The organism is Flavisolibacter ginsengisoli DSM 18119, assembly GCF_900129295.1.
In the GTDB taxonomy this organism is placed as follows: domain Bacteria; phylum Bacteroidota; class Bacteroidia; order Chitinophagales; family Chitinophagaceae; genus Flavisolibacter; species Flavisolibacter ginsengisoli.
The window spans coordinates 1-98,550 of the sequence record NZ_FQUU01000016.1; the positions used below are offsets into that span (position 1 = coordinate 1).

General features: G+C 38.9%; 85 protein-coding genes and 6 tRNA genes. 63 read left to right on the forward strand and 28 right to left on the reverse strand.

Going from position 1 to position 98,550, the window contains the following annotated elements:
- Positions 1–332: 332 nt before the first annotated feature.
- Positions 333–1,322: an IS110 family RNA-guided transposase gene (locus BUA53_RS16120; protein ID WP_084080180.1), complete on the reverse strand. Its 990-nt coding sequence runs from the start codon at positions 1,320–1,322 to the stop codon at positions 333–335.
- 231 nt (positions 1,323–1,553) lie between these two features.
- Between BUA53_RS16120 and BUA53_RS16125 the strand changes: the two genes are divergently transcribed.
- The 6 genes from BUA53_RS16125 to BUA53_RS16150 all read left to right on the forward strand — a co-directional run bounded on the left by BUA53_RS16125 (position 1,554) and on the right by BUA53_RS16150 (position 10,216).
- Entirely contained in the window at positions 1,554–1,874 is a 321-nt protein-coding gene (locus tag BUA53_RS16125) for a hypothetical protein (protein WP_072836432.1), read from the forward strand.
- Positions 1,875–2,047: 173 nt separating this feature from the next.
- On the forward strand, positions 2,048–2,371 hold the full coding sequence (locus BUA53_RS16130; RefSeq protein ID WP_072836433.1) for a peptidase associated/transthyretin-like domain-containing protein: 324 nt from the start codon (positions 2,048–2,050) through the stop codon (positions 2,369–2,371).
- 201 nt (positions 2,372–2,572) lie between these two features.
- The gene (locus tag BUA53_RS16135; protein ID WP_072836434.1) at positions 2,573–3,247 is read left to right on the forward strand and encodes a leucine-rich repeat domain-containing protein; all 675 of its coding nucleotides are present in this window, start codon (positions 2,573–2,575) and stop codon (positions 3,245–3,247) included.
- 210 nt (positions 3,248–3,457) lie between these two features.
- Positions 3,458–4,000, forward strand: coding sequence for an SRPBCC domain-containing protein (locus BUA53_RS16140; protein WP_072836435.1), 543 nt, complete (start codon positions 3,458–3,460; stop codon positions 3,998–4,000).
- Positions 4,001–5,007: 1,007 nt separating this feature from the next.
- On the forward strand, positions 5,008–6,027 hold the full coding sequence (locus BUA53_RS16145; RefSeq protein WP_084080182.1) for an alpha/beta hydrolase: 1,020 nt from the start codon (positions 5,008–5,010) through the stop codon (positions 6,025–6,027).
- Between the two features lie 922 nt (positions 6,028–6,949).
- Positions 6,950–10,216 (forward strand): metallophosphoesterase, encoded by a 3,267-nt coding sequence (locus BUA53_RS16150; RefSeq protein WP_072836437.1) that lies wholly within the window; start codon positions 6,950–6,952, stop codon positions 10,214–10,216.
- A 464-nt stretch (positions 10,217–10,680) separates the two neighbouring features.
- Here BUA53_RS16150 and BUA53_RS16160 read toward each other — a convergent pair whose 3' ends face one another.
- From BUA53_RS16160 to BUA53_RS16175, 4 genes are all read right to left on the reverse strand, one after another.
- Positions 10,681–12,102 carry a Glu/Leu/Phe/Val family dehydrogenase gene (locus BUA53_RS16160; protein ID WP_072836439.1) on the reverse strand — a complete coding sequence of 474 codons (1,422 nt, stop codon included), beginning with the start codon at positions 12,100–12,102 and terminating at the stop codon, positions 10,681–10,683.
- A 16-nt stretch (positions 12,103–12,118) separates the two neighbouring features.
- Complete coding sequence (locus tag BUA53_RS16165) at positions 12,119–12,334, reverse strand: CcmD family protein (protein ID WP_175546097.1); 216 nt, start codon at positions 12,332–12,334, stop codon at positions 12,119–12,121.
- Complete coding sequence (ccsA, locus tag BUA53_RS16170; protein ID WP_072836440.1) at positions 12,334–13,050, reverse strand: cytochrome c biogenesis protein CcsA; 717 nt, start codon at positions 13,048–13,050, stop codon at positions 12,334–12,336. Before ccsA ends, BUA53_RS16165 begins: the two co-directional genes overlap by 1 nt.
- Before the next feature lie 196 nt (positions 13,051–13,246).
- Positions 13,247–13,903, reverse strand: a complete 657-nt coding sequence (locus tag BUA53_RS16175) for a heme exporter protein CcmB (RefSeq protein ID WP_072836441.1) — start codon at positions 13,901–13,903, stop codon at positions 13,247–13,249.
- A 67-nt stretch (positions 13,904–13,970) separates the two neighbouring features.
- On the opposite strand from BUA53_RS16175, the gene BUA53_RS16180 reads away from it, so the two are divergent.
- Positions 13,971–14,957 carry a DUF6263 family protein gene (locus BUA53_RS16180; RefSeq protein WP_072836442.1) on the forward strand — a complete coding sequence of 329 codons (987 nt, stop codon included), beginning with the start codon at positions 13,971–13,973 and terminating at the stop codon, positions 14,955–14,957.
- Between the two features lie 55 nt (positions 14,958–15,012).
- Here the strand turns inward: BUA53_RS16180 and BUA53_RS16185 are convergent, their stop codons facing one another.
- Positions 15,013–15,591: a thymidine kinase gene (locus BUA53_RS16185; protein WP_072836443.1), complete on the reverse strand. Its 579-nt coding sequence runs from the start codon at positions 15,589–15,591 to the stop codon at positions 15,013–15,015.
- 118 nt (positions 15,592–15,709) lie between these two features.
- On the opposite strand from BUA53_RS16185, the gene BUA53_RS16190 reads away from it, so the two are divergent.
- A complete protein-coding gene (locus BUA53_RS16190; RefSeq protein WP_072836444.1) occupies positions 15,710–16,549 on the forward strand; it encodes a hypothetical protein in 840 nt (279 codons plus the stop codon).
- On the opposite strand, the gene BUA53_RS16195 is transcribed toward BUA53_RS16190, so the two are convergent.
- Positions 16,522–17,730, reverse strand: a complete 1,209-nt coding sequence (locus BUA53_RS16195) for a 3-deoxy-D-manno-octulosonic acid transferase (protein WP_084080184.1) — start codon at positions 17,728–17,730, stop codon at positions 16,522–16,524. The genes BUA53_RS16190 and BUA53_RS16195 overlap by 28 nt on opposite strands.
- A 153-nt stretch (positions 17,731–17,883) precedes the next feature.
- On the opposite strand from BUA53_RS16195, the gene BUA53_RS16200 reads away from it, so the two are divergent.
- The 6 genes from BUA53_RS16200 to rfbD all read left to right on the forward strand — a co-directional run bounded on the left by BUA53_RS16200 (position 17,884) and on the right by rfbD (position 24,193).
- Complete coding sequence (locus tag BUA53_RS16200; RefSeq protein WP_072836446.1) at positions 17,884–19,026, forward strand: DegT/DnrJ/EryC1/StrS family aminotransferase; 1,143 nt, start codon at positions 17,884–17,886, stop codon at positions 19,024–19,026.
- The gene (locus tag BUA53_RS16205) at positions 19,023–20,348 is read left to right on the forward strand and encodes a UDP-glucose dehydrogenase family protein (protein ID WP_072836447.1); all 1,326 of its coding nucleotides are present in this window, start codon (positions 19,023–19,025) and stop codon (positions 20,346–20,348) included. The genes BUA53_RS16200 and BUA53_RS16205 overlap by 4 nt, the downstream gene beginning before the upstream one ends.
- Positions 20,348–21,328, forward strand: a complete 981-nt coding sequence (locus BUA53_RS16210) for a UDP-glucuronic acid decarboxylase family protein (RefSeq protein WP_072836448.1) — start codon at positions 20,348–20,350, stop codon at positions 21,326–21,328. Before BUA53_RS16205 ends, BUA53_RS16210 begins: the two co-directional genes overlap by 1 nt.
- A gap of 155 nt (positions 21,329–21,483) precedes the next feature.
- Positions 21,484–22,773, forward strand: a complete 1,290-nt coding sequence (locus tag BUA53_RS16215) for a nucleotide sugar dehydrogenase (RefSeq protein ID WP_072836449.1) — start codon at positions 21,484–21,486, stop codon at positions 22,771–22,773.
- Between the two features lie 2 nt (positions 22,774–22,775).
- Positions 22,776–23,336, forward strand: coding sequence for a dTDP-4-dehydrorhamnose 3,5-epimerase (rfbC, locus tag BUA53_RS16220; RefSeq protein ID WP_072836450.1), 561 nt, complete (start codon positions 22,776–22,778; stop codon positions 23,334–23,336).
- Complete coding sequence (gene rfbD / locus BUA53_RS16225) at positions 23,333–24,193, forward strand: dTDP-4-dehydrorhamnose reductase (RefSeq protein ID WP_072836451.1); 861 nt, start codon at positions 23,333–23,335, stop codon at positions 24,191–24,193. Before rfbC ends, rfbD begins: the two co-directional genes overlap by 4 nt.
- Here rfbD and argH read toward each other — a convergent pair.
- The gene (argH, locus tag BUA53_RS16230; RefSeq protein WP_072836452.1) at positions 24,190–25,491 is read right to left on the reverse strand and encodes an argininosuccinate lyase; all 1,302 of its coding nucleotides are present in this window, start codon (positions 25,489–25,491) and stop codon (positions 24,190–24,192) included. The two genes, rfbD and argH, sit on opposite strands and share 4 nt — an antisense overlap.
- A 371-nt stretch (positions 25,492–25,862) precedes the next feature.
- Here argH and BUA53_RS16235 point away from each other — a divergent pair, with 371 nt between their 5' ends.
- Positions 25,863–26,594: a class I SAM-dependent methyltransferase gene (locus BUA53_RS16235; RefSeq protein WP_072836453.1), complete on the forward strand. Its 732-nt coding sequence runs from the start codon at positions 25,863–25,865 to the stop codon at positions 26,592–26,594.
- Between the two features lie 14 nt (positions 26,595–26,608).
- Here the strand turns inward: BUA53_RS16235 and BUA53_RS16240 are convergent, their stop codons facing one another.
- The 9 genes from BUA53_RS16240 to BUA53_RS16280 are packed head-to-tail and all read right to left on the reverse strand — an operon-like array spanning position 26,609 to position 34,750.
- Positions 26,609–27,679: a M20 family metallo-hydrolase gene (locus BUA53_RS16240; RefSeq protein WP_072836454.1), complete on the reverse strand. Its 1,071-nt coding sequence runs from the start codon at positions 27,677–27,679 to the stop codon at positions 26,609–26,611.
- Positions 27,672–28,457: an acetylglutamate kinase gene (argB, locus tag BUA53_RS16245; protein ID WP_072836455.1), complete on the reverse strand. Its 786-nt coding sequence runs from the start codon at positions 28,455–28,457 to the stop codon at positions 27,672–27,674. The genes BUA53_RS16240 and argB overlap by 8 nt, the downstream gene beginning before the upstream one ends.
- A gap of 5 nt (positions 28,458–28,462) precedes the next feature.
- Complete coding sequence (locus tag BUA53_RS16250) at positions 28,463–29,416, reverse strand: Rossmann-fold NAD(P)-binding domain-containing protein (RefSeq protein ID WP_072836456.1); 954 nt, start codon at positions 29,414–29,416, stop codon at positions 28,463–28,465.
- Positions 29,417–29,470: 54 nt separating this feature from the next.
- Positions 29,471–30,646 carry an aspartate aminotransferase family protein gene (locus tag BUA53_RS16255; protein ID WP_072836457.1) on the reverse strand — a complete coding sequence of 392 codons (1,176 nt, stop codon included), beginning with the start codon at positions 30,644–30,646 and terminating at the stop codon, positions 29,471–29,473.
- Positions 30,643–31,446, reverse strand: a complete 804-nt coding sequence (proC, locus tag BUA53_RS16260) for a pyrroline-5-carboxylate reductase (RefSeq protein WP_072836458.1) — start codon at positions 31,444–31,446, stop codon at positions 30,643–30,645. The genes BUA53_RS16255 and proC overlap by 4 nt, the downstream gene beginning before the upstream one ends.
- 9 nt (positions 31,447–31,455) lie before the next feature.
- Complete coding sequence (gene argC, locus BUA53_RS16265; protein ID WP_072836459.1) at positions 31,456–32,433, reverse strand: N-acetyl-gamma-glutamyl-phosphate reductase; 978 nt, start codon at positions 32,431–32,433, stop codon at positions 31,456–31,458.
- A gap of 2 nt (positions 32,434–32,435) precedes the next feature.
- Entirely contained in the window at positions 32,436–32,783 is a 348-nt protein-coding gene (locus BUA53_RS16270) for a cupin domain-containing protein (RefSeq protein ID WP_072836460.1), read from the reverse strand.
- Positions 32,783–34,021: an argininosuccinate synthase gene (gene argG, locus BUA53_RS16275; protein ID WP_072836461.1), complete on the reverse strand. Its 1,239-nt coding sequence runs from the start codon at positions 34,019–34,021 to the stop codon at positions 32,783–32,785. The genes BUA53_RS16270 and argG overlap by 1 nt, the downstream gene beginning before the upstream one ends.
- A gap of 15 nt (positions 34,022–34,036) precedes the next feature.
- Positions 34,037–34,750: a GNAT family N-acetyltransferase gene (locus BUA53_RS16280; RefSeq protein ID WP_072836462.1), complete on the reverse strand. Its 714-nt coding sequence runs from the start codon at positions 34,748–34,750 to the stop codon at positions 34,037–34,039.
- A gap of 449 nt (positions 34,751–35,199) precedes the next feature.
- On the opposite strand from BUA53_RS16280, the gene BUA53_RS16285 reads away from it, so the two are divergent.
- Complete coding sequence (locus BUA53_RS16285) at positions 35,200–35,472, forward strand: hypothetical protein (RefSeq protein WP_072836463.1); 273 nt, start codon at positions 35,200–35,202, stop codon at positions 35,470–35,472.
- A gap of 34 nt (positions 35,473–35,506) precedes the next feature.
- Here the strand turns inward: BUA53_RS16285 and BUA53_RS16290 are convergent.
- Positions 35,507–35,577: transfer RNA gene (locus BUA53_RS16290), tRNA-Gln, on the reverse strand.
- 184 nt (positions 35,578–35,761) lie between these two features.
- On the opposite strand from BUA53_RS16290, the gene BUA53_RS16295 reads away from it, so the two are divergent.
- Positions 35,762–37,054 carry an aminotransferase class V-fold PLP-dependent enzyme gene (locus tag BUA53_RS16295; protein ID WP_072836464.1) on the forward strand — a complete coding sequence of 431 codons (1,293 nt, stop codon included), beginning with the start codon at positions 35,762–35,764 and terminating at the stop codon, positions 37,052–37,054.
- A gap of 14 nt (positions 37,055–37,068) precedes the next feature.
- Positions 37,069–38,427, forward strand: a complete 1,359-nt coding sequence (locus BUA53_RS16300; protein ID WP_072836465.1) for an APC family permease — start codon at positions 37,069–37,071, stop codon at positions 38,425–38,427.
- On the opposite strand, the gene tyrS is transcribed toward BUA53_RS16300, so the two are convergent.
- Positions 38,424–39,701 carry a tyrosine--tRNA ligase gene (gene tyrS, locus BUA53_RS16305; protein ID WP_072836466.1) on the reverse strand — a complete coding sequence of 426 codons (1,278 nt, stop codon included), beginning with the start codon at positions 39,699–39,701 and terminating at the stop codon, positions 38,424–38,426. The genes BUA53_RS16300 and tyrS overlap by 4 nt on opposite strands.
- A 182-nt stretch (positions 39,702–39,883) precedes the next feature.
- Between tyrS and BUA53_RS16310 the strand changes: the two genes are divergently transcribed.
- The 3 genes from BUA53_RS16310 (at position 39,884) to BUA53_RS16320 (ending at position 47,716) form a co-directional block, all read left to right on the forward strand.
- On the forward strand, positions 39,884–40,999 hold the full coding sequence (locus BUA53_RS16310; protein WP_175546098.1) for a putative type IX sorting system protein PorV2: 1,116 nt from the start codon (positions 39,884–39,886) through the stop codon (positions 40,997–40,999).
- Positions 41,000–41,025: 26 nt separating this feature from the next.
- On the forward strand, positions 41,026–46,188 hold the full coding sequence (gene porU2, locus BUA53_RS16315; protein ID WP_072836467.1) for a putative type IX secretion system sortase PorU2: 5,163 nt from the start codon (positions 41,026–41,028) through the stop codon (positions 46,186–46,188).
- 289 nt (positions 46,189–46,477) lie between these two features.
- The gene (locus tag BUA53_RS16320) at positions 46,478–47,716 is read left to right on the forward strand and encodes a sulfatase-like hydrolase/transferase (protein ID WP_217653013.1); all 1,239 of its coding nucleotides are present in this window, start codon (positions 46,478–46,480) and stop codon (positions 47,714–47,716) included.
- 16 nt (positions 47,717–47,732) lie between these two features.
- Here the strand turns inward: BUA53_RS16320 and BUA53_RS21065 are convergent, their stop codons facing one another.
- Positions 47,733–48,260, reverse strand: a complete 528-nt coding sequence (locus BUA53_RS21065) for a hypothetical protein (RefSeq protein WP_217653014.1) — start codon at positions 48,258–48,260, stop codon at positions 47,733–47,735.
- Positions 48,261–48,285: 25 nt separating this feature from the next.
- Between BUA53_RS21065 and BUA53_RS21695 the strand changes: the two genes are divergently transcribed.
- Positions 48,286–48,420: a hypothetical protein gene (locus BUA53_RS21695; RefSeq protein ID WP_262494413.1), complete on the forward strand. Its 135-nt coding sequence runs from the start codon at positions 48,286–48,288 to the stop codon at positions 48,418–48,420.
- A gap of 477 nt (positions 48,421–48,897) precedes the next feature.
- Here BUA53_RS21695 and BUA53_RS16330 read toward each other — a convergent pair whose 3' ends face one another.
- Together BUA53_RS16330 and BUA53_RS16335 are read right to left on the reverse strand one after the other, a co-directional pair.
- Complete coding sequence (locus tag BUA53_RS16330; protein ID WP_072836470.1) at positions 48,898–49,998, reverse strand: acyltransferase family protein; 1,101 nt, start codon at positions 49,996–49,998, stop codon at positions 48,898–48,900.
- 54 nt (positions 49,999–50,052) lie between these two features.
- Positions 50,053–50,643, reverse strand: coding sequence for a riboflavin synthase (locus tag BUA53_RS16335; RefSeq protein WP_072836471.1), 591 nt, complete (start codon positions 50,641–50,643; stop codon positions 50,053–50,055).
- Between the two features lie 98 nt (positions 50,644–50,741).
- Here BUA53_RS16335 and rpsU point away from each other — a divergent pair, with 98 nt between their 5' ends.
- From rpsU to asnB, 18 genes are all read left to right on the forward strand, one after another.
- Positions 50,742–50,939, forward strand: a complete 198-nt coding sequence (rpsU, locus tag BUA53_RS16340) for a 30S ribosomal protein S21 (RefSeq protein ID WP_072836472.1) — start codon at positions 50,742–50,744, stop codon at positions 50,937–50,939.
- 66 nt (positions 50,940–51,005) lie between these two features.
- Positions 51,006–51,905 (forward strand): tyrosine-type recombinase/integrase, encoded by a 900-nt coding sequence (locus BUA53_RS16345; protein ID WP_072836473.1) that lies wholly within the window; start codon positions 51,006–51,008, stop codon positions 51,903–51,905.
- A 133-nt stretch (positions 51,906–52,038) separates the two neighbouring features.
- A complete protein-coding gene (locus tag BUA53_RS16350) occupies positions 52,039–52,338 on the forward strand; it encodes an HPF/RaiA family ribosome-associated protein (RefSeq protein WP_072836474.1) in 300 nt (99 codons plus the stop codon).
- A gap of 142 nt (positions 52,339–52,480) precedes the next feature.
- A tRNA-Thr gene (locus BUA53_RS16355) sits at positions 52,481–52,553 on the forward strand.
- A gap of 18 nt (positions 52,554–52,571) precedes the next feature.
- Positions 52,572–52,654: transfer RNA gene (locus BUA53_RS16360), tRNA-Tyr, on the forward strand.
- A gap of 108 nt (positions 52,655–52,762) precedes the next feature.
- A tRNA-Gly gene (locus BUA53_RS16365) sits at positions 52,763–52,838 on the forward strand.
- Positions 52,839–52,935: 97 nt separating this feature from the next.
- Positions 52,936–53,007: transfer RNA gene (locus BUA53_RS16370), tRNA-Thr, on the forward strand.
- Positions 52,983–53,108, forward strand: coding sequence for a hypothetical protein (locus tag BUA53_RS21700; protein ID WP_262494414.1), 126 nt, complete (start codon positions 52,983–52,985; stop codon positions 53,106–53,108). The genes BUA53_RS16370 and BUA53_RS21700 overlap by 25 nt, the downstream gene beginning before the upstream one ends.
- Before the next feature lie 83 nt (positions 53,109–53,191).
- Positions 53,192–54,379 carry an elongation factor Tu gene (tuf, locus tag BUA53_RS16375; RefSeq protein WP_072836475.1) on the forward strand — a complete coding sequence of 396 codons (1,188 nt, stop codon included), beginning with the start codon at positions 53,192–53,194 and terminating at the stop codon, positions 54,377–54,379.
- Between the two features lie 113 nt (positions 54,380–54,492).
- Positions 54,493–54,563, forward strand: a tRNA-Trp gene (locus tag BUA53_RS16380).
- A gap of 73 nt (positions 54,564–54,636) precedes the next feature.
- Complete coding sequence (gene secE, locus BUA53_RS16385; protein ID WP_072836476.1) at positions 54,637–54,831, forward strand: preprotein translocase subunit SecE; 195 nt, start codon at positions 54,637–54,639, stop codon at positions 54,829–54,831.
- On the forward strand, positions 54,832–55,416 hold the full coding sequence (gene nusG / locus BUA53_RS16390) for a transcription termination/antitermination protein NusG (protein WP_072836477.1): 585 nt from the start codon (positions 54,832–54,834) through the stop codon (positions 55,414–55,416).
- A gap of 244 nt (positions 55,417–55,660) precedes the next feature.
- Positions 55,661–56,104 (forward strand): 50S ribosomal protein L11, encoded by a 444-nt coding sequence (rplK, locus tag BUA53_RS16395; protein WP_072836478.1) that lies wholly within the window; start codon positions 55,661–55,663, stop codon positions 56,102–56,104.
- Positions 56,105–56,130: 26 nt separating this feature from the next.
- Positions 56,131–56,826, forward strand: a complete 696-nt coding sequence (gene rplA, locus BUA53_RS16400) for a 50S ribosomal protein L1 (protein WP_072836479.1) — start codon at positions 56,131–56,133, stop codon at positions 56,824–56,826.
- 27 nt (positions 56,827–56,853) lie between these two features.
- Complete coding sequence (gene rplJ, locus BUA53_RS16405) at positions 56,854–57,384, forward strand: 50S ribosomal protein L10 (RefSeq protein WP_072836480.1); 531 nt, start codon at positions 56,854–56,856, stop codon at positions 57,382–57,384.
- 159 nt (positions 57,385–57,543) lie between these two features.
- Positions 57,544–57,918, forward strand: coding sequence for a 50S ribosomal protein L7/L12 (gene rplL / locus BUA53_RS16410; protein WP_072836481.1), 375 nt, complete (start codon positions 57,544–57,546; stop codon positions 57,916–57,918).
- Between the two features lie 205 nt (positions 57,919–58,123).
- Positions 58,124–59,035, forward strand: coding sequence for a glycosyltransferase family 2 protein (locus tag BUA53_RS16415; protein ID WP_072836482.1), 912 nt, complete (start codon positions 58,124–58,126; stop codon positions 59,033–59,035).
- Positions 59,036–59,040: 5 nt separating this feature from the next.
- A complete protein-coding gene (gene asnB, locus BUA53_RS16420) occupies positions 59,041–60,942 on the forward strand; it encodes an asparagine synthase (glutamine-hydrolyzing) (protein WP_072836483.1) in 1,902 nt (633 codons plus the stop codon).
- A 28-nt stretch (positions 60,943–60,970) separates the two neighbouring features.
- Here the strand turns inward: asnB and BUA53_RS16425 are convergent, their stop codons facing one another.
- Positions 60,971–62,179: a glycosyltransferase family 2 protein gene (locus BUA53_RS16425; RefSeq protein WP_072836484.1), complete on the reverse strand. Its 1,209-nt coding sequence runs from the start codon at positions 62,177–62,179 to the stop codon at positions 60,971–60,973.
- Positions 62,180–62,336: 157 nt separating this feature from the next.
- Positions 62,337–63,254 (reverse strand): ComEA family DNA-binding protein, encoded by a 918-nt coding sequence (locus tag BUA53_RS16430; RefSeq protein ID WP_072836485.1) that lies wholly within the window; start codon positions 63,252–63,254, stop codon positions 62,337–62,339.
- A 242-nt stretch (positions 63,255–63,496) separates the two neighbouring features.
- Between BUA53_RS16430 and rpoB the strand changes: the two genes are divergently transcribed.
- The 11 genes from rpoB (at position 63,497) to BUA53_RS16485 (ending at position 81,234) form a co-directional block, all read left to right on the forward strand.
- Positions 63,497–67,300 carry a DNA-directed RNA polymerase subunit beta gene (rpoB, locus tag BUA53_RS16435; RefSeq protein ID WP_072836486.1) on the forward strand — a complete coding sequence of 1,268 codons (3,804 nt, stop codon included), beginning with the start codon at positions 63,497–63,499 and terminating at the stop codon, positions 67,298–67,300.
- Positions 67,301–67,405: 105 nt separating this feature from the next.
- On the forward strand, positions 67,406–71,701 hold the full coding sequence (rpoC, locus tag BUA53_RS16440) for a DNA-directed RNA polymerase subunit beta' (RefSeq protein ID WP_072836487.1): 4,296 nt from the start codon (positions 67,406–67,408) through the stop codon (positions 71,699–71,701).
- A gap of 258 nt (positions 71,702–71,959) precedes the next feature.
- The gene (locus BUA53_RS16445; RefSeq protein WP_072836488.1) at positions 71,960–72,559 is read left to right on the forward strand and encodes an OmpH/Skp family outer membrane protein; all 600 of its coding nucleotides are present in this window, start codon (positions 71,960–71,962) and stop codon (positions 72,557–72,559) included.
- A 153-nt stretch (positions 72,560–72,712) separates the two neighbouring features.
- Positions 72,713–74,155: an APC family permease gene (locus BUA53_RS16450; RefSeq protein WP_072836489.1), complete on the forward strand. Its 1,443-nt coding sequence runs from the start codon at positions 72,713–72,715 to the stop codon at positions 74,153–74,155.
- Positions 74,156–74,162: 7 nt separating this feature from the next.
- Complete coding sequence (locus BUA53_RS16455) at positions 74,163–75,155, forward strand: bifunctional heptose 7-phosphate kinase/heptose 1-phosphate adenyltransferase (RefSeq protein ID WP_072836490.1); 993 nt, start codon at positions 74,163–74,165, stop codon at positions 75,153–75,155.
- Between the two features lie 74 nt (positions 75,156–75,229).
- Positions 75,230–76,177, forward strand: coding sequence for an isoaspartyl peptidase/L-asparaginase family protein (locus BUA53_RS16460; RefSeq protein WP_072836491.1), 948 nt, complete (start codon positions 75,230–75,232; stop codon positions 76,175–76,177).
- 200 nt (positions 76,178–76,377) lie between these two features.
- Positions 76,378–77,064, forward strand: a complete 687-nt coding sequence (locus BUA53_RS16465; RefSeq protein ID WP_072836492.1) for a 2-C-methyl-D-erythritol 4-phosphate cytidylyltransferase — start codon at positions 76,378–76,380, stop codon at positions 77,062–77,064.
- Positions 77,065–77,317: 253 nt separating this feature from the next.
- Positions 77,318–78,139 (forward strand): purine-nucleoside phosphorylase, encoded by an 822-nt coding sequence (locus BUA53_RS16470; protein WP_072836493.1) that lies wholly within the window; start codon positions 77,318–77,320, stop codon positions 78,137–78,139.
- 9 nt (positions 78,140–78,148) lie between these two features.
- On the forward strand, positions 78,149–80,206 hold the full coding sequence (locus BUA53_RS16475; RefSeq protein ID WP_245793187.1) for a putative porin: 2,058 nt from the start codon (positions 78,149–78,151) through the stop codon (positions 80,204–80,206).
- A 103-nt stretch (positions 80,207–80,309) separates the two neighbouring features.
- Complete coding sequence (locus BUA53_RS16480; protein WP_072836494.1) at positions 80,310–80,690, forward strand: HYC_CC_PP family protein; 381 nt, start codon at positions 80,310–80,312, stop codon at positions 80,688–80,690.
- Between the two features lie 73 nt (positions 80,691–80,763).
- Positions 80,764–81,234: a cation transporter gene (locus BUA53_RS16485; protein ID WP_072836495.1), complete on the forward strand. Its 471-nt coding sequence runs from the start codon at positions 80,764–80,766 to the stop codon at positions 81,232–81,234.
- 48 nt (positions 81,235–81,282) lie between these two features.
- On the opposite strand, the gene BUA53_RS16490 is transcribed toward BUA53_RS16485, so the two are convergent.
- Positions 81,283–82,074, reverse strand: coding sequence for a transporter (locus tag BUA53_RS16490; protein WP_072836496.1), 792 nt, complete (start codon positions 82,072–82,074; stop codon positions 81,283–81,285).
- A gap of 58 nt (positions 82,075–82,132) precedes the next feature.
- Positions 82,133–83,329 (reverse strand): hypothetical protein, encoded by a 1,197-nt coding sequence (locus BUA53_RS16495; protein WP_072836497.1) that lies wholly within the window; start codon positions 83,327–83,329, stop codon positions 82,133–82,135.
- Between the two features lie 212 nt (positions 83,330–83,541).
- On the opposite strand from BUA53_RS16495, the gene BUA53_RS16500 reads away from it, so the two are divergent.
- The 11 genes from BUA53_RS16500 (at position 83,542) to BUA53_RS16555 (ending at position 93,656) form a co-directional block, all read left to right on the forward strand.
- On the forward strand, positions 83,542–84,768 hold the full coding sequence (locus BUA53_RS16500) for a TCR/Tet family MFS transporter (protein WP_072836498.1): 1,227 nt from the start codon (positions 83,542–83,544) through the stop codon (positions 84,766–84,768).
- Between the two features lie 26 nt (positions 84,769–84,794).
- Positions 84,795–85,358: a hypothetical protein gene (locus tag BUA53_RS21270; protein WP_175546100.1), complete on the forward strand. Its 564-nt coding sequence runs from the start codon at positions 84,795–84,797 to the stop codon at positions 85,356–85,358.
- 171 nt (positions 85,359–85,529) lie between these two features.
- Entirely contained in the window at positions 85,530–87,104 is a 1,575-nt protein-coding gene (locus BUA53_RS20955; RefSeq protein ID WP_084080197.1) for a hypothetical protein, read from the forward strand.
- A gap of 155 nt (positions 87,105–87,259) precedes the next feature.
- Positions 87,260–87,649 carry a hypothetical protein gene (locus tag BUA53_RS16515; protein ID WP_072836500.1) on the forward strand — a complete coding sequence of 130 codons (390 nt, stop codon included), beginning with the start codon at positions 87,260–87,262 and terminating at the stop codon, positions 87,647–87,649.
- Between the two features lie 170 nt (positions 87,650–87,819).
- Positions 87,820–88,182 (forward strand): hypothetical protein, encoded by a 363-nt coding sequence (locus BUA53_RS16520; RefSeq protein ID WP_072836501.1) that lies wholly within the window; start codon positions 87,820–87,822, stop codon positions 88,180–88,182.
- Positions 88,183–88,869: 687 nt separating this feature from the next.
- Positions 88,870–89,538: a hypothetical protein gene (locus BUA53_RS16530; RefSeq protein ID WP_139256471.1), complete on the forward strand. Its 669-nt coding sequence runs from the start codon at positions 88,870–88,872 to the stop codon at positions 89,536–89,538.
- A 135-nt stretch (positions 89,539–89,673) separates the two neighbouring features.
- Positions 89,674–90,534 carry an Imm26 family immunity protein gene (locus BUA53_RS16535; protein ID WP_072836504.1) on the forward strand — a complete coding sequence of 287 codons (861 nt, stop codon included), beginning with the start codon at positions 89,674–89,676 and terminating at the stop codon, positions 90,532–90,534.
- A 98-nt stretch (positions 90,535–90,632) separates the two neighbouring features.
- Positions 90,633–91,535, forward strand: a complete 903-nt coding sequence (locus tag BUA53_RS16540) for an alpha/beta hydrolase (protein WP_072836505.1) — start codon at positions 90,633–90,635, stop codon at positions 91,533–91,535.
- Positions 91,536–91,592: 57 nt separating this feature from the next.
- On the forward strand, positions 91,593–92,591 hold the full coding sequence (locus BUA53_RS16545) for an AAA family ATPase (RefSeq protein ID WP_072836506.1): 999 nt from the start codon (positions 91,593–91,595) through the stop codon (positions 92,589–92,591).
- Positions 92,592–92,618: 27 nt separating this feature from the next.
- Positions 92,619–93,080 carry a hypothetical protein gene (locus BUA53_RS16550; protein WP_072836507.1) on the forward strand — a complete coding sequence of 154 codons (462 nt, stop codon included), beginning with the start codon at positions 92,619–92,621 and terminating at the stop codon, positions 93,078–93,080.
- Between the two features lie 108 nt (positions 93,081–93,188).
- The gene (locus BUA53_RS16555; RefSeq protein WP_072836508.1) at positions 93,189–93,656 is read left to right on the forward strand and encodes a hypothetical protein; all 468 of its coding nucleotides are present in this window, start codon (positions 93,189–93,191) and stop codon (positions 93,654–93,656) included.
- A 273-nt stretch (positions 93,657–93,929) separates the two neighbouring features.
- Here the strand turns inward: BUA53_RS16555 and ppdK are convergent, their stop codons facing one another.
- Positions 93,930–96,749, reverse strand: coding sequence for a pyruvate, phosphate dikinase (gene ppdK, locus BUA53_RS16560; RefSeq protein ID WP_072836509.1), 2,820 nt, complete (start codon positions 96,747–96,749; stop codon positions 93,930–93,932).
- Positions 96,750–97,391: 642 nt separating this feature from the next.
- Here ppdK and BUA53_RS16565 point away from each other — a divergent pair.
- Positions 97,392–97,994, forward strand: a complete 603-nt coding sequence (locus BUA53_RS16565) for a hypothetical protein (protein WP_072836510.1) — start codon at positions 97,392–97,394, stop codon at positions 97,992–97,994.
- A gap of 126 nt (positions 97,995–98,120) precedes the next feature.
- Here the strand turns inward: BUA53_RS16565 and BUA53_RS16570 are convergent.
- The coding region (locus BUA53_RS16570; protein WP_175546101.1) for a transposase at positions 98,121–98,550 on the reverse strand (430 nt) is incomplete at its 5' end.

The window sequence follows — 98,550 nt, forward strand, 5'->3', positions numbered from 1 at the left end:
TGTTGCTGGCTTTCGTTGCTGCACAGTAGTTTTCCTTGCAGCTGATAATACCTTTAATCCGTTTCCCGTTTGATTACTTTCTCTCTCAGCTGTTACTTAATTTATGATCTTACTACCTTTGTCTCAGCATCCTATAAGCAGTTCCCGCATACTATGGGACTGCAGGTCCCGCACATTGCGGGATAAAAGAAAAGGAAGTGGCGCTGTATGCTTTGCGAAGCAATATACTTTTACGCATCTGCAACCGATGTTTTACAGTCGCCACTTTTGTAAAAACTTTTTCTCTCTGCATAGTATTAAGATCCTCAGGTAAATAAGATTATGTACCAGGTCTACGGCTTCAGTAGCTCATAAGGTTCCCCTGTTTTGATCACATGATAGATCCTGCTTAAAGTCTTTGCAGCCAGCTTTATGATTAATTTTTTGTGATCACATCCTTTTCTCTCTTCGTAATAGACCATCAGGGAAGGATCCTGTTTGGCGGCTACCCAGGCTCCTTCCACAAGGTAGCTTCTAAGGAGGCGCTTGCTTCTGTAGGTAATGCCACGGCTGTAGGTTTTTTCTCCACTGCTATGCAGGGAAGGCACCAGTCCAATATAGCTGCTCAGGTGATCAATATTTCTAAACCTCCTGATGTCACCTACTTCTGCCAGCATTCCAATGGCTGTCAAAGGACCAATGCCTGGAACGCTTCTGAGCAGGTAATAATCTTTTTTAAAGTGCTTGCGTGCATAGCTCCTTAATTCATTTCCTACATGCAGGTACTGTTTGCGAAGGAAAAGGTATTCTTCCAACCTGCTTTTCATGGCTTCGGTGGCCGGAGCATAGGACCATCTTTGTTTGTACACCCACTGGATCATGTCTTTGCTCCAGTTAACATTGTCATAGGTTTCAGGTAGTACAATTCCGTAGTACAAGAGCATGGACTTAATGTGACATTTAATGCGCCTGAGGCTTTTGACCAGGTCATTACGCCTGCGAAAAAGGCTACGGAACTGCTCCTGCTTATGATTGGGGATATAAATACCTTTCAGTCTTCCTGCCTGAAGTTCTCGTGCCAGGTGAGCACTGTCTACCTTATCTGTTTTTGTGGTTACTTGTTTATTACCCCTTGCGATGTCACCTGGATTGACCACCAGCACTTCCCAACCTGCAGCTGTGAGTGAATGATAGATATGATAGCCACAGCAACAGCATTCATAGCAACACTGTACATGGTGATGCGGGAAATGCCTTGCCGTGTAGCCAATCAGAAGATCAGCATTTGCATCAATGGTGAATCGTTTAAGTATGAGATGTTCTTCCTGGAGGTTACTGCCCAAGTTTTTTTATGGACGTCTAAGCCAATAAAGAGTTGTTTCATAACCTACCTCCGAATTTTAGAAGGGTAAGCTACTCTTTTACATGAATGCTTTGCAAAAGCATGGCAGGTGTACTAACTTCAGCTATAAACATTAATCAACTTCAAAGCAAAGGCCGAGCGATAGGAACATTGACGTCCTTGCCTTCTCAATTGCTTTAACGTTAGCCACCATAAGTAGCATCTGTTTTATATGAAACTTTTGATTGGGCAATTAGCTATTATCATACTGGTACTTGGAACAACTGGATTGCTTTATTTGACCTATAGCCAAGCCTCTTTTGAATATACTGTTTTACTTGTGTTATGGATTGTAGTTGTGATAACCTTAGGTATTTGGACGAGAGCAAATCCTAAGAAAGCTTTCCTTTTTATTTTGGTATTTTATACATTGAGTATTGCAATCAAAGATGCATTGTATGGTGGCGAGTACATTTTAACTATTTTGTTCCATTTGTATTTTGTTGCTTCTATGGTTATAGGAATGAGGGGAACAAGGGAAGAGTATAAATAGCTGACGGGCGGCTAACATTGGATTCACAAAAGCGGGCTTTCGAATGATAGAGCAGCACCTTATCTTTATTCACCAGTAGAAGGAAGATTTAGCAGCAAAACTATGAATGCCCTGCCTTCGTAAATCCCTTCTGCGTTGCCTGCAATGCTTTATCTTGTCTGACAAATACAATCATGAAAAATATTACTGCAATATTCCTGTTGATGATTTCGTCCCTGGTTTGTTTTTCGCAAAAGAAGGAAAACATTCACCTTTCGGGAGCCGTTTACTCTGACCTTGGCGAATTACTTAAAAATGGTTTTCTTACCTTCAAAAGAAACCGACATCACGTAAGTACAGTTACCGATAGCCTTGGAAATTTTAAAGTCAGTGGGCTTCAAAAAGGAATGTATAAAGTGCATTTTGAAATAATGAAAGGCTATTACTATGTAGATACCACTGTTAAGGTCTCCAAAAACTCAAATATAGGACGACTAATTTTCAGGGTTGTAAAATAAATCAATGGAATATAAGTACGATATAATGCAGCACAGCAGGCAGCAATATGTTTATAAAATTGTGGCGGAGGTTAAGCATTCAACTATAAATCGCTATTTTGCTTTTGTGGTTAATTGAAACAGACGTTTTTCAAATCCCACAACTTCATAAACACTTAACGTTTGTACGCAATCGGGCGACACTCCAAAACTGACAAGTGAATGTTAGATATTCTTCAGCAAGACGACTATAAAATTATACATCTCACAGACGGTGAACTTTTGAGCGAAGCCGTTAAATTGATTGACAAAGGCAAAGCAGACGGAATTAACCTCAATTATATCCGAAACTGGCGGACGGATTTAGAACCGTTGAGAAATTCAAAGACCATAAAGTGTCTGGCTGTAAATGATTATCCGCCGTCAATGCAATACGATTATTCTGCAGTTCAAACTCTGACGAACTTGCAACATTTATCAATAAACACGACGGACAAAAAGGAAATCGATTTTTCAGCTTTTCCGTTTCTGACAAGTGTTGCACTAACATGGCGACCTAAAGCAAAATCACTTTTTAGTTGTGTGCAACTTCAAAGATTGTTTCTTTATCGTTATACTGGACAAGACTTAACGGAACTTTCCAGTTTAAAGAATTTGAAGTTCTTGCGGGTAAACTTAGGTTTGGTCATTTCATTGCGTGGACTAAAAGAAATTACAACTCTTGAAGAACTGATGTTAATGCAAACGACGAAATTAGAAGACATTGAAGACCTTTTAACATTAAAGCATCTTAAACGTTTACGAATAGACAATTGCAAACGAGTAAGAAACATTAGAGCTGTGAAGAGAATGAATATTCCAAAACTTGAAATTGTAGGTACGACACCGGACGATTGAATGCGTACAACAATCGGTTTGCTGCTATGCTGGCTGACATTGCGCAGCATCAACTTTTGCAAGCTTTCCAGCAGTAGCTCCAGCCGACAATGCGGTATTGGGCAACTCAATATATTTTGTACTTTGGCTATTCAATCGGCTTCAGTTGCCAGGATGACAAATATAAAAATATTGGCAAAGTAGCAAGCCGGAAACCTTATTTAGAAGTCTATGATAAAAATACTTTTAATTATCATTTTAGGACAAGTAGCATTTTGTAACCTTAATGCACAGGTAACTAATAGTTCTTACGTTAATCAATATGGTGAAAAGGTTTTACAGCTTTCAATAGTTGTTCCCACGAACCTGAAAGAAACATGGAAACTTTTTACAACGGACGAAGGCCTAAAAAAATGGATTGCGCCTGTTGCAAAAATTGACATGAAAACTGGTGGCGCAATCAAAACGAATTATAACCGAAGTAAAACTGTTGAGGATTCGACTTCAATAAAACTCGACATAATCAATTACCTGGAAAACGAAATGCTTACACTAAAAGTTAATCTAAATAACAGTTTCCCAGCAGAAGCCAAAAAAGAAGATAAAAACCTGCAGGAAATCCTGCAATTTGTAAAACTCGACGAAAACAATACGAAAATTATTTCTTCAATGGTGGGCTGGGGTCAAGGCATTCATTGGGATAAAGCATATAATTTTTTTGAGAAAGGAAATGACTGGACCTTTAAAGAAGTATTGAAGCTTTTCCAAAAATGAAATGCCTGCAGCCACCAGGGCATTGGCAATAGTGCGGGCGACAAAAAAGATCAATCGGCAGAAAACGTTAATAAGCTTTTGCTCCAAGGCGACGAACAAAGCCAGGCTAATTCTTAACTTAAACTTTTTATAACTTTATTTGGCACAACGCACATCACCCTGGCAACGTATACATATTCCTCTTTGAAGTTTTATCTTCCTGGGGAGCAGTGTTGCCAGGAGGTAACTCACTATAAAACGGTGCTGGATTGGGAGGGTATGAACACTTGAACCACACCGCGAGTCCGTTACATCGTGTGGGAAGAAAGAAGCCCGGTATTGTGAACCGGGCTCTCTGCGTTTTGACCTTACCGAGCTTTTTTCTTTGGATCCGCTTTCTTTTGTGCTGAGCTTTTCTTTTTAACAGGCTTATTCTTCTTAGGTTCAGTTGTCTTTTTCGGCATACAATTAAATTTAAGGTTAGTGAATTATTTACTCATAGCTGAAGAGTATTTCTCCCGTTCTTTCATGATGTCCTTTCAGAAGTGGCAACTTTACAGCCTGAATAAGTAAATAAAGATATGCCTATAAGGGTAAATTTAATATTTGATTAAGGTCAGCCGCCCGGGCATATTGTAAACCTATTTACCCCTTGTTGCTGTTCTAAATAAAAAATAGCTATGAGCTGAGCTCATTCTAGCAACAGCATGCTAACGACAGGACCGGTTATTGGTAAGTAAATACCGGTGTTAGAGATTTAAACAAACAACCACAACGGCGATAAATGCCGCTAAAATCAGCTTTGCAAATGCAGGACTAAAGAATTGTGCAACTGTGCAACATAAGATGACCCATCAGTACATATGCACGTAGAGGTGATATAATATGCAAACCTGTTTATGAGCCCCGCTATTCCTTAATAGATTTCGTTGCTACAAATAAGTAACCCTTAGGTTGTTTTGATCGTTTTAGTTATGATCCCCATCAATGAGATCAACTATCAATTATTAATAATATAAGCAGGCGTTATGAAACAAGGTCAAACATCAAAGCTGTTCTTATTGACCGCTTTTTGTTATTGCGTTCATGTTGGTTTTACGCAATCGAAAGATAGTTGCATTACTAAGTATTCGGAAGTCTTAGTAGAGGCAGGCGGGCATAAACTTCATATGGATATCCAGGGTGAAGGTTCACCTACGGTCATCTTTGAAAATGGCAGCGGTGATTTTTCATTTATCTGGAGCCAGGTGCAACCTGAAATTGCAAAACTTACAAAAACCGTATCCTACGACAGAGCAGGATACGGATGCAGCGAACAAGGTCCTTTGCCAAGAACAAGCAGGCAAATTTGCTGGGAATTGCACACAGCATTAAAGAATGCGGGAGTACAACCTCCCTATATTTTAGTAGGTCAGTCCTTTGGAGGTTTTATTGCTCGTGCTTTTGCAAGATATTATTCAGGCGAAGTGGCAGGAATGATATTGGTAGAAGCCGTACAGGAAGACCAAAAAATTTTTATGGGAAGCGATACGCCTATGCGAATTCGCCAATTTGCAAAAGGCAGAATAGCTCCTGAAATACAAACTTCTTTTATACCATTGCCTGATACAGTAACAAGATCTTCAACAGTGCGAGGTGAAATAGACCCGTTGTTTAAAAGGTTTCCTGAGAATATTCAAAGAAGGCAGATGTGGGCACAATCACAACCACATTATATACCTGCGGTACAGGCAGAGATGGAATGGTCACCTGAAGATGTTTCAAATTTATATCAGCACCGAAATGAGAAAGAATATCTACTCGGTAATATGCCTTTAATAGTTATGACAAGAGGCAAAGGTGGATTTGAAGGAATGAAAGATTCGTTACAATTAGAAAAAGACAGGCTTGCGTCACAGGAGCAGTTAGTGCATCTTTCTTCCAACAGTAAACAAATCATTGATATGCATAGTGGCCATAATATTCATGTAGAAGACCCCGGCGCGGTGATTGAAGCAATTGAAGAAGTATTGATTGCAGTAAAAAGTGGAACTCCATTAAAACAGTAATTCTTCCCGTTTACCTGGTGAACATAGCCAAGACGTATAAGCTGACATTTTAAAAGAATGCGCCTTTACTTGCGATCACAATCAGTACTAAGGGTTGACTACAACGCTTTTGGTGACACACACGATGGAAAGGTATGCACATACAAACTGTTTGTTGCTAAGCTGGCTGACATTACGCAGCATCAACTTTTGTTTATTTATCATTAGTAGCTTCGGCAGACATTACGCAATTGATCAGTAGAATATATTTTGTACTTAGGTTTTCTATTCGGCTTCAGTTGCAGGGCTAAATATTATAAAATACCTGAACAGCAGCAAGCCGTAACCGTTAGCAGCTATGTAATTGGCACACCCTAATGACACGAAAAACCATTTAAATATTCTGACAGTATTTTCCTTTTACAACTGTTTTCTTTTTGGGTACATCTGGAGAACACGGCGGACAACTTTTGGAAGTTCCCTTGCCTTAATAATGCTCATTGCGATATAAGCTTATTCCCAATTGGTATGCCTGGAGTTCTTCTACAAGACAGAATAAGTTTGCCATTTATTATAGTTGCAATATTGCAATCCCCGATATATGGTTTTATAACTGACAAGGTAAATTCAGCCCGACAATTGCGGGTAACATCTTTTACAATTTACTTTATTCATATTGTATTGCGACTTTAATAAAATAACTGTCAGGAGAAAACTGGCGCATTTAACTCAACATAGTACAAGGTAATGCCTCTCAAACTAATAAATCTCTTTGGTCATATAAGTCGTAAGTTCAACTTTAATTTTTATTATATATTTGCAGATATCAAGTTACGGGCCTCATGAAACCTTCTGTATTCTTTCCCTTCCAAAGCTGCACGATCATTTGCCAATAGCTGATGAAGTAATCTTAACATCTTAAGTCATTATAAAACTTGCAGCAATGAGAAAATATTTCATTCTCCTGTTTTTGATATTTCTTGCAGCCGGCGGTGCAGCGCAATCAGGATTTTCAACCATAGCCAAACTCCGCTCCATTACGATTACGGATGCAACAAAAGACAAGACCCAGGCCAAGGTTTGGACCTATGCTAACAGGTGGTGGTGCGTACTGGCGACCTCGGAAGGTTCGAAGATATTTCGCCTGGACGGGGACATCTGGACACCTGTTTATATCATAGCTCATATGAAAACAGGGCAAACCGATTGCCTGGTCTCAGGAGATATGATCCATATCCTGATGTTTAGGGGCGCACTGACATCTTATCTTTATTCTTTTCAATACAATCCAGCAAGCAATACCTATGCTATCTGGAATCAAAGAACCAATTTCTCGTCCCTATCTCTTCCTTCCGGTCCTAAAACAGCTACGCTGGCCATAGATAGCAAAGGTAGAATGTGGATCGCTTCTGGTGATGGCAGCAATGTATTAGCATGGTGGAGTGATGCTCCTTATTCCAGCTTCAGCGCTCCGATTACTATTGCTTCAGGCATTGCCAGTAACGATAGGTATGTTATCACAAGCATGCCGGGTAAAATAGGAATCTTCTGGTCCAATCAAAAAACCAAAAGATTTGGCTTTAAAACCCATAAAGATGGCAGCAGTCCAAACACCTGGACTGCAGATGAAGTGCCTGCTTCGCAATCTGCTCAAGATGATATTGGTGCAGGTATGGCAAGCAATCAGTTTAATGTCCAGTCAACAAGCGATGGTACGCTCTATTGCGCTGCAAAGACCAATTATAATAAAACAGGAAACCCTCAGTTAATCATGCTTGTACGCAGGCCAAACGGCAAATGGGATAATGCTTACACTGTTTCGGTATATCCAACAGGATCCCAACCCACCGTGCTCTTAAATGAGAGTGCCCAAAGAGTAAACATTGTATATACTACAAAGGAAGGCGGCGGAAATATCGCTTACTGCGAAAGCGCAACCAATTCTATCACCTTTGGACCAGCCTACACATTGATCAATGGTGACGGGGGCATTTTGGACTTCAGTACTTCTACACACCAACCCTACCCATCCAATGCTGTGGTTATAGCTACCAATACAAGCACCTCGCCCTATGAAGCAATCAGTGTAAGAACTTCAGATTTAAATTCGGGAGATTCATCTGCACCAATAGTTTTGAGTATTAACCGCCAATTACCCATTAACCCCGCCACTGATGGGGGTTCTGTAACCTACAGGATTACTTTCTCTAAAAGCGTTACCGGTGTGGATGCAGGTGATTTTAAACTAACAAAAACAGGAACAGCAAACGGATCAATTTCTTCAGTAATTCCAGTTGGCCTCGATGGTTTTGTCTATGACGTAACAGTTTCTTCACTTATCGGTACAGGGGATTTACGACTCGATCTAAAATCTACCGGGGTTACAATAAAGGATGTTTTCGGTAATATCATCACAAAAAAATATGCCGAGGGACAGCCTTATACAGTAGGGCAGGCACCATCGGTAGCCAATGTAATAAGAGGGCCATATTTGCAAAACACCAGTGGAACTTCTATCATGATACGCTGGCGAACCGATGTACCAACCGATTCAAAGGTGGTGGTCGGAACAACTTATGGCAACTATACTATAAGTGCCACAGATTCCCTGGTAACCACTGAACACAAAGTTCAAGTGACAGGGCTAAAATCCGCTAGCAAATACTTTTACCGATTCGGGAGTTCTGCACTTCCTGTACTTGGAGACGCCTCTTATTATTTTTCGTCCGCTCCGCCAACTTCCACTAAACAAAAGTTACGTTTTGCAGCATTTGGCGATGAGGGTAGTTATTACACCACACAATCCAATGTGCTGAACTCCTACCTGCGCAATACTGCCAATAGCCCCGCTGATGTAATGCTAATTTTGGGGGACAACGCTTATGAAGACGGAACCGACACAGATTTTCAGAACAATTTCTTTGTCCCTTTTCAAAATACAATTTTGAAAAACCATTCTTTATTCCCAACACCTGGTAATCACGAATATCATACGACACCGCAAAACTCGATGGCAGCCCCTTACTTTCAGAATTTTTCTACACCTTATTCAGGAGGATGTGGTGGGGTCCCTTCCGGGAACGAAGGCTATTATTCCTTCAATTGGGGTAATGTACACTTCCTTAGCCTGAATTCTTATGGTGAAGAAACTTCATCGAACCTGCGCCTCTATGATACACTTAGCCCGCAGGTTATCTGGGTGAAAAAAGATCTGGAAGCGAACACCCTTCCCTGGACCATTGTATACTTTCACCATCCCCCATTTACAAAGGGCACCCGCAATTCAGATGTAGAGAACGAACTCATTTATATTCGTAAAAACTTTATCCGCATCCTGGAGCGCTATGGGGTGGACCTCGTTTTGAATGGGCACAGCCATGTGTATGAACGCTCTTATTTACTGAAAGGATACTACGAGACTGAAGCTGAATTTAACCTGAGTACAGATGCTGTCACGGCCTCTTCTGGTAAATACGATGGCTCCCCAAATTCCTGTCCGTTTGTTTCAACCACAAAAAAAGTAAACCACGGGACTGTATATGTTGTAGATGGTGCAGCATCTTCGGTAGGAGAAGATGTTGATCCCAACTTCCCGCACGATGCCCTTCCTTTTTCCAGTCTAAAAGGAAGCATGTTTTTCCTGGAAATTGAAAACAACAGGCTTGATGGCAAATGCTTTAAGGAAGATGGCACTACTATTGACCAGTTTACCATTTTAAAAACGGTCAATAAAACGTCCAACATTTCTGTTCCCAGTGGCTCCTCCGTTACGCTGAAAGCAAGTTGGCCAGGTTTATACAAATGGTCTACAGGCGATACCACCAACAGCATTACGGTGAACCCAACTTCCAATGTAACCTATACCGTAACAGACGGAATGGGTTGCCTGCAGGATAAATTCCAAATTATAGTTACTGCAGCCGGGTTGACAAGGAATGCAAACAATAATAACAACAAATGGTTGAATTCACCGCTGATTCAGGTATTTCCTAACATTATACAAAGAGGAAACACTTTAACACTAAGGTCAGGTTATACAGAAACCCTGAATGCATCTTTGATGGATGAAAACGGACGAATGATTCGTTCATTCAAATTTACCGGAACCACTACTTTGGAAACCAGCAACCTAGCTACAGGCGTCTATTTTATTATGATCAAAAATAAAAATAGGTTAGAAAAACAAAAGATCGTCATAACTACCAACTAAAGAAATGTAGCTGATACCCAACGAAAGTGGCGAATCACATTCAGCATATGAAAGCCTTATAACTTTTATGAGATAAATCACAAAAGTGAACATAACAAACTCACTGTCAAATTCAGTATGTCAGAAAATGATAAATATGTTTTCAAAAAGGTACAACCTGTTTGAAAACTTAAGGTCATTTCAGAATTTTTTATAGCAGCGCTGTAGTTTATTTGAATGCCTTGTTTTTTTGCAAGGGATTTGAACCTGTATTTATTCATGATTCACATAAATCTTAAGTCTTCAATCTTTTCAAACCTTCGTTCAATAAACGGTATTGGATAAGAAAAATTAAGGGTCGCAATTCAGGCATAGATTGAGTTTCTGCAACAACGTGATACGTCAACTATATTCTATTTTATTAGCCCAACAAAAAGCCCTGTTCCTTTTGGAAACAGGGCGATATTGGTTTTCTCATGTTCTTACTATGGGAAGATACCCAACTCGGCGTAGCTGGTGCCCACCTTATTGATGGCCACTACATAAGCTGCTGTGCGCATATCAGGTATTTGGGGGTTGCTTTTCCAGGCATCCATGATCTCACGGGTAGCAGTGATCATGGTCTCTTCAAGACCACTGTGAACCAGGTCCACTTCCTCTGGTCCGTGCATGATGAACTGCCGTTCACGTGTACTAACCTGCCTGTTGGTCAATTCCTCGATCTGGCCAAGTATGTGCTGGTTCATATTTTCTGTAAAACGCTTTTCCATACGTCCGTAGCGAACGTGGCTAAGGTTCTTTAACCATTCGAAATAGGAAACAGTAACACCACCTGCGTTGAGGTACATATCCGGAACTACCAGCGTACCTTTTGTTACAAACACTTCATCTGCTTCTGGTGTTAAAGGCCCGTTGGCGCCTTCACCAATGATCCTTGCTTTTACCCGTGGTGCGTTTTCTCCATTGATAACGTTTTCCAGGGCTGCAGGAATCAGGATGTCGCAATCATATTCCAGTGCATCGGTATTCTTGGCAAAATTAGATCCACCAGGGAAGTTCAGGATAGAGCCGGTTTTTTTGCGATGCTCAAATACGGCATCTACATCCAGGCCGTCTTCGCTATAAACTGCACCTTCATATTCTGCCAGGGCAATGATTTTGGCACCGGCATTGTGGAAGAACTTGGCAGCATGGTAACCAACATTACCCAATCCCTGTACGATTACTCTTTTGCCTTCAACACCCACTGTCAACCCTAATTTCTCCATTACATCGGGCATCTGGCATACTTCACGGATACCAAAGAAGATACCCATACCAGTTGCTTCCCTTCGGCCACGAACGCCACCTTGTGTTACAGGCTTACCAGTTACGCAACCTGCAGCGTCTATTTCGCCCGGGCGTAAACTGGCGTATGTATCAACGATCCATGCCATTTCTCTTTCGCCAGTTCCATAATCGGGTGCAGGAACGTCAGTACCCGGACCGATAAAGTTTTTCTTTACCAGTTCGGCCGTATATCGACGGGTTACTTTTTCCAGTTCATAAACTGAATATTTTCTTGGGTTGATCTTGATACCACCTTTTCCACCACCAAAAGGTACGTTTACGATGGCGCATTTATAGGTCATTAAGGCGGCGAGGGCCATTACTTCATCCTGGTTGACCTCGGCAGCGAAGCGGATACCTCCTTTACAAGGTGTTTTGTGCTGTGAGTGTTGTACGCGGTAGGCTTCTATAACCTCTATACGTCCATCATCCATGCGTACAGGAAATTTCATACGGTAAACAGCATTGCAAGCTTTTATTTGTTCCAGTATTCCCGGATCCCAGTTAGTAAATTTTGCTGCTCTATCAAAGCTTTTTTCAACGGCGCCGAAAAAGCTGTATTCTTCGTTAGCTGACATGAACTACTATTTTAGATTAAGAATTATTGTTTTCCAATTTCGAGATCTTTCTGTCGAGGCGTATAAGATAAAGTATGATACCAATGAATATGGTTACTATTACTGCTACCACTACATAGATCTTTCCATTTTTGCGCAATTCATCTGCCATTGGCACTGCAGTGCTATCCTGTGCAAAAAGGGTAAGGCAAATCAAAAAGGATAAAATAGAAAGGAGGGTTCGTTTTATCATTACTGTAAGTATGTTTTTTCTTTCAGGGCCTTCAACCTTATTTTCAACGTTGTGATCCATACACCTAATAAGGTCCAGCCTATGATGGCGGGATAAAATACCAGGCGCATCTGTGGTGCCAGCGCTTTAAAGTCAAGTGCCGGGTTATCAGTGCGCACGCCGCCGGGTCCTTCACCGCCAGGGTGCAGGCTTGGCAACAGTCTTGGAATGATCCAAATGGCAGGGAATAAAAAGGCAAATGCAAAAATGTTATAGACTGCCCCGATCCTTGCGCGCTTGTCAATATCACTGATAGAATCGCGCAGTACCAGGTAAGCGAAATAAATAAGAAGCGCAATGGCCGCCCCGATCAATTTAGGTTCTTTGGCGATCTGGCTAAAAGACTCATAAGCAGGCCGGTTGGGATCTACCCAGGTATAAGACATCCAGATAGCACCTGTGGCATATCCTAATATGCCGAAAATGATACCTATGGTTGCATATTCCCTTGAACGGGTGTCATGATGCAAATCGTTCGTACGTAGGTATTTTACGGCCTGCACAGCCGAGATGATAAATAAAATCATCATGGCAAACCACATGCACACGTGGAAGTAGAGGTTCCGGATCGTTTCATTCAGTTGAGGCAGCCGGGGCACATTATTCCATAACAGGCCCGCTATAAGCGTGTAAACAAGAAGGACAATACACAGTATTTTCCACCACCATTTTTTCATAAACTGGGGTTATTAAAGCAGCAATCGCTTTATAATTTGGGAGCAAAAATAAGGGAAGGATGTTAGTTGACAAGTTGACTTTGGTTGGAAAGTGGAAAAGACTGCCTATTCTTACTTATTTATTTAAGGTTAAAATCATAAATACGAAACAGCTTTACTACTTAGAAAAAGAAAGTATGCTTACTATTCCAGCCCTTTAATCTTTCCATAAGAAAGGGAAGAGGATGATGGCAAGCAGGATAACTAAAATGTCTGAGCCAAACAATAAAAGGATGTTGGCTGCGGGCACGGGAATATTGGTAACAAAGACTGCATTGGACACTTTCATTAAAACGAGTAGCTGGGGTACTATAATGGGAAAGCCTAATATGGCCATTATAGCAGCATTCTGTTGTGCCTTAGCAGCAATGGCTGCTAAAAATGTAAAAACCAGGCTCAGGCTCCAGCTTCCTAAAAAAGTGATCCCAATAAAAGGCCAGGTTCTCTTGACGGGATAATCCATAAAAAGAGAAAAAAGAAACATGCTAAGGGCACTCATGGCCAGCATTAACAGGGAATTGAAAAGGAGTTTGGCCAGGACAAAATTTTGAGGGCTGGCGATTGTATGGTAATAGAGCATCCGGCTACGGTTCTCCTGCAAAAAGCTTTTGGCCACCGCATTAATACTGATAAATAGCTGTATGATCCAGAAAAGTCCGTTCCATGTGCTGGTGCCAGGGTTTTCAATAGCCATATATAAAACAAATATGGTTGCTCCCACATATAATAAGACACCATAAAAAGCATATTGCTGTCTTATCTCTAATAAAACATCTTTTTTAAATAAGGTCCATATTTGATCGAAAGCCCTGATAAAAGAATTTTTGCGAAAATAGACTTTTCATTTTTTTAGCTCATCTCATAATTTGTATTTTGTCGGAATGTATGATTTGAAAAGATTTACGGGTTTTGCGATAGCTACCATTTTATTATTGTCAGCCTGCGGTAATGAAGGACGGGACCAACAAAAAGGAACTAATGCTGTTGTAACCAATAAGGATAGCCCTTTGATTTCAAAATTGGATACAACATATAGTAAGCCTGCAGATTCTACCAGTGCTTCAATAGATGATGAAAGGGGAAAGGAAGTATTGTTACACTTTAACCTGGAAAAGGGAAGGTCTTATGCTTATGACATAGCATTAAACATTGGACAGGATATCCAGGAAAGAAAAATGAACACGGGAATGAACTGGAAATATATACTCCAGGTGATCAATGATAGCAAGTCATTGAAGACTATTAAAGTGACCTATGACCGCATAGCGATGTCTATGGATATGGGCGCCCAAAAGATGGAGTTTAATTCGGATGGTCCTGTTGGTGATCCTTCCAATCCATTAAATATGGTGGGAAACTTGTTTGCTGCCATGAAGGGAAAAAGCTTTACAATGAAAGTAGACACTAATGGTGAGATAAGGGAAGTGGATGGCATGGACAAGTTAGGAGAAGAGCTTGTTGCAGGCATGCAGGTTCCGGAAGGAACAAAACAGAAGTTGCTAGAAAGCTTCAGGTCTAAATTCAATGAAAATGATGTAAAGGAAACTTTCTCACAAACTTTTTCAATACTGCCTGGTAAAAAGGTGAAGGTGGGTGATACCTGGGAAAAAGAATCTTTGATAAGGGTTGGTCCTGCGAAGGGTAAGCTTTTGACAGTTTATACAGTGCGTTCAATGAACGGAAATACGGTGAAACTTTCAGGAAAGGGAAAGCTTCAATCTGAAACCGGAAAGGAAGCTGGTCGTCAAAATTCCAACCTGGTGATTGATGCGCCTACAGGCCTGGTTTTGGAAAATGTTTTTGACATGAGCACTGAAGGCCAGGAGAAATGGCATACACATGGCAGGATAACCGGTAAGAAATTATAAGACATGACTGCAATAGAACAAGGTTATGTATTGAATTACTAATATTTTCCCGTAATTAGTCTAAGGCACCGTCAAGCGTAAAACAGTTGCGGCAGCGTGGTTCATAGGCATTTTTTGCACCCAGCATGATCTGTTCTTCGTTAGGGATAATGCGGTAGGAGTAATTCGCTATGTTGCCGCATTTGACACAGATAGCATGCAGTTTGGTGATATAATCTGCTTTAGCCAGTAAAAATGGTATTTGTCCAAATGGCTTGGCCATATAATCCATATCCAGGCCGGCAACGATAACCCTCACGCCCCGTAGTGCCAGCTCATCACAGACGTTGGCGATCTCATCATCAAAGAATTGAGCCTCGTCAATGCCTACCACATCTGCGTCCTGGGCTAATAATAACAATGTTTGAGAGCTTTCAATAGGGGTGGAGTGAATGGCATTTTCATCGTGAGATACAATTTTGATCTCATCATAACGCACATCAATGGCAGGTTTAAAGATCTCGACTTTTAAATTGGCGATCCTGGCCCGCTTTAATCTCCTGATCAATTCTTCAGTTTTCCCCGAGAACATTGAGCCGCAGATCACTTCAATCCACCCACGTCGCTCCCCTTTGATATTTGGTTCGATGAACATCCGGATAAATTATGGCTTGTTTATTAATCTATTTGCAATCTGTTAGTACTTTTAGGCACGTCTTTTCGTTAAAGACCTAAACATCCTATTGTTAAAAACAGCGAAAGTACCATAAACAATGGAAAGAATTAATGCTCTTATTGATAAGATATACCAACAAAAAGAACAAGGTGTATCTCCTGCTCAAATATTACCAACCGTTCAATTGCTCCAGTCGGAAATAGTAAAGCTGCAACAAAAAAACGGTGTTCTTGGTACATCCAAAGTAGCTGTTATCATGCCTGTTCATTCCAATTATCATGCTGTTGAAACGCCAGTGGCTGACATGCCAAAATTGGAAGAACCAGCGCCTGTACTTATTAATAAAGCAGCACAGCAACCTGCCGGCAGTCCACAGGAAATAAAACGGCCGGAAGTTCAATCAACCAATGCTGAACAAGCTTCGGGCAATGGGTACTTTCTTCGTAAACCTTCTTTTGAACCTGCTCCTCAAGAGGAAATATCTTATAAAGAAGAACCTGTGAAAAAAGAAGAAGCTCCGAGGCCCGCGGTATTACAAAGCAATTTTTATCATGCTTTTGACACCGTGGAAGAAACCCCTACGCTTATGCAACACCAGCCACGCAAGGAGGTGCATGAACTGATAGGCGACCAGGGAGAATCGTTAAATGACAGGCTGAAGCAGGAAAAGAAAGAAGTGGTGCATGCCCTGAAGGATACTCCTATAAAAGACCTGCGCAAAGGCATTGGCATCAATGACAGGTTTACCTTCGTTAGTGAATTGTTCCGCGGCGACGATGCTATGTATGAAAGAAGCATAAAAACCATAAATGGGTTTAATATTTTGTCAGAGGCTGAATACTGGATCAACAGGGAATTGAAATTCAAATTAGGCTGGAATGACAATAAAGAGGAAGTACAACATTTTTATCACCTGGTAAGAAGGCGATTTGCCTGAATGTAGTGGAGCACTTCGGCCGTTCCTCCAGTGTTCTTGGTTATATAATGCAGGGCATGTAATCCTGCACTTTGTAAATAGGTCTCATTTTCAAGGAAGCTGTCAACCCTTTTACGCCATTGTTCCTTGTCACGAACACTAAAAGCACCGCCTGCAGCGATAAGTTCCTTTGCTTCCCTGTATTTATGGTAATTGGGTCCAAATATCACTGACTTACCATATACAGCAGCTTCCAGGATATTGTGGATGCCATCCCTGGTAAAACCACCTCCTATATAGGCTATAGTAGCATATTTATACAACCTGGAAAGCATTCCCACATTATCTATGATCAATACCATTTCTTTACCTGTTCTTTTTTCATAATTGGAATAACGGATAGAGTTGGTAAATAACGCTTCCACTTCTGAAATGTGCTCTTCATCTATCTCGTGGGGTGCCAAAATCAGTTTGACAGGCATGTATCCTGAGAGCATTTTCTCGTCTTCTTTCCAGGTGCTTCCAGCAACAACCACCCGATCATTCCCCACAAAATTATTAATGACTGGAAGATCACTAAAATTGTCAGCGATTTCCCTGACCCGGTCAAATCTTGTATCCCCGCTAATAGAGCAATGGGTGATGTTATTTTCTTTAAGTAGCTGAAAAGATGCCTTATCCTGCACAAAAAGGTGTTGGAATAACATCAAGACCTTTTTGTAAAACTGGCCATACCATTTAAAAAAGGCCTGGTCCTTTCTGAAAACGGCGGACACTAGTAGAAGTGGGATATGCCTGGAGGCAGCTTCAGAAAGATGATGGATCCAGAATTCATACTTAACAAAAATTATCAGCTCAGGATGGAGGGTGTTGATAAACTGTCTGGCATTTGCCCTGGTATCTACAGGAAGGTAGGTTACATAGTGGGCAGCAGCTGTTTTCTTTGCCACCTGGTACCCCGAAGGAGAGAAAAAGGTTACTACAATTTTATGACCTGGATATTGCTTATTTAATCCGGAAATTATTGGTTTACCTTGTTCAAATTCACCAGCAGAGGAACAATGCATCCAAATAACTCTATCGGTTTTTTTTATGTTTTCCTGCAACTCCCTGTAAAGATCTTTTCTACCCTGGAGCCATTCCTTTGCTTTTTTACTACGTAAAGAAGCCAGGCGAATACCCAATACATAGAGGCGGATCATGGTATTATATAATAATAGCAAACTATGGCCGGTTTAATGGTGGGCAAAAATAGAACTCTATCTGTGGCCACCCATATTTTCCTATTTTTGCGCGCCTGTTCAGGATACCCATTAAGTTTATTGTGTATAAATGACAGGCTTAAATTTTAAAGAATGCGCCCAATACAAATGGTTGATCTTAAGCTTCAATACCAGAAGATCAAACCTCAAATTGATGAAGCCGTTTTACAAGTTGTGGAAAGTTGTGCATTTATCAATGGACCGCAGGTTCAAAGTTTTACAACAAAATTATCTGAATATACAGGCTCAAAACATGTAATTCCTTGTGCCAATGGTACAGATGCATTGCAAATTGCCATGATGGCATTGGGTTTGCAAGAAGGGGACGAAGTGATCACACCATCATTTACCTATATAGCCACCACTGAGGTCATAGCTTTGCTTAAGCTGACACCTGTATTTGTAGATGTTGATGCTCAGACATTTTGTATCAACCCGGCAGACATAGAAAGAGCCATTACTCCAAAAACAAAAGCTATAGTACCAGTTCATTTATATGGGCAAGCTGCGAACATGGAGGAGATCATGAAAATAGCTGAAGCACACAAGCTATACGTTATTGAAGATAATGCCCAGGCTATAGGCTGTGATTACTATTTTTCAAATGGTACGGTAAAGAAGACAGGATCTATCGGAACCATTGGTACCACTTCTTTCTTTCCATCTAAAAACCTGGGATGCTTTGGTGATGGCGGTGCGATGATGACTGAAGATGATTCATTGGCAGATCAACTGAAGATGGTAGCCAACCACGGTCAAAGCAAGCGCTATTATCATGATGTGGTAGGCTGCAACAGCCGGCTTGATACAATACAGGCGGCGGTGCTGGAAGTGAAGCTTGAGCATCTTGATGAATATATAGCCGCCCGAAGGGCTGTAGCTGACTATTATGATGCTGCTTTTGCAGGGCATTCGGAAATTACAACCCCTTTCAGATCAAGCAGTTGCAAGCATGTTTTTCATCAATATACCCTCATTTTAAATGGGGTTGATAGAAACAAATTACATGATTATCTTGCAGAGCATAAGATTCCTTCCATGATCTATTACCCTGTTCCAGCACATCGCCAAAAGATGTTCTCTCATTTCAATTCTTCCAGTACAGAATTACCTGTTACTGATTGGTTGACAGAACGTGTGATATCGCTTCCAATGCATACGGAAATGGAACAGGAGCAGTTACAATTTATCACCGATAAAGTTTTAGAATTTATAACCCTTAATCATACAGTATGAAAATTACAGTTGTAGGAACCGGATACGTTGGTTTAGTAACCGGAACTTGTCTTGCAGAAACCGGGAACCACGTTTGCTGCGTAGATATTGACGAGCGTAAAGTGAATAAGCTAAGAAATGGCCAGATCACTATTTATGAGCCAGGACTGGAGAAATTGTTTGAAAGAAACCTGAAGGAAGAACGTTTAAGCTTTACTACTGACCTGAAGGAAGGATTGGAAGATTCAGAAATAGTATTTCTTGCCCTGCCTACACCTCCGGGTGAGGATGGATCGGCAGACCTGAAATATGTGCTGGGTGTTGCTGACCACATAGGAAAGCTGCTTAAAGATTATAAGATCATCATAGATAAGAGTACAGTACCTGTTGGAACCGCAGAAAAAGTTCATGCAGCTATAGCAAAGAATTACAATGGTGAATTTGACGTGGTATCCAATCCTGAGTTTTTAAGAGAAGGGGTAGCTGTTGAAGATTTTATGAAGCCTGACAGGATCGTTATCGGAACTACTTCAGAAAGAGCTAAGGTTTTACTCACAGAATTATATGGTCCATATGTGCGCCAGGGTAACCCTATCATATTCATGGATGAACGTTCTGCAGAATTAACCAAGTATGCAGCGAATGCATTCCTTGCCACAAAGATCTCTTTCATGAACGAAATAGCTCAAATGTGCGAGCGCCTTGGAGCTGATGTGGATATGGTGCGTAAAGGAATTGGTAGTGATGAGCGTATAGGGAAACGTTTCCTTTTCCCCGGGATTGGATATGGTGGAAGTTGTTTTCCTAAAGATGTTAAGGCATTGGTTTATTCCGCAAAGGAAGTAGCATATGATTTTGCTATTCTGGATGCAGTTACAGAAGTGAATGAAAGACAAAAAATACACCTGGTATCTAAGATCAGGCGTTATTTTAATAATGACCTGGCAGGTAAGAAATTCGCCGTATGGGGCCTGGCATTCAAGCCTAACACCGATGATATCCGTGAAGCGCCTTCCCTGGAGATCATTTCAGCATTGCTAGAGAGTGGTGCCTCTGTATGTGCGTTTGACCCTGAAGCTGTTAATAATGTAAAACAAATTTTTGGTGACAGGATCAATTTTGCAGAGACGCAATATGATTGTATTGAGAATGCCGATGCCTTGATAGTTGCTACTGAATGGAATGAGTTCAGAACTCCGGATTTTGATAAAATATTATCTCTTTTAAAAGACCCGGTAATATTTGATGGACGTAATGTATTTGACGTCCAGGTAATGGAGAAGAAAGGATTTCATTATGAAAGCATAGGCCGTTCATCGGTAAACCAACCCAAATTCGTTTAATGAAAAAAAGAATATTGATTACCGGTGGCGCAGGTTTCCTTGGATCTCACCTGTGCGACCGGTTTATTGCTGAAGGTTATCACGTGATCGCGATGGACAACCTTATCACCGGCGATCTGAAAAATATAGAACACTTATTCAAACTGGAACATTTTGAGTTTTACCACCATGATGTAACTAAGTTCATTCATGTGCCTGGGGAACTGGATTATATCCTTCACTTTGCATCTCCTGCAAGTCCTATAGATTATTTAAAGATACCAATCCAGACCCTGAAAGTGGGAGCAATGGGTACGCATAATTGCCTTGGTTTGGCAAAGGCCAAAAGCGCCAGGATCCTTGTAGCCTCCACGAGTGAGGTATATGGCGATCCTCTTGTACATCCCCAGACAGAAGAATATTGGGGCAATGTGAATCCCGTTGGTCCAAGAGGAGTTTATGATGAAGCGAAAAGGTATATGGAATCAATCACTATGGCTTATCATACTTTTCATGGCGTAGATACAAGGATCATCCGCATATTCAATACTTACGGACCACGGATGCGACTTAATGACGGCAGGGCTCTACCTGCATTCATTGGACAGGCATTACGCGGAGAAGATATGACAGTATTTGGTGATGGATCTCAAACAAGGTCTTTCTGTTATGTCAGTGACCTGGTAGAAGGTATTTACCGATTGCTTTTAAGTGATTATTCCCTTCCTGTAAATATTGGAAACCCGGATGAGATTTCTTTGAAGGATTTTGCCGAGGAAGTATTGCAATTAACAGGTGGAAAGGTGAATATTATCTATAAGCCGCTGCCAGCTGATGATCCGAAACAGAGAAAGCCAGATATCACTAAGGCAAGGAATATTCTTGGATGGGCACCTTTAATAGGACGTAAAGAAGGATTGGCAAAAACCTACGATTACTTTAAAACACTGTCTTCGGAAGAATGGTCTAAACAACCAAAGGAATTTCAAAGCAGGAAATAATACTTTCTATATTTCAGGAAACCTGGATTGATAGCGAATTGTCGTAGCCTTTTCAAAACAGAGTGGATAGGCTACAATAATTATTATCAATGTCCAGGTAACCTTTCCATATTGGCAGTTCAAAGATATATTTGCACCCATTACAACTAACACTTATGTTCCAGGAACTTATTGATAAAAAGGAAAAGCTGGCTGTTATAGGCCTGGGCTATGTTGGCCTGCCTATAGCTCTGGAATTTGCCCGTAAAATATCTGTAATAGGTTTTGATATTAATTCAAAACGTATTGATATGATGAAACAGGGTATTGATCCAAGTAATGAACTGGATAAAAAAGCCTTCGAAGGATGCGATATTGAATTCACGAATTCACTGGATGTATTGCGGGAAGCAAGGTTCTTTATTGTTGCAGTTCCAACCCCGGTTGATGAACATAATGTTCCAGATCTCACTCCAGTAAAGAAAGCATCTGAAACAATTGGTAAGGTCATTAAGAAAGGTGATTATGTAATTTTTGAATCTACAGTTTACCCAGGCTGTACTGAAGAAGATTGTCTGCCTATTATTGAAAAGCTTTCCGGGCTTAAAAACAGGCTGGATTTTAAATCCGGGTACTCACCGGAAAGGATCAACCCAGGGGATAAAAAGCATACTTTATCTTCTATTGTAAAAGTAGTTTCCGGCTGTGATAAGGAATCTCTTGAAACGGTAGCCAAAGTTTATGAATTGGTAGTGAAAGCGGGTGTTCATAAAGCATCTTCTATTAAGGTAGCTGAAGCAGCGAAGATCATTGAGAATACACAACGCGACCTGAACATAGCGCTGATGAATGAACTGTCAATCATCTTTGACAAGATGGGTATTAACACCTATGAAGTACTGGAGGCAGCGGGAACAAAATGGAATTTTTTAAAGTTTAGCCCGGGACTTGTTGGCGGGCATTGTATTGGTGTAGATCCTTATTATCTCACCTACAAAGCCAGCGAATTGGGTTATAACTCAAGGGTAATATTGGCAGGCAGGTATATCAATGATAATATGTCATTGTATGTTGCACGCAAGGTTGTCCGCCACATAATAAGTAATGTAAGTGATGTAAAGTCTGCAAGGGTATTGGTGATGGGTGCTACATTTAAAGAGAATGTAAGTGACATAAGAAATTCAAAAGTTGCTGATGTAGTCAAAGAATTGAAGGAATTCTTTTTGAATGTTGATGTTGTTGATCCGCATGCTGACAGTGAAGAATTAAAACATGAATATGGCTTCGGCCTGGCTGATGGAATAGGTAAGGATTATGATGCAGTGATCGTAACTGTATGTCATGAGCCATATGCAGATTTGGATGATGCCTATTTTGCATCCATTACCAAACCAAATGCCCTGATTGCAGATCTTAAAGGGATTTACCGGGGAAAAGTAAAGAACAGAAATTACTGGAGTTTTTAATTATGCCATTTATTCCTACACCCATACAAGATCTGTTCATTTTTGAACCTAAGGTATTTGAAGACAACAGGGGATATTTTTTTGAGGCTTATAATGAACAGGTTTTTAAAGCAGGTGGTATTGATATAAAATTTGTGCAGGATAATCAATCAAAATCATCCTATGGTGTAATAAGAGGGTTGCACTACCAGCAAGACCCATTTGCTCAAACAAAACTGGTCCGTGTGCTGCAAGGAAAGATACTTGATGTAGCTATAGACATTAGGAAAGGGTCTCCCTATTTTGGAAAAAGTTTTTCTATTGAGCTTTCTGCTGATAACAAAAGGCAGCTTTTAGTTCCTGCAGGGTTTGCACATGGGTTTTCGGTACTCTCTGATACAGCCGTTGTTCTGTATAAATGTGATCGTTTTTATAATAAAGAAAGTGAAGGAGGTATACGTTTTGATGATCCCAGCCTTGGGATAGATTGGGGTATACCAAAAGGAGAGGAGCTTGTTTCAGAAAAGGACCTGCTATTGCCATTTTTAAATGAATGCCATAACAATTTTGAATTCAGAAAATGAGTGATGGTAGAAAGATATTGGTGTCGGGAAGTAACGGACAACTGGGCAGTGAACTCCAGGAGATAGCCAGGCAGTTTAAAGAATTTCAATTTGTATTTTTTTCACGGGCCGAACTTTCCATAACTGACAGGGCCGCCCTTGAAAAGATGTTTATTTTACACCGCCCTTCCTATTTTATCAATTGTGCTGCCTATACAGCGGTGGATAAAGCAGAAAAGGAAAAAGAGATTGCAGAGGAGATCAATGGCCATGCCGTTGGTGCTATTGCCACCTTATGCAGCCAATATGACTGCAGGTTGATTCATATTTCTACAGATTACGTTTTTAATGGCAAAGCCAGCACTCCTTTAAAGGAAGACGACCCTGTAGACCCTGTTAATGCTTATGGTGATTCAAAGCTATTGGGAGAAAGACTTGCTATGCAGCATACAGATGCTGTAATTATACGAACCTCATGGGTTTACTCAAAGTATGGCAACAATTTCGTGAAAACGATGAAACGGTTGATGGGAGAGAAAGAAAGTATCAGCGTTGTTCACGACCAGGTAGGATCCCCTACGTATGCTGCGGACCTTGCAACAGCGATCATGGAAATCATCACTTCGGGAAAATGGGAACCAGGAATTTATAATTACAGTAATTCAGGTGTGATAAGCTGGTTTGACTTTGCCAATGAAATCAAAATACAGTTGCATTCAAAATGCGAAGTTTATCCCATTCCCACTTCGCAATTTCCTACTCCAGCTAAAAGACCTGCTTACTCAGTACTTGATAAAGAGAAGATTCAGTCGGTATATCATATCAAGGCAAGGGAATGGAAAGAAAGTTTAAAAGAGTGCATTGATAAACTGGGCTAATTAAATTTCTGCAATACTTTTTCCATTTCGCTTTTGATGCCTATCGTTGAAAGGTTTCCTATGCTGCCTTCATGTGTGTGTTGAAGTCCTTTTGAGAGATCAAAATAAAAATCTCCTTTTTCAATAGCGTTGCCTACTTGTTGATAAGCATCACGGAAAGGTATACCCTGGTTAACTAATTCATTTACTGCTTCCACACTAAAAAGATACTTGTATTTAGGATCATCAAGAATATGATCCTTAATTTCAATATTTGACAGCATCAGCACTGCCATTTGAAAACAAGCTTTTAATTCTTCTATGGCTGGAAATAAGATCTCTTTTGTTAATTGGAGGTCGCGGTGATAGCCAGAAGGCAAATTATTCAATAAGAGAATCAATTCATTGGGTATGGATTGAATGCGGTTGCACTTTGCCCTGATTAATTCAAAAACATCAGGATTCTTTTTGTGAGGCATGATGCTGCTACCTGTTGTTAATTCTGGGGGAAAAGAAATGAACCCAAAGTTCTGGTTGAGGTAGAGGCAGCAATCCATTGATAATTTACTAAGGGTGGCAGCCAGGCATGAAAGTCCCATTGCCACAATCTTTTCAGTTTTACCACGGCTCATCTGGGCATAAACTGAATTATGGTTAAGGGATCCAAATTGCAACAATTCTGTTGTCCTTTTCCGGTTCAAAGGGAAAGAAGAGCCGTAGCCAGCACCACTCCCTAATGGATTTTTATTTGCAACCTGGTAAGCTGAAGCCAAAACCTCAAGGTCATCAACGAGGCTTTCAGCATACGCTCCAAACCATAATCCAAATGAAGAAGGCATGGCTATTTGTAAATGGGTGTAGCCTGGTAAAAGCTTATCCTTGTATTTTTCGCTTTGTGTTAGCAGGAGCTGGAATAGTTCAGTAGCATCCTCCTTGATTTTCAACACTTCGGCCCGGAGGTAAAGTTTTATATCCACGGCTACCTGGTCGTTGCGGCTCCGACCGCTATGGATCATTTTACCAATCTCGCCAATACGTTTGGTTAGTAAAAATTCTACCTGTGAATGAACATCTTCTGCATCTTCTTCTATGACAAACTGGCCATCAATTATTTCTTTTTCAATTGCATGAAGTGCCTGCACTGCCTTTGCCGAATCCTCCTTTGTCATCAAACCAACTTCACCGAGCATCGTAACATGTGCAATGGAACCCTGCACATCATAAGGTGCTAAAGCCAGGTCAAATTCCTTATCTCTTCCTACTGTAAACTTTTCAACCGATTCTGAAACAGATGTCGATTCCTTTTGCCATAGCTTCATATCATTATTTTTTGGAATACTGCAACTTTGATGTCTATTAAGCCAGTAAAAATACTAAGCAATGGATGAACTTCACTAGCAGTTATCCTAATGACAATAAATTAAACCTTCTTTATACTCATCAATTCAACATAGTTATCAACAATTTTGCTTCTCATTTACAAAAACCATATATTAGTACTAGTAATAAGGTATTGATTCGAAATCTTCTCCGATACAAATTCTTAATGCTTCGGGCCATCAAAAAAAGGTTATAGAACTCTTATAAAAGTCCGCAGTTTATACCCTGGTTAACCAAAGTCATGCAAAGCCGGATATAAGTATTTTATTGTTTAAATCCAGATTGTTTTTAAACGAATCAAGAATTGTATATGAAACTCAGGAACCCAAAGGGGAGGGATGATTTATCAATTCAAAGAAAGTATAAAGTTCTTGAAGTTGGTGGAGGACATAATCCGAGCACCAGGTCGAATGTTATTGTCGATAAATATATTTATAACAATTATCACAGGAGCGGTGATCTGAAGATATATAACAACCAGGAATTTGTATGTGCTGATGGAGAGTGTTTACCGTTTGAAGATAAATCATTTGATTATGTTATTTGCTGCCAGGTATTAGAGCATGTAAATGATCCTATAAAATTTGTAAAGGAACAACAACGTGTTGCACAAGGAGGTTATATAGAAACCCCTTCTTTGATAGGAGAATTTTTAATGCCTAAAGAATCTCATAAATGGGTGTCACTTGAAATTGATGAAAAGATAGTATTGTATGAAAAAGAGAAAGTTCAATTTAAGGCCATTCGCGATTATGGATATCTATTTTTAGATTTTTTACCAAGACAATCCATTGGGTATAAAGTAATGCAAAAAACACATTTTAATATACTTAGCATTAATTATGAATGGAAAGATGAAGTCGAATTAATTGTTAACCCGGACAGTTCTTATTATTTTGATTTTTTTACTAAGCCATGGGATGAAGGAATATGTAATAAGCTCTTGAGATACAAAAGTATCAATGAAGAGTTTTATTCTTCCTTAAATGCATTCCTGGCGCTTTGTAAAAATGTGTTTAGGAGTAAAATATTGAAAGTTTGATTTTATATATCTAACTACAATATTTCAGATAAAACCTGGATGTAAATATCAATTCCATTTTTAATTTCCTCAACATAGATATATTCATCTGCCATGTGGCTCCTGGCTGAATCCCCTGGGCCTATTTTAAGAGCTGGAAAAGACATCAAAGCTTTATCTGAAGTTGTTGGAGAACCATAGTACGTTAACCCTAAAGAAATTCCTGAACGCACAAGGGGATGTTGAAGAGGTATAATTGAAGACCTTATGCGGAGGCTCCTTGGAGATACATCACTATTGATATTATCTTTAATAGTTTCAACTACTTCTTCCAGAGTATATTGTTCATTAACCCGAACATCGATGACAAATTTGCATTGTGCAGGAACCACATTGTGGGCTTTGTTATCTGTTTCAATAACAGTTACACTCATTTTTACAGCGCCGAGGAGATCAGATACTTTTTCAAAATGATGATTGGAAATCCATTCAATATCCTTCACTGCCTTATAGATTGCATTTTCTCCTTCATTTCTCGCAGCATGGCCTGCCTTGCCCATGGCTGTACAATCTAAAACAACTAATCCCTTTTCTGCTATTGCCATTTGCATTAATGTAGGTTCTCCTACAATGGCACAATCAATGGGTGGAAGAAATTTTAATGCATTTTCGATGCCTCCCGCACCAGATATTTCTTCTTCTGCTGTAGCTGCATAAGCCAGGTTGTATTGAAGGGAATCATTTTCATAATAGTGCAGGAAAGTCATCATCAGTGCTACAAGGCAACCACCTGCATCATTACTGCCAAGTCCGTATAATTTTCCATCTTCTATTTTTCCATCAAAGGGATCGCGGGTGTAATTGCTATTTGGCCTTACAGTATCATGATGTGAATTAAGAAGAATGGTTGGTTTGGAACTATCAAAAAATTTGTTTAAGGCCAAAACATTATTTCCAACCCTGGTGACCTGAACACCCTTGCCTGACAAAAACTTAGTTATTTCGCTGGCTGTCTGCCATTCATCTTTACTGAAAGAAGGTAATGTAATTAAATGACGAAGAAGAGCTATAGCTTCCTGTTTTAGTATTTCAGTTTCGTTATTCATTAATTATAGTTGTACCCTGGTTCCCGGCAATTAACTGTTCAAGTTGATCGGCCTGCCCAATAATTACTTTTGTAACTCCACTATCCAATGCTACGAAAGCATTGTCAAGTTTTGGAAGCATGCCTGCAAAGACCAGGTTTTTGTCTTTAAGTTCACTATAATAGCCAGGTGTTAAGAACCTGATAACTGTTTCATTATCGTTGGCATCCAATAAGACACCGGCTTTTTCGAATGAATAGATCAGTGATACATCATAATGAGCAGCTAGTCCTTTGGCTATTTCCTGGGCTATAGTATCTGCATTTGTATTCAATAGCTGGCCATTTTTGTCATGTGTTATAGGCGCCATAACAATGCTTATATCCTGGCTAAGTAAATTTTTAAATAAGGGTACATTTATAATGTCTATATCGCCAACAAAGCCATAATCCACGTTCGGATGATTTCTTTTATGCGCCTGGATGGCATTCCCATCGGCTCCGCATAATCCAATGGAATTGCATCCATGTGATTGTAATCGGGCCACTATATTTTTATTAATATAACCTGCATAGACCATAGTGACCACCTTAAGTGTATCAGCATCCGTTATTCTACGACCATCCACAAGTTGTTGAGGAATTTCAAGTTGGGAGGCCAATTTTGTTGCCAGTTTCCCCCCTCCATGCACGAGTATTTTTTTGCCTGGTGTGGATGCAAACGATTTTAAAAAGGAGGATAAAGAAGCCTCATTATCAATGATATTACCACCTATCTTTATTACAGATAAAGTTTCCAATAGTATTAATTTGATCTAAGTATCTCATTTAAAACAGCCTGGGCTGCCCAAACCCTGTTTGATGCTTCCCTGGTTATGATACTGTTGGGACCATCAAGAATTTCATCACTTAATTCAACATTTCTTCTTACCGGCAAACAATGCATTACTTTGGCATTGTTCGTTAGCTTAAGTTTATCATTCGTAAGCATCCAGGATGGATCTGTGGACAGAACCTGTCCATAATCCTGGTAAGCACTCCAGTTCTTTACATAGATGTAATCCGCCTCTTTTAAAGCTTCATTTTGGTCATGAACTATATTGGCCCCATTGGTGAATTGCTCAGCTAATTCATATCCATTAGGATGTGTGATCACAAATTCAGCTTCTCCCCAGGCATTGATCCATTGAGCAAAACTATTGGCAACACACTGAGGTAAGGGCTTAACATGGGGTGCCCAGGTCAGCACGATCTTAGGTCTTCTTGTTTCCCTGAACGTTTCTTTAATGGTAATAACATCTGTGAGGCTTTGCAAGGGGTGGAGTGTAGCGCTCTCAAGGCTCACTATGGGTATGCCAGCATATTTAATGAATTGCTGGATGTATTGTTCACTGTAGTCTTCTTCACGGCTTTTGAGGGTAGGGAAGGTGCGTATAGCCAGGATATCAAAATAATTACCCATGATGGGTGCAGCATCTTTTACATGTTCAACAGTGCTGCCATTCATGATGGCGCCCTCCTCAAATTCAAGTGACCAACCTTCTGAACCCACATTGAAGACGATTGCTTCCATACCCAGGTTTTGTGCAGCAATCTGTGTGCTCAAACGGGTGCGCATACTGGGATTTAGGAAAAGACATCCTATCCTTTTATTAACTCCTATGGTTTTATCTTTAAACGGGTCAGCCTTATAAAGCAATGCTTTTTCAACAATGGCATTTATATCTTTTACATCATGTGCGGAAATGAACTGTTTCAATTTAAATAGGGTTATATGTGTTGTTCTATGTCTTCTTTAATTAAATTTTTTTATTCAGGCTGACACTTCATCCACCGGAATATTTTGTTCACTCCGCAATTCATTAATTGCTTCCTGGAGTGCGTCAAGGAATTCATCCATTTGTTTGCGTGTTATAGTTAATGCCGGTAATAAGCGGATGACATTTGGTTTAGCCTCCCCCGTAAAAACATTGTGATGTAATAACAGGTTTTTGCGAAGATCTTTTAAACCTAATGGAACATCAAACCCTATCATTAATCCTAAACCCCGAACATTTTCAATACCGTCAATTTTCCTTAATTTATTAATAAGGTACTGGCCACGCTGTTTTGATTTCTCTACCAGGTCCTCTTCTTCCATTACCTCCAGTACAGCAAGGCCTGCAGCGCAAGCCAGGTGATTTCCTCCGAAGGTGGTACCTAACATTCCATATTTTGGTTTGATATGCGAAGCAATTAAAATGCCGCCAATGGGAAAGCCATTTCCCATTCCTTTTGCCATAGTATAAATATCTGCGTTGATCCCAGCATGATCAAAAGCGAAAAACTTTCCGCTTCTGCCATAACCACATTGCACTTCATCAGCAATGAGTATAACTCCGTTTTCATCGCATAACTTCCGAAGCAATTGCAAAAACCCTGGGGAAGCTAACGTAATTCCACCTACACCTTGTACTGCTTCAATAATCACTGCTGCTACTTCAGTGCCGTTAGTTTGAAAATATTCTTTTAACGCCGCTTCATCATTGAATGGCAGGAATACTACATTTTCAGTTTCATTGACAGGAGCAATGATCGATGGATTATCGGTTGCAGCTACAGCTAAAGACGTTCTGCCATGGAAAGCTTTTTTAAAGGCAATTATCTTTTTACGACCTGTATGAAAAGAAGCCAGCTTCAATGCATTTTCATTGGCCTCAGCACCGCTGTTAACAAGAAAAAGTTGGTAGTCTTCTTTTCCGCTAAGTTTTGATAGTTTCTTTGCGAGTTCTTTTTGAATAGGAATTTGAACAGAATTTGAATAGAAGGCGATCTTATTTAGCTGTTCTTCAATTCTCTTTACCCAATGCTGATTGGAATGTCCAATACTAATTACAGCATGGCCCCCATACATATCCAGGTATTGTACTCCGTTTTCATCCCATACATAAGAATCTTTTGCTCTTTCTATGGTGATATCATTGATAGGGTAAACATCGAAAAGTTTCATGATTGTTTGTATAAATTATTAGCAATATTGGATGAGAGTTTGATTCCCTTAATAAGCGCTGAACTTAATCCCTGGTGTTCCATTTCATTTAACCCTGCAATTGTGCAACCCTTTGGAGAGGTCACTTTATCAATTTCCTGCTCAGGGTGAGTTTTGTTGGCTATGAGCAGCTTTGCTGCGCCAAATGCTGTTTGTGCAGCTATTGTAAGTGCATCATGTGCATGAAACCCTATTTCTACGCCACCCTGAGAAGCCGCCCTGATGGTGCGTAGGAAAAATGCTATACCACATGCACATAAAGCCGTGGCAGCACTCATAAGGTCCTCATTAATTACTATACACTGTCCCATTGTATTAAACAGATCCTGCACCAGAGATATATCTTTCTCTGTAGCATTCACAGCTGAAAGGCAGGTCATACTTTCTCTTACCTTCATAGCTGTGTTAGGCATAGCCCTGACAATTCGTATATTTTCTCCTAATTTTTCACGGAACACCTGAGTATGTGCCCCTGTAACAACTGAAACAACCAATTGAGTTTTTAGATTAATGGCAGGCCTGATCTGAGCCAGGGCTTCATCTAATTGTTGTGGCAGCACACAGATGAAGATGGCATCAGCGTCCTGAATAGCTTTGGCATTATCAGTTTCTGCCTTAAAGCCTTTACCGGCTATACTTTCCAGGGCAGCAAGATTGCGACGGGTGATAGTAATATCAGCGGGCTCACATGCCAAGGAATTGATCAATCCTTCAGTCAGAGCCATTCCAATATTTCCTCCTCCAATGATAGATGCTTTCATATTATAACATTAAAATGCTGTTGCCTTTAGGGCTAACCCTTCTTTTTCATTCATGCCAAACATTAAGTTGAAGTTCTGAACAGCCTGGCCTGATGCCCCTTTTAATAAATTATCAATTGCCGAATGGACTACCAGTTTGGTCCCCACTTTTTCTAATTGTATAATACACTTATTTGTATTAACCACTTGTTTTAAAGTAATCTCCTGCCTGCTTACTATGGTAAAAGATTGATCTTTATAAAAATCCTGGTAAAGGTCAAATAACTGTTGATGATCCCACTGGCAATTGATCATGGAGCTTATAAAAATACCCCTTGTAAAATCACCCCGCCAGGGAACAAAATTAATTTCAGGGGCTTGGGCACCTAATTGATCCAGGGATTGATTGATCTCTTTTAAATGCTGATGTGTTAATGTTTTATAAGCCTGGATGTTATTAGCTCTCCAGCTAAAATGAGAGGTAGAAGAAAGGCCCTGTCCTGCACCTGTGGAACCGGTAATGCCAGTACTATGCACTTCATTTAGTATACCTGCTGCTGCCAGGGGTAGCAATCCTAACTGTATAGCTGTTGCAAAGCAGCCTGGATTAGCGATGTTTTGGGCAGTGGTGATCTTATCTTTATTTAACTCCGGAAGGCCGTATATGAATTTCCTAGACTGGAAATTAGAATTGGAATCTAATCGAAAGTCCTGTGAAAGGTCTATAATTTTTATATGGGCAGGTACCTCATTGGCCTCAAGAAATTTCTTTGCTTCACCATGACCCACGCATAAAAAAAGAGCATCCACATCATTTGATAATTGACCTGAAAAAATAAGGTCAATATCGCCAACAAGGTCATGATGAACAGAGGTTACGGGCTTGCCTGCATTACTGCGGCTATGAATATAAGAAAGCGTAACTCCGGGATGGTTTATCAGGAGTCGTATAAGTTCACCTCCTGTGTAGCCAGCACCTCCAATAATGCCGATCTTTATATTTTTCATGTTCAAATGCAATTTATCCTATCCATTATAGTTGAGGGATTGGAACAAAGTAAAAACTCAACATCCCCTGATCCATTATTTTTAATGCAATGTTTTTTCCCTGCTTCAATATGAATTCCTTCTCCCGGATTGAGTTCTATTGTTTCGCCTTCAACAAGAAGATTTGCTGTGCCCTTAAGGATATAAAAGAATTGTTGTGCCTCCTTGTGATAGTGAAGTTGTTCCAAAGTGCCTGGTGGCATTCTCTCCTGTTTAATGGAAAGGTTCTTATTATCAACCAAATTCCATCCATCACATTCAGCGCCCCATTTATAATGTTTTAAGGGATAATATTTTGAAATGGCATGCATTATTTATTTGATTCCTGTACCTGGTGGTAGATTGAGGTTTGATTGCCAAATATCTTACTGAATCCTCTTACATCCTCACCTGTAAATCCTGTGTTCATTTCGCCATACTTTCCGAACTTACTGCTCATGAGATCATACGCTGAATTAATGCCTATAACCTGGAATCTATATGGTAGAAGCTGAACAAAAACCTCACCTGTTACATTTTCCTGCGAGTTTTGGAAAAAAGCTTCAATATCCCTCATCACAGGATCAAGGATCTGGCCCTCGTGTAGCCAATTGCCGTAAAATAAGGCCAACTGATCTTTCCAGTTTAGTTGCCATTTGGTCAACACGTGCTTCTCAAGAGCATGATGTGATTTTAAAATGATCATTGGAGCAGCAGCTTCAAAACCTACACGTCCTTTTATACCTATAATAGTATCTCCGACATGTATATCTCTTCCAATACCGTAAGCGCCTGCAATAGCTTGGAGTTGTTGAATTGCCTCGGCAGGGTGAGCAAAAGACTGGTCGTTAATAGCAATCAGTTCCCCCTTATTAAAATGCAATTTTATCTCTTCATCGCCGGTTTTTGAAACATGGGTTGGCCAGGCTTCTTCAGGCAACATTCCTTTAGAAGATAAAGTCTCTTTTCCTCCTACACTGGTGCCCCATAACCCTTTGTTTATGGAATACACAGCCTTAGCAAAATTCATTTCTACTCCCTTGAATTTCAAATAATCTATCTCTTCTTCCCGGCTTAATTTAAGGTCCCGTATTGGTGTTATTATCTCAACCCCGGGGATCATAATATGAAAGATCATATCAAAGCGTACCTGGTCGTTTCCAGCTCCTGTACTTCCATGGGCAACAGCTTTAGCGCCCATTGCTTTTGCATGTTCAGCTATATGCAGCGCCTGTACCAACCTTTCAGCACTTACACTTAAAGGATATGTATTATTCTTAAGAACATTTCCAAATACGAGGTATTTAATGATCCTGTCATAATAGCTTTTCACAGCATCAATAGTCGTATGAGATTTTACACCTAGTTTATAGGCATGTGCTTCTATATCTTTTAATTCTTCTTCAGTGAAGCCACCAGTATTAACTATAATACTATGAACTTCATAACCTTGCTCATCGGTTAAATATTTTACACAAAAAGAAGTATCTAAACCTCCGCTAAATCCTAGAATTATTTTTTCGCCTTTCCTTTCCTGGGAACCTTTTAAAGAATCAATTTTTGAAACCATTGCTATTGAAAGAATTTAGAAGTGGAAAAAGTTAAATAGGCTCATTTTGAGTTTCCTATTTGTATTACGGTCAGAATTGTTCTTTTCAATACCGCGTAATCTTTTTAGAAATTTGCTTTGCTTGATCTTGAGTAATCTTTCATACACCTTACTTTTCTTTTCAAAATGCTCACTCGTTTCCTGTGGCTGGTAATGATCTTTTGGATCGTAAAGCATGGCAGTACAAAGGCAGTTTTTGCGTTCTTTACTCATTAGAATATCATAATTGACGCAACTTTTGCATCCTGCCCAGAATTTTTCATCCTGCGTGAGTTCAGAATAAGTAACAGGTTCGTAGCCAAGATCGCTATTGATCTTCATTACAGCCAGGCCTGTTGTGAGCCCAAAGATCTTTGCTTCCGGGTATTTTTCACGGCTGAGTTTAAAAATGCGTTCTTTAATAGCTTTAGCCACACCACTTTTGCGAAAGTCAGGGGATACAATTAACCCGGAGTTAGCCACATACTCACCTTCCCAGGTTTCTATATAACAAAACCCAACCCATGTACCCTCGTTAGTGACAGCTATTACAGCCTTGCCCTCTTCAATTTTCTGTGAAATATATTCTGGTGATCTTTTAGCTATACCTGTACCACGGGCTTTTGCCGAAGACTCCATTTCATTTGTAATGGTTTCGGCATATTTTTTATCTTCTGGTGTTGCCACCCTAATGACAATATTCTGTTCCAATTTGTAAAAAGAATTGTTGTAAGTAGTTGGATAACCAATCCTGTACCAATAAACTTGGGAGATTTCACTGATAGGGGCCTTGGTTAATGGCTCGTCCTATCAGCAACCAGGTCGTCGTCTTGAGAGGTAGCGAAAAATATCAAAACATACATCATACATGCGGGTAGAAATGCGCGCATGAAAGATATAATGCTTGTTATGTATGTTGTTGCTCATTTATGTGGGAAATGCAAATCTATATTTAATTCTGGTTTATTTTCAATAATAATCTCTAAATAGTACACATTTTTAAGGTAGACATTACTAAAAAAGCTTCGGGAAAATATCAGATTGCTAAACCAAAACGCCTGATCTTGCTATAGGAACTGGTATTTTTTCTAAATTCCTGATAACCGGGCATGATATTTTCAATTAAGATTTTATGAATATTTTATTATAATTCCCCATTTATGATCACCTACCAGGAATATTTGTCTCTACATGAAGATATACAAACACAGCTATTATCTGTAGATGGCGTATGCCTGGACCTTGTTAGGAATTGCAGGAATATTACTGTGGAATTGTATTCATTATACCAGTTTTACGTGGAGATCTTCTTTGATAAAGCCACGGAGGAGCCGTTGTATTTAAAAGCCTTCAATAAACTAGAATTACTCGATCCCTATCTTGACCAGGTGGATATTGCCGAACTAAAAGGAATAAGAGAAGGAGGATATTAATAAATTAAAAAACCGGTCGAAGACCGGTTTTTTGTTGAGCTACTAGGATTCGAACCTAGACAGACAGAACCAAAATCTGTAGTGCTACCGTTACACCATAGCTCAAACTCAACCTATATTGATATTGCGATCAAAAAGGAGTGCAAAAATAAAGGCACAGGCAAGATGAACCAAATTTTTTAAGAGATTCCTACTATTTACCTGCTATTTGATTATAAATAGTCTACAGATAATATTTTGCATGCCATCCTCACAGAAAAGAAAATAACTACATTTATGAAAAACCATTATGCCATTTGACCGCCGCAATTTTATACAGAAAGCCGGTATAGCCACTGCAACAGCTTTTTTTAGTACCCTGGTTCAGCCATCATGGAGTAGAAACCTGGAAAGGGCCATAAGAAATAGTGAAAACCTGACTGCAGATGAATTGGCAAATGAAGAAGAGTTTTGGTATTATATACAGCAGTCCTTCACAGTTTCCCCTTCAATCATTAATTTAAATAATGGGGGAGTATCACCAGCGCCAAAAACAGTGCAGGATGCAATGAAAAGGTACTATGATTACTGTAATGAAGCCCCGAGTTATTATATGTGGCGGGTTCTGGACCAGGGAAGAGAAACTTTAAGAGGTAACCTGGCAAAAATGGCCGGATGCTCTTCCGATGAAATTGCTATAAACCGTAATTCCTCGGAAGGATTAGAAACTGTCATTTTTGGTTTGCCCCTTAAGCAGGGAGACGAGGTAGTGGTGGCTAAACAGGATTATCCGAATGTAGTTAATGCATGGAAACAAAGAGAACTAAGAGACGGAATAAAGATCAATTGGGTAAACCTGGAATTGCCAACAGAGGACAAAAGCTATTTAGTGAAGCAATATATAAATGCTTTTACCTCCAAAACGAAGGCTGTAAACATTACCCATATAATAAATTGGAATGGCCAGATTATACCTGTAAAGGAAATAGCGCAGGAAGCACATAAAAGAAATATTGATGTATTGGTAGACGGTGCCCACAGCTTTGCTCATTTTGACTTCAGGATTCCCGACCTGGATGCTGATTATTTTGCAACAAGCCTGCATAAATGGCTTTATGCTCCAATAGGTAGCGGTATGCTATACGTGAAAAAGGAAAAGATCAAAAATCTTTATCCCATGTTTGCAGGGGATAATCCTTTAAAAGACGATATAAGGAAATTTGAAAATCTTGGCACCCGCCCATTTTATATTGAGCAAGCTATTGGTAAAGCTTTAGAATTTCATGACATGATAGGTAGTGAAAGGAAAGAAAAAAGGTTGCATTACCTTAAGAATTATTGGATGGATAAGGTAAAAGATATTCCAAATGTGAAAATTCATACTTCACTACATCCAAAATGGGGATGTGCTATTGGCCTTGTTTCTATAGAAGGGAAAAAACCGTCTGAGCTAGATAACTTTCTTTTTAGTAATTACAAAATTCATACTACTTCGATAGAATGGGAAAATATTAAGGGTGTTCGCATAACACCTAATGTTTATACAACTACTAAAAACCTGGATGTCCTGGTTAATGGTATAGCCAATTTTGCAAAGGTTTAGGTGATACCTGCTTCATGTCACATAACTTAAAACGTAAGATCACGCTTTTACAGGCCACTTCCATCAATATGATTGACATGGTTGGGATTGGGCCTTTTGTTGTGATACCCCTGGTTATTGGATATTTCAATAGCCCTTTATTTTTATATGCCTGGATATTTGGGGCTGTGATTGCTTACCTCGATGGTATGATCTGGAGTGAACTGGGAGCATCTTTTCCCCTGGCTGGCGGAAGCTATAATTTTCTCAGGGAGGCGTATGGCAGGAGAGGAGGAAAATTAATGAGCTTTTTGTTCGTTTGGCAAACATCAATCCAGGCGCCCCTGGTAGTAGCTTCAGGCTCCATAGGATTTGCGCAGTATGTGAAATACCTTGTACCCCTAAATCTGTATGAAGAAAAGTTGGTTTCAGTGGTCGTTATAGTTTTCCTTGTGTTATTATTATACAGGAAAATAGAAACTATTGGAAAGCTTTCGGTATTACTTTGGGTAGGTGTGATGATTACTATTGTTTGGATCATTGCCGGCGGTTTTACGCACAAGCAGATACCCTATAATTTTTGGCCAAACGATACCAGCGAGTTCTTTAAGGCAGCATTCTGGATTGCTCTTGGACAAGGTAGTGTGAAAACTATTTATAGCTACCTGGGTTACTATAATGTTTGCCACCTGGGAGGAGAAATTGTAAGACCGGAAAAAAATATTCCAAGAAGTATTTTTATTTCAATTACTGGCATAGCTATTTTATACCTTGCTATGAATATAAGTATTGTTGGTGTAGTTCCATGGCAGGAAGCAAAAAACTATTCATTTATTGTCAGCGTATTCATTGAAAGAATTTATGGAATTGGAGCCGCCAGAATTGCCACAGCTCTTGTATTATGGGTTGCTTTTGCATCTCTGTTCGCTGTGCTGTTGGGATATTCCAGGGTTCCATACGCTGCAGCACTCGATAACAATTTTTTCAAACCATTTGCCAAACTACACCCTACAAAGGAATTCCCTTATATTTCACTACTCTATATTGCCGGACTGGGAATTATTTTCTCATTAAGTTTTTCACTGAAAGGAGTGATAAGTGCCATATTAGCTATGCGTATCCTTGTTCAATTTATTGCCCAATCCATTGCCGTAGTTTTACTTAGAAGGAGAAATAAAGCAAAGGTGTTGCCTTTCAGCATGTGGGTTTATCCACTTCCTGTGATTACCTCTATTTTGATATGGCTATTCGTGTTTTTTTCTACTGGTTGGTTTGCCCTTTGGGGCATATTAATAGCTCTTGCAGGGGTAATAGCTTTTTTTATCAAGGAGCACTTTGAAAAAAAAGCCATTCTATTAATAAAAAAGGAGGAGAGAAGTTCAACTACTTTCTAATGAACCACTAGCAGGTAATAATTCTTTTTTCCCTTTTGGATCAACAGGTATTTATGATGAAGTAGCTGCGATGCATCAACCATATGTGTAACCCCTGGCACCTTATGCCGGTTGATACTTACTCCTCCATTCTGTATCATTTTTCTTGCCTCTCCCTTACTTGGAAAAACATTGGTTTCTGAAAGAAGTGTAATGACATCTATACCATTTCCCAATTTCTCTTTGTCGTAAGAAATGTTGATAATCCCTTTCATTCCTTGCAAATCTTCTGCACTTAAAGATTCTGCAGAAGCATTTTGTTGGGTAAATAGTTTTTGAGTGGTATCAATAGCTTTTTTATATTCCTCATTGCCATGTACAAATATGGTAAGTTCTTCTGCAAGTTTCCTTTGCAGCACACGGGCTGAAGGATCGGATTGATGTTCAGTGATAAGTTCATCAATAACTTCTTTAGGCAAAAAGGTGAATATTTTTATCCACTTTTCAGCATCATTATCAGCCGCATTTAACCAAAACTGGTAAAACTGGTAGGGAGTGGTTTTGGTTGGATCAAGCCATATATTTCCTTGTTCTGTTTTTCCAAATTTCCCGCCATCAGCTTTTTTTATTAATGGGCAGGTAAAGGCGAACGCTTCACCACCTATCTTACGACGAATTAATTCTATACCCGTAGTAATATTTCCCCATTGGTCACTGCCGCCCATCTGCAGTTTACAATTGTTGTTCTTATACAGCCAATAAAAATCATAGCCCTGGATCAATTGATAAGTAAATTCAGTAAAGCTTATGCCAGTTTCGCTATCTATTCTTTTTCGAACGCTTTCCTTACTCATCATATAATTAACCGTAATATGTTTACCGGCATCTCTTATGAATTCTAAAAAATTCATTTCCTTGAACCAATCGTAATTATTAACCATTTCTGCAGCATTAGGTTTACCTGGTGTAAAGTCAAGAAACTTCATTAACTGGTTTTTTACGCCTTCCTGGTTTCTCTTTAATTCTTCTTCACTTAACAGGTTCCTTTCCTGGCTTTTACCTGTGGGATCACCAATCATACCAGTGGCCCCACCAACTAACGCAATAGGTTTATGGCCAGCCTTTTGCATATGTACTAAAATTAATATAGGAACCAGGCTGCCAATGTGTAGAGAATCGGCTGTAGGGTCAAATCCTATATAACCAGCGGTCATTTCCTTGTTTAATTGCTCTTCAGTACCTGGCACAATATCCTGAATGAGGCCGCGCCAGCGCAGTTCCGGGATCAAATTCATTTTTTGTTGGCTTTGAGCAGCAAAAGTAGGTAGCAAAAAACAATTTCCTTTTAACACCTTCGTTTTCAGTAAGTATTTGTACGAAGTAGATTATGAATTTGAGGTTTTGTAGTTTACATTTGTTTTGCAACCAGACTAGCTAAAATCCAATACTAATCCATTGCTTATTGAAAATTGACTAAATGAAAATCAACCACCTGGCATTGTTGCTGGTATTCCTTACCAGCATGGCTACTACTTCTGCTCAATTCAGAAAGTATTCCAATGAATTTTTAAATATAGGTGCCGGAGCACGGGGTTTAGCTATGGGCAGTGCCCAGGTAGCTTCTGTTATGGATGGTACCGCAGGATATTGGAATCCTGCCGGGCTAATGGGCGTTAAGGATCACCCTAACGTAAATATCATGCATGCGGAATATTTTGCCGGTATAGGTAAATATGATTTTGCCAGCATAGCGTTACCAGTTTCGGGAAATAAAAGGACGCTGGCATTTTCCGCGTTGCGCTTTGCGGTGGATGATATCATGAACACACTTTTTTTGGTTGAACCGGATGGTTCAGTTAATTACAATAACATCCAGGCTTTTTCTTCAGCTGATTATGCATTTCTTTTCTCTTTTGCTCAAAAATTAAAAGAAACAACTAATAAGAATGTAAACTTTGGTTTGAATGCTAAAGTGATTCATAGGAGTGTGGGCAAGTTTGCAAAAGCATGGGGATTTGGATTAGATGCTGGGCTACAAATAAAGGCTGATAAATGGCTTTTTGGATTTGCCGGGCGGGATATAACAACTACATTCAATGCATGGTCTTTTAATTTTACTGAAAAGGAAAAGGAAGCTTTATACCTCACTAATAACGAAATACCAGTTAAATCGACTGAAATGACAGCTCCAAGGCTAATACTAGGAGTTGCCCGGGATTTCAGACTAGGGAAAAAATCATCTCTGCTCGCGGAAGCAAATTTTGATCTAACATTTGACGGAAAGAGAAATACACTTATCAGTGCAGATCCGGTAAGCGTAGACCCCAAACTTGGATTGGAATTTAATATTAATAAGGTTTTCTTTCTCAGAGGGGGGATCAATAATTTTCAAAAGGGATTATCTGATGGCGATACTTTGAATCTTAAAAAAGTTTGGATCTATCAACCAAGCGCAGGTGCAGGCTTTAAAATTCAAAATGTAAAAATAGATTACGCATTTACAAATCTTGCCAACCAATCAAATCCATTATTTACCCATGTTTTTTCTCTCCAGGTAGACCTGGTAAATGACAAAAGGAAAAAAAATAAATAATCCTTGCTCCCCAAAACTATATTTCAATGAAAAAATTTCTATTTGGTTTATTGATTACCTGCAGCTTTATGGCCAAGGCGCAAGTGTACAATAACGAATGGATCCAGGGCTTTTCCAAGTCTTACTATAAATTTAAAATAGGGAAAGATGGCCTTTTCCGGATATCAAAAGCGCTTTTAGATAGTGCCGGACTGGGGACTACACCTGCGGAGGAATTTCAACTTTGGAGAAATGGTGTCCAGGTTCCCATATATACCTCAGTAGCCACAGGACCTCTTCCGGCAGGGGCCTATATTGAATTTTGGGGGCAGATGAATGATGGTATACCTGATAAACAACTATACCGACATCCTGAATACCAGGTAGATGATAAATGGAGTTTATCTACTGATACCTCCACGTATTTTTTAACTTCAAATAATGTAATAGGTAATAATCTTAGGATAGTCGATGATAATAATAATGTCTCTGGAACAACATTACCAGTAGAGCCATATTTTTTATATACTGCAGCCAGGCATTTTAAGGATAAAATCAACAATGGAAAGGCTGTCAACGTTGGTGAAAATTTATATTCCTCCTCTTATGATAAATGCGAAGGCTGGTCTTCGGCAGATATTGTGACCTCTGCTTCTACAAATGGCATAACTTATGGAAACAATACTTCAACTTTAAATAATTTATTTGTTTATACCGGTGCAGGTGCACCATCACCTTCCTTTAAAATAGCGATATCGGGGAATGCTAATTATTTACGCCGTTATACTGCATCTATAAATGGTGATTCAGTAATTGGAAATCAATTTATAGAATATACTTCAGTTATAGATTCAACCACTTTTAATATATCCAGTATAGCGTCAAGTAACGCTTCAATTAATGTAAAGAATATTGCTTTTGTAGAATGTCCAACCGATCTTCCCTGTCAAACAGATAGAATTGTAATACATAAATATGAATTGACCTATCCCAGGCAATTTAATTTCGGCGGGGCCAGTAATTTTGAATTTTCACTTCCTGCCAGCAGCAGCGGTTATAATCTTCAAATCTCAAATTTTGTTTTTGGAAGTACTTTGCCGGTTCTCTATGACCTTTCAAATAAAAGAAGGTATATAGCTGATGTAACCTCAAGTCCATTGCTGAAATTTGTTTTACCAGCTTCTGACATTTTTCGCAGATTGGTTTTAGTAAGTGAAGATGCATCAAATATTAATGCTGTATCTGGAATGCAAAGTGTAGTTTTTAAGGATTATAGTAAGGCAGACCAGGTAGGTGATTATCTGATTATTTCTCACCCTTATTTATTTAATGGGTCAAATGGAAATCCGGTTGAAGACTATAGAGCATACAGAAGTTCAGTGCCAGGGGGATCGTTTAATGCAAAAATTTATTTGTCAGATGAATTAATAGATCAGTTTGCATTTGGAATTAAAAAACATCCTTTAGGAATCAGGAATTTTATTCGATTTGCACGGAATACATTTCCAGTGATGCCAAAACATGTTTTTTTAATTGGAAGTGGAGTATATTATGTTCAGCAAAAAGCTTATGAAAATAGTACTGATCCAACAATAAAATCCAACCTAGACCGGCTAAACCTGGTACCTACATTCGGTTGGCCGGCATCAGATATATTATTAACTGCAGAACCCGGAAGTTCTATTCCTGAAATACCAATTGGACGTTTATCAGTTGTTTATCCGCAGGAAGTCACTGTTTACTTAAATAAAGTAAAGGAATATGAACAGGCACAAGCCAATCAATCTCCATCTTCTGATAGAAAATGGATGAAGAACGTTGTTCATATTGTTGGTGCCAGTGATGATAACCTGGGACATATCCTTGCCCAGTCAATGGAAGGATTTAGAAAAATTATTATTGACACACTTTATGGAGCTAAAGTTTCTACTTTTTCTAAAAGTTCAGCAGATGCGGTTCAACAATTAAGTAGTCAGGACCTTTCCGATTTAATAAATAATGGAACAAGTCTTATAACCTATTTTGGTCATTCTTCTGCCAGTACACTTGAATTCAACCTGGATAACCCGGAAAATTATTCCAACCAGGGTAAATATCCTTTATTTATCGGGTTAGGATGTAATGCTGGTAATTTCTTTAGTTATAATCCAACACGTTTTATAACGAAAGAAACTTTATCAGAGAAATATGTATTATATCCAAATCGTGGAACTATCGGGTTTATTTCAAGTACGCATTTTGGTATTGTACAATACCTTGACATTTGGAATTCCCGGGCATATAAAAGGATCAGTAATACCAGTTACGGAAAAAGTATAGGGGAGATAATGAAAAAAACGGCTGAAGATGTTTTTAGTGCCCAGTCCCAGGAAGACTTTTATGCCAGAGCTAATGTGGAGGAGAGCGAACTTCATGGTGACCCTGCTATAACAATTAATTCACCACCTAAAGCTGATTACGTCATAGAAGATCAAATGGTGAAAGTTACCCCGGGATTTGTTTCTGTTGCAGATGCAACTTTCAAAGTGGATATTAAGACATTAAATATTGGAAAAGCAGTAAAGGATAATATCATTATTGAAATAAAGCGTCAATTTCCTGATCAATCAATTGTGGTAGTAAGAAGAGATTCGATTTTTAAATCTTCAGAAAGAACCTTGTCAAACTTTTCCAGGTTCGAAGATTCAATTTCATTGACCATTCCAATAGACCCTGTTCATGATAAAGGTTTAAACAAACTTATTGTTACTGTAGACCCGGATAATGCAGTAGATGAACTATTTGAAACCAATAATAGCGTAACGAAAGAAGTAATGATATACGAAGATGAAGCGCGTCCAGTATACCCATACAATTATGCAATTATCAATAAGAATAATATCAAAATGTATGCTTCTACCGCTAATCCATTTAGTGTGAGTAAGGAGTATAGAATGGAAATGGATACCACTGAGCTATTTAATTCGCCATTCAAAGTAACCAGGTCATTAACACAAGGTGGTGGTGTTATGGAATTTGATCCGGGAATAAGTTTTACTGATAGCACAGTTTATTATTGGAGAGTTGCGCCAGTACCTGCCTCAGGTCCTTATGCATGGAATACTGCCTCTTTTATTTATTTATCCAATAGTGCACCTGGTTTTAATCAATCGCATTATTTCCAACATTTAAAATCAAATACAGAAAATATAAGTTTGGATTCTATTTCTAGACAGTGGGGTTATAATAACAGTACAAGTGATTTATTTGTAAGAAATGGTGTATTTCCCACAGCTGCCAGCTTTGCTGTTGATTTTTCTGTGGCAATTAACGGGGATGCTTATATCCGAAGTGTTTGCGGTATATCAAATATTATTGTAAATGTTATAGATTCCCGCACATTTCAGCCCTGGGTAAACGCGCCGACCGGGTCTAGTAGATTTGGCAGTGATGTTGTCTGTGGGGATAGCAGGATATATAATTTTCAATTCAATATACTTGATACGAATAAAAGAAGAAAGCTTGTTGAATTTTTAGATTTAATTCCAAAAGGATTTTATGTAATAGTTAAAAATACTTCAGGAACTGAGATGGGAAGTAATACATATCCAGATACCTGGAAAAAAGATACCACGTATTTAGGCATGGGAAATAGTATTTATCATCGGTTATATAATCAAGGGTTTAAGGATATTGATTCTTTCAACAGACCAAGAGCATGGATATTTATTTATAAAAAAGATGATGCAATTGAATTTCAGCCGAAGTATTCTTTTAGTGATGGTCTATATGATAAAATTACTTTGGCAGCAACGTGTAATACAAAAGATACCATTGGGTATATTACTTCTCCTCGATTTGGACCTGCTAAGGCATGGAAGCAATTAGTTTGGGCAGGACTGGTAACAGATTCTGTACCTGGTGATGATCCTGTTATTGATATTGTGGGAATCAAACAAACGGGGGAAGCAGATACATTGTTTAAACATATTGATCTGAATCAAAAATCATTTGACATTTCCAGTGTTAACGCTAAACAATATCCATTCCTGGAATTACACATGCGGAATATAGATACAATAAACTATACTCCTTTTCAATTAAAGTATTGGCGAATATTAAATGATCCAGCTCCTGAGGGTGCTGTAGCTCCAAATATTTTTTATAGTATGTCTGATACTTTAGATGTTGCAGAACCATTAAATTTTAAAGTAGCCTTTAAAAATGTTAGCGAAGTAAATTTTTCTGATAGTATTATGATCAAGGCTTCCATTACTGATAAGAATAATGTAATACATACATTGCCTGTGTGGAAACAAAAAGCATTGATGAAAAATGACACCTTACTTATTAGTAATCCAATAGATACAAGGAAGTTAACGGGAAATAATTCGGTTTTTGTTGAAGTAAATCCAGATAATGATCAGCCGGAACAGTATCATTTCAATAATGTTTTTTATAAAGCATTTTATGTTCGTCCTGACACTATCAATCCTGTAATGGATGTAACATTTGATAATGTGCATATTCTAAATCATGATATTGTTTCAGCGCGGCCCGATATCGTCATTAAGTTAAAGGATGAGGCTAAATGGTTTTTGCTGAGTGATACTTCTACTATGAAGATACAGGTACGTTTTCCGGATGGTCATTTGGAAGATTACAATTTTGGCGGGAACACAATTCAATTTACCCCTGCGCAACAAGCTCATAGTACTAATAATGTAGCCACTCTCACCATGAAGCCTTTCTTTGACCAGGATGGAGATTATGAACTCCTGGTTACAGGTAAGGATATGAGCCAGAACCAGGCAGGTGCCTTACAATACAGAGTATCGTTCCAGGTTTTCAATAAGGCGATGATATCAAATATGTTGAATTACCCAAATCCATTCACTACATCAACTGCATTTGTTTTTACAATAACTGGAAGTGAAGTACCTCAGAATATAAAAATTCAAATATTAACTGTTACGGGCAAAATTGTCAGGGAGATCACAAAAGACGAATTAGGTCCGCTAAGAGTTGGTCGAAATATTACAGAGTTCAAATGGGATGGAACCGATAAATATGGTGGAAAACTGGGTAACGGAATTTATTTATATCGGGTAGTGACTAACTTAAATGGAAAGGCATTAGATAAATTTGATCAGTTGGATGCTAGCGGAAAAGCTTATGATTTAAACAAGTATTTCAATAAAGGATATGGGAAAATGTATTTAATGAGATAACAGTGTAAAAAGGAGATAAAAGTAATTTAAAGAATATGTTTAAGTTATTATAAGGTGCATTTTAAATAACTGTAATAATATGCATTTCAGGATTTATGAGAGTAAGTTTTTTTCTATACCCATATTTTTTGTCCTGCTTCCTGTTTTTTTTGTTTTACATGGATATTCGGAAAATTTGTTATTGATTAATTTTAATGACATGCTGCTATTGATGCTATTTTATATAGCGTTAGAGGCTTGTCTTTTTCTTGTATATCTCAGAATTTATAAGAATTCTTTTAAGTCAGCATTGGCTGTATTCTTAAGCTTTAGCATTTATTTTTTCTTTGGAGCTTTTCATGATTTAGTAAAATCATTTGTAAACAATTTCTTATCCAGTTATACTTTTTTGCTGATTTTACCCACTCTATCATTTTTATTTTCCCTTATTTATTTAAAGCAAAGAGGGTTTTCTAAGAAACTCGCAGTTTATTTGAATTTTCTATTCATTTTTTTAATTTTTACAGACATTGGAATAATTATATTCAAGGTTATTAATTATGATGATAAAGAGTTTTCAATCTCGACGTCTTCAACAAATAAAAAACCGAATATTTATTTAATTGTTGTTGATGAATATGCTGGAGAAGATCAATTAAAAAGCACTTTCCATTGTGAAAACCATCTTTTTTTTAATGCATTAAGTGCACTGAATTTTTCTGTTATCAAATACTCCAAAAGTAATTATAGTTCTACTCCATTTTCAATTGCTTCCTTAATGTCAATGTCATTTCACAATGAACTAAGCAATTTCGAATATACAGATGAAAATTTAAAATATTGCTTTACGAAAATTTCAAAAAGCAATGTTGTATCCGGCCTTAAAAGTGCCGGATACCAATTTTTTAATTACTCGATTTTTGATATTGAAGGGGAAAATTCTCTAATCAACAAAACGTTTTTGAAATCCGGAACGCAGCTTATTACCTCGCAAACATTGTGGAACAGGGTTAAAAGAGACTTATATGAAAATTTTGTATTCAGGTATATGCGTAATACTTCTTTGTATAAGCATTTAATCATGAAAGATTATTATAACAATGAACTATTGTATGATAGAACGGCTCAGGCAATCAAACATTCCGGCAACCCCAAATTCGTTTATACTCATCTGCTAATGCCTCATTTCCCATATTACTTTAATCCGGATGGAAAATTAAATTCTATAGAAAAATTAGGTCCAGAAAATTTGAAAAATAAGTCATTATACTTGGGGTATTTGCAATATGCAAACAAAAAAATACTTGATCTATTGAATAAACTCATAAGTGAAGATAAGAATGCTATTGTAGTACTTTTAAGTGACCATGGTTATAGATATGCTAATGATGGAAATATGATTTATTCAAATCTCTTAGCAATTTATGATATGCAACATTATATTTCGGATATTGAATCTTTACATTCTAATGTGAATGTTTTTAGATTGCTTTTTAATTCTTTATTTAAGACAAATCTTAAACTTCTGCCCGACAAGAATTTTAAATAAATTGAATTGTTCTTAACTATTCAGGCTTTCCTTTTAGCACAAACGAAACAAGTAGTAATATAAATGAAAGTATGGATAACAGGAATCTATTGTGCCATTCATCACAGGAAAGCATTGCAGTACTCATTATTAGAAAAATATTGAATAGCAGGTATATGGTTTCCGGAACAATATTTTTAACCAATTTTCTCAAGCCAAATAAAATAAATAGGTAACTAGTATAAAAATATATTCCTATAAATATATTATGTAGAGGTGAATAGTATTCCCTTGCTGCACCCCAAAAGGCAATTAGTCTCTTACTGGCCAGGTTAAAGAACAATGAAGAATGATTGGTAATTATGTACCATAATCCTTCCATAGGACTTTTATTTACAGGAATATTAATTGCATTTGAAGTTTGTAATGATGGAACTCCGCAAAGTATCATCTCTTTAGAATAGGGAAGTAAATAATCCAGCTCTCCACCTGAACTTAATGCAAAGTTTAACAGGTAATATAAAGAAAGCAAGCCAGCAGCAAAAAATATAGAGAGTAATACCAAAGCTTTTTTCCTGTAAAATTTAAATATGCAAAAAGCTATAGTTGATGGAATAAAAAATAAGCCGGTAGGCCGTGTAAAATATAATATGGCCATTCCAAAAATTAGTAAACAAATGTATTTTAAAGAAAGCTTATTGATGGAGAAGAGCAGGAAAGTATAAATAATTACAAAGCTAAAGTATAAGGATTCCGTAAATAGATACAAGTCATATATTTCATAATAAATCATGCAAATCAATAAGGCTGTCATAACAAATGCCTTAAAATGACTTCTTGTAAAGTGAAGATTTAATTTATAAAACAATGCCATGGAAGTTGCATTAAATATTAGCTGAATAATTACAATCAGAACAGGAAAAGTATGAGTTGATTTACTTAACGCAATCAATAGGATTTGGATGGAATAGAAAATAAAATTGGGAGATGCATAATGTCTGTTTATTAAAAAAAAATCTGCCTGTTCAATATATTTTTTAGATTCAAAATCAGTTACAATTCCAGAACGCCAAAATAATATTAGGTGTACGATTAGCCATAAAATCCCCAGCAGCAGTAGGCTCTTTTTAACAGTGAACCATTTTTCGATGTTTTTGATTTCCATTAGTAAGGACGTAAATGTGAATTGGTTTTATTGAATTTTAATGAAAATATTTTTTAAGAGCTAATATTGGTTTTTCCAATACGTAAAAGCTGGCAATACTAAGCAGAATGGTGGTCAATAAGCTTATTATTGAAATCGATAAGGTTGATTTAAATATAGATGGTAATAAGTTAAATGAAATATTTGAAAATAAATAGGCGATGACTAAGTATACTGGAATATGGAATACGTAAAGACCATATGAAATCTTGCCCAGGAAACTAAAAATTTGCAGGTTTTTTACTAATGAGCTGAATTTTGTTTCATTAGTAACCAGTAAATAAATGATACATCCAAAGAATGCTGCAGTTATACTATATCCAACAGTTGAAAATATATTATTGTCATGTTCAACATTTCCAAATATTAATAAACTTGAAATAATTAAAGCAATAAAAATTAAAAAAATAAATTTAATCAAAGTGGGTGGGAATATTTTACCTTGTTTTAATTGAATAGATATAACGCAACCTATAAGTAAGCTATCCATTCTTGCAAAAGTATTATAGTATAAACCATTTGAGTTTTGAGGATATAAAACCCAAATTAATATTCGTAGGACAAAGGCACTAAATATCAAAATAGATATAAAATATTTTAAGGATTTAAGTGACTTAAATAAAAAAATAACTAAAGGCCAAAAAATATAAAATTGTTCTTCTATAGCTAATGACCAAAAATGTAATAGATAAGGTTCAGGTGGTTTGCCTTTCCAAATCACAAGCCAGTTTTGCATGCATAACCAATACCAAATTTGATTTTGATTGTAATAGGTTAACGTAGAATCAGGTGATTTGTCTGAAAAAAGTAATGGTGAATTAATGAAAAATATAAATAAAACCAAATAGTATACTGGTAATATTCTTAATATACGTTTAATATAAAAGTTGGAAAAATAATAAGGATTTTCTTTTGTGTGCAAAAGAATATTTGTTATTAGAAAACCCGAAAGCACGAAAAATAAATCAACTCCTACCCATCCTAAACGAAAAAGACTGAAATGCCAAAAGAGATGATAAAGTAGTACAATGGAAATTGCAAAACCTCTTGCAAGATTGAGTGTAGGATAATACACCCTTGAAGCAATTTGTTCATGCATGTAGCAAATTCTAGTGGATTATGTAAAACTTAATACCTAGAGTACTGGGATAATTCAATCTTTCAGATTTATTTTCCGAAGAAAATATTTTCCAATCATATCAAATTCGAGATTGGCCTTATCTTTTTCCTTTAAATACTGAAGGTTGGTATGTTCATAGGTATATGGAATTATAGCGACTTTGAAAGAGTTCTTCTTTACCTCAAATGCAGTTAAGCTAATCCCATTTATACAAATCGACCCTTTTTCGATAATCAAGGGAGCAAACTTTTTAGAATAGGTAAATTCAAACACAAAGCTTCCTGTTTTGTCCTTGATATTTTTGCAAATACCCGTTGTATCCACATGACCCTGAACGAAATGCCCATCCATCCTGCTAGAAAGTAATAGGCTTCTTTCAAGGTTGATTATACTTCCTGGAGCCCAGCCATTCAATTCAGTTTTTTCTAAAGTTTCTTCAACAGCGGTTACTTTGTGGCGATCAGCCTCAATTTCTTCCACAGTAAGGCAGACACCATTGTGTGAAACACTTTGATCTACTTTAAGGTCTGCTGAAATAGCGGATTTTATCCAAAAGCTTTTGTTTGTACCTGAAGCAGTAATGTCTGTTATTATACCTGTGCTTTCAATAATGCCTGTAAACATGAGGTAAAATTCGGTAGTTTTTGCATTTTATTTTGGAATAAAACCTTTTTGAACCTTATCTTTGCCCACCCTAAAACAATTTAAAGGAGGTATATAGCATGCTTATTATAGATTCAAAGGACTGCGAAAACATAGATAAAGCTTTAAAGAAATATAAAAAGAAATTTGAAAAAGCTAAGATCTTGTTGCAGTTACGTGAAAGGCAGTCTTTCACCAAGCCTTCTGTTGAACGCAGGAATCAGGTATTGAAGGCAGTTTACAAGCAGAAAATAGCTAGCGGAAAGATCGAAGCTTAATTTAAGCTTTTACCTCTTCAATATATTATAGCTGCAAGGTATTTTGTACTTTGCAGCTATTGTTTTATGCATATACCTCATCCAATCTTCCAACCTTTTATAGATTACCTTAAATATGAAAAAAGGTATTCTCAGCATACAATTGTTTCCTACCAAACGGATCTTATATCATTTAATGATTATATTATTATGCAGTATGGAGAAACTCAATTGAGTTCCTTATCTCACATATACATAAGAACCTGGTTAGCTTCATTAAAGGATGAAGGACTTTCAGAACGTTCAATAAACAGGAAAATATCAAGTTTAAAATCTTTTTTTAAATACTATCTTAAAAGGGGAGTGATCACTCAAAATCCAATGGGAAAGGTAATATCGCCTAAGAGTCAAAAGCGTTTACCTGTATTTATTAGAGATAAGGAAATTAATACCCTTTTACAACACGTTGAATTTCCAAATAATTGGTCAGGAAAAACAGAAAGGTTGTTATTGACCGTTTTTTACGATACTGGTATGAGGTTAAGTGAGCTGATCAATCTCAATAGAAGCCAGGTTAATTTTGCCAACCATTCTTTGAAGGTTTTGGGAAAGGGTAATAAAGAACGGATCATCCCAATAAGCCCTGAATTGGCTTCCTCAATTAAAGACTATATCCATGATTCAGATACGAATTACCCAGATTTTCCAAAGGATTTTCTTTTACATGATGAAAAGGGTAAACAATTAAGGCCACGTAAGGTATATACAATTGTCAACAAGTATCTAAGCTTAGTAACTACAGCTGAGAAGCGAAGTCCCCATATTTTACGACACAGTTTTGCCACTCATATGATGAACAACGGAGCAGATTTGAATGCAGTAAAAGAATTGCTTGGCCATTCCAGTTTAGCAGCAACCCAGGTTTATACACATAATACTATAGAGAAGCTAAAAGAGATATATAAAAAGTCCCATCCAAAAGCATAAAATTGACAGGCGTCATTAAAATAAAAGGATTTTCTTCTTGGTAAAAAATGGGTTATGTTTTAACTTCATACCGGACCAAAAACCAAAAGAAGTAGTTCTTTGAAACATTTTTTCACAGCTTAAATCAATTTCTATGATTGTTCATGTTCAAGCAATTCATTTTGATGCAGACAGCAAACTGATAGATTATGTAACCAAGAAAATTGAGAAGTTACAGCAATACCATGACCGGATCATCAAAGTGGATGTTTTTCTGATCCTAGATAATGTAGTCCATACAATTAAAGATAAGATTGCAGAAATAAGGGTACATGTTCCAAAATCAGATTTTTTTGTAAAAACAACAAGCAAGTCATTTGAGGCTTCTTTTGACGAAGCATTGGAAGCAATTGTGCAACAAATAAAAAAGAAAAAAGAAAAGCAAGCTGCTTAAATTATAAAGACCCCGGTTACCCCGGGGTCTTTTATTTTCAGATAATACAATTTTTTTCTCATCAATATTTTTTCAATTGTCATTTTCCTTTACCTTTGCCTTCCCAAAAAAAGGGGTAGTTCTTTGTAAATCATTAAAAAATGCCACTTTAGCTCAGCTGGTAGAGCAACTGATTTGTAATCAGTAGGTCGTTGGTTCGATTCCGACAAGTGGCTCAGGAATAAATTTATTGGGGGCAGGTTCCAGAGCGGCCAAATGGGGCGGACTGTAAATCCGCTGTCTTTCGACTTCAGTGGTTCGAATCCACTCCTGCCCACATACTGTAATTGATAATTTCATAATTGTCAATTACAGTTTAGTTCTTTAAAATATGTTTGTATCATGCAGTTTTTAAAATTGTTGGTACAGTAGGAAATATGGATAAGCGGAAGTAGCTCATTTGGTAGAGCGATAGCCTTCCAAGCTATAGGTGGCCGGTTCGAGCCCGGTCTTCCGCTCCAGGTAAGATGACAGACTTGCAAAAGCAAGCGTGGATAGTGACAGTTGATGATTGCTCTTCACTGTTTGCTAACAACGGTCAACTGTCAACCGACAAAAGCCGTTGTAGCTCAGGGGCAGAGCACTTCCTTGGTAAGGAAGAGGTCGTGAGTTCAATTCTCATCAACGGCTCTTCTTACAGTATTTGTGATGCTTGCATTTCAGATACGGCATATAACATAGCTGTAATTGGTGATGGAAGGTTTGGAGTTTCCATTGCTGGTAACATATGAAGTATCCTTCGATTCATTGATGAAATGATAGGAGGTTTTTCAATTTAATAAATTTATAACTCCACAACTAAAAACCGATAAAAATGTCTAAAGAGACCTTTAAGAGGGAGAAACCTCACGTTAACGTTGGTACCATCGGTCACGTAGACCACGGTAAAACAACATTGACTGCCGCTATTACTGAGATCCTTTCTAAAAAGGGATTAGCGACAGCAAAAAAATATGATGAAATTGATGGTGCACCTGAAGAAAAAGAAAGGGGTATCACCATCAATACTGCTCACGTAGAATATCAAACAGCAACACGTCACTATGCGCACGTTGACTGTCCTGGTCACGCTGACTATGTGAAGAACATGATTACTGGTGCTGCCCAAATGGATGGTGCTATTTTAGTTGTGGCTGCTACAGATGGTCCTATGCCTCAAACAAAGGAACACATCCTTCTTGCCCGCCAGGTAGGTGTTCCCCGTATTGTGGTATTTATGAATAAAGTTGACCTTGTTGATGATCCTGAATTATTGGAGCTTGTGGAAATGGAAATCCGTGAATTATTGAGCTCTTATGGTTTTGATGGAGATAATACTCCAATCATCAAAGGTTCTGCAACTGGTGCTTTAGCTGGTGAAGAAAAATGGGTTAAAGGTGTTGAAGAATTGATGGATGCTGTAGATAGCTACATTCCATTGCCTCCACGCCCGGTTGATCAACCATTCCTGATGTCAGTTGAAGACGTTTTCTCTATTACTGGTCGTGGTACTGTTGCCACTGGCCGTATTGAAAGAGGTCGCATCAAAGTTGGTGAAAGTGTTGAGATCGTTGGTTTACAGGAAACTCCACTTACATCTACTTGTACTGGTGTTGAGATGTTCCGTAAGTTGTTGGACGAGGGTGAGGCTGGTGATAATGCTGGTTTATTATTACGCGGTATTGAGAAAACTCAGATCCGTCGTGGTATGGTAATCTGTAAGCCAGGTTCTATTACTCCACACACTGAGTTTAAAGGTGAAGTTTATGTATTAAGCAAAGAAGAAGGTGGACGCCACACTCCATTCTTCCAAAAATATCGTCCTCAGTTCTATTTCAGAACAACGGACGTTACTGGTGAGGTAGAATTGCCTGCAGGTACAGAAATGATCATGCCTGGCGATAATACATCATTAACTGTTAGACTGATCCAGCCTATTGCCATGGAGAAAGGTTTGAAGTTTGCGATTCGTGAAGGTGGTCGTACAGTTGGTGCCGGTCAGGTTACTGAAATCTTAAAATAAGCTTTGAGCCAAAAGCTTTTAGCTTTATCCGCCAAGGCGGATTGCAAATGATCACTATATTTGCAATATAATTCTAAAAGCTGTTAGCATTTGCTAATAGCTTTTAGCTTTCTACGGGCATAGTTCAATGGCAGAATAGCGGTCTCCAAAACCGTTGATGGGAGTTCGAATCTCTCTGCCCGTGCTAATTGATTTGAAAATGGATAATCTGGAAACTATGTGGCAGACTAAACATTTCAAATTACCAAATTGCAACCATGAATAAAGTATCTAATTATTTCCGTGATTCTTATAAGGAATTAATGGAAAAGGTGACCTGGCCTAACTGGACACAATTACAACAGTCTACAATGATTGTTTTAGCTGCTACGTTGCTGATAACAGCCGTTGTAGGTGCAATGGACTTTGTAGCAGCAGGTGGGTTGAATCTTATCTATAAAATGTTCAAATAAATGGAAGCTACAGCGCAAAATACGCAACAGCCGCAACAACAGGAAACCAAGTGGTATGTTCTGCGTGTTGTTAGCGGGAAGGAGCGAAAAGTAAAAGAATACCTTGACAAGGAAGTATCAAGAGGTGGATGGAGCGAGGTTGTCAAACAGGTTTTTTTACCGGTTGAGAAAGTATATAAAGTTCAGAATGGAAAGAAAGTAATGCGGGAGCGTAACTATTATCCCGGTTATGTTATGATTGAGATCGCTGATGGCAAATTAGGTGATGATCTTAGAGATGTGATTAAGAATACTTCAAATGTTATACATTTCCTGGGTAAAGAGAATCCTATTGCTTTGCGTAAAGCCGAGGTAAATAAAATGCTCGGCAAAATGGATGAAATGGCAGAAGCCGGTGGAGTAAGCATGAGTGAGCCTTTTATTGTTGGGGAGACAATTAAGATAATAGAAGGACCTTTTAATGACTTTAACGGGGTAATTGAAGAAGTAAATGATGAGAAAAAGAAATTGAAGGTTACTGTAAAGATATTTGGCCGTTCTACGCCTGTTGAATTGAACTATATGCAGGTAGAAAAAATAAGTTAATCCAGAGAAGATATAGTAATAAAAAGCCATCCAATCGGATGGCTTTTTATTTGTTGGTTACTTTATTATTCTAACTGTCTTATTAACAAAAAATATCCTCTTTGTTGCTCTCCAATTAAGTTAAATTATATACATTTGCGGCCCCAATTAGTTCTTTTTTGTCCCGCTAGACGGGTTATGAGGAATTTGGGAGACCCGGTAGTCGCTGAGATGAAGGGTCGCTTGAACCAATAAATCGAAGAAAATGGCAAAAGAAATCACTGGCTATGTAAAGCTTCAGTGCAAAGGTGGCCAGGCTAATCCTGCACCTCCAATTGGTCCGGCATTGGGTTCCAAAGGTGTTAACATCATGGAATTCTGTAAGCAATTCAATGCAAGGACGCAAGACAAGATGGGAAAAGTTCTCCCTGTATTACTTACTGTATATTCTGATAAGTCTTTTGACTTTGTTATTAAAACTCCACCAGCAGCTGTCCAATTGAAGGATGCCGCAAAAATTCAAAGTGGTTCAAAAGAGCCTAATCGTCAAAAAGTTGGAAAGGTGACCTGGGCACAGGTTGAAGAGATCGCAAAAGATAAAATGGCCGATCTTAACGCCTTTACATTGGAAAGCGCCATGAGCATGGTAGCTGGTACTGCCCGCAGTATGGGTTTGACGGTTGAAGGAACTGCTCCCTGGCAAAAATAATTTTGAACTAATTAAAAAGAATTAAAATGGCATTCATTCCTAAAAAAAGAAAAGCAATCAACTCAAAAGTTGATGCGAAAAAGGCTTATTCTTTGAAAGATGCTTCTGCATTGGTTAAAGAGGTGAATACAACGAAGTTTGATGCTTCTGTTGACTTACATATACGTTTAGGTGTAGATCCTAAAAAAGCTGATCAGGCAATCCGTGGAACAGTTACTTTACCTCACGGTACTGGTAAAACAAAAAAAGTACTTGTGCTTTGTGGTCCTGACCAGGAAGCTGCAGCAAAAGGCGCAGGCGCTGATTATGTAGGTTTAGATGAATTTGTTCAAAAAATCGAGGGCGGATGGACAGATGTTGATGTTATTGTAGCAACTCCGGCTGTAATGCCTAAGATAGGTAGGCTAGGTAAAATATTAGGACCTCGTAACCTAATGCCAAACCCAAAGACTGGTACTGTAACAAATGATGTTGCTTCTGCAGTTAATGAAGTTAAAGGTGGTAAAATTGCTTTTAAAGTTGACAAGGCTGGAATCATACATGCCTCTATTGGACGTGTTTCTTTTAGTCCGGATAAAATTGCTGCCAACAGCCAGGAATTGATCAATGCAATCATTAAAGCAAAACCTGCCACAGCCAAAGGAACTTACCTGAAGGGTTTGACTATGGCCAGTACCATGAGTCCTGGTATTGCTATTGACACTAAAACTTTTGTTCACTAATCCTAACCATGGATAAAACGTATTATAATGACTAAAGAACAAAAAAATGAAGTAATAGAAGCGTTAAAAGAGAAATTTTCTCAGTACAACAACTTCTATGTTACAAATACAGAATCTTTAAGCGTAGAACAGGTATCTAAGCTTCGCCGCGTATGTTTCAACAAGAATGTTGAAATGAAAGTGGCAAAGAATACATTAATAAGAAAAGCGCTTGAATCCCTAGGCAATGAGAGCTATGCAGGCATGTTTGATTCTTTGAATAATGTAACTGCCCTAATGTTTTCAGAAAATCCCAAAGAGCCAGCTTTAATTATTTCCTCTTTCCGTTCAGAAAGCAAAGGAGAAAAGCCTGAATTAAAAGCAGCTTTTATTAATGGAGACATTTATAGTGGTGACAGTAACCTGAAAACTCTGACACAGATCAAGACCAAAAATGAATTGATCGGTGAAGTGATCGGTTTATTGCAATCTCCTGCAAAAAGAGTGTTGGCTGCTTTATTGCACCATCATGAAAAACAAGCAGAAGGTGCTTCTACCGAAGCTACTGCAGCAGAATAGTTTTTATAAACTATATATCGTAGAACTGTTTAGGACCAAATATATTTGACTATCCTGAATAGATCAACATAAACCCAGGCCTGAGGGTCAATAAAGGCAAAATTTTTTTAAACCCTCCGTCGGAGCAATAGCTGTGAAGTCGGAAAAAATTTAAATTAAATGGCAGACGTTAAAAATCTTGCAGAACAATTAGTAGGCCTTACTGTTAAAGAAGTACAGGAATTGGCCGATTTCTTAAAATCAGAATACGGTATTGAGCCAGCTGCAGCTACAGTTGTTGCAGGTCCAGCTGCAGGCGGTGCTGCTCCAGCTGCTGAAGAAAAAACTACTTTCAATGTAATTTTAAAAAGCGCAGGTGCTTCTAAATTGAATGTTGTTAAAATCGTTAAGGATTTAACAGGATTAGGCTTAAAAGAAGCTAAAGATCTGGTAGATGGCGCTCCGAAACCAATCAAAGAAGGTGTAGACAAAGCTACTGCTGAAGAATTAGCTGCTAAGCTGAAAGAAGCTGGTGCTGATGTTGAAATCGCATAACATAACTCTCTTTTATTAAGTGATGGCTCCCCAAGGGGAGCCATTTTTTATAATAAATTGAGCAGGAACAATATTTTTTTTCTATCATTTAATTTTCCTGGTTATCAATTACTTAATATACTGACTTTTTAAATCAACCTTGGTATGGTAATTTTATTGTGAAAAGCTATACTGAGCCCTATATTTGCTAGTAACCTTATGTAAAATGTTATCACCCCTAACACCCAAACCAAGAGTATCTGTTATTACACTTAATTGGAATAACCAGGAAATCACTTGCGATCTACTTCGTTCAATAAAAGAACTGAACACTTATCCAAATCTGGAGGTTATAGTCGTCGATAATGCTTCAAAACTTGATCCTACCCACGCTTTTTTATCTGTTTTCCCCGATGCCAAAGTGATACGCAATAAAAGCAATCTTGGGTTTAGTGCAGGTAATAATGTTGGGATACGACAAGCTTCTGGTGATTATTTATTCCTGGTAAATAACGATACAGAATTTACTCCGCACCTTATTGAAGGTTTAGTAGAAATATTTACCAGGTTTCCTGATGCAGGTATGGTTAGTCCAAAGTTCCATTACTTCTTTGCCAAAGGAACTATTGAATATGCTGGTTATAATCCTGTAAATATATTTACCGGTAGAAATTCTATGATTGGCTGCCGTGAAAAAGATCTGGGGCAATATAATGCCGTAAAAGAAACTAATTATGCTCACGGTGGTGGAATGATGGTAAGTAGAAAAGTGATTGAAGAAGTAGGCCTTATGCCTGAAGACTTTTTCCTTTACTATGAAGAACTGGACTGGTCTGTGAAAATTAAAAAGAAAGGATTTAAAATATATTATCAACCAGCTTCGCTTATTTATCATAAGGAGTCAATGACAACCGGGAAGATGAGTCCTTTGAAAACATTCTACCTGACAAGAAACAGAATATTGTTTATGCGGAGAAATGTTCCCATTCTTGGATTGGGTGTCTTTGTTTTGTATTTTATATTATTTACTATTCCAAAGAATACAATGACCTATTTGGTAAAAAAACAAGGAGAACATTTAAAGTGGTTCTGGAAAGGAATTCTTTGGCATTTTAACTCAAAAATTAAATTTAACTGACAGCCATGTGTGGGATAGCCGGATTTATAGATTTTCATAAAACATCTGATATTGATATCGTTAGAAAAATGACCGATGCCATGGACCATAGGGGTCCGGATGATGCAGGTTATGAAGTGTACGAAGCGCACCAGGCATTGATTGGGTTTGGACAACGACGCTTGTCTATCCTCGACCTTTCGCCTCTTGGTCATCAACCGATGCACTTCAATGATTTCATTGTAAACTTCAATGGCGAGATATATAACTTCAAAGAAGTAAGGCAGGAACTTATAGAAAAGGGCTATAGTTTCAATTCCTGGTCAGATACTGAAGTCATTTTAAAGGGATACCACTGCTGGGGATTAGATGTAGTACATAAATTCATTGGAATGTTTGCCATAGCCTTATATGACAAACAAAAAGAACAAGTAATTTTTATTAGGGACAGGGCTGGAGTTAAGCCTTTGTATTATTATTGGAAAAATAATGTATTACTTTTTGGTTCAGAATTAAAGGGACTTTACGAGCATCCCGCATTCGAAAAGAACATTGATACCAATAGTCTGGCTTTATTCCTTCAGTTTAGTTATATACCAGCACCTCATTGCATTTTCAATAATACTTATAAATTACTCCCAGGGCATTTTTTAATAGTAGATTTAAAAACAAAAGATCTCCAGGTTAAAAAATACTGGGATGTGTTTGATCAATATAATAAGCCGGAAATCAAGATCTCAGATAATGAAGCAATTGAACAAACGGACAAACTTTTAAAGAATGCCTATGAATATCGAATGGTCGCAGATGTTCCTGTAGGTATATTTTTAAGTGGAGGTTATGATAGCAGCAGTGTTGCAGCACTCTTGCAAACTGGTAGAACTGAAAGATTAAAAACTTTTACAATCGGGTTTCATGAAGCTGAATTCAATGAAGCTCCCGAAGCAAAAAAAATAGCCAATTACCTTGGCACGGATCATACAGAGTGGTATTTAACTGCAAAGGAGGCGGGTGCAGTATTAAGTAAACTTCCTGAAATCTATGATGAGCCATTTGCCGATAATAGCACCGTACCTACTGTATTGGTTAGTCAGTTGGCAAGGCAGCAGGTTACTGTTGCATTAAGTGCAGATGGGGGAGATGAGATATTTGGGGGATATAACAAATTCAGCCAGGCTGAAAAATATACATCAAGTATACCTTCTTCCATTCAAACTTTCCTTAGTGGAACAATGTCTTTGATAAATCCTGAGAGCATTTATTATTTCAACAGGAAGTATAATTTTCCGACACGGTATGAAAAAATGAAACTTATCTGGAAAAAGAAAGACCCTGTCTCAGCAATGAAATATATCGGTCAGTACATTACGGAAACCGAGGTAGAGACATTTCTTGGAAAGCCTTTTGAAAGATATAATACTTTCTTTGAAGAGGGCGACAAGCTTCAAAAGAATGCCGGAATAACAAATAAATTATTAGCGGTCGATTACAAAACCTTCCTGGTTGATAATAACCTTGTAAAGGTAGATAGGGCTACTATGTCAGTAAGCCTTGAAGGTCGCGAGCCTATGCTTGATCACAGGATCATTGAATTCCTTGCTCAATTGCCTTCCAACTTCAAAATACGTAATGGTGTAACTAAATGGTTATTAAAAGAAGTGGTGCATAAATACATTCCTAAGGAATTAATGGAAAGACCTAAGCGTCCATTCATTGCTCCTTTGACTGTATGGTTCAAGGAAGACTTGCAGGATCAACTAAAGTATTTTTTAAGTGAGAGCAGCCTTTCTAAAACTGGTGTCTTTGATCCAAAGCCAATCGTACAATTAAGAGATGAATACCTTGCTGGTAAAAAGGTAAATTATCAAAAATTGTGGCAGGTATTGATGTTCCAGTTATGGTACAATAGGTGGGTAAACAAATTATAAAAAGCCGATTATTTATACAGGGTACTGATCATTCAGTACCCTGGTTGTATAAAGTATTGCTTACCTCAGTTTTAGTATGAACCGTATGAATAAATGTTTTATTAGCATTTTTCATTTGAAAGGCAGTCATAATCATTGCTATTACTGCTTCAGGCATTTTTAATATGGCATTAAATAATTTCTTATTCACTAATACTATTGGAAGAGCTACTGCAAGTGTCACGAAATACAAAATTCCAGTAATAAGAAAGTAAACAAACCAACCCGAGTTCAGAAAAAATGTTATAACTACTAAAAGAGGTAAGAGCAATATTAAATATGCTCTTGGTAGTACGAGGTTATTAGCAATAGCAAGGTTAAAGTAACTTACATTCCCTTTCAAAAGTTGTTTAATGCCAGGGAAAAAGAATTGTTTCATATAAACAAACTGGCTGGATAACCATCTTTTTCTTTGTTGTTGGAAGGCCTGTAAAGAATCTACCTTTTCGTCAAAAATGAGTGCGTCTTCCAGGTATTCAATTTTAATTCTTTGCTCTACAATTTTAATTTGTAATGGCCTGTCAAAGCCTCCTACCGCATGAATTTCACTTAATACTTTTTTAACTGTATTGTACTCAAAAGCCATTCCTGATCCTATCACTGCAGAAGCGAGACCAACTGCATTGGTGCCCTTACGAAATATATGGTTATTGATACCTTCACTACATGAATCTAAGATAGCATAGGAAGTATCCATATTCTTTGCTACTCTTTGTCCCTGGATAGCCTTGGCGTTTGCATTAAAAGCATCGTTGACTTTCCGGAGAAAGTTTTTTGCAAGCACATTGTCAGCATCGCAGATAAGGGCAATGTCATATTCTTTTGCGATCTTGTTAAAGCCTACATTTAAAGCTTTGGCCTTAGTACTTTTTTCGAACTTTACCTCTATAACTTCCACGTCAATCTTTCTCAATTCAATTAATGTTTCTTCCTGGAAAGAATCAGCCAATATGTATACATCATATAATTCTCTGGGATAATCTAACTTCAACATACTGTTGGCGGTAGATACTATAATTCCATCTTCTTTATAAGCAGGCACAAAAACCGCTATTCTTTTTGAAGGGGTAGTGGCAGCAAATTTGCCTTTTTTATAAAAAAGTTTGCCTGAAACAGAAAGTATAAACAAATAAAGGACAGAGAGAAAAAAATATACAAAAATGATCCAGAAAAAAACATTCAAAAAGGTACTCAACATGATTAAATAGGTTTATGGAAAAGGTGGTTTTCAGAAAAGGTTCAAATACAAATCATTAATATAAAATTAGTGCCAACAAACTATTTCTTCCTGTCAGTTGTTCTATCCATCTTCTTATGGCCACTATATAGGCCTTTTATTTTTATCAATCTTAAAATTATAAACTAAGGTAAGGTGCTATTTTAGAATAGGTGGAATCATTTATCAAAACAATATTTTTGAGTTCCTCCAGTTTTTTATATGTTCCATGCTGATTTCTGTATTCAATAATTGCATTCGCCAGATTCCATTTTATATAAGGATGTGCCTTTAATTGCTCCTTACTGCATTCATTTAAAGGTATTTTTTTTACATCGGAGCCCGATTTTAGATAGTTTCTGATCATTTTGAAAGTGGAATCAGGAAGGCCATAAGTTTCTGCAATTTGATCAACTGAATAAAAGCCACCAAGCTTATTTCTAAAATTAATAATACGTTGCGCCAATCGAGGACCAATTCCTGGCAATTGAATAAAGGCATTCGTATCTGCCTGGTTAATTTCTACTATGAATATTTCTTTTTTCTGGCTTTTATTATTTGAATAAGAATAGGGGTTGAACGGCGATTTTATTGATTCACAATTTATGTAGTTTTTTACCCGGTCATAAAAGCCTGGGGGTAGGTTCCAAATACGGGTTAAATCCTCAGGCTTATAAAACCTTCCTCCTTTACTCCTGTATTTAATTATGGTTGTAGCAGTTTTTTCATTCAAACCAAGTTTTTTCCATCCTTCCAGGGTTATAGAATTAGGGTCAAATTGAAAGAGTTCACCCGCAATGAAACCAGGTTGTTTTTTATATTTATAGGCACTGGCATAATCTTTCTCAGTTCTAAATGTACTTCCTTCCTTTTTTTCGAGGCTGTCAACACCTTTAACTAAAACAGGTAAAACCTTTATAAAATTTGGATCAGGTTTAGGTTGAAAAATACGGGGTAGAGTATAAATGACAGCTAATAAAAATAATACTGCAATAGCACCTATGCGATCTCTTTTGCCAAAAGTTAGATAATCCCTGATAAAATCTTTCCAAAACATGTCAAAAAGTTACAATCTATTAAAGCTATCCCAAAATACAAAATGGCTTAATCTTTGAGAGGAAAAAAACCTTGTTGGTGTAGCTTAAATCCTTACTTTTGCAGTCCTTTAGTTTTGGCCAAAAACATTTTGACGTCGCAATTCATGCTTAAATAGTTCAGTTTCAAAGCGTTTACATCTTAGGAAGTAAAGGCCTGAAATCGATTTGCCCGTCAATAAACATTAAACCGGTTTTTAATCATATGCCTACAACATTGAATCAAAGGGTCAACTTCGGTAAAATTGGAAACATAGCCGATACACCTGACCTTCTTGCTGTTCAGATCCAGTCTTTTAAAGAGTTCTTCCAGTTAGAAACCACTCCCGACAAAAGAAACGTTGAAGGTTTGTTCCGTGTATTCAAGGAAAACTTTCCTATCACAGACACCCGAAACATCTTTGTTCTTGAGTTCCTGGATTACTTTATCGATCCTCCCCGTTACACGATTGAAGAGTGTATGGAGCGTGGATTAACGTACGCTGTACCTCTGAAGGCAAAGCTTCGCCTGAGCTGTAACGACGAAGAGCATATTGACTTCCAGACAATCGTTCAGGATGTATTCCTTGGAAACATCCCTTACATGACGCCACGTGGTACATTCGTTATCAATGGTGCTGAGCGTGTAGTTGTTTCACAACTTCACCGTTCTCCTGGAGTATTCTTCGGTCAGTCAGTTCACCCGAATGGTACAAAGATCTATTCCGCAAGGGTTATTCCTTTCAAAGGTGCCTGGATGGAGTTCGCTACCGATATCAACAATGTAATGTATGCCTACATTGACCGTAAGAAAAAGTTTCCTGTAACAACCCTGTTACGTTCAATTGGATACGAAACAGATAAGGATATTCTTGAGCTTTTCGGAATGGCCGATGAGGTAAAAGGAGACAAGAAATCTCTTCAGAAATATGAAGGTCGCCGCCTGGCTGCCCGGGTTTTAAGAAGCTGGGTTGAAGATTTCGTTGATGAAGATACCGGGGAGGTAGTTTCTATCGAAAGAAATGAAGTGATCCTCGAGCGTGATTCTATTCTTGATGAAGAAGCAATTGATACCATTTCTGAAATGGATATCAAATCTGTTTTTGTTCAGAAAGAAGACGTTGGCGGAGATTATGCTATCATTTATAATACCTTAAATAAAGATACCTCTAACTCTGAACTGGAAGCGGTTCAGGTTATTTATCGCCAGTTGCGTGGTGCAGATGCGCCTGATAATGAAACGGCAAGAGGCATAATAGATAAATTATTCTTCTCAGACAAGCGTTATGACCTGGGGGAAGTTGGTCGCTATAAGATCAACCGCAAATTAGGTTTGAATGCTTCTATTGAGCAAAAGACGCTTACAAAAGAAGATATCATTTTAATCATCAAATACCTTGTTCGCTTAACAAATGGTAAAGCTGAGATTGATGATATTGATCACCTGTCTAACCGTCGGGTTCGAACAGTGGGTGAGCAATTATATGCTCAGTTCGGTGTTGGTCTGGCTCGTATGGCCCGTACCATCCGTGAAAGAATGAACGTAAGGGACAACGAGGTATTTACACCAGTTGACCTTATCAATGCCAGAACGCTTTCTTCAGTTATTAATTCATTTTTTGGAACATCCCAATTGTCCCAGTTTCTTGATCAGACCAACCCATTGTCGGAGATTACGCATAAGCGTCGTATCTCAGCTCTCGGGCCGGGTGGTTTAAGTCGTGAAAGAGCTGGTTTCGAGGTTCGTGACGTACACTACAGCCACTATGGCCGTCTTTGTACTATTGAAACTCCGGAAGGTCCAAACATCGGTTTGATCTCTACTTTATGCGTTCACGCCAAGATCAACGAGATGGGCTTTATTGAAACACCTTACCGTAAAGTTGAAAACGGAAAGGTTAACATGAAGCAGCTTACTTTCCTTAGCGCAGAAGAAGAAGATCTGGCTAAGATCGCTCAGGCGAACGTTCCGTTGGATGACAAAGGAAACTTTGTGGAAGACAGGATCGTAAGCCGTGAAACAGGCGATTTCCCGATTTTAGATAAAGGCGAAGTTCAGTATATGGACGTTGCACCCAACCAGATCGTAGGTTTAAGTGCTTCATTAATTCCATTTCTTGAGCATGATGATGCCAACCGTGCGTTGATGGGATCAAACATGCAACGCCAGGCAGTTCCATTGTTACGTCCAGACGTACCTATTGTTGGTACTGGACTGGAGGGCAAGGCTGCACGTGATGCACGTATCCAGATACACTCAGAAGGTAATGGTGTGGTTGAGTTTGTAGATGCCAACGAAATTCATGTTCGTTACAATCGTAATGAAGAACAGCGCCTGGTATCTTTCGAAGATGATCTGAAGGTTTATAAACTAACCAAGTTCATCAAAACCAACCAGGAAACTTCCATAAACCTGAAGCCTGCAGTTAAGAAAGGCCAGGTAGTAAAAGAAGGCGATTTCTTAACGGAAGGTTATGCTACTAAAGATGGAGAACTGGCATTGGGTAAGAACCTGAAAGTGGCATTCATGCCATGGAAAGGTTACAACTTCGAGGATGCTATCGTTATCTCTGAAAGAGTAGTTAAAGAAGATATGTTTACTTCAGTTCATATCTCTGAATATGAATTGGAAGTTCGTGATACTAAACTTGGGGAAGAAGAATTAACTCCGGATATTCCAAACGTTTCTGAAGAAGCAACTAAGGACCTGGATGAAAATGGTATCATCCGCATTGGTGCACAGATCAAGGAAGGTGATATCCTTATCGGTAAGATCACCCCAAAAGGTGAATCTGATCCAACTCCTGAAGAGAAGTTATTGCGTGCCATCTTTGGTGACAAGGCTGGTGATGCAAAAGATGCATCTCTGAAAGCTCCAAATGGAGTAGAAGGTGTGGTGATCTCTAAGAAGTTATTCCAGAGAGCCAAAAAAGATAAGAACGCCAAGGTTCGTGAGAAAGCGGCATTGGAGAAACTGGATAAGATCCACGAGAAGAATGTATCAGACCTGATGGAAGTTTTGCTTGATAAACTGCAAATGCTTTTAAGAGAAAAAGCTTCTGCAGGTGTTAGCAACAACTTTGGTGAGGTATTGATTGGTAAAGGAGCCAAATTCACACAAAAGAATTTAGCCCAGATCGACTACATGAATGTTAACCCATTGGGTTGGACAAGTGACGCTAAGGTTGATGACCAGATCAATATTTTGCTGCATAACTATAGCATCAAATACAACGAAGAATTAGGTAGATATAAAAGAGAAAAGTTCAATATCTCAATTGGGGATGAATTACCAGCAGGTGTATTGAAACTGGCTAAAGTTTATATCGCAGTTAAGCGTAAGCTGAAAGTGGGTGATAAGATGGCAGGACGTCACGGAAACAAAGGTATTGTTGCCAAGATCGTTCGCCAGGAAGACATGCCATTCCTTGAAGATGGAACTCCGGTTGATATTGTTTTGAACCCACTAGGGGTACCAAGCCGTATGAACCTTGGACAGATCTATGAAACTGTTCTTGGATGGGCTGGAGAGAAATTAGGTCTTCGCTTTGCTACACCGATCTTCGATGGTGCTTCTGTGGAAGACATAGCTAAAAACATTGAAGAGGCAGGATTACCAACCTTCGGTCATACCTACCTGTATGATGGTGAAACGGGAGATCGCTTCCACCAGAAAGCTACGGTTGGTATCATCTATATCATCAAACTGCACCACATGGTGGATGATAAGATGCACGCAAGGAGTATCGGGCCATACAGCTTGATTACACAACAGCCTTTAGGTGGTAAAGCACAATTTGGTGGTCAGCGTTTTGGTGAGATGGAAGTTTGGGCATTGGAAGCATATGGTGCGTCCAACATTCTGCAGGAACTGTTAACCATCAAATCAGATGATATCATTGGCCGTGCTAAAACATACGAGGCAATAGTAAAAGGTGAGAACGTGCCTCGTGCCGGTATCCCTGAGTCATTCAATGTATTGGTGCATGAGTTGAGAGGATTGGGATTAGATCTTAAGTTCCACGATTAATATAATGAAGACATTTCGTACCATGGGTGCGGAATGTCTTTCTTCTTATATCGGTCACAACCTTGTTCAAAATTTTAAACATTACATCTTAAATATTAAATAAAGATGGCTTTTAATAAAAGAGATAATCGTCCGAGACCACAATTTTCAAAAATTACCATCGGATTAGCTTCTCCTGATAGTATTTTGGAAAAAAGCTTTGGTGAAGTGCTAAAGCCTGAAACCATTAACTATCGTACCTACAAACCTGAAAGAGATGGTTTGTTTTGCGAAAGGATTTTTGGGCCAGTAAAAGATTACGAATGTGCTTGTGGAAAATATAAGCGTATTCGTTACAAAGGCATTGTTTGCGACCGTTGCGGTGTAGAAGTTACTGAAAAGAAAGTTCGTCGTGAGCGTATGGGACACATCAAACTGGTGGTTCCCGTAGTGCATATCTGGTATTTCAAATCCCTGCCTAATAAAATTGGTTACCTGCTCGGAATGAGCTCCAAGAAATTGGAGACCATCGTTTATTACGAGCGTTTCGTAGTCATTCAATCAGGTATTCGTGCTGACAAAGGCCAGAATTATGGTGATCTTTTAACGGAAGAAGAATACCTGGATATCCTGGATACACTTCCAAAAGATAACCAGTACCTGCCTGATGAAGATCCAAATAAATTCATTGCAAAAATGGGTGCTGAAGCAGTTCATGACCTGTTGGCAAGAATAGATCTTGATCAATTGTCATTTGACTTGCGTAATGCTGCAGCAACTGAAACATCTCAGCAACGTAAGGCTGACGCGTTAAAGCGTTTGTCTGTTGTTGAATCTTTCCGTGATGCTCAAACAAGAATTTCTAACCGTCCTGAGTGGATGGTTATGCAATACATACCGGTTATTCCACCAGAGTTACGCCCATTAGTACCTCTTGATGGTGGTCGTTTTGCATCTTCTGACTTAAATGATCTCTATCGTCGGGTTATCATTCGTAACAACCGTTTGAAACGTTTGCTTGAGATCAAGGCTCCTGAGGTGATCCTTCGTAATGAAAAGCGTATGTTACAGGAAGCTGTAGACAGCTTGTTTGATAACAGTCGTAAATCAAACGCTGTGAAAGCGGAAGGTGGACGAGCTCTAAAATCCCTTTCAGATGTACTGAAGGGTAAGCAAGGCCGTTTCCGTCAGAACCTGTTAGGTAAACGTGTTGACTACTCTGGTCGTTCCGTTATCGTCGTAGGACCTGAGCTGAAATTGTATGAGTGCGGTTTGCCAAAGGATATGGCTGCAGAATTATTCAAGCCATTTATTATCCGTAAATTAATAGAAAGAGGTATCGTAAAAACAGTGAAATCTGCCCGTAAACTGGTAGATAAGAAGGAAGCTGTTGTTTGGGATATCCTTGAAAATATTCTGAAAGGACACCCTGTAATGTTAAACCGTGCCCCAACACTGCACCGTTTATCTATCCAGGCTTTCCAGCCAAAGCTTGTAGAAGGTAAAGCTATTCAGCTTCACCCATTAGTTACCACAGCCTTCAACGCCGACTTTGACGGTGACCAGATGGCGGTTCACGTTCCATTGAGCCACGCTGCTATCCTGGAAGCCCAATTGTTGATGTTGGCTTCTCATAACATTTTGAACCCACAAAATGGTACTCCTATCACCCTTCCTTCACAGGACATGGTATTAGGTCTGTATTACATTTCAAAGGGTAAGAAATCTACTGAAACAGAAAAAGTTCGTGGAGAAGGAAAGGCATTTTACAGCGAGGAAGAAGTGATCATTGCCTACAATGAAAAGACTATCGACCTGCACGCATGGATCAAAGTAAAGACGAATGTCCGTTCTGATGATGGTGTTCTTACACATAAATTGTTAGAAACTACAGTTGGTCGCGTATTATTCAACCAGTTTGTTCCTAAAGAGGTTGGATTTGTAAATGCACTATTAACAAAGAAGAATCTTCGTGAGATCATCGGGGACATCATTACTATTACAAATATTCCAAAGACAGCCAAGTTTTTGGATGATATCAAGCAATTAGGATTCCGCACAGCCTTCCAGGGTGGATTGTCATTCTCTATCAATGACCTTATCATCCCTGAGATCAAGCAGGAATTGCTTAATAATGCTAAAGGTGAAGTTGAAGAAGTGTGGGAAAACTACAACATGGGTCTCATTACCAATAATGAACGTTACAACCAGATCGTTGACATTTGGTCCCGTGTTGATACCCGTATTACTGAAACCTTGATCCGTGAGCTGGCATCAGATAAGCAGGGCTTCAACTCTGTATTCATGATGCTTGATTCAGGAGCCCGTGGTTCCAAGCAGCAGATTAAGCAGCTGGCCGGAATGAGAGGATTGATGGCTAAGCCAAGAAAGTCCGGATCTACTGGTTCTGAGATCATTGAAAACCCAATCCTTTCCAACTTTAAAGGTGGATTGAATGTATTGGATTACTTTATCTCTACACACGGTGCCCGTAAAGGTCTTGCCGATACAGCCCTTAAAACTGCGGATGCCGGTTACCTCACACGTCGTCTGGTAGACGTATCCCAGGATGTTGTCATAACTGAAGAAGATTGTGGTACACTACGTGGTATTGCCACTTCAGCTTTAAAAGATAATGAGGATGTCATCGAGCCATTGTCAGATCGTATTGAAGGTCGTATGTCTCTTCATGATGTGTATGATCCAGTAAGCGACCAATTATTGGTGGGTGCTGGTGAAGAGATCACGAATAGTATTGCTAATCGTATTGAGGAAGCTGGTATTGAAACTGTTGAAATCCGCTCTGTACTTACTTGTGAAAGCAAGCGTGGTACCTGTGTAAAATGTTATGGTAAGAACCTGGCAACTGGTTACCTGGCACAACGTGGTGATGCCGTAGGTATTATCGCAGCGCAGTCCATTGGTGAACCTGGTACACAGTTGACACTTCGTACCTTCCACGTGGGTGGTGTGGCTGGTTCAGCAGCAGTTGAATCAACCATGACTGCAAAGTTTGATGGTACTATCCAGTTTGATGGTGTGCGTTCTGTTACTACTACTAATAATGATGGTGATAAGATCCAGGTTGTTATTGGTCGTACTGGTGAAGCACGTATCATGGATACAAAAAATGATCGTTTACTAATCACAAATAACATTCCTTACGGTGCTACACTTTCAGTGAAAGATGGCCAGCAGGTGAAGAAAGGTGATATCATTTGCACATGGGATCCGTTCAACAATGTAATCATAGCCGAGATCAATGGTACATTGAAGTTTGAGAACGTGTTAGAGGGTATTACTTTCCGTGAAGAAGCCGATGAGCAAACAGGACACCGCGAAAAAGTAGTTATTGAAACACGCGATAAAACAAAGATTCCTTCCATTATCGTAGAGGGCAAGGAAAGGAAATCATACAACCTCCCAACCGGATCGCATATCATCCCAGAAGATGGTGAAGAAGTAAGAGCCGGGCAGGTATTGGTGAAGATTCCACGTGTATTGGGTAAGTTAAGAGATATCACCGGAGGTCTTCCACGTGTAACAGAATTGTTTGAAGCACGTAATCCATCTAACCCGGCTATCGTTTCTGAGATCGATGGTGTGGTTACAATGGGTGCTGTAAAACGTGGTAACCGCGAGATTATCATTGAAGCTAAAGATGGTGTTACTAAAAAATACCTTGTTCCATTGACACGCCAGATACTGGCACAAGATGGTGACTTCGTTAAAGCTGGTTCTCCATTATCCGATGGTCAGATATCTCCTCAGGACATTTTGGCTATCCAGGGACCATTCGCTGTACAACAGTACGTTGTGAACGAGATCCAGGAAGTATACCGTTTACAAGGTGTACGTATCAATGATAAGCACATCGAGGTGATTGTTCGCCAGATGATGCGTAAGGTTTCAATAGTTGATCCGGGAGATACTAAGTTCCTTGAAGAAGACCTGACTGATAAGTTTGAATTCCTGGAAGAGAATGACTACATCTTCGATAAGAAGGTGGTTAACGAACCAGGTGATTCAACAAAGTTGAGGGCAGGCCAGATCGTTAGTCTCCGTGAATTGCGTGAGGAAAATTCTATTCTTCGTCGTAATGACAAGAAACTTGTAGAATATCGTGATGCATCACCGGCAACTTCTGCTCCAACACTATTAGGTATTACTAAGGCTTCACTGGGTGTACAAAGCTGGATATCAGCGGCATCGTTCCAGGAAACAACCAAAGTATTATCCTCTGCAGCCATACAAGGTAAAACAGATGATATGCTTGGATTGAAAGAGAATGTGATTACAGGACACCTGATCCCTGCAGGTACTGGCCTTCGTGAATTTGAAAATATCATAGTAGGTAGCAAAGAAGAATATGAGTTGCTGCAAACAGCTAAAGAAGCTATGGCTTTTGACGAGGAAGAATAATTTATTACTTTAAAATCATACAGTAAGGAGTGAGATTTTCTCACTCCTTTTTTTATGTAATAGGCTGATCATTCAGATAGCTTGGCTGTTATGAAAAGTTCAGATACCTTGTAATTTTGAAGTAGTCTAATTAAGGTTGCAACAACGATGTTGAATCAGGATAATATTCTGAAAATCACATTAGTTAACTGTTTCACAATTCAACTTCCTTTATCTGCTTTCGCATCGGATCATATCTTATTTTGCAAAAAAATAAGAATGAAGAACGGTTTACTCATTTTTAATGTTATTCTTTTGATCCTGGTTGGTGTTCTTTTTTATCTCCACTTCTCATCAAATGGCAATAAGGAGAAAAGAGTGCTGAGCCAATCAACACTTAAAACTGATCCAGCCGGAAATGATTTTCGGATTGCTTATTTTGAACTTGACTCTATTACCAATTCCTTTTCCATGGTAAAAGACATCAAAAATGATCTGAATAGGGAAGAGGAGAAAATGAATGGAGAAATGAACCAGTGGCAGAAGAGGTATAATGATAAGCTGCAGCAATATCAAAGCCAGGCACAACAAATGAACCAGGTGCAATCAGAAAATGCAAACCGGGATATGTTGCAGATGCAGGAAACTATCCGGAATAAAAAGCAGGAACTGGATCAGAAATATCAAAACCTGTATATGCAGAAAATGCAGGATGTAAAAATCAAGATTGAGAACTTCCTGAAAGAGTATAATAAATCCAAAGGTTATTCTTACATTTTCGCATACGAACCAGGTTTTATATACTACCGTGATACAATGTTCAATATTACCGCCGACCTGGTGAAGGGATTGAACGAGCAATATTCAAAGAAGAAATAATCCCCTTTAATTTATATAGAGCCCCGGAATTTCGGGGCTTTTGCTTTTTACACGCATGGCGCTGATACCATCGGTCTAGTTCATTAAATTGAGTGGTCTTATTTTCATTTCCAATCTGATTTCAAATACTTATCTTGGAAAAAATTGCTGTTAATGGAAGTACAATTGGAAACTGCTAAAAATATTGTTGTAGAAGAAAAGTCATTTAAGAGATCATTGGGATTGCTGGATGCTACAATGATCGTGGCGGGTTCTATGATAGGCTCCGGGATCTTCATTGTAAGTGCAGATATTACCCGGAATGTTGGAAGTGCAGGCTGGTTAATAGCTGTTTGGCTGATAACGGGCTTCATGACCATCACTGCGGCTTTGAGTTATGGTGAGTTAAGTGGCATGTTCCCAAAGGCGGGAGGTCAATATGTGTACCTTAAAGAAGCGTATAATCCACTTGTGGGATTTTTATATGGATGGAGTTTTTTTGCCGTGATTCAAACGGCTACCATTGCAGCTGTTGGAGTGGCATTTGCCAAGTTTACTGCCTATTTGATTCCTCAATTAAGCGAGAACCTGGTTGCTATTGACCTTGGCTTCAGGACAATTTCTCCTGCTCAATTGCTTTCAATTGTAGTTATTGTTTTACTGACTTTTATTAATACAAAAGGCGTCAGGAATGGTAAGCTTATTCAAACAACTTTTACACTCACCAAGCTATTGAGCCTTTTTGGTTTGATCGCTTTTGGATTGATCATGGCGAAGGGAGATATCTGGAAGGCCAACTGGACCGATGCCTGGAATCTTCATAAACTAGGTACTGATGGAACCATAGGTTCCTATACTACTGCTGCTGCTTTAGGTGCTATAGCTGCTGCAATGGTGGGTTCAATATTCAGTAGTGATGCATGGAATAACGTAACATTTATTGCTGCTGAAATAAAAAAGCCTTCAAGAAATATTGGTTTAAGCCTGTTCCTTGGCACTCTCGTGGTCACCATAATTTATGTGACAGCAAATATTATGTACACCGATGTTTTACCCTTGCAGGAAATCGCTTCTGCAGATAAGGACAGGGTGGCCGTTGCCGCATCTCACGCCATTTTTGGAAATGCAGGAACAGTAGTGATAGCTCTTATGATCATGATCTCCACTTTTGGTTGTAATAATGGGCTTATACTTGCTGGTGCACGCGTATATTATACTATGGCACAGGATGGCCTTTTCTTTAAGCAGGCTGGCCAATTAAATCGTAACTCAGTTCCGGCTATTGGTTTATGGATCCAATGCATTGCGGCGTGTTTATGGAGCTTAAGCGGAAGCTATGGTCAGCTACTCGATATGATATCATTCGTGGTGGTGGTATTTTATATGCTTACAATCATCGGTATTTTTATTCTGCGTAAAAAAAGGCCTGACCTTGAACGTCCTTATAAGGCTTTTGGATATCCGGTTATGCCTATACTTTACATAATGATGGGCCTGGCATTTTGTACCCTCCTGATCATCTATAAGCCTGAGTTTACCTGGCCAGGTTTGATCATTGTATTTCTTGGAATTCCTATTTATTTTGTTGCTTTGGCACGCCAAAACAAGGTCGCGTAAAAAGTATATGGAAAAGTTTAAGGAACTATTTGAGCAATTTTCTTCGCTTAGAATCGGTGTCGTTGGTGATGTCATGCTGGACACATATATGTGGGGCCATGTGGAGCGTATATCTCCTGAAGCACCTGTTCCAATAGTTGCCATGGAAAAAAAGGAATACAGGATAGGAGGGGCAGGTAATGTAGCCCTGAATATTCAGTCCCTGGGTGCTACTCCTTATGTATTGTCTGTGACAGGTGATGATGAAGACGCCCGGATGCTCATCAGGTTATTTGATGAACACCACATCAACACTCGATATTGCATCAAAAGCACTGACCGGATTACTACAAATAAGACACGTGTAATAAGTCGTAATCAGCAAATGATGCGATTAGATGCTGAGATCACACGGGATCTTTGCCGGGAAGATGAAGTCAAACTGGTAGAGTTATTTCAGGATTTTGTCAGGGACGAAAAGCCTCATGTTGTCATATTGGAAGATTATAATAAGGGTGTGCTGTCTGAGGCTGTTATAAAGGTTATTATATCCATTTGTAAAAAGGAAGGTATAATCACGGCCGTTGACCCAAAGAGGAAAAACTTTTTCGATTACAAGGGCGTTACCATTTTCAAACCCAATCTCAGGGAAGCTAAAGAAGCGCTCAATTTTTTATTTACTGATGTCAACTTTGAATTGTTGAAGGATATTCATACCGAATTATCTCACCTGCTGCACCATAAAATTTCTTTTATCACACTTTCCGAAAAAGGAGTGTTTTATAACGATGAAGTATCCTCGGAGATTATACCATCTCATATTAGGGCTGTTGCGGATGTTTCAGGAGCTGGTGATACCGTCATTGCTGTTGCGGCTCTTGTTTATGCTGCTACAAAAAATGTTCGTTTGATGGCCGAGGTGGCTAATATTGCCGGGGGCCTGGTTTGCGAGGAAGTTGGTACTGTTGCCATCAATAAGGATCGGTTAATGCATGAATGTGAACTGCTTTTAAGTAATTAATCCTTTTATATATTAATAGTATAGAAGGGTCTGAAATTTGTTGGTGCTCTCTTACGCTTTTATAAATATTGCCTATGCCTGGATATGCTCTTGCATTGCACGGTGGTGCTGGTACTATTCTTCGTGAAGAGATGAATGAGGAATTGGAAAAAGCCTATCTCCATGCGCTGGAAGAGGCGCTTAATGTAGGTTATGCAATATTGGAGAGAGGCGGTTCAGCAATAGATGCAGTTACACAATGTTGTGTTGTGCTGGAAGACAATGTGCTATTCAATGCAGGAAAGGGTTCTGTATTTACAAATTCCGGCACCCATGAAATGGATGCATGCATAATGGATGGAAACTCTTTGAGGGCTGGGGCGGTAACCTGTGTACATGGTATCAGGAATCCAATCCTGCTGGCTGCAGAGATCATGCAGCATAGTGAGCATGTTTTTTTAAGTGGAAAAGGTGCAGTTGATTTTGCGCTGAGTAGAGGAATAGCAACTGTGCCTGAAGATTACTTTTTTACACAGTTTCGTTACGATCAATGGATGTCAGCCAGGGATCAGCAGGGTACATTCCTGGATCATAATAGCCAGGCTAAGGGAAACGCAATACCAAACAAAAAGTTTGGCACTGTAGGTGTCGTAGCACGCGATATTTCAGGGAATATAGCAGCTTCTACAAGTACAGGTGGCATGACTAATAAAAATTATAACAGGATAGGTGATACTCCCGTCATAGGTAGTGGCACCTATGCCAATAATAAAACATGCGCCATTAGTTGCACTGGACATGGTGAAATATTTTTGCTGGCTGTAGCAGCTTATGATGTCAGTTGTTTAATGGAATACAGGGATTACTCTTTACAGCAAGCGATGGACTTGGTAGTTAATACCAAACTGGTGCAAATGAAAGGAGAAGGAGGTATGATCGGCGTTGATGCAGATGGCAATATTAGTATGCAATTTAATTCATTAGGTATGTACCGTGCTGCCCGTAATAATGAAGGATACCATGAAGTGGCTATATACAAGTAATCAAACGTTCAAATAAGAATATTAGTTAATTTTTCATTTGCCTTGGATTGATTTCCAGGCATATACCAACCTGAACACGGAAAATATAAATATTCCCGAATCCACCTGTTTTGTTTCTCTATGTCGCTCGCTTTTCCTTCTTTTGCGGTTAGATAGAGGTCATTAGTAAATAAGTTCTCTTGCCTTTTTAAAGAAAGCTCATGAAAAAATATGCAGTTATAGTTGCTGGTGGAACAGGGAAAAGAATGGGCAGTTCAGTTCCAAAACAGTTTTTATTACTTAATGACAAACCTGTTCTTTATTATACTATCAAGACATTCCTGGAATCGTATGATGATCTACAGATAATCCTTGTATTACCTGAAGAACATGCAGATATGGGCAAAGAGATCATTGATGCCTATTTTGATTATGATCGGATATTGATTGGATTAGGGGGTGAAACACGCTTTCATTCAGTTCAAAATGGACTCAGGATGGTTGAAGGTGAGGCCATTGTTTTTGTTCATGATGCCGTGCGATGTCTTGTAAGCACAGATCTTATTCAACGATGCTTCGAGCATGCCTTGAAAATGGGAAGTGCGGTGCCCGTAATTCATGCCCGTGACAGTATTCGTTTGTTAAATGAAGAAAAAAATGATAATGAAGTGCTGGACCGTAATCGAATAGTGCTGGTTCAAACACCACAAACCTTTCATAGCAAGATTTTGCTACCCGCCTTTGAAATAGACTATAAAGAACGATTCACCGATGAAGCCACGGTAGTAGAAGCATATGGGTTAAAAATATCCCTGGTGGAAGGCGAAGAGAATAATATCAAGATCACCCGTCCTGTAGACTTACTTATTGCTGAAAGGATAATCGAAGAGGAAGCTTCTTTACAATAGTTATTTTTCAAGTTACTTACAGGCGAAGCCGAATACTTAATATTTTGCACGGCTGGTTGTATAAGAGTATTCATTCAAAAAGACACAGGTTATATTATCCCGATCGCTATTTGAAACATTATGAATATTGTGTTTATATAAGAATTCATTTTCGCATGCTACGGCTATCTTTGCCCGATCGCTATTTGAAACATTATGAATATTGTGTTTATATAAGAATTCATTTTCGCATGCTACGGCTATCTTTGCCTGAATGAATCATTTTGATAAAATTGTAGAATCCGCCAGCTTTCTGCAACAATACAATACAAATAAGCCCACTTCAGCCGTAATCTTAGGTAGTGGCTTGGGAGATTTCGTTCAGGAATTACAAATAGATAAGGAAATACACTACAAGGAGATCCCGCATTTCCCTGTTTCTACAGTTAAAGGCCATCATGGAAAACTAATCTTTGGCTCTATTGCGGGCAAGCCTGTAATAGCCATGGCAGGCCGGTTTCACTTCTATGAGGGCTATGATGTTTTGGATGTTATTTTCCCTATACGTGTATTAAAGCAATTGGGTGTGCAAACACTTTTTATTTCCAATGCAGCGGGTGGAGTGAATCCTTCCTTCAAGGTTGGCGACTTAATGATCATTACAGATCATATCAGTTTTGCGGCCAGGAATCCATTGATTGGTGAAAATGACGAAAGACTTGGGCATCGCTTCCCCGACATGAGTGAACCATATAAAAAATCGCTTATTTCAAAAGCAAAGCAACTGGCTGGGCAACTGGATATCAAAGTACAGGAAGGCGTTTATTTTGGAGTGACTGGTCCCACTTTCGAAACACGTGCTGAATATAAAATGATCCACATATTGGGTGGTGATGCAGTGGGCATGAGCACAGTTCAGGAAGTGATAGCTGCCGTTCATGCCGGGATGGATGTATTTGCTATGAGTGTTATAACGGATATAGGCATACGGGAGGAAGACAACATAATTACACATGAGGAAGTATTGCAGGCTGCTAAAGACGCTGAACCAAAATTCTCTGCACTTTTTAAAGAATTGATCGCTTCTATTAATTAATACATCATCTTGAATAAGGCACTTGTTTATAAAGGTTTCATTTTGTTGCTGGTATCTATGTCATGTACATGGGCACAGGCACAAAGGCCAGGTGCCCTTGAAGGTATCACGCGGCGCATAGGCAACCTGGGAAATACCGGGGCTTCCGGTGGCCCCGGTGGAGACAGCCTTCGCAGCAGGAGTAAGGATGCTGAATCGCTTTCCTTAAATTATTATTTTCTCGACTCCAGCCGTGCACACCATATTGATTCTTCCATTCTTGATTATACTAATTATTACCCCATTCCAGCCACTCATATTTACCTTGGCAATACCGGTACTGCCACCCGATCTATTTTATATGCTCCCGATTTGAAGGCCGGCTTTGATCCGGGCTTTCATGCTTTTGATGTATACAAATTCAAGGTTGAAACAGCCAGCTTATATAACACCACTAAGCCCTATACCCAGCTTTCTTATAATATTGCAACAAAGGCAGAGCAGATTATTGAATTATTGCTTGCACAAAACCTGAAGCCTTACTGGAGCGCGAGCTTCCAATACCGGATGATTGGAGCCCCTGGCACATTTCGAAATCAAAAGACCAGCCATAATAGTTACCAGTTCACCTCCTGGTACCAGGCTCCTTCAAAGAGATACAATAACTATTTCGTAATTGTTTCCAACAAATTACAATCGCAGGAAAGCGGGGGTATTCAGAACACAGATGACCTGCATGATCCTATTTACGCTGCAGACAGGTACACCATCAAAACGTTCATTGGCGGTGATCCACGCTTTGCTACCAATTTTTTTAATACTACTATTTACACTGGCAACAGGTATAACGAGACCAACTTTTTATTAAGACAGCAATATGATTTTGGAAAGAAGGACTCCCTGGTCACTGATTCCACGGTGATTCCATTGTTCTTTCCCCGTGTGCGGTTTGAACATACCATCAACTATGGCAAATACCGCTATATCTTCCAGGACCTCCCTGTGTCTTCAAATGACCAACGCAATAGCCCCGACTCAGCTTATTATGCAAGCAGGTATAACATCATTTTTCCTACTTCTGATAGTTTTATAAAGTTCCAGGATCAGTGGCGTGAAATATCCAACGATTTTTCGATATACCAGTTCCCCGATGTCAAAAACCTGCAGCAGTTCATCAAGGTTGGCGCTGAATTACAATTACTGAACGGTGAACTTAAAAGATCAAGATCACTTTATAATGTGATGGGCCATGGTGAATACCGCAACACTACAAAGAACCAGAAATGGGATATTGCAGCTTTTGGAAAATTATGGTTCAATGGTTATAATGCTGGTGATTACCATGCTTACATCAGTTTGCAGCGATTAATCAGTCCTAATATTGGAAGCTTACAGGTGGGCTTTGAAAACGTCAACCGTACGCCGCCATTTATCTACAATGGCTCTAGTAACTTTTACCTGGATGATCCTGCTAAATCATTTACAAAGGAAAATACGGTGCATTTCTTCGGATCCGTATTTCAGCCAAAGCTCCGCATTCAGCTAAGTGCTGATTATTACCTTATCAGTAATTACCTGTACATCACTGATTTTTATAAGCTGCAGCAGGAAGCCACGCTTTTTAATGTACTGCGCATCAATGCTCTGAAAACTTTTAATATCGGTCGTCACTGGAAGTGGCATGCACAGGTTTACCTGCAACAAAAAACCGGTGCTGCGGACATTCATTTTCCAACTGTTTATACCCGCAACTTATTTGGTTATGAAGGCACTCTTGGCTTTCCACATCTAAATATCGCCTTTGGCACCGAGGTACGCTATCACACTCCATATAAGGCAGATAATTACTCCCCTGTATTAGGACAGTTCTTTTACCAGGATTCCATAACCATAGATAATAACCCAAAGATTGATCTCTATCTCAATTTCCGCATCCGGAGCTTTAAAGCTTTTTTGCGTTTTGAGAATCTCAATACGGCAACCACAATCAATGGGTTTAGTTTTACCAATAATGATTTTGCTGCGCCAGGTTACCCAACCCCAGGTTTGATCACCAGATTTGGTATATACTGGAGCTTTATTAATTGATTATTAGTATATTATAAGATTAATGCAGTATTATGTGATAAAGGCAGATTTAACCTTTCCGCATTTTAAGTTCTGGGAAGGCTAAATTATCTTTACGATAGTAATGAAAAAGCTACTGGTAGTCATATTGCTGTTTGTATATGCTGTAATGAGCACTGGCTTTGTTGTTAGCCTTCATTACTGTATGGACCAGTTGAATTCTGCCCAGTTTGGTGAAGCTACATCAGATAAATGTGACCGGTGTGGCATGCATAAGGAAGGGCATTGTTGTTGGGATGATATCAAAATTGTAAAAATTCAGACCTCGCATCTTACTCCAAATGCTACGATTGAGATCCCATCACTGTCACCCGCTTTAGTAACACTATTTAGTAATGTAATAGTCCCGGTATTTAAAACGGGTCAATCTAATTTTCCCATTGCGCATAGTCCTCCTATAAATAAACAGGATACATATCTTACCAATTGCGTTTTCCGTATTTAAAATGAAGTCTTTTATTTTTAACCATTATATCCTTCACAACACAAATCAAATTATAAAATCAAAATCATTTAAAATGAAAGCGCATAAATTCCTCTTACTTTCTTTCTTATTCCTTTGTTTTTCTTTTATGGCAGTAGCCCAAACCAAATCAGAGAAGTTTTCTGTTTCGGGTGAATGTGGTACCTGCAAAAAGAAAATTGAAAAAGCAGCAAAAGCTGCCGGTGCCAGTTATGCCATGTGGGACGTTGATTCCAAGGTGTTAACCGTAAAGTATAACAGTACTTCTTCCAATACAGCTAAGATCCAGCAGGCAGTTGCTAAAGCCGGCTATGATACTCCTAATTTCAAAGCAACTGAGGAAGATTATAATAAGCTTGATGGATGTTGCCAGTATGAAAGAACAGCTGCTACTGCTGCTACATCTTGTTGTGATGATAAAAAATGCGAAGATGCCAAATGCATGAAGGATGGCAAGTGCGAAAAAGATATGAGCTGTTGCAAGGACAGCGGCTGCGACACTAAAGCCTGTTGTAAAAAATCCTGATAAATTTCTTAAGCCCCGCAGTTGCGGGGCTTTTTAATTGCTTTGTGTTCATTGTTTTTCAGACTTGCCAACAGGCAACCGGAAAGAAAAGCCGACTGCTATATAGTTTTTTAGGGAGGTGTTTTTTGTAATACCAAAGCCGCCGGATATATCTGCCTTAACATTATTCGAAAAATTGTAGGCAATGCCTCCATCTGCACTGTGTTGCGGGTGGTTGTCGGCATTGAGAAAGCCAAATAATTCTATGTAAGCATACCATTTCTCTCCAAGGTTGAAGCCGGGAGCCAGGGTATATATATAACTCGGCGAACCATTTTCTTCACCATCCCATTCCATTCCGATATTATAACCCAGTGAAATATTATCAGATAAACTGTTCTGCATGGTAAACCTGAAGTTAGGTCCCCATTTAGGTTGCCTGAACTCTTTATAAGCTGCTTTGGGAATGGATGTATGGGCTATAAGAGAGGTTTTGGGTATCAAACCTTTTTCATTCCAAAGAGCGATCTTACCACCCACCTGTATCGGTTGCAAACCGGTAACAGTTCGGTTCCCAAAAGGAATGATAAGAGGCGATTGCTCGGTAACATATTCCGTGATCAAGCGAAGTTCAATCCTGTTACTGATACCATACTTATTCAGCATGGTAGGATGAATAAAGGTCTTACTGCCATCCTTTTCGTTCTCTATATTAAACCCCGTTTCAGATTGAAACCATCTTTTGGGAACCAGGTAGGGGCTTTCTGTCTGGTCAGGCCGGTCCGTTTCTATCTTTTCAGTTAACTGCGCCTGTGCAGCAGTATAAAACAGTATACATCCAACTAACAATATTTTTCTCATTGTCTGCACCTATTTGATCGGGTTAACCAATTATATGGAACCACTCATTTTAAGCATATTAGTTTTCAAACAGGCAAAAGCTTCCGCCCACCCAATTCTTATCCTGGTTATATCTTACACCCACCATCTTTCCCTTGCTCAACCGGGCAAGGTTACTGGCAGAAATGGGTCTATCAGCTCCAGGCTCCCAAAAGTAAAAAAGACGGATCTCTGCTTTCGCATTTTCACCTGGTGTTTCTATCACCGGGGCATAGTTTACCTTTCGCTGAATGATCCAGTTTCCAGGGTCTTTGATGTTTTGAATATCTTGTTCTGTCACATCAATGATGACACCTTGTCCCGCAAAGGAGAACAAGGGCTTGACCACGTAGTTTTCAAGATCAACAGGCAGGTTTAATATCTTATCCAGGAACTGGGTGTGAGGAACGTATGGATGATCAATAAAGGGTAAGGTGTACTTACTTAACCTGTAAAACCAGTTGGGATGGGGTATCCAGGTTACATCAAGTTCTTCCTGGAATATTTTTCCTTTTTCCTGTATTTCGGCAGACTGCTGGAAGAGATCATCAAAGATCACCCGGTTATAGATCCGTTTGACAGGTGTTTTTTCACCATTTCGTAAATAAAATAATTGTCTTCCTTCTTTGATCAGCTCTGTAATGCACACCGTTTCTATTCCCAACAATTCCTTCGTCGCGTAAAAATCCACACGGGTTTTCTGTTGGTGAGGCAATATCTCCAATAGTATCACATTTTCCACCGGGGTGTCTTCTATGATGATCTTTTGTAGCAGGGCCAAATAACTTTCCCTGTCCAGTCCATTGAGATAGGGACTGAAATTTTTTGGCCAGGCGAAATGTTTTTGGTGTGTGTCCGCAACAAAAACCTGCCAGGCAAACAGGGAAGGGAAACCCTGCATTTCTATGAGTTGTGGTTCCAGTTCACCTTGTTCATTATAACAAATACCAAAATCAAATGCGATGAATTGCGGGTGAGAATCCTCGTTAGGAACATACAGGCTTGCAGGTATGGCATTTTCGCTTTGGTCCTGGTAAGAAGGCTTTGATATAATATCGATGATGCTTTCACAGGCTGAAAGCATTTTTTGGGTAAATTCCTTTGGTATGAATACAGGTGTTTCAGCAATTCTGAATTCCAGGTGGCCGGGGTAGATATTGGATAGATCTTCTATAAAGGCTTCATACTTTTCGTTGGTGAACCGTTCATTATACTCTTTTCTTAAACCCGGTATCATGTGGTTATTTTGCGATCAAGTTAAGCAATACTGTCCAATAGAAAAGTATACCAGTTGCCTGCCAGCTCCTAAAACAGAAATACCAATCTAGGATCCAGATTGGAAGTTTACCGGTGAAGACATTCCTTTTGCCGGATTTTAAAATGAATAGCTGGCCTAGCATTTCATGTTTGACGCAAAAGGGCCAACTTTGCACACGCTTAATTATATATATGAAACCACCCCGCAAGGCAGCAATGAGTTTTATTTTTATAACGTTACTGATAGATGTAACGGGCCTTGGATTGATCATTCCCGTTTTGCCCAAGTTGATAGAGCAACTTACGGGCGGCACCATCAGCCAGGCATCTCAATGGGGTGGTTGGCTCACCTTTGCTTATGCCATCATGCAGTTTGTTTGTGCGCCGATCATTGGCAACCTGAGTGATAAATATGGGCGCAGGCCTGTATTGCTATTTTCTCTTATGGGATTTGGTATTGACTATCTTTTCCTTGCCTTTGCACCAACCATCTGGTGGCTCTTTTTGGGCCGCATCATTGCCGGGATTACTGGGGCCAGCTTCACTACAGCCTCTGCTTACATTGCAGATGTAAGCACCCCTGAAAACAGGGCGCAAAACTTTGGACTGCTGGGTGCGGCCTTTGGTTTGGGCTTTATCATCGGCCCTTCCATGGGTGGATTATTGGCTCATTATGGCATCCGTGTTCCATTCTTTGTAGCTGCCGGTTTCTCCCTGCTCAATGCCGCCTATGGTTATTTTGTTCTTCCTGAATCGCTTTCCAAAGAGAACCGCCGGGGCTTTGACTGGAAGCGGGCAAACCCTTTAGGTTCCTTATTGCATTTAAAAAAATATCCTTCCGTAATAGGATTGATATGGTCCATGGTATTGGTATATATCGCTGCCCATGCGCTTCAAAGCACCTGGACCTTTATCAACCTGGAACGTTTTAACTGGTCGGAGCAGATGTTAGGTTTGTCACTTGGGGTAGTGGGTATAATGACCATGATCGTGCAGGGAGGGTTGATTCGTTATATCAATCCAAAATTAGGTAATGAAAAAAGTGTGTACATAGGCCTTGCCATTTATTCTATTGGGATGCTGGCATTTGCTTTTGCCGATAAAAGCTGGATGATGTTTGTCTTTATGGTGCCCTATTGCCTGGGTGGCATTGCCGGACCGGCATTGCAGGCCATCCTGGCGGGCCATGTGCCCCCTACAGAACAGGGTGAGCTACAAGGTGCCCTTACCAGTATGATCAGCGCTACCTCCATTGTAGGCCCCCTGGTGATGACCAACCTATTTGCTTACTTTACTAAACCCGGCGCACCTGTGCATTTTTCCGGTGCTCCATTTTTATTGGGTTCCATATTGTTGATGGGAAGTGCTATAGTTGCTTATAGTGTACTTAGAAAAGAAAAGGTAGTTGCGGTATCATAAGTTATAAATCTTGAAGGATTAGTATTGTGGAAAATTGGATTTGCGCTATAAATGATAATCCGCGTTTATTATTCTATCTGACTCATTTACAAGAGATATTGCATATTGTCGTGGGTAAAAAAACAGCTTATATTAGCACAAATACTAACTGTTATCAGCCAAAAAGAGCAACCATCCTAAGTAGTGAGACTATGAGGCATATTTCTAAATTTATTCTATTCTTCTTTCTGACAATAATCTCATTGAGTGGCATCTCTCAGGACAGTACAGCCATACAAGAGACACAAGTTAAATTGATGCTTTGCAGGAATTGGAAAGCCGTGTCAATGGAGGCAAACGGACGAAAAGCTATCGTGACCAAAAGTTCAGTCGTTTCTTTCAGTAGTGACGGTAAGTTTGCTGACACAACACAAGGGCTGGGAAAAACTGTCGGTAGCTGGACGTACAATCATTCAACTAAGACATTGGAAACAACTGACAAAGGGGGTAAATCAAAAGCTAAACTTGTAGAAGTTACTTCAGACACATTGGTAATGGAGCTTGAGTATCCTGAATTTGTGACCCGTGTAACTTATTCCAAAGCCGATTGAATACTAAGGGCTGATAACATGGTTTTGCTGCAATAGGTGATACAGAATTTGTCTTGAACCTGTTATCTTTAATCAATAACAGAATAAAAGTGAAGCTGTAGTTTTTCAAATGCACTACTGACAGCAACACCTAATCCGTTAGCGGCAATGACCTCCCAACCCTCAAGATTTATGAACCCCAAGAATGAATACCTCTTTAAATGGGACGAAACAGGTCTCATTACCGACATAATCGAACATAAAAACAAAAAGCTCTATCAGGTCAAAATATTCAAGATCAGAGGCAACTACAGAGTTGACTTATTGGAGGACAATTATGATGTTTCATTAGAAAATACATCGAACGACACCTTCCGAAAAGTTGTTGATACCTCGAAACCGGTTGAAGAACAAGTTCTAGAATGGGCGTCATATATACTCAGACGAAAAATTGGGGTTTGCGAAATCTGTAAACAGAAGAAGATAGTTCAACGGTTGTCTAAACATGATAGAGAGAAAGAAGAGTTTGAGGGGCTTAAAATCGCCTGCAAAAAATGCAGATCTGAAGTCTATGACAAAATATTCGAGAAGTTTCGATTAGAAAGAGAAGAAGAAGACAGAAAATTTATAGCAGAATTAGATAAAAACCCGCCGAAGATTGTCGGAGGTTTCAAAAAGAAAATGCAAGCGTATAAGATCTTACAGGATCTCGGTAATGCTGATAGAACTGACTTGGGAGAAGGTCTTGTTTACGTAAAAGGTGTCCTGAAGGCATCAGATAATACGTATTATCCAGCTTTTTTCACACTTGCAACACCTGGTGGAGAACATTGGGATACGGATTTTATTGCTAGCAATCTTGACATAAATATACCACAGCATATTGTACTTAAATACTTAGGCAAAGGTGTGGACAACATATTTCCATATGAATATGAGACACTAGCTCATATCGAAGATGACTTTCATCAAAAATCATGGTTTGGAACTATAAGTCAGCGCTCAGTCAGACATCATTTGATAAATCAAATAATTTTAGCTAGACCAAAGGAGTGGGATGATATCGAAGATACAGTTCGGGTAGAAGTGCGTTCATATTTTTCAATACAGCACATTCTTTCTGCTACATTTTTTTTAGAACAGTTAAGGGAATTTGAAAAGTCACTCTCGAAAGATAGCTCTGATCAAGAATTCCTAAACCACCGTGCTTTTATTGTTTCTATAATCATGTCTTGTGCTTCGTTTTTAGAAGCTACAATCAATGAGGTTTTTATGGATGCTGCAGAGAATGTTGATGGAGTACTAAATGACTTACCCAAAACCACAAGAAATATTTTTGGACGAATGTGGAAGAAAGGCATACCGAGAACAGCCAGTTATACCATAATAGATAAATATCAAATAGCATTAACACTTGCAAATAAAAAGGAGTTCGATCTTGGTCAGCTTTTAAGCCAAGATGTAATCTTGCTAATAAAATTGAGGAATGCCTTAGTTCATTTTGAGCCTGAATCGGTCATCACAAAAGATATAGGTGAGACAGCTAAAATAAAGAGACAGAAACTTGAACAGCAGTTAACTGGAAAGTTTGAAATAAATATGTTTACTGGTAAGGACAACCCTTATTTTCCAGACAAGTGCCTATCAATTGGATGTGCGAATTGGGCGATAGACGCCACTCTTGATTTTACTGACGAATTTTTTATGAAGCTCGGGATTTTTCCAACCTATCAGGGAGTGAAGTATTTAATTGATCAAGTAAGATAGAGCCGCCGCTAACAGTGCATTGCTGCAAGTGTGGCGGGACGTAATTCTATTAGGTTGAACAATAATACGGCATCTGATTATCTTTACTGAATTGCATTGCTGCCAAGTCCACACCTGACAGCAATGCGTTTACGTTAGCAGCCACCTAAAACCCTATGATTAGACATTCGTTATTATATCTTGTAATTGCATTGATTGCCACCATTGAATATGTGAGTGGTTTTGCAGTTTCTATTGTTCCTGGCTGGCAAAGTGTAATTGTGCCTCCATTCATGATACTATCCATCTTCCTTCTTGTCTGGCTCTATTGTTTGCCCATTGGTTATGCAATACTGGAAAAGAAAAATAACCTGCCGCCACAAAGAACCGTTTTCATACATCTGTTCCTAACCCTCTGTTTCTTCTTTTATTCAAACGGAGTAAATTCACTTTACAATACGCCCAATGTATTTTTAAGGTTTGCTATTCCTTTGGGATTGTTTGCTATTGGACAGATGATTTACATTATTTCATTCTTTAAGGCATTGAAACGCACTACTGCATAGAAAGGTAGGCTGCTAATACCATGTTTTGAAAACAGCGGCTTGGTGACAATGGCTCAACAAACTATCGTTAATCAGCACAAGAATAAGAATAAGGAAATTGTAATCCTGACGTCAGCTGCTTCCGCAACACCTGTTCCGTTAACAGCAATTGGTTTACACAACATTAAAGCATGAAAAGAAGTAGCAAAATCGTACTTGGGTGTATTGGTGTTCTGTTACTTTCACTATGGTATTACTGGGGAATTGTCATGGACAAAAACATCAGCAAAGAATATGACCAGTTCTTTAACTCAAACTTGAATGGAATCATTGAGAAAGTTAGTATAAAATATCATGGCTCGTCTTTCAGCTTAAAAGGCAATAACAAGGAATACATTTTTTATCCATACACAGATGAGCGATTGAATAACGCCAAAGTTTTCGAGAACTTCGCTAATAAAGGCGATAGTATTTTAAAGCCATCTCAAAGTGATACGCTCATACTTGTAAAACAAACCAAAGTTTATAAATATACCTTTCACAAAGAACCATGATTAAGTTTGCAAAACTGCTACTAACACTAGTTTTGTGCAAAATGGTCTTTTGATATGAATTCCGATTTAATTAATATGAAATCAACATTGAATGACCTACGCTTTATAGTTGAAAGGTATGGTGATGATAGAAGTGAACCAATCCATTTACCAAAAGGCTCTTAACATGGACATCAAGCAATATAGGCAGAAGAATATGTTATGAACAATAGAATTACTATTTTGTTGTTGAATAAGGGCTGAAACAGCAGTATTTAAAATATCAATACTACTTGAAGCGCCTCTCCGTTAGGCGTAAGCAAGCAGCAACTTTTTAGACAGAACTTATGGGACACTTTATTCGGAATTTATGTTTAGCACTTATTTTAACCTCATGTTCCACCCTATTACCTGATAAGCACCTTAATGAAAAAACGTTCGAAAGTAATGACATAACTGTAAAGTGGTATAAAGTTAGTGAAATTACGAGTGGCCATGATTTTGTAGATCTGACAAGGAATGGATATACTAAAACAATTTTGAAGGCAAACAGCATGGGTATCCATGATATAATTATTAAGCGAGACACAATTACTATAAGGACAGTTCCAGGATTGATAATTTATGATTTAACTGCACAGACGGTAGGATGTTATATAAAACTGGATACTACAGTAACATTTGACGAGTACAGGGATAAGTTGAGACGTGAAGAAGTCAAATAATTTTAGCGGATGTGGCCGTAAATTATTACTACGCCAAACATGTTCAACGTTAGCTGCAATTATGAGAGTCATTCTTTGTATATTATTTTTACTCGTTTTCCAGTGTGTATCTGGTCAGATACCACCTATACAATCAAATACTAGTTGGAAGGACAGCACAACCTCTTTTCTGGTCAAAGTGTTAAACAATCAATATGACTTTCTGTTAGGATACAAAATAGAAAGCTTTTGGTGGAGCAACACGCAGGTATATAAGGTATTAGCTTATAAAAACAGTCACTGGCAAGCCATTCAAATTGTAAGCACCAAGAATAAAAAGGATAGGGTTAAAACCGAAATTTCAAAGTGGAACTTCTCTTCTGACTCCGCATTTAAACTCATAAATGGACTTTCTGCTTTACACTTCTGGACATTAGACCATGATTTGCTAAATCAAGAAGGTGTACCCATAAGTGATTCTACAGTCAGGAAACTACAGATTGCCGATGGTGTCAACTATAAATTCGAAATACTTACAAAAGAAGGCTATAGAATCATTCAGTCTTATGAACCTGAAACTTACCTAAAGGAGTTTCCAAAAATGACCATTAGAAAGATCTTCATTGATGGTAGAGAATTATTCTTGAATACTTGGAATAATAGCCGCATGTAACACAGGTTTCCCGAAATACAGGCGTTAGAACAATGCTGTACTAGCAATTCTATTTATCTTAGATCCAACGTGAGGCTTTAGAATTACGGACTACCTGTACTTCAGAAAGCCCCTCTCCGTTAGCTCAAGCTTTTTATGAAACCCTACGAACTCACAAATGACCAAAGAAAATATGTCGGACTAACTCCTGTAGCTGATGACTGGGACAGACAACCCTTGAATGACACAGTTGTTGTTTACTTTGACAAAGAAAAACTAGTAAAGGTTTTGAATTATGGCTGGGGCTATATAGAGTACGACACTGACATTGATACCCGAGGCGGAAAATTTCTTCTTCCTAAAACCGCAAAGGGAAAAGAACACAAGTTGACCATTGCTCGACTTCTGAAAATCAAGGGGATAGGTATTCAGTTCTCAGCTTCTTTTGAAGGTGGCGGCATTCATGTTTATGACAACAAAAGGAATTTATTTTTCATCAAGAGCTTTATTGAAGATGGACAGATCCTGAACTTTGACAATATCGAAGCTTGGATTAAAAAGTACATAAAAGAAAGCCCTGCTAACTATTTTGACTGGCTTAATGAGGAGCTTTCAAAAAGCAGACAGCACAACAAAGCCAGAGAAGGAGATATTATCGCTTATCCAGTTGGAAGGCAGGAATTCGGTTTTGCTAAAGTGTTGCTGAATGGCATTAGTAGCGAACTGCCTTGGGTTGACACTAAGGTTTTCGATCTTAACCTCTTTGGAAAGCCTTTGATGGTTTTACCATATGCTTTTATTGCTGAAAATACAGCAATCGACCTGGACATCCTTTTGAAGCAACCTGTACTTCCTCATGTATTCATTTTTGACTCGGACGTTTATTATGGTGCATTTCCTATTATTGGAAATCGTTCTGTAACACAAAGCGACTTTAATTTTGCTTTCCCGCTTAAAAAATCAAAATACCTGACCATTCCATATAGCAAAACTGATATTCAATCTTACTTTAATTAACAAGCGAAAAGCCTTCAGGCAACTTATAACATCAATTGACAGGACGAAGAAAAATATTTAGACGACTTATCTGGACATTGTTGATAGTCTTTGTCCTTATGAATATTGTAGCAATTTTTCATTCATACAAGTTTACTCATTTTGCAGATGATAATATAGAAAAAACACAAAAACCAGAAAAACTGACTTTAAGTGGAAGAATGAAAGCTTTGTTATTTGGAGTGAACAACCCAAGGCCAGAAAATAAAATAGAACCCGCTGTAGATTACGAAGACATAGAACTTCAGAGCAATAGGAAAATTGACTGCTGGTACTTGAATAAAGACCATTCAGCAAAAACTGACACAGTTAAAGGCACAATCATTATTTGCCACGGCTACGGGGGTGAAAAATCCTCTATGCTTGATAAAGCAATGGTATTTGACAGCTTAAAATTCAATTCTCTATTAATTGACTTTATGGGCAGTGGCGGTTCTGAAGGATACACAACAACTATCGGATTTAAGGAAGCCGAACAAGTTAAGACCGCCTATGTCTATTTACAAACCAAAGGGGTAAAGAATATTTATTTGTTTGGTACCTCAATGGGTGCTGTTGCAATTATGAAAGCAATAAAAGATTATAACTTAAAACCAAAAGCAATTATTCTTGAGTGTCCTTTTGGAACAATGTATCAAACCGTTGCAGCCAGATTTAAAAACATGAATGTTCCTACATTTCCTATGGCAGGACTTTTGGTTTTTTGGGGCGGAATTCAAAATGGTTTTTGGGCTTTTGGACATAATCCGATTAACTACGCAAAAACAATCGCCTGCCCAACTTTATTATTATATGGTGAACAAGACAAAAATGTAAGCAGACAAGAGATTGACAGCATTTTAGCCAATTTAGCAGGAGAAAAGGTTCTGAACACCTACAAACTTGCTGGACACGAAAACTATTTAACTAAATACAAACCAGAATGGACTCAAGACATAGCGAATTTCTTAAAAGGAAAATAAAAGACAAACTACCCATATAATATTTCTGCAATAGCGGATTAACAAAACAAATAAATAATGCTTAAAGGATTCGTGTTCGGCAAATTTCTTCCATTTCATAAAGGGCACGAAGCGATGATGGATTTTGCTATAACAAAATGTGACTTCCTTACCATACTAATTTGTTGCAGTGATAAAGAGACTATCCCTTGTGAAATTAGGAGAAGCTGGATAGCAAAGACTTACACGGCAGTTAAAAATGTTGAGGTTAGGGCTTTAAACTATTTGGAAAGTGAACTTCCTAACACATCTGAATCCTCTTTACAAGTTTCCAGGGCCTGGTCCGAAAAATTCAAGGAGTTGTTTCCTGATTATAATTTGGTAGTTACTTCTGAAGAATACGGAAATTATGTGGCTTCTTTTATGGGAATACAACATATCGCCTTTGATATTGAGAAAGAATTGTTTCCCGTTTCAGCTACAGCCATACGAAATGACTTATTTGGTAATTGGCAATTTTTACCCGATACTGTAAAACCTTACTTTGCTTTGAAGGTGGTTTTGCTGGGTACTGAAAGCACGGGTAAATCATCATTAACTAAAAGACTTGCTCAACATTTTAATTGCACTTCAGTAAATGAAGCAGGCAGAGAACTTATACCTGATTCCAAAGCATTTGAATTTCAGGACTTGCATCTGGTTGCTGCCGAACATTCCAAACGAATTGACAAAGCCGTTATAGGAAAAAGCCCTTTAATTATTATTGACACGGATGTATATATTACAAAATCTTACGCGCATTTCATATTTAACAAGGAACTGGAAATAAACAGCGACATCTATAATTCCAATAAGGCAGACCTGTATTTTTATTTAAACAATGACGTGGAGTATGTACAAGATGGTACACGGTTAAGTTTCACAGATAGAGAAAGGTTAGACAGATCACACAGAGAAACGTTGAAAAAACACGGCATTGAAGTTGTTGAGATTTCAGGAAATTGGGAACAACGCTTTAAAAAGGCTACAGCGTTAATTAACGAATTAATACAGTCTAAGTCTAAATTAGCTAGTTGATTGCAAACGATGTCACCGTATTAAAATATGGCTGAGGAGATAATATCCAAAGATATTTTACAATCAAGGCTGGATGCTTTGAAATCTACTATAGAAAGAAAGCAGTGGAAGTATTACCATATTGAAAGTGTGCAGAATTTTATTTTCCATCTTAACAATTTCCCATCTGAAAGAACTCAATATAGAATGGCTGGCAAGTTAAACGCTTATTTATCCTTGCTGGAAGAAAGAGTGAAAAAGGAACATGACATTCATGAATTAGCACGTGAATTATATCCCTCTATCTGGAGTATTTCAGATGAATACAAATACGGCTTGGGCTTTATCAGTAAGCCATCCTACCTGTTGCACCTATTTATTTGGTTAGTATTATTTTTTATTCTGAAAAGTAGCTTTGGAACATGGATTACCTGTGGAGTAATAGCAGCAATAGGAATAGTTACTATTGTACGCATTCGAATGAAAATAAAGGAAAGGAAATACTTCTGAGCTTAGTGCAAGCGTTTTAGGAGAGATATAAAATTTAAATTAATACCAGGAATGCGGTTGTGCAGTAAGCACATTGGTGTTATACTCAACAGTGAAACAAGCCAATTCATGAATAGATGTTTCAAAGCTATATTTCTGTCCTTCAACATTTTTATCGCATACCCCGGACATTGCAATGATTCAACCTATATAACTATTCAGTGGAATGGATCTTCAGATAAACCTCACAACAGCTTTGTATTCTATCGACGGAATGTAGCGTATAATTTAAACAATGGAGTGTTTAACAATCCTTTCAATTTATATGTTGAGTTGAGCGATAGTTCCTTTGCTAAGCTTCAAAGACTTCTCTTCAATGATAAAGTGCCAATTTGTAATGAGAGTGATTATCCCTTGCGAGGAGCTTATTATGTAAGCTGGTGCAATGGTGAAAAGGACGTCGATACCTGGCTTTTATGCACCGAAAATGACTATAAACATCTTTATAGGACATTGTACCAATTTCTCAAAGGCACAAAGTACCAGGAAGAGTTTCAATGGCGCTGGAAAAGCGAGCGAGCTAAACTTCCTACATAGCAACATGGATTGACAATCCGTAGCGAATGTGTAAGTCTAGCAAAGAGCAAATTCTACTAAGAATTTTAATGCAATAGTCCTTAAAAACAAGAAACACACAGGAAGCCTCTTTCTTGCTGTGTAGTAAAAGAGGCGTTTCCAATGTGTGTTCTTTTGCCGCTGGTTAATAGCCGGTTATCATGCAACCTGGGATCTTCCACCGGCGGTTCTCAATTTTGGCTGCGCCCGTTTACTATTCTGTTGAGACAGGATAGGGACAGGGCAGCCGGGTTATTACAACGCTTTGTCAACTGCCTCACCCAATTTGGCATGAGCAGCTGCTAATCTTGCTACAGGTACCCTAGGACCAGAGCAGGATACATAATTCAAACCCAGTTCATGACAGAATTTGATAGAATCTGGCTGGCCACCGTGTTCTCCGCAAATTCCGATCTTCAAACCTGGCTTGGTCTTGCGGCCCCATTCTACTGCTATCTTCATCAGTTTACCAACACCATTCCTGTCTATGATCTCAAATGGATTGTCATGCAGGATATTTTTCTCTGCATAGAAAGGCAGGAATTTGTTTTCCGCATCTTCCCTTGAGAAGGAGAAGGCTGCCTGTGTCAGGTCATTGGTACCAAAGGAAAAGAAGTCAGCTTCTTTAGCCAGTTCATCTGCTTCCATACATGCCCTTACCACCTCTATCATAGTTCCAAATTCAAACCTTGGCCTGATGCCATAGGCTGCTTCAACGGTTTTGGCTACTTCATCCACATACACTTTCACCTGTTTCAGTTCTTCGGCTGTGCATACCTGTGGTACCATGATCTCCGGATGTACATCGATGCCTTCTTTCTGGCATTCTGCTGCTGCTTCCAGGATAGCCTGTATCTGCATCTTATAGATCTCAGGATAGGTAAGTCCCAACCTTACACCACGGTGACCCAGCATTGGATTCACTTCGTGTAGTTCATGAGCTTTCTTCAGTATGCTTTCTTTTTTGGATATGGCCAGTTCTATCAGTTCAACACCCTTGCCATTAAAAGGAAGTACATTCTTCAGTTCCAGGTTTTCTGCATGCAACAGGTGAAGGCTGCTAAATAAGTTGCTTACACCACTGGCGGTCTCTTTCAAATGACGCAGGTGCTGCAGTTCTTCTTTCAATTCTTCTTCAGAAGGAAGGAATTCATGTATTGGAGGATCAAGCAAACGTATGGTTACAGGGTGAGGCGCCATAGTGGTCAATATTTCCTTGAAATCCTGTTTCTGAATAGGGAGTAATTGTTTCAATGCTTCTTCTCTTTCATGATCCGTATTGGCAATGATCATTTCAACAACTATTGGCAAGCGATCACTGGCATTGAACATTCTTTCTGTACGGCAAAGGCCTATACCCACAGCACCAAATTGCAGGGCTTTGGCAGCGCCATCAGGTGTATCAGCGTTGGCCATCACCTTCAGCGTTGAAGCTTCATCAGCCCAAGTCAATAAGGTTTTCAGTTCATTGCTGAATTCAGATTCGACAGTTGGGATAACACCTTTGTACACATAACCTGTTCCACCATCTATTGTTATAAAATCTCCTTCATACAGGGTTTTATCACCAATAGTGGCCTGTCTCAGTTTGACATCAACTTTAATTCCTTCAGCTCCTGCTACACATGGTTTACCCATGCCTCTTGCCACAACAGCAGCATGAGAGGTCTTTCCACCACGGCTTGTCAATATGCCCTGTGCTGCAAAGAAACCATGAATGTCCTCTGGTTTTGTTTCCTCGCGAACCAGTATCACTTTTTGACCTGCATGGCCAAGGAATTCTGCCCTGTCAGCATCAAAAACGCATTGCCCTGAAGCAGCGCCCGGTGAGGCGGGAAGACCTTGTGCCAATGGCTCCTGGTCGTGTGCGCCCAGGCGTGGGTGCAACAATTGTTCAATAGTGGAAGGTTTGATCCTGAATAAGGCTTCTTCCTTGGTCAATAAACCTTGCTGTACCATTTCAACTGAGGTGCGTACCATTGCGGCTGCATTCATCTTACCGTTGCGGGTTTGCAGGCAGTAAAGAATACCTTTCTCTATGGTGAATTCAAAATCCTGTACTTCCTTGTAGTGGCTCTCCAGTTTATCACGCAGATCTTCCAGTTGTTTGTGCAGGTCAGGCATTTCTTCTGCCAGCAGGTGCACAGCTTTTGGTGTGCGGATTCCGGCTACTACGTCTTCACCCTGGGCATTTACCAGGTATTCACCGAACATGACATTTTCACCTGTGCCAGGGTCTCTCGTAAAGCCCACACCTGTAGCACTGTCATTACCCATATTGCCAAATACCATGGCCACAATGTTCACCGCGGTACCATTGGCAAGATCAGGCGTGATGTTGAATTCACGGCGATAGTCAACAGCCCTTTTTCCTGTCCATGAATTAAAGACAGCCTTGATGGCGATCTCCAGTTGCTCATAAACATTCTCAGGGAAAGGTTTCTGTGTGTAATCTTTCACAGCCAGCAGGAAGCGCTCACTGATCTCTTTCAGGTTTTCTGCGCTTAATCCAATATCTATTTTTACACCAGCCTTATGTTTTACTTCTTCGAATATCTTATCAAATACTTCATCGGGCACACCCAGGGCTACCTTTCCAAACAACTGTATGAAGCGACGATACGCATCATAGCCGAAGCGTTCATTTCTGGTTTGCTGTATCAGGCCATGAAGCGTTTCTTTGTTTAAACCAAGGTTTAAAATAGTGTCCATCATTCCAGGCATGGATAGTGCGGAACCTGACCGTACTGATACCAATAGGGGATCTGTTGGGTCGCCGAATTTTTTGCCTGTTGCTGCTTCCACTTCCTTCATGTGTTCCAGCACCTGCTCCATGGTATCTGCCGGTAATTGCTTATTGCCGGATAAATAACTCATACAGGCTTCCGTGGAGATCACAAATCCTGGAGGAACATTCAACCCGATCTGGGTCATTTCGCAAAGGTTGGCTCCTTTGCCTCCCAGTAGTTGTTTGTTCTTACCATCTCCTTCATGAAAGGAGAATACATATTTCTGTTTCGTTTTGGGGGTTTCGACAATACTTTGTCTGGTTACTTCTTTGAATCTTGTTTCCATAAAAAAAACTTTTAAAAGAACAATTCAAGGTAGTACAGCCAGCAATCGGGGATAATGATGATGGTCAGATAAAACACCGCTATCCGTCAGTTTTTACATTCAAATAAATAATATATAATTAGAGTTGGAATGAAAAATGGAGAAGTTGAAAAGTTGATTGGTTAACAGGTTGATAAGTTGACAAGGCAAGAATATGGTTGTTTTCCTGGGTTGAAAGTTGATAAAGAAGGAGGGAAACTGATCTTTTTGAGTTCCCGATTAACACCTTGTCAGTAAGATAACTGGTGAAAATGTAGATTATGGTTAACGAAACTTGTGGGTTGCTTGCTAACTGGTAGCAGTTTGGTTACTACCAGCGGCCGGGTTACTCCCTATCAACTGTATAGCTGCGGTATAGATACTGCGTGGTGATCACGCACTAAGTATACTGTTAGTAGGGCTTTGGTAGCAAGTTGCCCGCCCTTAGGCTACCATTTAGTTAATGTGTTTTCTCCCGACTCCCGACTCAAGACTCCCGACTCTCTTCCTTCCGGCCAAAAGCGGTCATTATCGGTCAAATCGGCCAAAAGCGGCCAAAACGGACATAGTGGTTTTGAACTGCTAAGTTATTTAGCAATCTTGCAGCTAAAAATCTAATATCATATGGCAAAGCAAATAAGTCATGTAAAGGCAACAGGTACAGTATGTGGAGACATCAACTTTTATAAGGATGTGGACTGGGGTTTCCTTGTAAGAATGCTTCCTGGTGTGGATTCTAAACGCTTCTGGAAGGACCCTGCCTTTGCAGGAAGTAGAAGAAGTGCAGAAAGGTTTGGTACGGGCAATATCATGTCTTCCATCATCTACCGGTTTGTGCCAGTAAAAAGAAGATACCCAAGGCTGTTTACCCAGGTAAGAAGAATTGCCATTGCTTTTTTAAAGCAGGGAAGTGAAAAAAGGGAGGTGTTTTCAGCCTTATTCACCTTTCTTACGGAGCAAAAGCGTATTTCCCTTACCCGGGAGCAGTTTGAATTACTCCTGTCCTCCTTTGAAGAGGAATTAAAAGCAAGGCTTCAGGAGCCAAAGCCAGAAAAGGAAAAGAAGATGAAGAACAAGCTGGATATCCAGGTTTTTGCTCCTTTAAATGAAGAGGACATAGAATACTTTAAATTGTATATGGATGATATAGCGTGGACCATAAGGTTTGAAGGGGAGTTTCCGGAAGATTACAGGATCCCATTTTTTCTCCTTAAACATGCTGTTTAAGGAAGTTTGTAGTTTGTAGTGTGTAGTTTGTAGTTTCTTAGGACAAAGTGAACTACGGGTGTAGGCATATTATATTGGTATTCATCTTTGCGTATTCTAAGGTATAGATACTGCCAAAAAAAGTTTCTAATCAGCTTTTACATTGTTCTCAACAAATGGTGTTTGACGCTTTACTACAGCAAACATTCTATATAAGATCTTATTTCGAACGATATTAATAGTACTCATTTTTGATTTTCCCTTTTCTAATCGTTTTAAATAATATTCTCTTAGTTCTTTGTCATGTTGAATAGCAGTTTTTGCAGAAAGATCAAGCAATGTTTTCATGCGCTTGTCAGCATGTGAATCAACTTTAGTTTTCATTTTAAGGCTGGTTCCTGACTCACAAGGGAATGGCGCAGTGCCACAATAGCATGCAAACTTTCTTGCTTTTTTAAAGCGTGAAAAGTTCCTGGTTTTAATGATGGTTTCTAAAGAAAGAACTTTACCAACGCCTTTAATACTTAAAAGCAAGTCCTGGTTCTGTTTAATAGAAGAGTTTGATTCAATGAGCACA

Excerpts from the sequence above, each read along its gene's own strand:
- nusG (WP_072836477.1), top strand. The coding sequence starts at position 54,832 with ATGGAAGCTACAGCGCAAAATACGCAACAGCCGCAACAACAGGAAACC.
- BUA53_RS16465 (WP_072836492.1), top strand. The coding sequence starts at position 76,378 with ATGAAAAAATATGCAGTTATAGTTGCTGGTGGAACAGGGAAAAGAATG.
- ppdK (WP_072836509.1), bottom strand. The coding sequence starts at position 96,749 with ATGGAAACAAGATTCAAAGAAGTAACCAGACAAAGTATTGTCGAAACC.
- BUA53_RS16240 (WP_072836454.1), bottom strand. The coding sequence starts at position 27,679 with ATGAATAACGAAACTGAAATACTAAAACAGGAAGCTATAGCTCTTCTT.
- BUA53_RS16490 (WP_072836496.1), bottom strand. The coding sequence starts at position 82,074 with ATGAGAAAAATATTGTTAGTTGGATGTATACTGTTTTATACTGCTGCA.
- BUA53_RS16555 (WP_072836508.1), top strand. The coding sequence starts at position 93,189 with ATGAATAGATGTTTCAAAGCTATATTTCTGTCCTTCAACATTTTTATC.
- rplL (WP_072836481.1), top strand. The coding sequence starts at position 57,544 with ATGGCAGACGTTAAAAATCTTGCAGAACAATTAGTAGGCCTTACTGTT.
- argC (WP_072836459.1), bottom strand. The coding sequence starts at position 32,433 with ATGAAAAATATAAAGATCGGCATTATTGGAGGTGCTGGCTACACAGGA.
- BUA53_RS16195 (WP_084080184.1), bottom strand. The coding sequence starts at position 17,730 with ATGATCCGCCTCTATGTATTGGGTATTCGCCTGGCTTCTTTACGTAGT.
- BUA53_RS16565 (WP_072836510.1), top strand. The coding sequence starts at position 97,392 with ATGGCAAAGCAAATAAGTCATGTAAAGGCAACAGGTACAGTATGTGGA.
- BUA53_RS16205 (WP_072836447.1), top strand. The coding sequence starts at position 19,023 with ATGAAAATTACAGTTGTAGGAACCGGATACGTTGGTTTAGTAACCGGA.
- rfbD (WP_072836451.1), top strand. The coding sequence starts at position 23,333 with ATGAGTGATGGTAGAAAGATATTGGTGTCGGGAAGTAACGGACAACTG.
- BUA53_RS16550 (WP_072836507.1), top strand. The coding sequence starts at position 92,619 with ATGGCTGAGGAGATAATATCCAAAGATATTTTACAATCAAGGCTGGAT.
- BUA53_RS16485 (WP_072836495.1), top strand. The coding sequence starts at position 80,764 with ATGAAAGCGCATAAATTCCTCTTACTTTCTTTCTTATTCCTTTGTTTT.
- BUA53_RS16140 (WP_072836435.1), top strand. The coding sequence starts at position 3,458 with ATGATAAAAATACTTTTAATTATCATTTTAGGACAAGTAGCATTTTGT.
- BUA53_RS16535 (WP_072836504.1), top strand. The coding sequence starts at position 89,674 with ATGAAACCCTACGAACTCACAAATGACCAAAGAAAATATGTCGGACTA.
- BUA53_RS16330 (WP_072836470.1), bottom strand. The coding sequence starts at position 49,998 with ATGCATGAACAAATTGCTTCAAGGGTGTATTATCCTACACTCAATCTT.
- BUA53_RS16430 (WP_072836485.1), bottom strand. The coding sequence starts at position 63,254 with ATGTTTTGGAAAGATTTTATCAGGGATTATCTAACTTTTGGCAAAAGA.
- BUA53_RS16310 (WP_175546098.1), top strand. The coding sequence starts at position 39,884 with ATGAAAATCAACCACCTGGCATTGTTGCTGGTATTCCTTACCAGCATG.
- BUA53_RS16125 (WP_072836432.1), top strand. The coding sequence starts at position 1,554 with ATGAAACTTTTGATTGGGCAATTAGCTATTATCATACTGGTACTTGGA.
- BUA53_RS16520 (WP_072836501.1), top strand. The coding sequence starts at position 87,820 with ATGAAAAGAAGTAGCAAAATCGTACTTGGGTGTATTGGTGTTCTGTTA.
- BUA53_RS16180 (WP_072836442.1), top strand. The coding sequence starts at position 13,971 with ATGTATGATTTGAAAAGATTTACGGGTTTTGCGATAGCTACCATTTTA.
- BUA53_RS16445 (WP_072836488.1), top strand. The coding sequence starts at position 71,960 with ATGAAGAACGGTTTACTCATTTTTAATGTTATTCTTTTGATCCTGGTT.
- BUA53_RS16285 (WP_072836463.1), top strand. The coding sequence starts at position 35,200 with ATGATCACCTACCAGGAATATTTGTCTCTACATGAAGATATACAAACA.
- BUA53_RS16515 (WP_072836500.1), top strand. The coding sequence starts at position 87,260 with ATGATTAGACATTCGTTATTATATCTTGTAATTGCATTGATTGCCACC.
- BUA53_RS16500 (WP_072836498.1), top strand. The coding sequence starts at position 83,542 with ATGAAACCACCCCGCAAGGCAGCAATGAGTTTTATTTTTATAACGTTA.
- BUA53_RS16165 (WP_175546097.1), bottom strand. The coding sequence starts at position 12,334 with ATGATAAAACGAACCCTCCTTTCTATTTTATCCTTTTTGATTTGCCTT.
- asnB (WP_072836483.1), top strand. The coding sequence starts at position 59,041 with ATGTGTGGGATAGCCGGATTTATAGATTTTCATAAAACATCTGATATT.
- BUA53_RS16160 (WP_072836439.1), bottom strand. The coding sequence starts at position 12,102 with ATGTCAGCTAACGAAGAATACAGCTTTTTCGGCGCCGTTGAAAAAAGC.
- BUA53_RS16300 (WP_072836465.1), top strand. The coding sequence starts at position 37,069 with ATGTCACATAACTTAAAACGTAAGATCACGCTTTTACAGGCCACTTCC.
- BUA53_RS16470 (WP_072836493.1), top strand. The coding sequence starts at position 77,318 with ATGAATCATTTTGATAAAATTGTAGAATCCGCCAGCTTTCTGCAACAA.
- BUA53_RS16235 (WP_072836453.1), top strand. The coding sequence starts at position 25,863 with ATGAAACTCAGGAACCCAAAGGGGAGGGATGATTTATCAATTCAAAGA.
- rplJ (WP_072836480.1), top strand. The coding sequence starts at position 56,854 with ATGACTAAAGAACAAAAAAATGAAGTAATAGAAGCGTTAAAAGAGAAA.
- BUA53_RS16145 (WP_084080182.1), top strand. The coding sequence starts at position 5,008 with ATGAAACAAGGTCAAACATCAAAGCTGTTCTTATTGACCGCTTTTTGT.
- secE (WP_072836476.1), top strand. The coding sequence starts at position 54,637 with ATGAATAAAGTATCTAATTATTTCCGTGATTCTTATAAGGAATTAATG.
- argG (WP_072836461.1), bottom strand. The coding sequence starts at position 34,021 with ATGGTTTCAAAAATTGATTCTTTAAAAGGTTCCCAGGAAAGGAAAGGC.
- BUA53_RS16455 (WP_072836490.1), top strand. The coding sequence starts at position 74,163 with ATGGAAAAGTTTAAGGAACTATTTGAGCAATTTTCTTCGCTTAGAATC.
- rplA (WP_072836479.1), top strand. The coding sequence starts at position 56,131 with ATGGCATTCATTCCTAAAAAAAGAAAAGCAATCAACTCAAAAGTTGAT.
- BUA53_RS16345 (WP_072836473.1), top strand. The coding sequence starts at position 51,006 with ATGCATATACCTCATCCAATCTTCCAACCTTTTATAGATTACCTTAAA.
- BUA53_RS16270 (WP_072836460.1), bottom strand. The coding sequence starts at position 32,783 with ATGCATGCCATTTCAAAATATTATCCCTTAAAACATTATAAATGGGGC.
- BUA53_RS21695 (WP_262494413.1), top strand. The coding sequence starts at position 48,286 with ATGCAAAAAGCTATAGTTGATGGAATAAAAAATAAGCCGGTAGGCCGT.
- tuf (WP_072836475.1), top strand. The coding sequence starts at position 53,192 with ATGTCTAAAGAGACCTTTAAGAGGGAGAAACCTCACGTTAACGTTGGT.
- BUA53_RS16200 (WP_072836446.1), top strand. The coding sequence starts at position 17,884 with ATGCGCCCAATACAAATGGTTGATCTTAAGCTTCAATACCAGAAGATC.
- BUA53_RS16135 (WP_072836434.1), top strand. The coding sequence starts at position 2,573 with ATGTTAGATATTCTTCAGCAAGACGACTATAAAATTATACATCTCACA.
- BUA53_RS16415 (WP_072836482.1), top strand. The coding sequence starts at position 58,124 with ATGTTATCACCCCTAACACCCAAACCAAGAGTATCTGTTATTACACTT.
- BUA53_RS16210 (WP_072836448.1), top strand. The coding sequence starts at position 20,348 with ATGAAAAAAAGAATATTGATTACCGGTGGCGCAGGTTTCCTTGGATCT.
- BUA53_RS16460 (WP_072836491.1), top strand. The coding sequence starts at position 75,230 with ATGCCTGGATATGCTCTTGCATTGCACGGTGGTGCTGGTACTATTCTT.
- BUA53_RS16540 (WP_072836505.1), top strand. The coding sequence starts at position 90,633 with ATGAATATTGTAGCAATTTTTCATTCATACAAGTTTACTCATTTTGCA.
- BUA53_RS16255 (WP_072836457.1), bottom strand. The coding sequence starts at position 30,646 with ATGAAACTTTTCGATGTTTACCCTATCAATGATATCACCATAGAAAGA.
- BUA53_RS16450 (WP_072836489.1), top strand. The coding sequence starts at position 72,713 with ATGGAAGTACAATTGGAAACTGCTAAAAATATTGTTGTAGAAGAAAAG.
- porU2 (WP_072836467.1), top strand. The coding sequence starts at position 41,026 with ATGAAAAAATTTCTATTTGGTTTATTGATTACCTGCAGCTTTATGGCC.
- BUA53_RS16545 (WP_072836506.1), top strand. The coding sequence starts at position 91,593 with ATGCTTAAAGGATTCGTGTTCGGCAAATTTCTTCCATTTCATAAAGGG.
- argH (WP_072836452.1), bottom strand. The coding sequence starts at position 25,491 with ATGAAGCTATGGCAAAAGGAATCGACATCTGTTTCAGAATCGGTTGAA.
- BUA53_RS16185 (WP_072836443.1), bottom strand. The coding sequence starts at position 15,591 with ATGTTCATCGAACCAAATATCAAAGGGGAGCGACGTGGGTGGATTGAA.
- BUA53_RS16495 (WP_072836497.1), bottom strand. The coding sequence starts at position 83,329 with ATGATACCGGGTTTAAGAAAAGAGTATAATGAACGGTTCACCAACGAA.
- BUA53_RS20955 (WP_084080197.1), top strand. The coding sequence starts at position 85,530 with ATGAACCCCAAGAATGAATACCTCTTTAAATGGGACGAAACAGGTCTC.
- BUA53_RS16350 (WP_072836474.1), top strand. The coding sequence starts at position 52,039 with ATGATTGTTCATGTTCAAGCAATTCATTTTGATGCAGACAGCAAACTG.
- BUA53_RS16480 (WP_072836494.1), top strand. The coding sequence starts at position 80,310 with ATGAAAAAGCTACTGGTAGTCATATTGCTGTTTGTATATGCTGTAATG.
- ccsA (WP_072836440.1), bottom strand. The coding sequence starts at position 13,050 with ATGAAAAAATGGTGGTGGAAAATACTGTGTATTGTCCTTCTTGTTTAC.
- rpsU (WP_072836472.1), top strand. The coding sequence starts at position 50,742 with ATGCTTATTATAGATTCAAAGGACTGCGAAAACATAGATAAAGCTTTA.
- BUA53_RS16150 (WP_072836437.1), top strand. The coding sequence starts at position 6,950 with ATGAGAAAATATTTCATTCTCCTGTTTTTGATATTTCTTGCAGCCGGC.
- BUA53_RS16425 (WP_072836484.1), bottom strand. The coding sequence starts at position 62,179 with ATGTTGAGTACCTTTTTGAATGTTTTTTTCTGGATCATTTTTGTATAT.
- rpoB (WP_072836486.1), top strand. The coding sequence starts at position 63,497 with ATGCCTACAACATTGAATCAAAGGGTCAACTTCGGTAAAATTGGAAAC.
- BUA53_RS16130 (WP_072836433.1), top strand. The coding sequence starts at position 2,048 with ATGAAAAATATTACTGCAATATTCCTGTTGATGATTTCGTCCCTGGTT.
- rplK (WP_072836478.1), top strand. The coding sequence starts at position 55,661 with ATGGCAAAAGAAATCACTGGCTATGTAAAGCTTCAGTGCAAAGGTGGC.
- BUA53_RS16295 (WP_072836464.1), top strand. The coding sequence starts at position 35,762 with ATGCCATTTGACCGCCGCAATTTTATACAGAAAGCCGGTATAGCCACT.
- tyrS (WP_072836466.1), bottom strand. The coding sequence starts at position 39,701 with ATGAATTTGATCCCGGAACTGCGCTGGCGCGGCCTCATTCAGGATATT.
- BUA53_RS16215 (WP_072836449.1), top strand. The coding sequence starts at position 21,484 with ATGTTCCAGGAACTTATTGATAAAAAGGAAAAGCTGGCTGTTATAGGC.
- BUA53_RS16190 (WP_072836444.1), top strand. The coding sequence starts at position 15,710 with ATGGAAAGAATTAATGCTCTTATTGATAAGATATACCAACAAAAAGAA.
- BUA53_RS16335 (WP_072836471.1), bottom strand. The coding sequence starts at position 50,643 with ATGTTTACAGGCATTATTGAAAGCACAGGTATAATAACAGACATTACT.
- rfbC (WP_072836450.1), top strand. The coding sequence starts at position 22,776 with ATGCCATTTATTCCTACACCCATACAAGATCTGTTCATTTTTGAACCT.
- rpoC (WP_072836487.1), top strand. The coding sequence starts at position 67,406 with ATGGCTTTTAATAAAAGAGATAATCGTCCGAGACCACAATTTTCAAAA.
- proC (WP_072836458.1), bottom strand. The coding sequence starts at position 31,446 with ATGAAAGCATCTATCATTGGAGGAGGAAATATTGGAATGGCTCTGACT.